The organism is Bradyrhizobium sp. 44, from assembly GCF_023073095.1.
GTDB lineage: Bacteria > Pseudomonadota > Alphaproteobacteria > Rhizobiales > Xanthobacteraceae > Bradyrhizobium.
The window spans coordinates 1-109,922 of sequence record NZ_JADPIY010000014.1 but is presented as its reverse complement, the minus strand read 5'-3'; the positions used below and the strand labels follow the sequence as shown (position 1 = coordinate 109,922).

Annotated in this window: 112 protein-coding genes, 1 pseudogene and 1 riboswitch (1 of these 114 running past the window's edge); of the genes and pseudogenes, 56 read left to right on the top strand and 57 right to left on the bottom strand. The window is 64.5% G+C overall.

The features are described 5' to 3' along the window. The 3 genes from pqqC to pqqA all read right to left on the bottom strand — a co-directional run. Positions 1-229, bottom strand: partial view of a pyrroloquinoline-quinone synthase PqqC gene (gene pqqC / locus IVB41_RS11370; protein ID WP_249800176.1) — the 5' end (the start) only. 539 nt of this gene lie to the left of the window's left edge; only the first 229 of its 768 coding nucleotides appear in the window; the start codon lies at positions 227-229; its stop codon lies off the left edge, out of view. A 20-nt stretch (positions 230-249) separates the two neighbouring features. Further along, positions 250-1,179 (bottom strand): pyrroloquinoline quinone biosynthesis protein PqqB, encoded by a 930-nt coding sequence (pqqB, locus tag IVB41_RS11365; protein ID WP_247431039.1) that lies wholly within the window; start codon positions 1,177-1,179, stop codon positions 250-252. A 118-nt stretch (positions 1,180-1,297) separates the two neighbouring features. Then, positions 1,298-1,378, bottom strand: coding sequence for a pyrroloquinoline quinone precursor peptide PqqA (gene pqqA / locus IVB41_RS11360; RefSeq protein WP_007595659.1), 81 nt, complete (start codon positions 1,376-1,378; stop codon positions 1,298-1,300). 249 nt (positions 1,379-1,627) lie between these two features. Here pqqA and IVB41_RS11355 point away from each other — a divergent pair, with 249 nt between their 5' ends. The 6 genes and pseudogenes from IVB41_RS11355 (at position 1,628) to IVB41_RS11330 (ending at position 6,045) form a co-directional block, all read left to right on the top strand. Further along, positions 1,628-1,885: a DUF6894 family protein gene (locus IVB41_RS11355; protein ID WP_007613759.1), complete on the top strand. Its 258-nt coding sequence runs from the start codon at positions 1,628-1,630 to the stop codon at positions 1,883-1,885. A 210-nt stretch (positions 1,886-2,095) separates the two neighbouring features. Beyond that, complete coding sequence (locus IVB41_RS11350; protein ID WP_247431036.1) at positions 2,096-3,496, top strand: amidase family protein; 1,401 nt, start codon at positions 2,096-2,098, stop codon at positions 3,494-3,496. A 2-nt stretch (positions 3,497-3,498) separates the two neighbouring features. Then, a complete protein-coding gene (locus IVB41_RS11345) occupies positions 3,499-3,975 on the top strand; it encodes a glutathione peroxidase (RefSeq protein WP_027519751.1) in 477 nt (158 codons plus the stop codon). After that, on the top strand, positions 3,972-4,229 hold the full coding sequence (locus tag IVB41_RS11340; protein WP_247431033.1) for a DUF3297 family protein: 258 nt from the start codon (positions 3,972-3,974) through the stop codon (positions 4,227-4,229). The genes IVB41_RS11345 and IVB41_RS11340 overlap by 4 nt, the downstream gene beginning before the upstream one ends. A 147-nt stretch (positions 4,230-4,376) precedes the next feature. Beyond that, positions 4,377-5,546: a mandelate racemase/muconate lactonizing enzyme family protein gene (gene tarD, locus IVB41_RS11335; protein ID WP_247431029.1), complete on the top strand. Its 1,170-nt coding sequence runs from the start codon at positions 4,377-4,379 to the stop codon at positions 5,544-5,546. 211 nt (positions 5,547-5,757) lie between these two features. Beyond that, positions 5,758-6,045, top strand: a pseudogene (locus IVB41_RS11330) (GIY-YIG nuclease family protein). A gap of 384 nt (positions 6,046-6,429) precedes the next feature. On the opposite strand, the gene IVB41_RS11325 reads toward IVB41_RS11330, so the two are convergent. After that, positions 6,430-7,782 (bottom strand): malonyl-CoA decarboxylase, encoded by a 1,353-nt coding sequence (locus IVB41_RS11325; RefSeq protein WP_247431026.1) that lies wholly within the window; start codon positions 7,780-7,782, stop codon positions 6,430-6,432. A gap of 180 nt (positions 7,783-7,962) precedes the next feature. Next, on the bottom strand, positions 7,963-8,814 hold the full coding sequence (locus IVB41_RS11320; protein WP_247287875.1) for a helix-turn-helix transcriptional regulator: 852 nt from the start codon (positions 8,812-8,814) through the stop codon (positions 7,963-7,965). Between the two features lie 59 nt (positions 8,815-8,873). On the opposite strand from IVB41_RS11320, the gene IVB41_RS11315 reads away from it, so the two are divergent. Both IVB41_RS11315 and IVB41_RS11310 read left to right on the top strand, forming a co-directional pair. Then, on the top strand, positions 8,874-10,046 hold the full coding sequence (locus IVB41_RS11315; RefSeq protein ID WP_247287876.1) for an MFS transporter: 1,173 nt from the start codon (positions 8,874-8,876) through the stop codon (positions 10,044-10,046). A 401-nt stretch (positions 10,047-10,447) separates the two neighbouring features. Beyond that, entirely contained in the window at positions 10,448-12,715 is a 2,268-nt protein-coding gene (locus tag IVB41_RS11310; protein ID WP_247431023.1) for a cation:proton antiporter, read from the top strand. Here the strand turns inward: IVB41_RS11310 and IVB41_RS11305 are convergent. Further along, a complete protein-coding gene (locus IVB41_RS11305; protein WP_247431020.1) occupies positions 12,712-15,870 on the bottom strand; it encodes an efflux RND transporter permease subunit in 3,159 nt (1,052 codons plus the stop codon). The genes IVB41_RS11310 and IVB41_RS11305 overlap by 4 nt on opposite strands. Positions 15,871-15,894: 24 nt before the next feature. Next, positions 15,895-17,088, bottom strand: a complete 1,194-nt coding sequence (locus IVB41_RS11300; RefSeq protein WP_247431017.1) for an efflux RND transporter periplasmic adaptor subunit — start codon at positions 17,086-17,088, stop codon at positions 15,895-15,897. Positions 17,089-17,343: 255 nt separating this feature from the next. On the opposite strand from IVB41_RS11300, the gene IVB41_RS11295 reads away from it, so the two are divergent. Beyond that, a complete protein-coding gene (locus tag IVB41_RS11295) occupies positions 17,344-18,162 on the top strand; it encodes an ABC transporter substrate-binding protein (protein WP_247431014.1) in 819 nt (272 codons plus the stop codon). Between the two features lie 36 nt (positions 18,163-18,198). Here the strand turns inward: IVB41_RS11295 and IVB41_RS11290 are convergent, their stop codons facing one another. From IVB41_RS11290 to IVB41_RS11270, 5 genes are all read right to left on the bottom strand, one after another. Beyond that, a complete protein-coding gene (locus IVB41_RS11290; RefSeq protein ID WP_247431011.1) occupies positions 18,199-19,374 on the bottom strand; it encodes a YncE family protein in 1,176 nt (391 codons plus the stop codon). 153 nt (positions 19,375-19,527) lie between these two features. Then, positions 19,528-20,601: a hypothetical protein gene (locus IVB41_RS11285; RefSeq protein WP_247431006.1), complete on the bottom strand. Its 1,074-nt coding sequence runs from the start codon at positions 20,599-20,601 to the stop codon at positions 19,528-19,530. A 40-nt stretch (positions 20,602-20,641) separates the two neighbouring features. Then, positions 20,642-21,091, bottom strand: coding sequence for a cupin domain-containing protein (locus IVB41_RS11280; protein ID WP_247358505.1), 450 nt, complete (start codon positions 21,089-21,091; stop codon positions 20,642-20,644). 77 nt (positions 21,092-21,168) lie between these two features. Then, positions 21,169-23,010, bottom strand: coding sequence for an ATP-binding protein (locus tag IVB41_RS11275; protein ID WP_247431003.1), 1,842 nt, complete (start codon positions 23,008-23,010; stop codon positions 21,169-21,171). Positions 23,011-23,149: 139 nt separating this feature from the next. Further along, positions 23,150-23,782 (bottom strand): cupin domain-containing protein, encoded by a 633-nt coding sequence (locus IVB41_RS11270; RefSeq protein WP_247431000.1) that lies wholly within the window; start codon positions 23,780-23,782, stop codon positions 23,150-23,152. 219 nt (positions 23,783-24,001) lie between these two features. Here IVB41_RS11270 and IVB41_RS11265 point away from each other — a divergent pair, with 219 nt between their 5' ends. The 7 genes from IVB41_RS11265 to IVB41_RS11235 all read left to right on the top strand — a co-directional run bounded on the left by IVB41_RS11265 (position 24,002) and on the right by IVB41_RS11235 (position 32,971). After that, positions 24,002-25,693 carry a peptide ABC transporter substrate-binding protein gene (locus IVB41_RS11265; protein WP_247430997.1) on the top strand — a complete coding sequence of 564 codons (1,692 nt, stop codon included), beginning with the start codon at positions 24,002-24,004 and terminating at the stop codon, positions 25,691-25,693. Positions 25,694-25,720: 27 nt separating this feature from the next. Beyond that, positions 25,721-26,671 (top strand): ABC transporter permease, encoded by a 951-nt coding sequence (locus IVB41_RS11260; protein ID WP_247430993.1) that lies wholly within the window; start codon positions 25,721-25,723, stop codon positions 26,669-26,671. Positions 26,672-26,674: 3 nt separating this feature from the next. Further along, positions 26,675-27,550 (top strand): ABC transporter permease, encoded by an 876-nt coding sequence (locus IVB41_RS11255; RefSeq protein ID WP_247430990.1) that lies wholly within the window; start codon positions 26,675-26,677, stop codon positions 27,548-27,550. Between the two features lie 58 nt (positions 27,551-27,608). After that, positions 27,609-28,937, top strand: coding sequence for an FAD-binding oxidoreductase (locus tag IVB41_RS11250; RefSeq protein ID WP_247430987.1), 1,329 nt, complete (start codon positions 27,609-27,611; stop codon positions 28,935-28,937). Positions 28,938-28,949: 12 nt separating this feature from the next. Further along, positions 28,950-29,876: a glyoxylate/hydroxypyruvate reductase A gene (locus tag IVB41_RS11245; RefSeq protein ID WP_247430984.1), complete on the top strand. Its 927-nt coding sequence runs from the start codon at positions 28,950-28,952 to the stop codon at positions 29,874-29,876. Between the two features lie 9 nt (positions 29,877-29,885). Further along, positions 29,886-31,754, top strand: coding sequence for an ABC transporter ATP-binding protein (locus IVB41_RS11240; protein ID WP_247430981.1), 1,869 nt, complete (start codon positions 29,886-29,888; stop codon positions 31,752-31,754). Positions 31,755-32,044: 290 nt separating this feature from the next. Then, positions 32,045-32,971 (top strand): AraC family transcriptional regulator, encoded by a 927-nt coding sequence (locus IVB41_RS11235; protein ID WP_247430977.1) that lies wholly within the window; start codon positions 32,045-32,047, stop codon positions 32,969-32,971. Between the two features lie 2 nt (positions 32,972-32,973). Here IVB41_RS11235 and IVB41_RS11230 read toward each other — a convergent pair whose 3' ends face one another. Then, positions 32,974-33,900, bottom strand: a complete 927-nt coding sequence (locus IVB41_RS11230) for a catalase family peroxidase (protein ID WP_247430973.1) — start codon at positions 33,898-33,900, stop codon at positions 32,974-32,976. A 114-nt stretch (positions 33,901-34,014) separates the two neighbouring features. Next, positions 34,015-35,238, bottom strand: a complete 1,224-nt coding sequence (locus tag IVB41_RS11225) for a polyhydroxyalkanoate depolymerase (protein WP_027519727.1) — start codon at positions 35,236-35,238, stop codon at positions 34,015-34,017. A 172-nt stretch (positions 35,239-35,410) separates the two neighbouring features. On the opposite strand from IVB41_RS11225, the gene IVB41_RS11220 reads away from it, so the two are divergent. Continuing rightward, positions 35,411-36,067, top strand: a complete 657-nt coding sequence (locus tag IVB41_RS11220) for a glutathione S-transferase family protein (protein ID WP_018454112.1) — start codon at positions 35,411-35,413, stop codon at positions 36,065-36,067. Positions 36,068-36,344: 277 nt separating this feature from the next. On the opposite strand, the gene IVB41_RS11215 is transcribed toward IVB41_RS11220, so the two are convergent. Further along, positions 36,345-36,569, bottom strand: a complete 225-nt coding sequence (locus tag IVB41_RS11215) for a hypothetical protein (protein ID WP_027570609.1) — start codon at positions 36,567-36,569, stop codon at positions 36,345-36,347. 180 nt (positions 36,570-36,749) lie between these two features. Between IVB41_RS11215 and IVB41_RS11210 the strand changes: the two genes are divergently transcribed. Then, positions 36,750-37,106: a hypothetical protein gene (locus IVB41_RS11210; protein WP_247430970.1), complete on the top strand. Its 357-nt coding sequence runs from the start codon at positions 36,750-36,752 to the stop codon at positions 37,104-37,106. Between the two features lie 9 nt (positions 37,107-37,115). On the opposite strand, the gene IVB41_RS11205 is transcribed toward IVB41_RS11210, so the two are convergent. After that, complete coding sequence (locus IVB41_RS11205; RefSeq protein WP_247430967.1) at positions 37,116-38,219, bottom strand: mandelate racemase/muconate lactonizing enzyme family protein; 1,104 nt, start codon at positions 38,217-38,219, stop codon at positions 37,116-37,118. 177 nt (positions 38,220-38,396) lie between these two features. Here IVB41_RS11205 and IVB41_RS11200 point away from each other — a divergent pair, with 177 nt between their 5' ends. The 4 genes from IVB41_RS11200 (at position 38,397) to IVB41_RS11185 (ending at position 42,665) form a co-directional block, all read left to right on the top strand. Further along, on the top strand, positions 38,397-39,230 hold the full coding sequence (locus tag IVB41_RS11200) for an AraC family transcriptional regulator (protein WP_247430964.1): 834 nt from the start codon (positions 38,397-38,399) through the stop codon (positions 39,228-39,230). Positions 39,231-39,364: 134 nt separating this feature from the next. After that, positions 39,365-40,291: an SMP-30/gluconolactonase/LRE family protein gene (locus IVB41_RS11195; RefSeq protein WP_247430961.1), complete on the top strand. Its 927-nt coding sequence runs from the start codon at positions 39,365-39,367 to the stop codon at positions 40,289-40,291. 117 nt (positions 40,292-40,408) lie between these two features. Then, positions 40,409-41,002, top strand: coding sequence for a GNAT family N-acetyltransferase (locus IVB41_RS11190; protein WP_247430958.1), 594 nt, complete (start codon positions 40,409-40,411; stop codon positions 41,000-41,002). A 16-nt stretch (positions 41,003-41,018) separates the two neighbouring features. Continuing rightward, the gene (locus IVB41_RS11185; protein ID WP_247430955.1) at positions 41,019-42,665 is read left to right on the top strand and encodes a GMC family oxidoreductase; all 1,647 of its coding nucleotides are present in this window, start codon (positions 41,019-41,021) and stop codon (positions 42,663-42,665) included. Between the two features lie 409 nt (positions 42,666-43,074). On the opposite strand, the gene IVB41_RS11180 is transcribed toward IVB41_RS11185, so the two are convergent. Beyond that, on the bottom strand, positions 43,075-43,917 hold the full coding sequence (locus IVB41_RS11180; protein WP_007600695.1) for a MoxR family ATPase: 843 nt from the start codon (positions 43,915-43,917) through the stop codon (positions 43,075-43,077). 105 nt (positions 43,918-44,022) lie between these two features. After that, positions 44,023-44,268, bottom strand: a complete 246-nt coding sequence (locus IVB41_RS11175) for a GlsB/YeaQ/YmgE family stress response membrane protein (RefSeq protein WP_007613712.1) — start codon at positions 44,266-44,268, stop codon at positions 44,023-44,025. 123 nt (positions 44,269-44,391) lie between these two features. On the opposite strand from IVB41_RS11175, the gene IVB41_RS11170 reads away from it, so the two are divergent. The 3 genes from IVB41_RS11170 to sseA all read left to right on the top strand — a co-directional run bounded on the left by IVB41_RS11170 (position 44,392) and on the right by sseA (position 47,099). Continuing rightward, complete coding sequence (locus IVB41_RS11170; RefSeq protein WP_018454121.1) at positions 44,392-45,567, top strand: VWA domain-containing protein; 1,176 nt, start codon at positions 44,392-44,394, stop codon at positions 45,565-45,567. Between the two features lie 44 nt (positions 45,568-45,611). Next, positions 45,612-46,025 (top strand): rhodanese-like domain-containing protein, encoded by a 414-nt coding sequence (locus IVB41_RS11165; protein WP_018454122.1) that lies wholly within the window; start codon positions 45,612-45,614, stop codon positions 46,023-46,025. Between the two features lie 222 nt (positions 46,026-46,247). Continuing rightward, the gene (gene sseA / locus IVB41_RS11160) at positions 46,248-47,099 is read left to right on the top strand and encodes a 3-mercaptopyruvate sulfurtransferase (RefSeq protein ID WP_247401580.1); all 852 of its coding nucleotides are present in this window, start codon (positions 46,248-46,250) and stop codon (positions 47,097-47,099) included. A gap of 2 nt (positions 47,100-47,101) precedes the next feature. On the opposite strand, the gene IVB41_RS11155 is transcribed toward sseA, so the two are convergent. Then, a complete protein-coding gene (locus IVB41_RS11155) occupies positions 47,102-47,950 on the bottom strand; it encodes a hypothetical protein (RefSeq protein ID WP_247432823.1) in 849 nt (282 codons plus the stop codon). Between the two features lie 321 nt (positions 47,951-48,271). Here IVB41_RS11155 and IVB41_RS11150 point away from each other — a divergent pair, with 321 nt between their 5' ends. Both IVB41_RS11150 and IVB41_RS11145 read left to right on the top strand, forming a co-directional pair. Further along, positions 48,272-49,459, top strand: coding sequence for a L,D-transpeptidase (locus IVB41_RS11150; RefSeq protein WP_247287909.1), 1,188 nt, complete (start codon positions 48,272-48,274; stop codon positions 49,457-49,459). 182 nt (positions 49,460-49,641) lie between these two features. Then, a complete protein-coding gene (locus IVB41_RS11145; RefSeq protein ID WP_247430953.1) occupies positions 49,642-50,610 on the top strand; it encodes an NAD(P)-dependent oxidoreductase in 969 nt (322 codons plus the stop codon). Positions 50,611-50,614: 4 nt separating this feature from the next. On the opposite strand, the gene IVB41_RS11140 is transcribed toward IVB41_RS11145, so the two are convergent. Further along, positions 50,615-51,577 carry a D-2-hydroxyacid dehydrogenase family protein gene (locus IVB41_RS11140; RefSeq protein WP_247287911.1) on the bottom strand — a complete coding sequence of 321 codons (963 nt, stop codon included), beginning with the start codon at positions 51,575-51,577 and terminating at the stop codon, positions 50,615-50,617. Positions 51,578-51,681: 104 nt separating this feature from the next. After that, positions 51,682-51,897: a hypothetical protein gene (locus IVB41_RS11135; protein WP_027519710.1), complete on the bottom strand. Its 216-nt coding sequence runs from the start codon at positions 51,895-51,897 to the stop codon at positions 51,682-51,684. 232 nt (positions 51,898-52,129) lie between these two features. Between IVB41_RS11135 and ettA the strand changes: the two genes are divergently transcribed. Next, entirely contained in the window at positions 52,130-53,779 is a 1,650-nt protein-coding gene (gene ettA, locus IVB41_RS11130; RefSeq protein WP_247287912.1) for an energy-dependent translational throttle protein EttA, read from the top strand. A gap of 7 nt (positions 53,780-53,786) precedes the next feature. Next, the gene (locus IVB41_RS11125) at positions 53,787-55,013 is read left to right on the top strand and encodes a lytic murein transglycosylase (protein WP_247430950.1); all 1,227 of its coding nucleotides are present in this window, start codon (positions 53,787-53,789) and stop codon (positions 55,011-55,013) included. 85 nt (positions 55,014-55,098) lie between these two features. On the opposite strand, the gene IVB41_RS11120 is transcribed toward IVB41_RS11125, so the two are convergent. Both IVB41_RS11120 and IVB41_RS11115 read right to left on the bottom strand, forming a co-directional pair. Next, on the bottom strand, positions 55,099-55,383 hold the full coding sequence (locus IVB41_RS11120; RefSeq protein WP_007613695.1) for a hypothetical protein: 285 nt from the start codon (positions 55,381-55,383) through the stop codon (positions 55,099-55,101). A gap of 213 nt (positions 55,384-55,596) precedes the next feature. Beyond that, entirely contained in the window at positions 55,597-55,941 is a 345-nt protein-coding gene (locus IVB41_RS11115) for a hypothetical protein (protein ID WP_247430947.1), read from the bottom strand. A gap of 135 nt (positions 55,942-56,076) precedes the next feature. On the opposite strand from IVB41_RS11115, the gene IVB41_RS11110 reads away from it, so the two are divergent. The 3 genes from IVB41_RS11110 (at position 56,077) to bfr (ending at position 57,432) form a co-directional block, all read left to right on the top strand. Then, positions 56,077-56,376 carry a hypothetical protein gene (locus tag IVB41_RS11110; protein WP_247430944.1) on the top strand — a complete coding sequence of 100 codons (300 nt, stop codon included), beginning with the start codon at positions 56,077-56,079 and terminating at the stop codon, positions 56,374-56,376. 161 nt (positions 56,377-56,537) lie between these two features. Then, complete coding sequence (locus IVB41_RS11105) at positions 56,538-56,810, top strand: bacterioferritin-associated ferredoxin (RefSeq protein ID WP_247430941.1); 273 nt, start codon at positions 56,538-56,540, stop codon at positions 56,808-56,810. A 133-nt stretch (positions 56,811-56,943) separates the two neighbouring features. Beyond that, positions 56,944-57,432, top strand: a complete 489-nt coding sequence (gene bfr, locus IVB41_RS11100; protein WP_007600720.1) for a bacterioferritin — start codon at positions 56,944-56,946, stop codon at positions 57,430-57,432. Positions 57,433-57,517: 85 nt separating this feature from the next. On the opposite strand, the gene IVB41_RS11095 is transcribed toward bfr, so the two are convergent. The 4 genes from IVB41_RS11095 to IVB41_RS11080 form a co-directional block, all read right to left on the bottom strand. Then, entirely contained in the window at positions 57,518-58,120 is a 603-nt protein-coding gene (locus tag IVB41_RS11095; RefSeq protein ID WP_247358545.1) for an MSMEG_1061 family FMN-dependent PPOX-type flavoprotein, read from the bottom strand. Positions 58,121-58,151: 31 nt separating this feature from the next. Continuing rightward, positions 58,152-58,553 (bottom strand): DoxX family protein, encoded by a 402-nt coding sequence (locus IVB41_RS11090; protein ID WP_371180160.1) that lies wholly within the window; start codon positions 58,551-58,553, stop codon positions 58,152-58,154. Positions 58,554-58,627: 74 nt separating this feature from the next. Then, positions 58,628-58,972, bottom strand: a complete 345-nt coding sequence (locus IVB41_RS11085) for a hypothetical protein (protein WP_247358549.1) — start codon at positions 58,970-58,972, stop codon at positions 58,628-58,630. 145 nt (positions 58,973-59,117) lie between these two features. Beyond that, entirely contained in the window at positions 59,118-60,209 is a 1,092-nt protein-coding gene (locus IVB41_RS11080; protein ID WP_247430934.1) for an alpha/beta fold hydrolase, read from the bottom strand. A 125-nt stretch (positions 60,210-60,334) separates the two neighbouring features. Here IVB41_RS11080 and IVB41_RS11075 point away from each other — a divergent pair, with 125 nt between their 5' ends. Both IVB41_RS11075 and IVB41_RS11070 read left to right on the top strand, forming a co-directional pair. Further along, positions 60,335-60,601, top strand: coding sequence for a DUF2277 domain-containing protein (locus IVB41_RS11075; RefSeq protein WP_247430931.1), 267 nt, complete (start codon positions 60,335-60,337; stop codon positions 60,599-60,601). Positions 60,602-60,697: 96 nt separating this feature from the next. Continuing rightward, on the top strand, positions 60,698-60,913 hold the full coding sequence (locus IVB41_RS11070; protein ID WP_018454140.1) for a hypothetical protein: 216 nt from the start codon (positions 60,698-60,700) through the stop codon (positions 60,911-60,913). Positions 60,914-60,922: 9 nt separating this feature from the next. On the opposite strand, the gene IVB41_RS11065 is transcribed toward IVB41_RS11070, so the two are convergent. From IVB41_RS11065 to IVB41_RS11055, 3 genes are all read right to left on the bottom strand, one after another. Beyond that, positions 60,923-61,441 carry a collagen-like protein gene (locus tag IVB41_RS11065; protein ID WP_247430928.1) on the bottom strand — a complete coding sequence of 173 codons (519 nt, stop codon included), beginning with the start codon at positions 61,439-61,441 and terminating at the stop codon, positions 60,923-60,925. 113 nt (positions 61,442-61,554) lie between these two features. Beyond that, on the bottom strand, positions 61,555-61,803 hold the full coding sequence (locus IVB41_RS11060) for a helix-turn-helix domain-containing protein (RefSeq protein WP_018454141.1): 249 nt from the start codon (positions 61,801-61,803) through the stop codon (positions 61,555-61,557). A gap of 221 nt (positions 61,804-62,024) precedes the next feature. Beyond that, on the bottom strand, positions 62,025-62,792 hold the full coding sequence (locus IVB41_RS11055; protein ID WP_247358554.1) for an SDR family NAD(P)-dependent oxidoreductase: 768 nt from the start codon (positions 62,790-62,792) through the stop codon (positions 62,025-62,027). 276 nt (positions 62,793-63,068) lie between these two features. Here IVB41_RS11055 and IVB41_RS11050 point away from each other — a divergent pair, with 276 nt between their 5' ends. After that, entirely contained in the window at positions 63,069-64,628 is a 1,560-nt protein-coding gene (locus tag IVB41_RS11050; RefSeq protein ID WP_247430925.1) for an outer membrane protein, read from the top strand. 179 nt (positions 64,629-64,807) lie between these two features. Continuing rightward, a complete protein-coding gene (locus tag IVB41_RS11045) occupies positions 64,808-65,293 on the top strand; it encodes a J domain-containing protein (protein ID WP_247430922.1) in 486 nt (161 codons plus the stop codon). Between the two features lie 4 nt (positions 65,294-65,297). On the opposite strand, the gene IVB41_RS11040 is transcribed toward IVB41_RS11045, so the two are convergent. The 3 genes from IVB41_RS11040 to IVB41_RS11030 form a co-directional block, all read right to left on the bottom strand. Then, on the bottom strand, positions 65,298-65,933 hold the full coding sequence (locus IVB41_RS11040) for a hypothetical protein (RefSeq protein WP_247430918.1): 636 nt from the start codon (positions 65,931-65,933) through the stop codon (positions 65,298-65,300). Positions 65,934-66,181: 248 nt separating this feature from the next. Then, positions 66,182-66,442, bottom strand: a complete 261-nt coding sequence (locus tag IVB41_RS11035) for a hypothetical protein (RefSeq protein ID WP_007613673.1) — start codon at positions 66,440-66,442, stop codon at positions 66,182-66,184. Between the two features lie 151 nt (positions 66,443-66,593). Then, positions 66,594-66,980 (bottom strand): RidA family protein, encoded by a 387-nt coding sequence (locus IVB41_RS11030; protein ID WP_247430915.1) that lies wholly within the window; start codon positions 66,978-66,980, stop codon positions 66,594-66,596. Between the two features lie 451 nt (positions 66,981-67,431). Between IVB41_RS11030 and IVB41_RS11025 the strand changes: the two genes are divergently transcribed. Then, entirely contained in the window at positions 67,432-67,866 is a 435-nt protein-coding gene (locus tag IVB41_RS11025; protein WP_027570637.1) for a hypothetical protein, read from the top strand. Between the two features lie 91 nt (positions 67,867-67,957). On the opposite strand, the gene IVB41_RS11020 is transcribed toward IVB41_RS11025, so the two are convergent. After that, entirely contained in the window at positions 67,958-68,653 is a 696-nt protein-coding gene (locus tag IVB41_RS11020; RefSeq protein ID WP_247430912.1) for a glutathione S-transferase family protein, read from the bottom strand. A gap of 174 nt (positions 68,654-68,827) precedes the next feature. Between IVB41_RS11020 and IVB41_RS11015 the strand changes: the two genes are divergently transcribed. After that, positions 68,828-69,556 carry an SDR family oxidoreductase gene (locus IVB41_RS11015; RefSeq protein ID WP_247430910.1) on the top strand — a complete coding sequence of 243 codons (729 nt, stop codon included), beginning with the start codon at positions 68,828-68,830 and terminating at the stop codon, positions 69,554-69,556. Positions 69,557-69,577: 21 nt separating this feature from the next. Here IVB41_RS11015 and IVB41_RS11010 read toward each other — a convergent pair whose 3' ends face one another. After that, positions 69,578-70,240: a glutathione S-transferase family protein gene (locus IVB41_RS11010; protein WP_247430907.1), complete on the bottom strand. Its 663-nt coding sequence runs from the start codon at positions 70,238-70,240 to the stop codon at positions 69,578-69,580. Positions 70,241-70,579: 339 nt separating this feature from the next. Here IVB41_RS11010 and IVB41_RS11005 point away from each other — a divergent pair, with 339 nt between their 5' ends. After that, the gene (locus IVB41_RS11005) at positions 70,580-71,017 is read left to right on the top strand and encodes a VOC family protein (protein WP_247358565.1); all 438 of its coding nucleotides are present in this window, start codon (positions 70,580-70,582) and stop codon (positions 71,015-71,017) included. A gap of 87 nt (positions 71,018-71,104) precedes the next feature. Beyond that, entirely contained in the window at positions 71,105-71,590 is a 486-nt protein-coding gene (locus IVB41_RS11000) for a DUF4262 domain-containing protein (protein WP_247430904.1), read from the top strand. Here IVB41_RS11000 and IVB41_RS10995 read toward each other — a convergent pair. The 8 genes from IVB41_RS10995 to IVB41_RS10960 all read right to left on the bottom strand — a co-directional run bounded on the left by IVB41_RS10995 (position 71,563) and on the right by IVB41_RS10960 (position 78,374). Then, entirely contained in the window at positions 71,563-72,102 is a 540-nt protein-coding gene (locus IVB41_RS10995) for a mismatch-specific DNA-glycosylase (protein WP_247359179.1), read from the bottom strand. The two genes, IVB41_RS11000 and IVB41_RS10995, sit on opposite strands and share 28 nt — an antisense overlap. A gap of 98 nt (positions 72,103-72,200) precedes the next feature. Then, positions 72,201-72,761, bottom strand: coding sequence for a hypothetical protein (locus IVB41_RS10990; RefSeq protein WP_247430900.1), 561 nt, complete (start codon positions 72,759-72,761; stop codon positions 72,201-72,203). Between the two features lie 70 nt (positions 72,762-72,831). Then, on the bottom strand, positions 72,832-74,730 hold the full coding sequence (gene thiC / locus IVB41_RS10985) for a phosphomethylpyrimidine synthase ThiC (RefSeq protein WP_247430897.1): 1,899 nt from the start codon (positions 74,728-74,730) through the stop codon (positions 72,832-72,834). Positions 74,731-74,914: 184 nt separating this feature from the next. Further along, positions 74,915-75,523: a thiamine phosphate synthase gene (locus IVB41_RS10980; RefSeq protein ID WP_247430894.1), complete on the bottom strand. Its 609-nt coding sequence runs from the start codon at positions 75,521-75,523 to the stop codon at positions 74,915-74,917. Then, positions 75,510-76,292 (bottom strand): thiazole synthase, encoded by a 783-nt coding sequence (locus IVB41_RS10975; RefSeq protein ID WP_247430891.1) that lies wholly within the window; start codon positions 76,290-76,292, stop codon positions 75,510-75,512. The genes IVB41_RS10980 and IVB41_RS10975 overlap by 14 nt, the downstream gene beginning before the upstream one ends. Positions 76,293-76,443: 151 nt before the next feature. Continuing rightward, a complete protein-coding gene (gene thiS, locus IVB41_RS10970) occupies positions 76,444-76,641 on the bottom strand; it encodes a sulfur carrier protein ThiS (RefSeq protein ID WP_027570647.1) in 198 nt (65 codons plus the stop codon). After that, complete coding sequence (locus IVB41_RS10965; protein ID WP_247401750.1) at positions 76,632-77,657, bottom strand: FAD-dependent oxidoreductase; 1,026 nt, start codon at positions 77,655-77,657, stop codon at positions 76,632-76,634. Before IVB41_RS10965 ends, thiS begins: the two co-directional genes overlap by 10 nt. Next, positions 77,645-77,773: riboswitch (TPP riboswitch) on the bottom strand. (Overlaps the previous gene by 13 nt.) Before the next feature lie 52 nt (positions 77,774-77,825). Further along, complete coding sequence (locus tag IVB41_RS10960) at positions 77,826-78,374, bottom strand: lytic transglycosylase domain-containing protein (RefSeq protein WP_247430889.1); 549 nt, start codon at positions 78,372-78,374, stop codon at positions 77,826-77,828. 245 nt (positions 78,375-78,619) lie between these two features. Between IVB41_RS10960 and IVB41_RS10955 the strand changes: the two genes are divergently transcribed. Together IVB41_RS10955 and IVB41_RS10950 are read left to right on the top strand one after the other, a co-directional pair. Next, positions 78,620-78,850, top strand: a complete 231-nt coding sequence (locus IVB41_RS10955; RefSeq protein WP_247358580.1) for a hypothetical protein — start codon at positions 78,620-78,622, stop codon at positions 78,848-78,850. Between the two features lie 284 nt (positions 78,851-79,134). Further along, positions 79,135-79,680, top strand: coding sequence for a PRC-barrel domain-containing protein (locus IVB41_RS10950; protein ID WP_247430886.1), 546 nt, complete (start codon positions 79,135-79,137; stop codon positions 79,678-79,680). A gap of 186 nt (positions 79,681-79,866) precedes the next feature. Here the strand turns inward: IVB41_RS10950 and IVB41_RS10945 are convergent, their stop codons facing one another. From IVB41_RS10945 to IVB41_RS10905, 9 genes are all read right to left on the bottom strand, one after another. Next, complete coding sequence (locus IVB41_RS10945) at positions 79,867-81,081, bottom strand: ABC transporter substrate-binding protein (protein WP_247358584.1); 1,215 nt, start codon at positions 81,079-81,081, stop codon at positions 79,867-79,869. 164 nt (positions 81,082-81,245) lie between these two features. After that, positions 81,246-82,076 carry an ABC transporter permease gene (locus tag IVB41_RS10940; protein WP_247430883.1) on the bottom strand — a complete coding sequence of 277 codons (831 nt, stop codon included), beginning with the start codon at positions 82,074-82,076 and terminating at the stop codon, positions 81,246-81,248. Next, on the bottom strand, positions 82,073-83,335 hold the full coding sequence (locus IVB41_RS10935; protein ID WP_247430880.1) for an ABC transporter permease: 1,263 nt from the start codon (positions 83,333-83,335) through the stop codon (positions 82,073-82,075). The genes IVB41_RS10940 and IVB41_RS10935 overlap by 4 nt, the downstream gene beginning before the upstream one ends. A gap of 33 nt (positions 83,336-83,368) precedes the next feature. After that, positions 83,369-84,418 (bottom strand): ABC transporter substrate-binding protein, encoded by a 1,050-nt coding sequence (locus IVB41_RS10930; RefSeq protein WP_247430877.1) that lies wholly within the window; start codon positions 84,416-84,418, stop codon positions 83,369-83,371. An 87-nt stretch (positions 84,419-84,505) separates the two neighbouring features. Next, positions 84,506-85,630, bottom strand: coding sequence for an ABC transporter ATP-binding protein (locus tag IVB41_RS10925; RefSeq protein ID WP_247430874.1), 1,125 nt, complete (start codon positions 85,628-85,630; stop codon positions 84,506-84,508). A 134-nt stretch (positions 85,631-85,764) separates the two neighbouring features. Beyond that, positions 85,765-87,333, bottom strand: coding sequence for a DUF4403 family protein (locus IVB41_RS10920; protein ID WP_247430871.1), 1,569 nt, complete (start codon positions 87,331-87,333; stop codon positions 85,765-85,767). 57 nt (positions 87,334-87,390) lie between these two features. Then, entirely contained in the window at positions 87,391-88,041 is a 651-nt protein-coding gene (locus IVB41_RS10915) for a LysE family translocator (RefSeq protein WP_247287954.1), read from the bottom strand. A gap of 216 nt (positions 88,042-88,257) precedes the next feature. Beyond that, positions 88,258-88,896, bottom strand: coding sequence for a PQQ-binding-like beta-propeller repeat protein (locus IVB41_RS10910; RefSeq protein WP_247287956.1), 639 nt, complete (start codon positions 88,894-88,896; stop codon positions 88,258-88,260). Positions 88,897-88,926: 30 nt separating this feature from the next. After that, positions 88,927-90,147 carry a helix-turn-helix domain-containing protein gene (locus IVB41_RS10905; RefSeq protein ID WP_247430866.1) on the bottom strand — a complete coding sequence of 407 codons (1,221 nt, stop codon included), beginning with the start codon at positions 90,145-90,147 and terminating at the stop codon, positions 88,927-88,929. Between the two features lie 147 nt (positions 90,148-90,294). On the opposite strand from IVB41_RS10905, the gene IVB41_RS10900 reads away from it, so the two are divergent. Continuing rightward, positions 90,295-91,089 carry a DUF899 domain-containing protein gene (locus IVB41_RS10900; protein ID WP_247401774.1) on the top strand — a complete coding sequence of 265 codons (795 nt, stop codon included), beginning with the start codon at positions 90,295-90,297 and terminating at the stop codon, positions 91,087-91,089. Then, the gene (locus IVB41_RS10895; protein WP_247287959.1) at positions 91,082-91,339 is read left to right on the top strand and encodes a hypothetical protein; all 258 of its coding nucleotides are present in this window, start codon (positions 91,082-91,084) and stop codon (positions 91,337-91,339) included. The genes IVB41_RS10900 and IVB41_RS10895 overlap by 8 nt, the downstream gene beginning before the upstream one ends. 11 nt (positions 91,340-91,350) lie before the next feature. Here the strand turns inward: IVB41_RS10895 and IVB41_RS10890 are convergent, their stop codons facing one another. Next, a complete protein-coding gene (locus IVB41_RS10890; protein WP_247430863.1) occupies positions 91,351-91,761 on the bottom strand; it encodes a cytochrome c family protein in 411 nt (136 codons plus the stop codon). Between the two features lie 111 nt (positions 91,762-91,872). After that, positions 91,873-92,580, bottom strand: a complete 708-nt coding sequence (locus tag IVB41_RS10885; RefSeq protein WP_247358598.1) for a L,D-transpeptidase — start codon at positions 92,578-92,580, stop codon at positions 91,873-91,875. Positions 92,581-92,854: 274 nt separating this feature from the next. On the opposite strand from IVB41_RS10885, the gene IVB41_RS10880 reads away from it, so the two are divergent. The 3 genes from IVB41_RS10880 (at position 92,855) to IVB41_RS10870 (ending at position 95,411) form a co-directional block, all read left to right on the top strand. Beyond that, positions 92,855-93,907 carry a glycosyltransferase family 1 protein gene (locus IVB41_RS10880; RefSeq protein WP_247430861.1) on the top strand — a complete coding sequence of 351 codons (1,053 nt, stop codon included), beginning with the start codon at positions 92,855-92,857 and terminating at the stop codon, positions 93,905-93,907. Between the two features lie 35 nt (positions 93,908-93,942). Further along, entirely contained in the window at positions 93,943-94,632 is a 690-nt protein-coding gene (locus tag IVB41_RS10875) for a methyltransferase domain-containing protein (RefSeq protein ID WP_247430858.1), read from the top strand. A gap of 119 nt (positions 94,633-94,751) precedes the next feature. Then, positions 94,752-95,411, top strand: a complete 660-nt coding sequence (locus tag IVB41_RS10870) for a hypothetical protein (RefSeq protein WP_247430855.1) — start codon at positions 94,752-94,754, stop codon at positions 95,409-95,411. A 146-nt stretch (positions 95,412-95,557) separates the two neighbouring features. Here IVB41_RS10870 and IVB41_RS10865 read toward each other — a convergent pair whose 3' ends face one another. Beyond that, positions 95,558-97,222: an aminotransferase class III-fold pyridoxal phosphate-dependent enzyme gene (locus tag IVB41_RS10865; RefSeq protein ID WP_247430852.1), complete on the bottom strand. Its 1,665-nt coding sequence runs from the start codon at positions 97,220-97,222 to the stop codon at positions 95,558-95,560. A gap of 35 nt (positions 97,223-97,257) precedes the next feature. Between IVB41_RS10865 and asd the strand changes: the two genes are divergently transcribed. Both asd and IVB41_RS10855 read left to right on the top strand, forming a co-directional pair. After that, entirely contained in the window at positions 97,258-98,121 is an 864-nt protein-coding gene (gene asd / locus IVB41_RS10860) for an archaetidylserine decarboxylase (RefSeq protein ID WP_247430848.1), read from the top strand. 67 nt (positions 98,122-98,188) lie between these two features. Beyond that, the gene (locus IVB41_RS10855; RefSeq protein WP_247430845.1) at positions 98,189-98,755 is read left to right on the top strand and encodes an NUDIX hydrolase; all 567 of its coding nucleotides are present in this window, start codon (positions 98,189-98,191) and stop codon (positions 98,753-98,755) included. Positions 98,756-98,911: 156 nt separating this feature from the next. Here IVB41_RS10855 and IVB41_RS10850 read toward each other — a convergent pair whose 3' ends face one another. Continuing rightward, the gene (locus tag IVB41_RS10850; protein WP_247432820.1) at positions 98,912-100,375 is read right to left on the bottom strand and encodes a FecR domain-containing protein; all 1,464 of its coding nucleotides are present in this window, start codon (positions 100,373-100,375) and stop codon (positions 98,912-98,914) included. Between the two features lie 271 nt (positions 100,376-100,646). Then, on the bottom strand, positions 100,647-101,423 hold the full coding sequence (locus IVB41_RS10845) for a DUF2147 domain-containing protein (RefSeq protein WP_247358610.1): 777 nt from the start codon (positions 101,421-101,423) through the stop codon (positions 100,647-100,649). Positions 101,424-101,619: 196 nt separating this feature from the next. Between IVB41_RS10845 and IVB41_RS10840 the strand changes: the two genes are divergently transcribed. The 7 genes from IVB41_RS10840 to IVB41_RS10810 all read left to right on the top strand — a co-directional run bounded on the left by IVB41_RS10840 (position 101,620) and on the right by IVB41_RS10810 (position 109,675). Then, positions 101,620-102,468, top strand: coding sequence for a DUF2147 domain-containing protein (locus tag IVB41_RS10840; RefSeq protein WP_247430841.1), 849 nt, complete (start codon positions 101,620-101,622; stop codon positions 102,466-102,468). 306 nt (positions 102,469-102,774) lie between these two features. Then, positions 102,775-103,965, top strand: a complete 1,191-nt coding sequence (locus tag IVB41_RS10835; RefSeq protein WP_247430838.1) for an extensin family protein — start codon at positions 102,775-102,777, stop codon at positions 103,963-103,965. 320 nt (positions 103,966-104,285) lie between these two features. Further along, positions 104,286-105,584 (top strand): M20 family metallopeptidase, encoded by a 1,299-nt coding sequence (locus tag IVB41_RS10830; RefSeq protein ID WP_247430834.1) that lies wholly within the window; start codon positions 104,286-104,288, stop codon positions 105,582-105,584. Next, positions 105,581-106,420, top strand: a complete 840-nt coding sequence (locus IVB41_RS10825; RefSeq protein WP_027570676.1) for an ABC transporter permease — start codon at positions 105,581-105,583, stop codon at positions 106,418-106,420. Before IVB41_RS10830 ends, IVB41_RS10825 begins: the two co-directional genes overlap by 4 nt. 29 nt (positions 106,421-106,449) lie before the next feature. Continuing rightward, entirely contained in the window at positions 106,450-107,457 is a 1,008-nt protein-coding gene (locus IVB41_RS10820) for an ABC transporter substrate-binding protein (protein WP_247430831.1), read from the top strand. 62 nt (positions 107,458-107,519) lie between these two features. Then, a complete protein-coding gene (locus tag IVB41_RS10815) occupies positions 107,520-108,899 on the top strand; it encodes an amidase family protein (protein ID WP_247430828.1) in 1,380 nt (459 codons plus the stop codon). 47 nt (positions 108,900-108,946) lie between these two features. Continuing rightward, positions 108,947-109,675 (top strand): Crp/Fnr family transcriptional regulator, encoded by a 729-nt coding sequence (locus tag IVB41_RS10810; RefSeq protein ID WP_027570679.1) that lies wholly within the window; start codon positions 108,947-108,949, stop codon positions 109,673-109,675. Positions 109,676-109,922 lie beyond the last annotated feature (247 nt).

The window sequence follows — 109,922 nt, the reverse complement described above, 5'->3', positions numbered from 1 at the left end:
CGCGGAAGCGCGAGATCACCACCGCGTCCTTGATCGGGATGGTGCTCTGGTAATAGTAGCGGTTCAGCGCCCAGGCCTGGACCTGGCCCTTGTTCAGCTTGCCGCCGTGCAGCATCTTATGGAACGGATGCAGGCTGTGATAGCGCGTCGCCCCGATATGGCGCAGCGCCGCCTCCAGCTCCTCGGCGCTCGTGAGCCTGATGTCCTTGCCGACCGAGAGCGCGGTCATTCCACTCAGTGAGGCGGCATTCACAGCACGATCTCCGTTCCGTCAGCGGGTATCTGCCAGCCCGCCGCTTCAGCGGCCTTGCGCTCGGGGGAAGCGGGCAGCAGCGCCGGGTTCGAGTTATTGATATGCAGAAATATCTTCCTGTCGAGTGCGAGGTCGGCGAGCCGCGCGATGGCGCCGTGGTCGCCGGACATCGCGACGTGGCCCATGCTCTTGCCGGTCTTGTGGCTAAGCCCAGCCTTGATCATCTCATCGTCCTGCCAAACCGTGCCGTCGAAGAACACCAGCGCGGCGCCGTCGATCTCGGCCTTGAGTGCGTCGGTGACCTCGGCGCAGGCAGCGATGAAGTAGAAGCATTTGCCGGTCGATTTATCGGTGATCTTCAGCCCCAGCGTATCTCCCTCGCCGCTGTCGCCGCCCGGATGCGCCTTGCCTTCCAGGTACCAGGCCGATTTGCCCGAGACCGCGAAGGGCAGCACCTCGATGCCTGAGCGCGCCCCGTCCGGCAGCCGCGGCTCGAACGGTTCGTTGATGTCGACTGGCTGGCGCGGCACGTTCTTCTCGTTCAGCACGTTGAAGATGCTGTTGGCCTTCAGGATCGCCAGCACCTTCTCATGCGCATAGACCGTGAAGGGCGAGCCCTCGCGCATCGACAGCAGACCTGCCACCGCGTCCACTTCACTGTTGGTCAGGATCACGCCTGCGATCGGCGTATGGCGCAGCGCGCCTGCCTTCGGATGCAGCTGTGGCGTGGCATTCAGTTGCTGGCGGAGGTCGGGGGAGGCGTTGATCAAGAACCAATGCTCGCCGTCGCCACTGAAGGCGACCGAGGCTTGGGTCCGTTGCAGCTCTTGGCCGTTTTCACGGGCCGTCCGGCAGCCCTCGCAGCCGCAATTCCATTGCGGAACTCCGCCGCCGGCTGCGGCGCCCAGGACGACGACGCGAAGCATGATCCGTCTCCTGGAAGCAATGTCGCGAGGTGGACCTCACGCAAACACAAATCCTGTCTTCCGGACATGCATCGTGACCGAAAGATCCACCTGCGCAGAACGCGAATTCACCAACCGCTTACTTGCGGGTGGCGCTCACATACATGTTGATTTCCATGCCACAGGGCACTTCGACGATCTTGGGGGCTTTCCAGGCCATTTCGGCTCTCCATTTTCGAGATTTCGGACGTATCCGCCCGGGGCTAAGTTACTGCGAGCACAAAAGTTCGCCAGTGAAATTTTCCCGAACAAGGGCATATTGCGCCGCGAGAAAAGCGCGGGGAACAGTACTTTGTGGTGATGCGGCCCTGCGCTTGGCGCATTCGGTCGCGAACCCTGTCCTGATAAAGCAGTTGTGAGTGCAGTGCAGCTTTCAATCCGGTACAGGCGACCCAACTGGAACTTCGTGATGCCCAGATATTTCTTCAACACCCGTATCGGCGACGAACTGATCGTGGATCCCGAGGGAGAGGATTTGCGCAATCCCGATCGTGCCTGGGAGGTCGCCCGCCAGATGATTCTGGAGGTGCTGAGATCGGAAGGCACCCAGCCGGCCCTGCTTGAGGCTGTCATCGAGGTCACCGACCGCGAAGGCGAGATCGTGCTCGAATTCCCCTTCACCGAGGCACTCCTGGACATCCCGGACCAGTCCGCGACGCGGCATTAGCCTCCGACGCTTTCTCCCCGTTATTGCGAGGAGCCCTTGCGACGAAGCAATCCAGACTGCTTCTGCGGAGGCAGTCTGGATTGCTTCGCTTCGCTTGCAATGACGGAGAATGAGGCGTCACCCGGCATCCCCCGCCCTTCGCCCCTGCGAAATCCGAATGGCTTTGCCGCGTTCCCGGGGCTAAAAGACGCCGCTTAAACGGAGCAAGCCATGCAAGATCTCTGGCGCCTGTCGGCGGCCGACCTCGCCAACCTCGTCAAAACCAAAAAGGTCTCCGCCAGGGAGGCCGCGCAGGCCGGCTTGGCCCGGCTCGACGCCGTCAATCCCAGCCTCAACGCCGTGATCGACCACCGCCCGGAGGACGTGCTCAAGCAGGCCGACGCCGTCGATGCCGCCATCGCCAGGGGTGAGGACCCCGGTGTGCTGGCCGGCGTGCCCGTCACCATCAAAGCCAATGTCGACCAGGCGGGCTTTGCCACCACCAACGGCCTGAAACTGCAGCGCGACCTGATCGCGCGCGAGGACAATCCGGTGGTTGCCAATTTCCGCAAAGCCGGCGCCGTTCTGCTGGGGCGCACCAATTGCCCGGCCTTCTCCTATCGCTGGTTCACCACCAACCTGGTCCACGGCGACACCAAGAACCCCCGCGATGCCTCGCTGACGCCGGGCGGCTCGTCCGGCGGCGCCGGCTCGGCGGTCGCGGCCGGCATCGGCCATATTGCCCATGGCACCGATATTGCCGGCTCGATCCGCTATCCCGCCTATGCCTGCGGCGTGCATGGTCTGCGCCCGACGCTCGGCCGCATCCCGGCTTTCAATCCGGCCCTGCCGGAGCGCCCGATCGGCCCGCAGATCATGGCGGTGTCGGGGCCGCTGGCGCGCACCGTCAACGACATCAGGATTTCGCTCGCGGCGATGTCGGCCCGCGACGTCCGCGATCCCTGGTTCGTGCCGGCGCCGCTGGAAGGCCCGGCGCGGCCGAAGCGCGCTGCGCTGTGTCTCAACCCGGACGGCCTGGCCACCGCGCCCGAGGTGAAGGCCGCCGTCATCGACGCGGGCAAGCGGCTCGAGCGTGCCGGCTGGACCGTCGAGACAATCGAGAACACCCCGCCGATGCGCGAGGCCGTCGAGTGGCAGATCAAGCTCTGGCTCGGCGACGGCTACGAGGCGCAGCTCGAGATGGCCGAGCGTGAGGGCGATCCGGGCGCGCTGGCGTGCCTGCGCGGCAACCGCGCCAGGCTTACGCCGATGGACCAGGCCAATTACGCCAAGGCTTTGACCCGCCGCGCCACGCTGACCCGCGACTGGATGTGGTTCTTCGAGACCTATGCCGTGCTGCTGACGCCGGTCTCCGGCGAATTGCCGTTCCCCGATCATCTCGACCGCAAGGACGACGAGTCCTTCAAACGCGTCTGGGAAGCACAGCTGCCGCAGATCGCCATTCCCTTCATGGGCCTGCCGGGCCTCGTGGTCTCCACCGGCCTCGTCGGCAAGGCGCCCGTTGGCGTGCACATCGTGTCCGGCCGCTATCGCGAGGATCTCTGTCTCCTTGCCGGCGAAGCGATCGAGGCGGGCGGCGTGCCGCCGTCGCCGATCGATCCCGTGGGTTAGCGATGTCGGTGATCTACGACTTCAAGGCCAACTCGCTTCTCGGCGAAGAAGTGCCCATGCGCAGCTTCGAGGGGCAGGTGCTGCTGATCGTCAACACCGCGAGCAAATGCGGCTTCACGCCGCAATATCGCGGGCTGGAGGATCTGCATCGCGATCTCAATCCGCGCGGCTTCTCGGTGCTCGGCTTTCCCTGTAACCAGTTCGGTGCGCAGGAGCCTGGACCGGCGAGCGAGATCCAGGCGTTCTGCTCGACCAATTACGACGTCACCTTCCCCCTGTTCGAGAAGATCGACGTCAACGGCAGCAATGCGCATCCGTTGTATGAGTACCTGAAACGCCAGCAATCCGGCCTGCTGGGCGCCTCCATCAAATGGAATTTCACCAAATTCCTGGTGGATCGCGCCGGCAAGGTAGTTTCGCGCTATGCGCCGACTGCGCGGCCCGAAGGATTGCGGCAGCAAATCGAGACCCTGTTATGAGCGAGACAATCATGAGCGACGAATTTCCGGACCGCCTCTCGGTCGATCCGAACAGCCCCTTTTACAATGCGGACATCCTGGCGCGCGACGTCGGCATCCGCTTCAAGGGTGTCGAGAAGACCAATGTCGAAGAATATTGCATCAGCGAAGGCTGGGTTCGCGTCACCGCAGGCAACGCCAAGGACCGCCACGGCAACCCGCTGACCATCAAGGTGCACGGCCCGGTCGAGCCGTATTTCAGGGATAAGAGGTAGGAGCGCGCGCTCTCCACCCGTCATCGAGCGCGCTCTCTCCTTGTCATTGCGAGCGTAGCGAAGCAATCCAGGATCTTTCCGCGAAGGCAGTCTGGATTGCTTCGTCGCAAGAGCTCCTCGCAATGACGAAAGTGAAAGGCCAACCCCATGTCCGTCCGCATCGTCGACGTCCGCGAGATCACGAAACCGATCTCTTCGCCGATCCGCAACGCCTATATCGATTTCACCAAGATGACGACGAGCCTGGTTGCGGTCGTCACCGATGTCGTTCGCGATGGCAAGCGCGTCGTCGGCTACGGCTTCAACTCCAACGGCCGGTACGGGCAGGGCGGCCTGATCCGCGAGCGCTTTGCCGCACGCATCCTGGAGGCCAACCCGAAATCGCTGCTGAACGCGGCCGGCGACAATCTCGATCCCGACAAGGTCTGGGGCGCGATGATGACCAACGAGAAGCCGGGCGGCCATGGCGAGCGCTCCGTCGCGGTCGGCACCATCGACATGGCGGTGTGGGATGCGGTGGCGAAGATCGCGGGCCAACCGCTGTTCCGCCTGCTCGCCGAGCGTCATGGCGTCAAAGCCAATCCACGCGTGTTCGTCTACGCCGCCGGCGGCTATTACTATCCGGGCAAGGACCTTTCAATGCTGCGCGGCGAGATGCGCGGCTATCTCGATCGCGGCTACAACGTCGTGAAGATGAAGATCGGCGGCGCCGATATCGAGGACGATCGCGCCCGCATCGAGGCGGTGCTGAAGGAGATCGGCAAGGACGCGCAGCTCGCCGTCGACGCCAACGGCCGCTTCGATCTCGAGACTGGCATCGCCTACGCCAAGATGCTGCGCGACTATCCGCTGTTCTGGTACGAGGAGGTCGGCGATCCCCTCGACTACGCGCTGCAGGCAGCCCTCGCCGAATTCTATCCGGGCCCGATGGCAACGGGCGAAAACCTGTTCAGCCACCAGGACTCCCGCAATCTGATCCGCTACGGCGGCATGCGGCCTGACCGCGACTGGCTGCAATTCGACTGCGCGCTGTCCTACGGCCTGTGCGAATACCAGCGCACGCTGGAGGTGCTGAAAACGTATGGCTGGTCGCCGAGCCGCTGCATCCCCCACGGCGGCCACCAGATGTCGCTCAACATCGCAGCCGGCTTGGGCCTCGGCGGCAATGAGAGCTATCCCGACCTGTTCCAGCCCTATGGCGGCTTCCCCGACGGCGTCCGGGTCGAGAACGGCCACATCACGATGCCCGACCTGCCGGGCATCGGCTTCGAGGGAAAATCGGATCTCTACAAGGAAATGAAGGCGCTGGCGGAGTAGCCTGACGCGAGGGGCCGCACACTCCGTCATTGCGAGCGCAGCGAAGCAATCCAGAGTCTTTCCGCGGGCGCAGTCTGGATTGCTTCGTCGCATCAGCGCAAAATTGCTTTGCAATTTTGTCGCGAACTCCTCGCAATGACGATGTGGCGAAAGTCTCGCAATCATCTCTTGGTTGTGATATCATAAAAGCTCTCCTCAGCTGAGCACGATCATGAAGCAGCCTTGCGTGTACATGTTCGCCAATCGTCGCAACGGGACGATCTAAACAGGCGTCACGTCCAATCCACCGCGCCGCGCGTTCGAGCACCGCGAGGGCTTGGTGAAGGGGTTCTCGTCAAAGTATGGCTGCAAGCTTCTCGTCTGGTACGAGCTGCATGCGACGATGATCGACGCGATCACACGCGAGAAGCAGATCAAGGCCGGCAGCCGGGAAAAGAAGCTTGCGCTGATCGAGAGCGTCAATCCGGATTGGATGGATTTGTACGAGACGCTGATCTGATTGCACCAGGTGTCACCACACACTCCGTCGTTGCGAGCGTAACGAAGCAATCTCAGGTGTCGCCACATACTCCGTCATTGCGAGCGTAGCGAAGCAATCCAGAGTGTCTCCAAGGAGGCAGTCTGGATTGGCTTCGTCGCGAGAGCTCCTCGCAATGACGGTGGCGAGGGTGATGTCTCTCCTGTCAGCGCCCAGACCGGGGACGGTGGTCTTGATGCCTCAGGTGTCACCACACACTCCGTCATTGCGAGCGCAGCGAAGCAATCCAGAATCTTTCCGCGGCGCGGTCTGGATTGCTTCGTCGCAAAAGCTCCTCGCAATGACGGCGGAGAGTGCGTCGTCGGCTGCGTTCGCATTGACGATGTAGCGCGAGCCGGACGTCCCTTACGACAGCCGCATATCCAGCAGCCGCCGCCCTTCGCCCTTCAAGAGCTTCTTCACCGCGCTCGAGGCCACGACCTCGCCGTCATTGGCGTAGGCTTCGTGGTTCTTCTCGATGTCGTCGAGGCGGTAGAGGTAGTTGACCATCACGCCGGCGGACTCGCGCACGCCCTTGGGCGAGAGATCGCCTAACCAGTTGATGCGCTCGAGGCGGGCGCCGTTGCCGAGATGGAAGCGGGCGACGGAGTCGATCAGCTTGCCTTTCGGCGTGCGCGCCTTGAGGAAGTAGTGCGCCGCGAGCGGTTCGATCACGCCACGCAGCAGCGTGGTCGTCTCGGCGTTCTCGAACCATTTGGGATGGTCGAGGCGCTTCAGGATCTCGCGGTCCTCGTCCGACAACGGCAAATCCTTGTCCTGCTTCACCCATGGCATGAAGCCCGGCACCGGCGACAGCGTCACGAAATTGTCGAGCTTGGGCAATTCGCGGCGCAGCTCCTCCACCACCTGCTTGATCAGGAAGCTGCCGAACGAGATGCCGCCGAGACCGCGCTGGGTGTTGGAGATCGAGTAGAACACGGCGGTGCGGGCGCGCTCGATCGGGACGGAGGGGCGATCGACGGCGAGCAGCGGCGCGATCGCGCCGGGGATCGTCTCCGTCAGCGCGACCTCGACGAAGATCAGGGGCTCGTCCACCATTGCGGGATGGAAGAAGGCGTAGCAGCGGCGGTCGACCGGATCGATGCGGCGGCGCAGATCGTCCCAGTCGCTGATCTCGTGCACGGCCTCGTAACGGATGATCTTTTCGAGGATGTTGGCCGGGGTCGACCAGTCGATCCTGCGCAGCACGAGAAACCCCCTGTTGAACCACGACGAGAGAAGATGCGAAACGTCGCGATCGAGCGCGGCGAGATCGGTGTGCCCGTTCCTCATGTCGAGCAGGTCGGCGCGCATCTTGACGAGATCGCCGGTGCCACCGGGCGCGCGGTTGAGGCGGCGGATCAGCTCCTGCCGGCGCGGCTCGGAGGCGAAATGAAGCGCGCTGGCATCCTCGTCTGCCGGCTTGGCACGCCATGTCTCGATCGCCTTGGACAGGCGTTCCCGATCCGGGCCGAAATCGCGCACCAGGGCTTCGAAAAAGGCGCGACGTCCGGCCGCATCCAAATCCTGGTAGATGTCGAGCACCTCACGCGCCATGGCAGTGCCTGAAGCTTCGCCCCGGCCCGACAGCAGCGCGCCACAGAGCTCGATGAGCCCATCGGCGTCCGGCTTGGTGTCGGCAGAATCCCCGCGGCGAAGCAGCGTGCGGCCGCGCTCGGAGATGGTGGTGAGCAGGTCGGAGAAGAAGGCGTTGGCCATCGGGGCTTTCGTGTCGGGTTTGTGCGGTGCGGGAATCTTACACGGGTTTTTGGCGGAAGCCGATCACAATCAAGCGGGGGAATTTGGCAAGTTTAGCGGGGGCGTGCGTTTCGAAAACCCAAAGAAAGTTGTCATGCCCCGGCTTGACCGGGGCATCCAGTATGCCGCAGCTTTTCGGTTCTAGCCGCGCCGTCCCCGAGTACTGGATCGCCCGGTCAAGCCGGGCGATGACACCGAGTGTGTAGCAAACTCCGTCGGGGTCCGCCCCGTCACCTGACGGAACGCTGCGGAAAACGCAGGCACGCTGGCATAGCCGAGCTGGGTCGCGAGCTGCTTCACCGACACATTGGCATCGGTCGACAGCCGCTGGATCGCCGCCGCAATTCTTGCGCGCTGGCACCAGCTCTTGAAGCTCAGCTGCGTCTCTGTCGAAAACAGCCGCGACAGCGTGCGCGCGGAGGTTCCGACCTCGCGCGCCAGCGCGTCGATGTCGTGCAGGCCGGTGGGATCGTCGAGCACGATCATGGCCGCGCGCCGGCAGCGCGGCTCGTGTGGCAGCGGCACGAAGGTCGCGGAATCCTCGGCCTGGACCAGTTCCAGCATCACCAGCCGAACCAGCAGATCGGTCCGCTCCTCGGTATTTTGCGCCTCGAACAGCGCGAGGATCGCCTGGTTCAGCAGCGGCGACACCCGCACCACGAATTCCCTGGTCAGTCCCTCATGGCGCTGCTCGCGCTTCAGCCAGGCGAGGTCGAAATAGAGCGTGCGCATCTCGATATCGGCAAGCAAATCGATGGCGTGCTGGAGCCCGGCGGGGACCCAGACCGCGCGGTCCGGCGGCACCAGCCAGCGTCCCCCGGGAGTCGTCACCTGCATGGTGCCCCTGGCGGCATAGATCAGCTGCGCCTCGCGGTGCAAATGCGGATCGATCCGCATGCCCTTGGGGTAGTCGCGCGCGACCAGATGCACGCCCGCGGGCGAGCGATGGTTGCTCCGGACTGCCCGGAGGATTGGCGTCTCGACGACAGTCATTGGCAGCATCCCGTCATGCCCAAGACATATAACTCATTTCGGAGCAGGAGAGGATTCCCATGAACAGCCCCAGCCGGGTGATCAGTTTCGTCAACGCGGGCCATTTCATCGACCATTACGCGATGCTGATTTTCGCCGCCGCGGTGATCATCATGGGACCGGCGCTCGGCATGGCCTATTCGGAGCTCTTGCCTTATGCGACGCCGGGCTTCGTCGCCTTCGGCGCGGGCTCGCTGCTCACCGGCTGGCTCGGCGACCGCTGGAGCCGCCGCCACATGATGCTGATCTTCTTCGTCGGCATCGGCGCCTCCATGATCTCGGTCGGCTTCGTGCAGACCCCGGCACAGCTTGGCGCGGCGCTGTTCGCGATCGGCATTTTTGCCTCGATCTATCATCCCGTCGGCACCGCCATGATCGTCTCCTACGCTGACAGGCTCGGCCGCGAGATGGGCATGAACGGCGTCTGGGGCAATCTCGGCGTCGCATCGTCGGCGCTGGTCACCGGCGTGATCGGCCAATATCTCGGCTGGCGCTTCGCCTTCATCGTCCCGGGCATCGTCACCATCCTGATCGGCATCGCGTTTGCGATGATGGTCGTGCACGAGGACCGCAAGGGTTCGAAACAGGCGGCGGCGCAGGCGCGCGTCGCCAAGCAGGACATGTGGCGCGTGATCCTGTCGCTGCTGATCGTGGTGATCGCGATCTCGACGACCTTCAATGCCGTCACCGTCGCGCTGCCAAAGCTGTTCGCCGAGCGGCTCGCCGATCTCACCAAAAGCCCGGCGCTGCTTGGCGTCATCGCGGCCTGCGTCTATGTGTTCGGCGCGATGACGCAATACACGATCGGCCGGCTGCTCGATCGCTATTCGCTGAAGACGGTGGCGCTGCCGCTGTCCTTCATGCTGGCGCCGTTTTTGTATCTGGCCGCGAGCCTGTCCAATTTGCCGCTGATCCTGGTCTCGATCGGCATCGTCATGGGTGCGTTCGGGCAGGTCACGGTCAACGACGCCATGGTCGGCAAATACACCAGCGAGGAATGGCGCTCGCGCGCCTATGCCGTGCGCTATTTCATCGGCTTCACCGCCGCCGGCGCCTCCGTCGGCCTGGTCGCCTGGCTCTACGAGCAGGGCGGCTTCGTCACCATGCTGCACGCCTTCGCCGCCCTCTGCCTGCTCGCGATCGCAGCGGCGATCATTCTCCCGCGCGAGATCAGGACACCGCAGGCGGTGTGAGGGATCGGCGTGAGGCGCGCGGCTGCCTCCACGTCGTCATTGCGAGCGCAGCGAAGCAATCCAGAATCTTTCCGCGGCGGCAGTCTGGATTGCTTCGCTGCGCTCGCAATGACGGGGGATGAGGAGGCACCCTGCGCAGACCACTCATGATGCCATCATGCCAGTGTTTTGCCCGACGGAGCAATCAGTTTTCGGCAAAGACGAAATATGATTTCGGCGCACACAAAATTTTCTCCAGCCTTTTCAACCTCATCTCTACTGTGCATGGGGTTGTTTTAGCGTTTTTTTGTGTTGCCCCCTAACCCCCCCTGCAAGCGACAGGAACCCGCTGCGCCCACCGCGGGTTCTATCCCCGTCATCCCGGCACCTCGCCGGGGCAGTTGAAGGGGGAAAATTCCTGCATGCAGTGGAGCCTGCTCCGACCGGTCGGCCTTGTCGCCGCGGCTCTCGTCCTCACCACCGTTGCGGCCAGTGCCGAGGGCGGCAAATCGGCCGGTCCGTCCGAATTCCTGCTGGTGGCGCAGATCGTGCTGTTGATCGCGGTCGGCCGCGGTCTCGGCGAGATCATGCAGCGCCTCGGCCAGCCCTCGGTGATCGGCGAATTGCTCGCCGGCATCCTGCTGGGGCCGTCGCTGTTCGGTTGGGTCTGGCCTGACGCACAGCACGCGATCTTCCCCAAAACGCCCGAGCAGAAAGCGATGATCGACGGCATCGCGCAGTTCGGCATCCTGCTTCTGCTGCTGCTGACCGGCATGGAGACCGACCTCAAGCTGGTCAGGAAGGTCGGCAAGGCCGCGATCGCGATCTCGATCGCCGGCATCCTCGTGCCCTTCGCCTGCGGCTTCGCGCTCGGTGAATTTCTGCCGGACGCGCTGTTGCCGAATCCGCAAGCCCGCCTGGTTGCGTCGCTGTTCATGGGCACGGCGCTGTCGATCTCCTCGGTGAAGATCGTCGCGGTGGTCGTGCGCGAGATGAACTTCATGCGCCGCAATGTCGGCCAGATCATCGTCGCCACCGCCGTCATCGACGACACCATCGGCTGGATCATCATCGCCGTCATCTTCAGTCTGGCCTCGCACGGCACGCTGGATATCGCCTCGGTGGCGAAAGCCGTGCTGGGCACGCTGGCCTTCCTCGCCATCAGCTTCACCATCGGCCGCCGCCTCGTGTTCCAGCTCATTCGATGGGCCAACGATAATCTCGTCAGCACCGCCCCGGTCATCACGGTGATCCTGCTGCTGATGTGCGCCATGGCGCTGATCACCCATCTGATCGGCGTCCACACCGTGCTCGGTGCCTTCGTCGCCGGCATTCTGGTCGGGGAGTCCCCGATCCTGACGCGGCAGATCGACGAGCGCCTGCGCGGGTTGATCTCGAGCTTCTTCATGCCAGTGTTCTTCGGTCTGGCCGGCCTGAGCGCCGACCTCACAGTGCTGCGCGATCCCGATCTGCTGATGCTCACCGGCCTGCTGGTCGTGATCGCCAGCGTCGGCAAGTTCGGCGGCGCCTTCGTCGGCGGAACCGTGGGCGGGTTGAACACACGGGAGTCGCTGGCGCTCGCAAGCGGGATGAACGCGCGCGGCTCGACCGAAGTGATCATCGCCACCATCGGTCTTTCGATCGGCGTGCTCAGCCAGAATCTTTTCACGATGATCGTCACCATGGCGATCGTGACCACGATGGCCATGCCGCCGATGCTGCGCGCGGCGCTAGCGAAGCTGCCGATGAACAAGGAGGAGCAAGAGCGCCTGGAACGCGAAGAGTTCGAGAGGCGCGGCTTCGTCGCCAATCTCGAACGTCCCTTGCTCGCGGTGGACGAGAGCGTCAACGCCACCTTCGCCGCCCACATCGCCGGCCTGATCGCCGGCATGCGCGGCCTGCCGATCACCGTGCTGCACATCGGCAAGCGCGCCAAGGATCAGGAGAAGGGTCGCGACGAAGAGGAAAGCCCCGAGGCGGTGGTGAAGAAGGCAGCTGAAGCGGTATCAGCGACCGGTGACCAGGATGTCCGCAACGTCGATGTCACGACGCGGGTCCGCAAATCCGGGCTCGGGGAGACGATAGGAGACGAAGCGAAGAAGGGCTTCGATCTCCTAGTCGTCGGCACCGACAAGGTCGCAGCCACCAAGGATCGATTCGACCGCAAGATCGAGGACATTGCAGCGAAGTTCGAAGGACCGCTCGCGATCGTGGCGGCCAAGGGCAAGCACCTGAAGCAGCCGACGCCCGAAGCGCTCAACATCCTCGTTCCGGTCTCCGGCAGCGGCGTCTCCAAGCGCGGCGCCGAGGTCGCGGTCGCGCTGGCGCAGGCGGGATCAGGCTCGCTCCGGGTGATCTATGTCGCGACCACGCGCGACAAGGGCGCGCAACGCGGCGCCTCTCGTGGTCTGAGCCACGAGGCCGGCATCCTGAAGGACGCCAGCGATCTCGCCGCCCGCTACGACGTCGACATCACCACGACCTTGCGCGCGAACCGGGCGCCGGAAGCGGCGATCCTGCGCGAGATCGAGACCATCGATGTCGATCTCGTGGTGATGGGCGTCGATCGCATCCAGGCCGATCATCTCTCCTTCGGCGGCGTCGCCGACGCCGTCCTCAGGCAGGCGAAGGTCTCGGTGCTGCTGGTCTCGAGCGGCGAGGCGCGGCAGGTCCCTGCGGAGAAGGCCTAGGACTTCACCTCGGCCACCGCCACCGCCTTCGGGGTTTTCTTCGACGCACGCCAGTTCTCGAAGCGCTGCACCACCACGAAGAACGCCGGCACGAACAGCACCGCGAGGCAGGTCGAGGCCAGCATGCCCGAGAACACGGTGATGCCGATCGACTTCCGCGCGCTGGCGCCGGCGCCGGTCGCGATCACCAGCGGCACCACGCCGAGGATGAAGGCGAACGACGTCATCAGGATCGGGCGGAAGCGGGCGCGCGCGGCTTCAATCGCGGATTCTAGCACCGGCTTGCCGTCGCGGCCGTGCAGCTCGAGCCCGACCTCGACGATCAGGATGGCGTTCTTGGCCGACAGCGCGATCAAGAGGATCAGGCCGATCTGGCAATAGAGATTGTTGTCGATCTTCAGGGCATTGAGGATCAGCATCGGTCCGAGCAACGACAGCGGCACCGCCAGGATCACCGAGATCGGTGCGTACCAGCTCTCGTACTGGCCGGCGAGCACGAGATAGACCAGCAGCATGGCGAGCCCGAACACCCAGTAGATCTGGTTGGAGACGGCCTTCTCTTGATAGGACATCGCGGTCCATTCGAAGCCGGTGCCCGGCGGCAGCGTCTTGTCCGCGATTTCCTCCATCAGCTTCAGCGACTGGCCCGAAGAGTAGCCCTGCGCGGGCAGGCCGATCACGGTCGACGACGGATAGAGATTGTAAAGGCTGATCAGCGAGGGGCCGGTGGCCGGCGTGATCGTGGCGACGGTGCCGATCGGAATCATGTCGCCGTTCGAGTTGCGCACCATCATGTTGGCGATGTCGCGCTCGGTGACGCGGAAGGCGGGATCGGCTTGGGTGTAGACCTGGAACACGCGGCCGAATTTGTTGAACTGGTTGACATAGGACGAGCCGAGGTAGGTCGACAGCGCGGCGAACACCTGGTCGGTCGTGACGTGCAGGGTCTGGGTCTTGATGCGGTCGATCTCGACGTTGAACTGCGGCACCGACGAGCGGAACGAGGATTGCACGCGCTGGAGCGCGCTCTGGCTCTGGCCATTGCTGACCATCGCGCCCGTGATGGCCTGGAGCTTGGCGAAATCGCTGTTGCCGTCGCGCAGTTCGACCTGCATCGAGAAACCGGCGGCGTTGCCGATGCCCTGGATCGGCGGCGGCGGCAGCACCAGCGTGCGCGCCTCCATGATGACCGCGAGCTTGTCGTTCAGCCCGTAGACCAGCGAGCGCAGATCTTCGCCCGGTCCTTTGCGCGCGTCCCAGTCCTTCAGGATGATGTAGGCGACGCCGGCATTGGCAAGGCTGGCGCTGTTGTCGAGCGCGGAGATGCCGGCGATGGTGATGACCTGCTGGACTCCAGGCGTGTCCTTGATCAGCTTGCTCGCTCTGTCGAGCACCTTCTGAGTCCGCTCCAGCGCGGCACCGTCGGGCAGTTGCACGGCGGCGATCAGGTAGCCCTGGTCCTCGATCGGCAGGAATCCGGTCGGCACCCGGGACAGGCCATAGCCGCCGATCCCGATCAGCACCAGCGCGAATGCGACCGAGATCGTGCTGTTCCTGCACAGCACGCCGATCAGCCGGATGTAGCCGCGCTCGACGCGGTTGTAGACCGCGTTGAAGCCGCGATAGAAGAAGTTGCGCTGCTCCGGCGGCACCGTCGGCCGCAGCCACAGTGCGCATTGCGTCGGCTTCAGCGTCGCCGCGTTGATGGCGGACAGAAGCGCGGTCGCGGCGATCACCAGTGCGAATTGCGAATAGATGCGGCCGGTGAGCCCGGCGAGGAACGAGGCCGGCAGAAACACCGAGATCAGCACGAGCGTGATGCCGACGATCGGCGCGAACAGCTGGTCCATCGCCTTGATCGCGGCGTCGTGGCCGTTCATGCCCTGCTCGATGTTGTGAGCCGCGCCTTCGACCACGACGATGGCGTCGTCGACGACGATGCCGATCGCCAGCACGATCGCGAACAAAGTCGACATGTTGATGGTGAAGCCGAGCGCCGCCATGGCGGCGAAGGCGCCGATGATGGTCACCGGCACCGTGGTCGCCGGCACCAGCATCGCGCGCCAGTCCTGCAGGAAAACCAGGATGACGACCAGCACCAGCAGGCCGGCCTCGATCAGCGTCATGTAGACCTCGTGCACCGAGGCCTGCACGAATTTGGTGGTGTCGAACGGCGTGTCGTATTTCATCCCTTGCGGGAAGGCCTTTGCAAGCTCCGCCATCTTCTTCTCGACGGCCTGCTCGACCTGGAGTGCATTGGCGCCTGGCGACTGGAACACGCCGATGCCGGTGGCCGGCTGCTTGTTCAGGGAGAAGATCTGGCTGTAGGTCTGCGCGCCCAATTCGACCCAACCGACGTCGCGCACCCGCGTGACGTCGCCGCTGGTGCCCGATTTGACGATGATGTTCTCGAACCCGGTGGTGTCGTCGAGCCTGCCGTTGACGTTGAGTGTATACTGGAACGCCTGTCCCGGCGGTGTCGGCGGTGCGCCGACTTGGCCCGCGGAGACCTGCTGGCTCTGCTGCTGGATCGCCTGGATGACGTCCTGCGGGACCAGACCACGGACCTGCAGCTTGTTCGGATCGAGCCACACCCGCATCGAATACTGACCGGCACCGAACACGGTGACGTTGCCGACGCCGGGCAAGCGCGAGAGTTCGTCGCGGAGGTTGATGGTGGCGTAGTTGCTCAAATAAAGGCTGTCGAACGTCTTGTCGGGCGAGGTCAGCGTCACGAACAGCAGGATGGACGTCGACCGCTTCTGCACGGTGACGCCCTGGTTCTGCACCGACTGGGGCAGTTGCGACAGCGCGCTGGAGACGCGATTCTGCACCAGCACCTGCGCGAAGTTGAGGTCGGTGCCGATCTTGAAGGTCACGGTCAGCGTATAGGTGCCGTCGGAGCCGCTGTAGGACTGCATGTAGAGCATATCCTCGACGCCGTTGACCTGTTGTTCGATCGGCAAGGCAACCGTGTCGATCACAGTCTTGGCGCTCGCGCCGGGATAGCGGGTCGTGACCTGCACCGTCGGCGGCACCACGTCGGGATATTGCGCGATCGCGAGGTTGAACAGCGCGACGCCGCCGATCAGGATCATCAGCAGTGCGATGACGTTCGAGAGGACCGGCCGCTCGATGAAGAACTTTGAGATCATGGCCGGCGCTCCTACTTGCGGATCTTACTTGGCAGACGCCTGCGGTTGCTCGATCTTCGTCACCTGCGGGTCGATCCTCTGGCCCGGAATCACGCGCAAGAGCCCTGCGATCACCACGCGATCATCCGGCTTCAAGCCGCTTCCGATCACGCGCAAGCCGTTGTCGACGGGACCGATCTGCACCTTGCGCTGCTCGACAACGTTGTCGCCGTTGACGACGAGGAGATAGCGGCCGCCCTGGTCGCTGCCGAGCGCGGTGTCGGGCACGAGCAGGGCGTCCTTCTCCTGGGTGAAGGGCACGCGAACGCGGACGAAATAGCCGGGCAGCAGCACCCGCTTGTCGTTGGGCACGAGACCGCGCACCGCGAGCGTGCCGGTCGATTGGGTGAGGGTCGGGGCGACATAGTCGAGCTTGCCCTCATGAGGATAGCCGGCCTCGGTCTGCAGGCCGACTTGAATCGGAAATTGCTTCATGTCGGCGGCGGTGAGCCCGCGGCGAGCGGCCTCGGCACGGATGCGCAGCACGTCCTGCTCGTTGACTGTGAAGTTCACATAGATCGGATCCATCGCGACGATGGAGGCGAGTTGAGTCGGGGAGGAGACCCCGACGAGTTCGCCGATCGAGACCATATGCGCGCTGACGACGCCGTCGAATGGTGCGCTCACCTTGGTGTAGCCGTAGTTGACTTCGGCGAGGCGGGTGTTGGCCTGGGCCTGCTGGAGGTTGGCCTGTGCGTTGTCGCGGTTCGAGGTCGAAGTGTCCAGGGTCGCCTGCGAGACCGCCTGGCGCTGCACCAGTTCGGCCTGCCGCTTGAAGTCGGCTTCCGCCTGCCGGAGCGAGGCCTGCGCGCCGGCCTCGGCCGCCTGCGCCTGATCGAGCTTGAGCTTGTAGGTCTCAGGCTCGATCGTGAACAGCTGGGTGCCTTGCTTGACGAACGCGCCGTCCTGGTAATCGATCGATTGAAGGAATCCTTGCACGCGCGCGACGAGATCGACATTCTTGACCGGCGCGGTGTTGCCGGTGGCCTCGACATACCGCGTCACCGGGCGCTGCACCGGCGCGGCGACGTCCACCTTAGGCGGCGGCGGGGCGACGAACGTATTCTTGTCCTCACAGCCGGCGAGGATGGTAACGGCCGCGACGGCGGCCACTGCCGGCCCGACATGCCTCCCGGCCCCAATGCGCTGTGCTGGTGATGCGAGATTCGCGCGCGTCATTCGGTGGCCCCGGTTGCTATCTGTCGGTGCGGCAGGCTACCAACAAACACCCGGCCATGGAACACCATAGCCATGGCAGTCAGCGGCCTTGAACTGCAAGTGGCGGTGTGGCCTTTGACGGGGTTTGTCATGACAAACCGCTTTTCATCGCGCGCACGATCGACCACAATTATCTCAAAGGCCGAGCGACGACGCGCGAAGCGTTCGGAACGAACAAGAGAAGAATAAAGGAAGAAAAGGTCGGGAGATCATGACATGCCCACGTCTCTCCAGTCGGTCCTTAAGTCGGTCCTTGCCGGCCTCGCTCTCGCCGCGGCCGTTGCCATGCCCGCGCTAGCCGATGGTCTGAAAAACGAGATCGCACCGACCGGCAAGCTGCGGGTCGCGATCGCAATCAGTCCGGCGGGCGGTGCATTCTGGTCTACCAAGACCGAAGCCGGTTATTCCGGCGTGCCCGTCGATCTCGGCAGGGAAATGGCCGCCCAGCTCGGCGTCCCCGTCGAATATGTCGTGCACCAGAATTCCGGCCAGATCACCGATGCGGCATCGAAAGGCACTCTTGAAAAAGGTGCTTGGGACGTCACCTGGCTCCCCAAGGATCCCGAGCGCGAGACCAGGATGATGTTCGGCCCGATCTACGAGGTCGCGGACGCCACCTACATCGTTAAGGCCGGTTCGAACATCACCAGTTTTGCCACGCTCGACCAGTCCGGCATCAAGGTCGCGGCCGTCAACGCCACGACCACGATGCGCGGCGCGGTCGCGCATCTGAAGAACGCGAAGGTCACGGGCTATCAGACTTACGACGAGATCTTCGGCCTCCTCAGCAGCGGCGAGATCGACGCCTTCGCGCTGTCGCGCGACCAGCTCAACAAGATGGCGCAGAAGATCCCCGGCACGCGCGTGCTCGAAGAGACGTTCAAGAAGACCGTCACGGCCGTCGCTGTCCCGCTCGGCCGCAGCCAGGCTTTGGCGTTCGTGAGCAAGTTCATGAACGAGGCGGTGACGAACGGCACCTTGCGCAAGGCCTATGACAACAACGGCCTGAAGGACACGCCGATCCGCACTGAATAAGACGGCGGCGCAGGATGGCTGCGCCGCGCTCCGGCCCTACGGCTCCGCGGTGCGGATGCCCGCGGGGCTCACTTGCATCTTGAGCGTGGATGTCTTGTTCAGCGCCTTGCCGTCGAACGAGAAGGCGATCAGCTCGTTTTCGACCATGCACTGGGCCACGACATATTTGGAGTCCTTGGACCACACCATGCCCTGGCACCAATGGCCGATCTTGGCTTCCGTCACCGGCGTAAGGTCAGTGCCCGAAATCTTGTAGACCTTGAGCAGGCCGAAATCGTTGAAGAACGGCGAGGCCGGCGGCTTGTTCGAGCCGTTCATGACGGTCACGGCCACATGGCTGCCGTCCGGGGACATCTTCACGGCTTCCGGCGTCTGGCCGACGCTCACCGTCGTGACGACGCGGACCGGTTTCGCCGTCATGTCGATCAGGCTGATCGTGTCGTTGTCGCCGCTGCTGGCGCCGACATTGCCGACGATGGCGGCGGCGCTGCCGGTGAGGTCGATGTCGTAGGGGCGGATGCCCGCGGAGAGATCGCGCTTGGCGTACTCGACCTTGCTCCCGTCCACAGTCAGAAGCGAGATCTTGCTGTCTCCGTCGCGCGTGACCAGCGCGGTCGCGCCGTCATGGGAAAAGACGGCGTGGCTGGGTCCTGATTTGGCGTCGCCGAGCTGGATCTTGCCTGCCGCCGCAAGCGTGCTCCCGCTGATCGTGAAGACCGAGACCGTGCCTTCGCTGCGGTTCGCAACCAGTGCCAGCGTGCCTGCACGGTTGATCGAAACGCCGGCAGCGCCGGCGCCTGCTTGCAAGGTCGCCAGCACTTTGGGGGGTACGGATTTCAGGTCGATGACCGAGAGCTTGTCGTCGGGCACCGTCTTGGCCGGATCCGCAGGATCGAGCTTCATCGCGCCGGTGACGAGGGCGAACGCGCCATCCGGCGCAATGGCCACGCTCGGAGGCGGGCCGACGACGCTGGCCGGGGCGGGCACTTCGCCGAGAAGTTTCAAGGCACCGTCGGTGAAGTCGATGACGCTCACCGTGTCCGGCAGCGGCTGCTTGCGCACCACGGCGCTGCCGTTCTCGAGCACCATCTTGCCGTCATTGGCCGTGACGACGATCTCGGCATGCGCGGCGAAATTGGCCAGACCGGCCAGCGATGTTGAGATCAAGGCCCATACGGCACGGTGCGTGCGCTTGCGAAGAGCGGCTGTCATGTGTCCCCCCGAGATTTGTTCTTGTCCGGAGAAGCTAAATGCACCGGGCGCAGGACGCAATGACCAGGCGGCGACCGTTTGCCTTTGAAGACGCCGACGGACGGCTACAAGGCGGGAGCTAGCTCTCACCCGCGTGCCACGCGGCGACGCCCCTCAACGCGGCTTGATCTCCGCATATTTCGCCATCGCCTTCTCGAACTTTCGCTTGAACAGCCACATCGCGCCAAGGATTTCCCGGAAGCTTGCCGAGGTGCGCGCCCGGTCGGCCTGTCCGAATGCGAAGATGCTGTTGTTGCGCAGGTGCTTCATGATCGTCGGACTGGACACCCTGTAGTTCAGGAGATCGCCGGACTTGAGCGCCGACCGCGTCGGCGTAGGAACGATCTGGATCAGCTCGAACAGCTTCATCTGGTCGATCGGGTCGGGCAGCGTCTTCACGATTCCCGGGATCTCCCGGAAAACATCCGCATGCGCGTTCATCAGGCCGTCGCGCACGTTGGTCCAGTGATTGAAGCGATGATCGGTGGCGCGGGCGCGCGCCTCCTCCTTGTCGTCGCGCGCGCTCAACCCGGGATCGGCGGCCGCGATCTCGGCCTTGATGGTCTCCCATTTCCTGCGGCCGTTGCGGTCCTCGGATGGGCCGGTCTGGAAGCTGCCCATATAGGTGTTCGAGCGCCCGTTGCGGACGTTCTGCTTGCCGTTGGTCTCGGCGAAGAACAGCCCGAGGCTGATCCGGCCCGCGGCTTCGGCGTGGTCAGGCGCAAGCCCCTTGGCGCGCGCGATCGCGACCGCGAGATCGACTACGTCCTTGAACGGCGTCGCCGAGTTCTGCGCCCCGGCCGGCGGCGCTTCCATGATCTCGAACAGCTTTGAGTATTCGTCGACCAGCGGCTCGATGTCAGCATCGAAATAGGCCGGAGGTATCTCGAACTTGTTGGGCCTGCCGATCCGCGACGGCATGGCGTCGGTGAGATCCTTGTAAGCACTGATCATGGCGACGCGTGCCAGATACAGCGCCTGGCCCGGCAGGTTCGGCAGCGGCTGCTTGGCGTCGATCTGGCGGCGCCGCTCGGCCAGAATCGCCTTGAAGTCGCCGAGCGCACGCTCGTAGGTCGCAACCGCCTCCGATTGCCTGGCAGTGAGCGTTTGCGCCCGGCACGGGACCAGCGTCGTAAGGAGCAGCCCAAGCGCCGCGATGATTGCGAGGAGTTGACGTCGTGCAGGCATGGCCGGATCCCCCAACGATTCGTCGGTCGGGGATCGTAGCCTAGTCGTTGGCTTCGGGCGGCAGGAAGTCGACCTCGTGCAGCGCCGAGATGCGCACGACCTCGGCCGGATCGGTCAGGTCATGGAGCTGATTGAACAACGCCTCCAGCTTCTGCATCGGCGAGACCCAGAACAACGCACGGGCCGGCTTGTCGGATTTGTTGAAATAGCCATGCGGGATGCCGCGCGGCAGGCGCACGAGGTCGCCGGCGTGGGCCTTGACCCATTGGCCGTCGAGCTTGAGGTCGAGCGTGCCTTCCTGCACCAGGATGAATTCGTCCTGGGTCGGATGGATGTGTACCGGCACGAACTGGCCGGGATCGCTGTTGGTCTCGAACGCGAAAGTGGACTCGGTGACGGCCTTGGGGAAGTAGACCTGGCCGAGGATGTTCCAGGTCTTGCCGCCATAGCCCGTACCGTTCGCGGTGATGCCTTTTTCGAGTGACGTCATGGGTCGCCTCCAATGGGATTGTAACTGACACGGAGTGTTGCGCAGCAGCCATGCGCTGTCCATGCGCAAGACGCGCCCTAACGCCTGTCGCGTTCAGCGGCCTGCCTGCGCAGAAAGCCTTCGAGATCGGCCTGCACCGAATAGGGCGTCGGGATCGGATCGCCAACCGCGTCGACGGCGGTGTCGAGAGAGCGGCGCAGCATGCGCGCGAGCTCGGCCTTCCGATAGGGCTTTGTCAGAAGCGGCGCGCCCTTGGTGGCGCGTCCCTGCGCATGCGGAGCGTCGTAGGCATAGCCCGACGTGAACAGCACCCGCAGCGAGGGGCGCGCTGCCACCATCTCGTCGGCGAGCTCTCGTCCATTCAAGCTGCCGGCCATCACGATGTCGGTGAAGAGCAGGTCGAAGGGCGTGCCTTCGGCCGCGATGGCGAGTGCCTCGGCCGCATTGGCGGCCGGGATGACCTTGTAGCCGAGGCTTTCGAGCTGGACCGTAACGTACTGGCGGACGTCGCGGTCGTCCTCGACACAAAGGATGGTTTCCGTCCCGCCCACGACCTTGCGCTCGTCATAGCCGGCCGGGCGAAGCGTGCTCGCCTCCGCCTTCGGCAGGTAGATCGTGAAAATCGTGCCGCGTCCTTCTTCGGAAGCGACCTTGATGCCGCCGCCGGACTGCTTGATGAATCCGAACACCATGCTGAGCCCAAGCCCCGTGCCCTTGCCGACGTCCTTGGTCGAGAAGAAGGGATCGAAGATCCGCTCGAGAATGGCCGGCGGAATGCCGGTGCCGGTGTCGGCTATCTCGATCTCGACATAGTCGCCGGCATAGCCGGCCCCGACCGCCACGGCCTCGCGGACGCCGAACACGACGTTGCGGGTCGTCAACGTCAGTCTGCCGCTGTCCAGCATCGCGTCGCGGGCGTTGATCGCGAGGTTGAGAAGTGCCGAGCTCAATTGGCCGCGATCGACGAGGGCGAGCCAGATGTTGCCGTCGAGCCGGGTCACGATCTCGATCTTCTTGTCGAAGGTTGCCCGAAGCAGCTTTGCGAGCTCTTCGAGCAGTTCGTTGACATCGCTCTCGGCCGGCTTGAGCGCCTGCTTGCGGGCAAAGGACAACAGGCTCGACGTCAGCGCGGCGCCGCGGTCGGCGGCGTCGCTGATCAGCTTGGTGATGGTCGCAAGCGGCGGATTGTCCTTCACGGCGTCGGCGAGGATCTCGATCGTGCCCGTGATCACGGTGAGCATGTTGTTGAATTCGTGCGCGATGCCGCCGGTGAGCTGGCCGATCGCCTCCATCTTCTGGGCCTGGATCAGCTGCTCCGCGGCGGCGCGCTTCTGGGTGACGTCCTTGACGAAATTGTTGATGAGGGTGCGCCCCCCGATGCGGAGCGCCGTGCTGGAGGCCTCGATCAGGATCTCGTCGCCGTCCCGGTGCAGCAGGGTCGCTTCGAACCGGATGCCAATCGGCGTATCCGACAATTCCGGCAGCAGCCGCATCATGCGTTGCCTGAAGCCGTCGCGCAGCGGCTCGGCGATGAGGAGGTTGACGACGTCGGTGCCGAGCGCCTCCTTGCGCGTCCATCCAGTCAGGGCCTCGGCCTGAAGACTCCATTCCAGCACGGTGCCGCTCTGGTCGGTCTGAATGAAGGCGTCGAGCGCGGTCTTGATGACGGCTTGCGTCATCTGCGCGCTGGCCTGCGCCTGCTCGGCCAGTAGCGCGGCGGCGCGTTTTTCCTGCGCGGTTTCGATCGCGCGCGTGCACAGACGAGCGAGCAGGACCGCAATGGCGCCGCTTGCGAGCAGGGCGACGATCTGGGCAATGCCGAACCCGGTTCCGGTCGCGGCATAGGAGACGAGGAGAGCCGCCGCGGTCACGATGACCTGCGCGGCCATCGCGAGTGTCAGAAGCCCCCTGAGTTTCATGGTCTCACACCAACGCGTCAGTCGCGGCCCCGTGGCCGCCCTGTCAATGTCCGGCTCCACGTCAGCTACAGATGTGAGCTACAGATTCCGCGCGGCGGCGTCGAGGGGCAATTTGCGGTGGTGCCGGGTTGGCGGCGCTTCAACCTGCCGGCGAATCGGTCTGGCGCAGCGTGGTCACCCAGATCACGCGGGCCGTCTGCTGGGTCGGGTTGTCGAACATGTGCGGCACGATGCTCGGAAAGCGAAAGCTGTCGCCGGCCTCGAGCAGATGGGCCTGGTTGTCGAGCCACAGCCGCAGGCTTCCCGAGAGGATATAGCCCGCCTTCTCGCCGGTGTGCTGCAGGAAGTCGGTGCCGGACGAGGCGCCGGGATTGAGCGTGAGCTCGTAGAGTTCGAGCTGGCCTTTGTCTGCCGGCGTCAAGGCCTCCTTGACGACACCGCTGGCGGTGAGCCGCAGCAGACGCCGGCTGTTCTTGCGCACGATGTAGTGCTGCACATCGGCGGGATCGGTGGTCTCGAAGAAATAGGAGATGGGAACGTCGAGCGCGATGCTGAGCAGGCGCAACGTCCGTATCGACGGCATGGCACGCGCGCGTTCGAGCTGGCTGATCATGCCGTTGGAGAGGCCGGTCTTGTTAGCAACGTCCTGGATCGAAAGGCCCGCACGCTGCCGCAGCAGCCGCACGGTCTCGCCCAGGCGCTGGTCGACGGCATCGTCGGCCTCGGTCGCCGGAGCATCCTTCGGATCGCTGATCTCGCCGCGACCATCCATGTCGCTCTCCCGTGCATCATCTCAGCCCCGGACAACGACGGTCTGGAGCTTCAGTCGAAGTGAAAAGGTCGCGCATCCTAGCAATGCGATTGACAGCTGTATTTAGTCGTGATGAACTTTTGATAGAAAAATTTAGAAGCACTAAAGCCCACTCCTGTCCCTTTGCCGGGGATCTCGGGGCGCGGGAGACGGTGCCGCGTGCGACAACGGAGAGTGGTCATGGCGGACGACACCGGGAAGTTCGGCGTTGGGGCACTGCATCTCGGCAATCCGAATCGCCGTCAGATATTCCAGCTCGGCGCGGGCGCCGCGGCGGGATGGACGCTTTCAGGCAACGCATTCGCGCAGACCGAACGCCCGACCAATCCGCCGGACAAGCCGCGCGGGCAGGTGATCGCGGCGCTGTCGCAGGAGCCGACGGTCTTTCATCCCCTGATGCCGGGCATCGAAGTCGATCAGGGCATCTGGTGGCAGGTGTTCTCGCCGCTCTGGTTCATCGATCCCGACGGCAAGTTCGTTCCCGACCTCGCCCGCGAAGTCCCGACCCTCGAGAATGGCGGCCTGTCGGCCGACGGCCTGACCTGGAAGATCAAGCTCCGCAGCGACGTGAAATGGCACGACGGCACGCCGTTCACGGCCGAGGACGTGAAGTTCTCGCTCGAGCTGATCAACAATCCCGATTTCCGCGCGCGCAGCCGCGTCGGCCATAGCCTCGTGAAGGACATCAAGGTCGTGGCGCCCGACGAGATTCACTGGCGCATGGAAGCTCCCTATTCGCCCTACATGTCGATCCTGGGATCGCTGACCTTTATCGTGCCCAAGCACATCCTGGAGAAGGTGACCGATCCGAACGCCTCGCCGTTCCACAATGCGCCCGTCGGCACCGGACCGTTCCGCTGGGGCGAGCGCGTGCCGGGCGACCACATTCAGTTGAATGCTCACACCGGCTATCACGGCAAGGGGCCGTACGTCGAACGCGTGGTGTTCAAATACATTCCCGATCTCACCGTCCTCTACACCCAGTTCCGCACCGGCCAGGTCGACTACACCGGCCTGCAAGGCATTCTGCCAAACTTCGTGCAGGAGGCGAAGACGCTGAAGGGCCGCAAGATCTTCGTCTCCTCGACGTCGTCGGTGGAGCACATCGCGCCCAATCTGGAGTTCGGCGCGTTGGCGGACCGCACCGTGCGCGAGGCGCTGTATCTCGCGATCAACAAGCAGGCGATCATCGATGCGCTGAACTACGGTTTGCCGACGCAGACCGAAAGCTTTGTGCCGCAACAGGCCTGGTCGTTCCAGCAGGGACTGCCGCAGCACAAATACGATCCGGCCAGGGCAAACACGCTGCTCGATGCGGCCGGTTGGGTCCGCGGCGCCGGTGGGGTGCGCGAGAAGGGCGGCGTCAAGCTTGAATTCGCCAATTCCACGACGTCGGGCAACGCGGTGCGCGAGCAGACCCAGCAGTTGCTGATCCAGGACTGGCGCGCGATCGGTGCCGCGATGCGCGTCAACAACATGCCGGCCGCCGTGATCTGGGGCGACTTCTGGCAGCAATCGAAATTCAACTCGGTGATCGTGGGGGTGAATTTCATGCTCGGCAGCGACCCCGACGTGACGCCCCGCTTCGGCTCCGGCGCCATTCCTGCCAAGGGTGGCCGCGGCTACAACACGTATCAGTATCGCAACCCGGAGGCGGATCGGCTTCTCGCCGAAGGTGCCAAGCAGTTCGATCTGGCGCAGCGCAAGACGACCTATGGCAATCTGCAGAAGCTCATCCGCGACGACCTCGCGATCCTGCCGCTGTTCCAGGGCTTCATCGCCGAAGGCGTGAAGGAAGGACTCCAGGGTTTCCGCCCCAACATCAACATGTCGATCAACTGCTGGAACATCCGCGAATGGTATTGGGCCTGATGGTTCAGGTGCGCGAGATCGCCTGAAATGGCCCGTTACGTCGCCAATCGCCTGGCGCAGGCGATCATGTTGCTGGTGATCGTGTCCGCGATCGGCTTCGCCATCCTGCATCTGGCGCCGGGCGGCCCGCTCTCGCAATTCGCGGCGTCCGCGCAGATGACCCAGGAGGATCTCGATCGCGTCACCAGGCAGCTTGGTCTCGATCGTTCGCTGCCGATCCAGTATCTCGACTGGTTCGGCCGGATGCTGAGGGGCGATTGGGGCCGCTCGTATCGCGACGGCGAGCCGGTGCTGGCGGTGATCTCGTCGCATCTTGGCGCCACTCTGGAACTGATGGCGACTGCGACCATCATCGCGGTCCTGCTCGGCTGCTGGATTGGCGTGCTCGGTGCGCTGCGCCGCTATTCGCTGTTCGATTCGCTGGCAACCGTCGGCGCCATGATCGCATTGTCGATCCCGACCTTCTGGTTCGGCCTCGTTACCATCTACGTCTTCTCGGTGAAGCTCGGCTGGCTGCCGGCGGGCAACCGGCAGACCGTCGGCGACGGCTCGCCGCTCGATCTGCTTCATCATCTCATTGCGCCGGCGCTGGTGCTGGCGCTGGTCGAGACCGCGATGTGGGGCCGCTTCATGCGCTCCTCGATGCTCGAAGTCATCAACCAGGACTACATCCGCACCGCGCGCGCCAAGGGCATGCCGGAATGGCGAATCCTTACGGTTCACGCCTTGCGCAACGCGCTGCTGCCGATGATCACGGTGGGCGGCCTTCAGTTTCCGACGCTGCTCGGTGGTGCGCTGGTCGCCGAGACCGTATTCACCTGGCCCGGCATGGGCCGGCTGTTCCTCGATTCCATCGGCTACCGCGACTATCCGGTGGTGATGGGCATCCTGATGTTCTCGGCGATCATGGTGCTGATCGGATCGCTGCTCGCCGACATCCTCTATGCCGTCGTCGATCCGCGCATCCGGGTGGGCTAGGCGATGACGAGCGCAGCCCTCACGACCGTTCAGCTCGCGCCGGGCCAGGCCGCCTGGCGGCGCTTCCGCCGGCACCGGCTCGCGCTCGCGGGCGCGTTGATCATTCTGCTTCTCATCCTTGGGTCGGCATTCGGCCCGTACCTCCTGCCGTTCGACGACACCTATATCGACATCATGAAGCGGTTCGCACCGCCGCTGTCGGGCGCGCACATCCTCGGCACCGACGAACTCGGCCGCGACGTGCTGGCGCGGCTGATGATGGGCGCGCGTGTCTCGCTGTCGATCGGCTTCGTCGCGATGGTGATCGCGATGGCGGTTGGCATCGTCGTCGGCGCCTTCGCCGGCTTCTATGGCGGCGTGGTCGGCGCGGTGCTGATGCGGCTCGTCGATGCGATGCTGTGCTTTCCGACCATCTTCCTGCTGCTTGCGCTCGCGGCGCTCATCGAGCCCGGCTTCGTCACCACCACCGTGCTGATCGCGGCAACCGCCTGGATGTGGGTGGCCCGCGTCGTCGAGGCCCAAGTGCGCTCGCTGCGGGAACGCGAGTTTGCTGTTGCTGCACTCGCGTTCGGCTCGTCGAACCTGCGGATCATGTTCCGCGAGCTCGTGCCCAACGCGCTCGCGCCGATCGTGGTGGCGGCGACGCTGAACGTCGCCAAGGCAATTCTGCTGGAATCCTATCTCAGCTATCTCGGTTACGGCATCCAGCCGCCGGCCGCGAGCCTCGGCAACATGCTCAACAACGCGCAGATCTATCTCACCAGCGCGCCCTGGCTCGCGATTGCGCCGGGCCTTGCAATCACGCTGGCGGTGACGAGCTTCAACTTCCTCGGCGACGGCTTGCGCGACGCGCTCGACCCGCGGATGAACATCCCATGATCTGCAAACTGGCGACGAGCCGAGCTGTCTCGATCGAACTGAATATCTGGAGTGTCCCATGTCCCCGCCGCTCACCCGTATAAACAGTGACGAGCGCCTGCCGGCGCAGGTGGATGTCGTCGTCATCGGCGGCGGCGTCATCGGCGTTTCCGCGGCCTATCATCTCGCGAAGAAGGGCCTCTCCGTCGCCCTGATCGAGAAGGGCCATGTCGGCGGCGAGCAGTCGAGCCGCAATTGGGGCTGGTGCCGCCAGCAGGGTCGCGCGCGTGAGGAGATCCCGCTGGCCCGCGAGGCGCTGCGCCTGTGGGAGGACATGCAGAACGATGCCGGCGTCGATGCCGGCTTCCGCCGCACCGGCGTGCTGTTCCTGACCAAGAGCAAGGATGAGCTCGCGAGTTGGGAGCGATGGGCCGCAACGGCCCGCGAGATGCAGGTGCACTCGACCGTCCTGACGCCGGCCGAGGTCGCCGAGCGTCTGCCCGGCAATTCCGAGACATGGGTCGGCGGCCTGCACACGCCCAGCGACGGGCGCGCCGAGCCGTCGATGGCTGTGCCCGCGCTTGCGACCGCCGCGCGAAAACACGGCGTCACCATTCACCAGGGCTGCGCCGCGCGTGGGTTGGAGACGCAAGGCGGACGGGTGAGCGCCGTCGTCACCGAGAATGGTACCATTCGCACGCAATCGGTGCTGCTGTCGGGCGGCGCCTGGTCGTCGCTGTTCTGCCGACGCCACGGCATCGAGCTGCCGATCGGCCTTGTCAACGCCACCGCGTGCCGGACCACGCCGGGGCCGGAGATCACCTCCGGCGCGCTCGGCACCGACTTCTATTGCATCCGCCGCCGCCTCGATGGCGGATTTACGCTGGCGCTACGCAACCGCGGCACGGTCGAACTGTCGCCCGATCTGTTCCGCTACGCGCGGACCTTCTGGCCGACCTATCTGCATCGCAAGAACGGGTTGAAATTGTCGTTCGGCAAATCCTTCTTCGACCAGCTCATGCGCGGCACGAGCTGGAGCTTGGACAAGCCGTCGCCGTTCGAGACCGAGCGCGTGCGCGATCCCGCGCCTGACATGTCGCTGGTCAATGCCGCGCTGGCTTCGCTGATCAAGTCGAACCCTGAATTGAAGGACATCGAGATCGCGGAAGCCTGGGGCGGTACGATCGACTGCACGCCGGATACCATTCCGGTCATCTCGCCGGTCGACGCCATGCCCGGCTTCTTCCTGGCCACCGGCTTCTCCGGCCACGGCTTTGGCATCGGTCCTGCGGCCGGTAAGCTCGCCGCCGACATCGTGACGGGCGCGACGCCGCTGGTCGATCCCGCGGCCTACAGCCACAAGCGCCTGATCGACGGCCGCCGGCTCGCGCCCGTCAGCCCGTTCTGAGGGTTTGGCGGCATGACGCTTCTCTACAAGGCCAACATGGTTCGCGGCGCGGAGTGGGCGGGCTTCTTCGCCGATCGCGCGCCCGATGTGCCGTTCCGGCTCTGGCCCGACATCGGCGATCCCGCCGACGTCCGCTATCTCGTGGCGTGGGTGCCGCCGGACGACATCGCGACGACGTTCCCCAATCTCGAGCTCGTCTTCTCGGTCGGTGCGGGTGTCGATCAGTTCGACGCGTCAAAAGTTCCGCCGCACATTCCGCTGGTGCGCATGCTGGAGCCGGGCATCGCTGAAACTATGGTGGAATACGTCACCATGGCGGTGCTCGCCCTGCATCGTGATCTCCTGCACTTCATCGGCCAGCAGAAGGCGCAGGTCTGGCGCGAGATCCGGATCACGCCGGCCAAACGTCGTCGCGTCGGCGTGATGGGTCTTGGCCTGCTCGGCCAGGCCGTGCTCGAACGCCTCACGGCGTTCGGCTTTCCGCTTCTCGGCTGGAACCGTTCGCTCCGCGAGATCGACGGCGTCACCTGTTACGCGGGCATGGAGACGTTGCCGGATTTTCTTGCGCAGACCGACATTCTCGTCTGCCTGCTGCCTCTGACCGATCAGACCCGGGGCATCCTGAATGCGGATCTGTTCGCGCGCCTGCCGCGCGGCGCGTCGCTCGTCAACGTCGGGCGTGGCCCGCATCTGGTCGAAGCCGACTTTCTCGCGGCGCTCGACAGCGGCGCGTTGTCGGGTGCCGTCCTCGACGTCGCCGAGCCGGAGCCGCTGCCTGCGGGGCATCCTTTCTGGAGCCACCCGCGCATCCTGGTCACACCGCACAATGCCAGCATGACCACGCCGGATACGGCGGTCGATTTCGTGCTGGACGTGATCGCGCGCCACCGCCGCGGCGAGGAGCTGCCTGGGCGTGTCGATCGTAGTCGTGGCTATTAGGACACCGGCATGAGCATGGGCGCAAGCGGAGCTGATCAAGTCGCTGCCAACGCGCCGTCGCCGGTGCTGTCGGTTTCCGGCCTGACGACGTCCTTCCTACGTGAGCGGGAATGGAGTCCCGTCGTCCGCGACGTGTCGTTCGATATTGCCTCGGGGGAAACCGTGGCGATCGTCGGCGAGTCCGGTTCGGGCAAGAGCGTCACCGCGCTCTCGATCATGCGGCTCATTCCGAAGGAGAACGGCCGAGTCGAAGGCAGCGTCCGGCTTGCCGGTCGCGAGCTGCTGACGCTGCCCGAAGCGAGCATGAAGGATGTTCGTGGCAACGACATCGCCATGATCTTCCAGGAGCCGATGACGAGCCTCAATCCGGTGCTGACCATCGGCTTCCAGATCGCGGAAGCACTGATCCAGCACCGCGGCCTGTCGCGCGCGGCGGCGGAGGTCGAGACCATCCGCCTGCTCGACCGCGTGCGGATACCTGCGGCGAAATCGCGCTTCCACGAGCATCCGCATCGTTTCTCCGGCGGCATGCGCCAGCGCGTGATGATCGCGATGGCGCTGGCCTGCAAGCCGAGGCTGCTGATCGCGGACGAGCCGACCACCGCGCTCGACGTCACCATTCAGGCCCAGATCCTGGAGCTCCTGAAGGAGCTTCAGCAGGAAGAGGGGATGTCGATCCTCTTCATCACCCACGACATGGGCGTGGTGGCCGAGATCGCGGACCGCACCGTGGTGATGTATGGCGGCCAGGCGGTGGAGACCGACCATACCTCGCGCATCTTCGCCGCCCCTTCGCATGCCTATACAAGGGCACTGCTCGCGGCCGTGCCACGCCTCGGCTCGATGGATGGGCGGATGCGGCCGATGCGTTTTCCGGTCGTGGACAAGCTAACGGGGACCTCGGACGAGCCGGCAGAGACGCCCGATACGGTTTCGATTGCCGAGCGACCGCTGCTCGAAGTCTCCAACCTCACGACGCGCTTTCCAATTCGCTCGGGCCTGTTCGGCAAGGTCTCGGGCCGCGTCCATGCGGTCGAGAACGTCTCCTTCTCCTTGCGCGCCGGGGAGACGCTGGCGCTGGTCGGCGAATCCGGCTGCGGCAAATCGACGACGGGCCGCTCCATTCTCAAGCTGACGGAGCCGGACAGCGGCACCGTTCTGATCGACGGGCAGGATGTGCTGGCCATGAATGCCCGCACCTTGCGTGACTTTCGCAAGCAGATGCAGATCGTGTTTCAGGATCCGTTCGCGAGCCTCAACCCCCGCATGTCGGTGGGAACGGCGATTGCGGCCCCATTGCTCGCCAACGGCCTCGCAACGGCGTCGCAGGCGCGGGAGAAGGTCGCCGACCTGCTCGTTCGCGTTGGTCTCACCGCTGACATGGCCGCGCGCTTTCCGCACGAATTCTCCGGTGGCCAGCGCCAGCGCATCTGCATTGCCCGCGCGCTCGCGCTCGGACCGAAGCTGATCGTCGCGGACGAAGCGGTCTCGGCGCTCGACGTCTCGGTCAAGGCGCAGGTCGTCAATCTGATGCTGGACCTTCAGGCCAGCATGGGACTTGCCTACCTCTTCATTTCCCATGATATCGCGGTGGTCGAGCGGATGAGCCATCGCGTCGCGGTGATGTATCTCGGCGAGATCGTCGAGACCGGTCCGCGCGCGGCCCTGTTCGGCAATCCGCAGCATCCCTATACGAAGAAGCTGATGGCGGCCGTGCCGGTGCCCGATCCAGCGCGCCGCGGCACCAGGCGCGAGGTAGCGAACGACGAGATCAGAAGCCCGGTGCGCGCGCCCGACTACCAGCCGCCTGTTCGGCAATATCGCGAGGTGTCGCCGGGCCATGTCGTCCAGGCCTGGGGCGAGGAATGGTCCAACTGACGTGCGCAGACTGTGAGCGCAAGGCTCTGTCTATCCATCATTTCCAAAATGCACGATGGAATCGCGCAGCAATCTGTCGGGCAGGTCAACGGTGTTGTCCTTCGCGACGCCGGGCCGGTGACATCACGCTGAAATCACAATGAAATCATCGCGGCGCAATCTGGTGCGAGGGCCGCCCGCGCCAGCTTCGTGCTATGCGCTGCAGCTGGACCGTCGGCCGGCGATCTCCGATAATGCGCGGATCTCGGGAAGGCTGGCGAAGACGTGCCTTTACGGATGGATTTACTAAAATGACCCAAGCAGGCGTCTACGGGCAGAGGCTCGGGCAGGGCCTTCGCTCGAAGCAAGCACCGGTTCTGATCACGCGTTCGCTGCACAGCGCCGAGCTCGCGGTCACCGAAGTCCGCAACGACGATCCGACACCGGATATTTCCGGCTCGCTGGCTGCGGAAGATGCCTATCTCCTCAGCCTGAAACTCCGCGACTATCCGGATTGCGAATGCTGGGAGGAGGGCCGCTGTGTCACCAAGGCGGATGTTCGCGCAGGTGCGACCTATCTGTACGACCTCAAGCGCGACCCGCGCTATGTGATCGACAAGCCGTTTCACTCGCTCTTCTTCTATTTGCCGCGCTCGGCGCTCAACGGCGTTGCCAGGCAGCCGGGCGGGCCACGCGTTGGCGAGCTCAGCTACGAGCCCGGTGTCGGTCATGACGACGAGGTCGTTCGACATGTCGGTGCCTCGTTGCGGCAAGGACTGTGTCGGCCCGACGAGACCAACCAGCTTTTCGTCGATCACATGATGCTCGCGCTCACCGCCCATGTCGCCCAGACCTATGGCGGGCTGAAGCCAGCCGCAGAACCGAGCCGCGGCGGTCTCGCGCCATGGCAGGTGAAGCGTGCATGTGACCGGCTCGATTCCGATCTCTCGGGCAAGATCGCGCTGCAGCTGATCGCGACCGAGCTTGGTTTGTCAGTCAGCCACTTTTCACGCGCATTCCGGATCTCCACGGGCCTGCCGCCGCATCAATGGCTACTCCAGCAGCGCGTCAAGGCGGCCAAGCAACTGATGTCGGTCCGCGACCTGCCGTTATCCGAGATCGCCATCTCGGCCGGATTTGCCAATCAGAGCCATTTCACCCGGGTGTTCTCGTCCATGGTCGGCGTCAGTCCGGGCGCGTGGCGCCGCGAAACGGATGGCGGACGGGACAAGACTTAGATTTACCGGCGCTTCGCCAGCGAGATCGTGTAGGCCAAGCGGCGCGCCGCAAAGATCTCGTCCGGCGGATGGCCGATGCCGTCGGCAAGATTGGCCGGATTGAAGATGGAGCCGTCGCAGGCCTGATTGGCCTCGAGGCTGGTGATGACGATGGTCCCGAGCCGCACCTGTTCACGGTTGTCCTCGTCCGGCCATCGCAGGGTCACGTCCATGGTGGGATCGTCGGGGCGGTCGAGCAAGGCCATCACGTTGAAGCGGACGTCGCCGGCTGCGATCCTCCGCGCGAGATCGTCATGGAGGAAATCGGCCGACTTTGTCCTGGCTTCGTCTTCGCTCAAGGTGACGTCGCCGCCGACAGGCGCGACCTTGAACTTGATAAAGCGGGTCTCGCCCTTCGCGTTCGTCGAGGGAAAGGCGTGTACGGCCCAATAGGTCGTGCCGGAAAAACTGCCGGGCAGCCGGCGCGCCGCGATGTACTTCGCCTGGTTCAGCGTTTCAGGATTGGCCGCGGAAAAAGCCCGGACCTTCTCGATGTCAGGCTCGCCGTCCGCGCCCGGAATTCGCGCCTCGAGGAAGGCGAGCATCTGGTCGAGCGTCCGTGCAAAATGCACCGGAGCGGTTTCGGTCAGGATGTCGGAGCGATGGGCGTCGTCGCCAAGCCTGAAGCTGAAGCCGCGCAGCACGAGGTTGTTGGTGTCGGTCACCCCGGGATTGCCGCCGCCAACGGAGAAGCGCGCCAGCACGCGCGAGGGCTTGGTAAAGCTCAGCGATCGCGTGATCTCTGCGGCGCGGTCGGACGGGGCATAGGTGCCGCGCACGCATCGGCCCTTGGCGAAGCTCGCACGCACCTTCGGCGGATTGCCTGCGACCGTTTTGAGCGCGTCGACGATCGCAGCCGGAGTGGCGGCAGGGGGTGGCAATTCGGACATGGCTTGGCCTCCGGCGGGAGCGGCATGTCCGTGTTTTAGGTTTGGTGCAGGGTCGGCGTCTTTCCCAAAGCCGCGCTGCCTTGTCCGATCCTGCTGAAGAAATTTGGCGGAGCTTCAGGAGTTCACGTGCACGAAATCCCGCAGCAGCGGGTAGATCTCGTTGTTCCAGCGCTTGCCCGAGAACACGCCGTAATGGCCGACGCCGGCCTGCATGTGGTGCACACGGCGGTAGGCGCGCACGCCGGTGCAGAGGTCTTGCGCGGCCAGCGTCTGGCCGATCGAGCAGATGTCGTCCTTCTCGCCCTCGACCGTCATCAGCCCCATGCGGCTGACGGCCTTGGTGTCCACCGGACGTCCCCGATGCATCAGCTTGCCCTGGGGCAGAAGATGCTCCTGGAAAACGTCGCGCACGGTCTCGATGTAGAATTCCGCGGGCAGGTCCATCACGGCGAAATATTCGTCGTAGAAGGTCTTGATGCTGGCCGCCTTCTCCTTCTCGCCCTTGGCGATGTGATCGGCGAGATCGATGTGCTGCTTGATGTGGCGCTCGAGATTCATCGAGACGAAGGCGGTGAGCTGCACGAAGCCGGGATAGACTTTCCGCAAGGCACCGCGGCACTGCATCGGCACGTAGTTGATCAGGTTCTGCTCGAACCAGTCGATCGGCCTGCTCTTGGCGAATTCGTTGACCCTGGTCGGCAGGATGCGCGTGTCGATCGGCCCGGCCATCAGCGTCAGCGTCGCCGGCCGCGAAGGATGGTTGCCCTCGCACATGATCGCGGCGGCCGCGAGCGCCGAGACCGAGGGCTGGCAGATCGCGACCATATGCGGGCGCGGGCCCAATTGGCCGAGGAAGTCGATGAGATGCTCGGTGTAGTCGTCGAGCCCGAAACGGCCCTCGCTGCGGGGAATGTCGCGCGGATTGTGCCAGTCGGTGATGTAGACATCGTGATCCTGCAGCAGCGTCTTCACGGTGCCGCGCAGCAGCGTCGCGAAATGGCCGGACATCGGGGCCACCAGCAGCATGCGCGGCTGCTCGCCCACGCCCTCCTTCTTGAAACGCAGCAGCGAGCCGAACGGGGTCGCGTAAGCGATCTCCTCGGTCACGGCGACCTCGCGATTGCCGACCATGACGCTGTCGATACCGTAGGCGGGGCGATGGTAGGTGAGGGTGGAGCGGGAGATCAGCTCCAGCGCGGCCGACAGACGGCCGACGACCTGATCCGACAAGCCCTGCGGCACCAGATTGAGGAATTTGAGCGCGGAGGAGGCCCCCGACCGCCACGGCGCCGTCAGGTCCATATGGTTCTGAAAGGCCTGATAATACATCGACATCATACTGAAACGCCCACCTGTCCCCGTGCTGTTATGCAATATCGAAGCCAAACCCGGGATGGGCCGCTCTCAAGATTGGCACGTCGCTTGCTGCTCTTTTCGCGGGAAGCACAGGCGGTGCGCACTCCCGCAGAGTCCGGGCAGGGTGCGAGTCACAGGCGTGAGGGAAGGCCACATGGCGAAGGCGACACTGACCATCAGCAGCAAGAACTATTCGTCCTGGTCGCTGCGTGGCTGGCTGCTGACGAAATTTTCCGGGCTCGATTTCGAGGAGATCGTCACCGCACCGGACGACGCGTCGGCGCGCGCCGAAATCCTGCTGTTGTCGTCTTCGATCCTGGTACCGTGCCTGCGGCACGACGGCGCGATCGTCTGGGATACGCTGGCGATCGCCGAATATCTCAACGAGGCGATGCCGGATGCCGGGCTGTTGCCCGCGGATCGCGTTCAGCGCGCGCATTGCCGCTCGATCTGTGGCGAAATCCATTCAGGCTTCACCACCTTGCGCGCCTCGCTGCCGGTCAACCTGAAGGGGCACTTCCCCGGCTTCAAGATCTGGTCGCGCGCGCAGGCCGACATCGATCGCGTCTGGGCGATCTGGCGCGACTGCCTGGACAAATCGGGCGGGCCCTTCCTGTTCGGCGAGACCCGCACCATGGCTGATGCGATGTACGCCCCGGTGGTGACGCGCTTCGTGACCTACAACGTCAAGCTCGAGCCGCAACTGCAGGCCTATGCCGATACCATCATGGCCATGCCGGAGATGAAGGAATGGATCGCGGCGGCACGGGATGAGCCGGCCGAGATCGAGGAGCTCGAGGTCGAATATTAGGCAGGCCGGGTGCTATCTGCCTGTTTTGGGAGCGAGCATCCAACCGTCACCCCCGCAGTCATGTCATTGAAGGTGTTAACGTTTGACGCCCGTGGTGGGCCGGGCCCGCTCAGGCGCTGCGCAGATATTGTGTGCGCGCGCTGGCTGGCTCCGACATGTAGCCGTGAACAGGCGCGTACGGGGGCTTACGGCTGATTCGGACGTGATTCGTTCGGGCCGCGTTCCGAAGGTTAAGCCGGGACGCGGCCCCGTTGCATTTTGAGACAGAAATCAGGGCTCAGGCCACGCCCGAATGCTTCATGCGCGGGACGCGCCAGCCGATGACGGTTGCTTCGACTGCGACGCCGGCCGCGTGGTTCTGCCAGCGTCCCTCGACATAGCGGCAGGCGAACGGCAGCTGATAAGTCCCGCTGTGGTCCTCGCACAGCACTTCGACTGCAAGGCCAGGCGGCGGTTCTCCGGCGCCGTCGAATTCCGCCAGTCGTCTGTCGCGCGTTGCCATCAAAAACTCCCCTAAACAAAGCCGCGGAAGGAGCGCCCATTTCCTCCGCGTGCAGATCATCGCTCCCCGTCCGAGGGAACAGCGCAAGCTCAACGCGAGAATGCGGTGCGAGTGTGGTAGCCTCGACAGGCTGCGTGCAAAAAGCGCACATTGCCGTGATTGATTTGACGAGGAACCTGCATGCTGCTTCGAAGCGCCGGCGTCTGTTTCGCGATGTCATTGCTCGCCACGCTGGCGATTGCGCCGGGCCGCGCGCAGGACGTGCCCGGCATCGAGATCTGCACCGTCGAGAAGACCATGGAGCGCCGCACCAGCTGCCTCCAGAGCAACATCGACTTCCTGCAGAAGACGATCACCAGGCTGAACCTCGATCACCAGCAAAAGCTGGACGCCGCGGCTCGTCAGATCGATGCGTTGAAGACGACCGTGGCCGGCTTGCAGAAAATGCTCGGCGATCTCCAGGCCGCGCAGGCGAAGACCGCGGAGGATGTGAAGAAGAAACAGGATGCGCCGCCGCCGAAGGATGCGGCGAAATAGGCGCCGCGCTCAGGCGACGCGATATCGCTCCATCACGCTGCGGTCGGGCTCATAACCGAGCCCAGGCCCGGTCGGCACCGCGACATGGCCGGTGGCATCGACATCGGCGCGGCCGCCCCACAGGCAGGCCTCGCGCTTCAGGTAAAACATCTCGACGAAGCCGTCGTCGCGCCCCGCCAGCAGATGCAAGGTCGCCAGCAGGCCGGGGCCGAAATACGGGGAGTGCGGAACGATCTTGACGCCGACCCGATCTGCGAGCGCCCCAACCTTCAGGAATTCCGTGATGCCGCCGACCTTGGTCACCGACGGCTGGGCGTGGCTGACCGCGCCCGCATCCATCATCTGGCGGAATTGATATTCCGTGCAGGCGTTCTCGCCGGCGGCGACGCCGAGCCCGCCCTTGCTGCGGACCTCGGCGAGCGCCGCAAAATCCTCCGGCGGCCAGACCGGCTCCTCCAGGAACATCGGCTGCGCGTCCCGGCATGTCCTGGCGAACGCGATCGCCTCTTCGCCTGACAGCGGGCAGTTCATGTCGACCATCAGCGGAATGCCGGGTCCGATCGCCGCGCGCGCGGCAAACACCGCCGGCGCCGTGGTCTCGTGCAGCTTGATGGCGCCGTAGCCGAGCGCCAGCGCCTTCTTGCATTCGGCGGCGATGTTGTCGGGCGAGCCAATCCGCAACAGGCTCGCATAGGCCGGAATGGCCGGGCGCCTGGTGTCGCCGAGTAGGCGATGCACCGGCACGCTCTTGATCTTGGCGGCGAGGTCCCACAGCGCGATGTCGAGCCCGGAGATCGCGAACATGGTGATGCCGTATCGCCCGAACAGATGCAGGTTACGCTGGATCTGCTCCATCACCGCCGGAATGCCGGCGGCATCGGGAACCTCCAGCCCCCGCGCCTGCGGTGCGATCATTTCCTCGACGGCACTGCGCGTGGTGTGGGGGCAGACATAGGCGAAGGCATCGCCCCAGCCGGTCAACCCGGCGTCGGTGGTGACCTCGACCATCACCATGTCGAGGGCGGTGATGGCGGAGGCGCCCTGACGGAAGCTCGCGACACCGGCGTCATAGGGGATGCGGATATGGTGCGCCCGCACATCGGTGATCTTCATGACGCGGTTCCTCTTGCTTTCTCGTGAGCGGTTTCAAGGACGTCCCGAGTGTAGCCATGAACGCCCGGACGTTGCCAGTGGCTGGTCCGGCGTTATCCTCTTGCGGGACCGCAACGCCGATCAAGCGAAGCCTGCGGACTTCCGTGCATCATGATCGCGCTTCGAATGAGAAACGCCATGAACCCAGCCCAGCGCGCGCTCTGGTACGTCGAGAGCCATCTGGCCGAGCCGATGACGCTCGACGAGATCGCTGCGATATCGGGCGTGTCGCGGTTCCACATCGTGCGCGCGTTTGCCGCAGCCACCGGCGTGCCGGTGATGCGGTACGTGCGCGCGCGGCGGCTGAGCGAAGCGGCGCGCAGTCTTGCGAACGGCGCGCCGGACATCCTGTCGCTGGCGCTGGAGGCGGATTACGGCTCGCACGAAGCATTCACCCGCGCGTTCCGCGACCAGTTCGGCACCACGCCCGAAGCGGTGCGGGCCGCGCAATGCACCGGCCATCTCAAGCTTCAGGAGCCGATCCTCATGGATTCAACCGTCGCAGACAAACTCGCCGCCCCGCGCTTCGAAACCACAAAGGCCTTCCTCGTCGCAGGCATCAACGAGCGAATCTCCTGCGACAACGGCGCGGCCATTCCTGGACTGTGGCAGCGCTTCCACCAGGAGGTCGCCGACATTCCCGCGCGCGTTGGACCGGTCGCCTATGGCGTCTGCTGCAACGGCGACGATGCCGGCAATTTCGACTACATCGCCGGCGTCGAGGTCGCCGATTTCTCCGAGCTGCCGCGCCGCTTCGGCCGTATCCGTATCCCCGAGCAGCGCTATGCGGTGTTCACCCACGCCGACCACGTCGCCTCGATCAGACGCACCGTCAACGCGATCTGGAATCAGTGGTTGCCGGCCTCCGGCCTGAAGGCGGCCGATGCGCCGAACTTCGAACGCTATGACGAGAAATTTGATCCCGCCACCGGCAATGGCGGCCTGGAGATTTGGATACCCGTGCGAGATTAGCGCGCAACGCTGGCATACCATCCCGCTTGCTTGGCAAGCCCCGGTGACTTTGCCATAACCGCAGGCAATCTTGCGTGTGGGGCCCGTGCCGGACATCCCGTGCAAGTCATAACAAGCAGCCGGGAGGGTCCCCCATGTCCAACGTCCGCGTTCTCGCCACCGACCTCGAATTTCCCGAAGGGCCGGTCGTGATGCCGGACGGCTCGGTGGTGCTGGTGGAAATCCGCGGCCAGCGCCTGACTCGAATCTTTCCCGACGGGCGCAAGGAGATCGTCGCGAAGATTCCCGGCGGCCCGAACGGCGCAGCCCTCGGCCCCGACGGCAAGATCTACATCTGCAACAATGGCGGCTTCTCCTGGATCCCGACCCGCAACATGATCATGCCGGGTCCGCAGCCCGACGATTATCTCGGCGGCTCGATCCAGCGCGTCGATCTCCAATCGGGCAAGATCGAGACCGTCGTGACGAAATGCGGCGAGCACGATCTGCGCGGGCCGAACGATCTGGTGTTCGACAAGCAGGGCGGCCTCTGGTTCTCCGATCTCGGCAAGCGCCGCGCGCGCGAGATGGACGTCGGCGGCATGTATTATCTCAAGCCCGGCATGAAAGAGATCGTCGAGGTCGTGCACGGCATACTGCCGGCGAACGGCATCGGCCTGTCGCCGGACGAGGCCACCGTCTACATCGCGGAGACGCCCACTGGCCGGCTCTGGGCCTACGAGCTCTCCGCGCCCGGCACGCTGAAGCCGCGCGACGTGATCTATCGCGGCGAGCGCGGCAAACCGATCTGCGGCCTCGGCGGCTACCAGATGTTCGACTCGCTGGCGGTCGAAGCGAACGGCAATGTCTGTGTCGCCACCCTCGTCTCCGGTTGCATCTCGGTGATCGCGCCCGATGGCACCCTGGTCGAGCAGGTCCCGACCGGCGACCGCGTCACCACCAACATCGCCTTCGGCGGTCCCGAGCTGAAGACCGCCTACATCACGCTCTCAGGCAAGGGCGAACTGATCGCGATGGACTGGCCGCGTGGCGGTTTGCCGCTCAATTTCCTAAACAAGTAAACGGTGCTAGTGACCGTCATTGCGAGCGAAGCGAAGCAATCCAGGAATGCGTCCGCGGTGACAGTCTGGATTGCTTCGTCGCTTCGCTCCTCGCAATGACTAAAGAGAGAGTTTCAAATGCCCTGGCCTGATCCCATTACCCTGCGCGGACAGCATGCCGGTCTGGAGCCGTTGTCGCATCAGCACCGCGAGGGGCTGATCGAGGCCGTGAAGGACGGCGAGCTCTCCACCATCTGGTACACCGCGATTCCGACGCCGGACAACATGAGCAAGGAAATCGAGCGCCGGCTCGGTCTTCAGGCCGCGGGCTCGATGCTCCCCTTCACCGTGTTCGATGGCAGCGGCAAGATCGTGGGCATGACGACCTACATGAACATCGATGCCGCCAACCGCCGCGTCGAGATCGGCTCGACCTGGTATGGCAAGAGCGCGCAGCGCGGCCCGCTCAACACGCAGTGCAAGCTGCTGCTGCTCACCCACGCCTTCGAAACCCTGGACTGCATCGCGGTGGAATTCCGCACCCACTTCTTCAATCACCAGAGCCGCCGCGCCATCGAGCGCCTGGGCGCCAAGCAGGACGGCATCCTGCGCAGCCATCAGGTCGCGCCCAACGGCACGCTCCGCGACACTGTGGTCTACAGCATCACCGCGGCCGAATGGCCGACCGTGCGAATGCATTTGAATTATCAACTCAATGACAAGCCGCGCTAGAGGCGGCCGAGGCACCATGGACAGATTTGATTATGTGATCGTCGGCGCGGGCTCCGCCGGTTGCGTGCTCACCAGCCGGCTGAGCGAAGACCCTGCTACCAGCGTCTGCGTACTCGAGGCGGGCCCGAGCGACTGGCATCCCTACATCCATCTGCCGGCCGGCTTCATCAAGACCTTCCACATGAAGAGCATCAACTGGGCCTACCAGCAGGAGGTCGGGCCCTGGACCGGCGGGCGCAGCATCTACGCGCCGCGCGGCAAGACGCTCGGCGGCTCGTCCTCGATCAATGGCCATATCTACAATCGCGGCCAGCGCATGGATTTCGACACCTGGGCGCAGATGGGCAATCGCGGCTGGGGCTATGCCGACGTGCTGCCTTACTTCCGGCGGCTGGAGAAACGGGTCGGCGAGGGCGAGGATGTTTATCGCGGCCGCGACGGCAATCTCACCGTCACCACCATGAACTGGCGCGATCCGCTTTGCGAAGCCTTCATGGAAGGCGCGGTCTCGCTCGGCATCCCCCGCAACCCCGACTACAACGGCAAGACCCAGGAAGGCGTCTCCTACTGCCAGCGCACCATCGATAGGGGCTTGCGCGTCTCCGGCGCCACCGCATTTCTCAAGCCCGCGATGAAGCGTCCGAACGTGCATGTCCACACCCACGCGCACGCCACCGAGATCATCTTCGAGGGCAAGCGCGCCGTCGGCGTGCGCTACATGAAGGGCGGCTCTGGCGGAACGCCGGTGGAAGTGCGCGCCAACAAGGAAGTGATCCTCTCCGGCGGCACTTATAATTCGCCGCAACTCTTGCAGCTCTCCGGCATCGGCTCGCCAGATTTGTTGAGCGCCCACGGCATCGCCGTGCGTCACGCGCTTCCGGTCGGCGAAGGCCTGCAGGACCATTACGCGCCGCGAACGGTCGCGCGCGTCAAAGACATCAGGACCATCAACGAGCTTCGCCGCGGCTGGCGTCTCTGGGTCGAGGCGATGAAATGGGCCACCGCGCGCAAAGGCCTGCTGTCGCTGTCGCCGACCATGGTCTATTGCTTCTGGCATTCCGGCGAGAGCGCCGACAGCTCCGACTTGCAGCTCACCTTCACGCCGGCGAGCTACAAGGAAGGCGTGCAGGGCCAGCTCGAGGACGAGCCCGGCATGACCGTCGCCTCCTGGCAGCAGCGCCCCGAGAGCCGCGGCTATGTCCGCATCCGCTCGGCAGATCCGTTCGCGCCGCCGATCATCCAGACCAACTATCTCGACGCCGAGCTCGACCGCCGCGTCATCGTCGGCGGCATGAAGCTGGCGCGCCGGCTTTTGAAGAGTGCGCCGCTGTCGCCTTACTACGCCTACGAGGATTTCCCGGGCCCTGACATCAACACCGACGACGAGTTTTTGGCCGCCGCCACCGAGCGCGGCACCACCACCTTCCACCCCGGCTGCACCTGCCGCATGGGCCCGGCGGATTCCACCTGGGCGGTGGTCGACGACCAGCTCCGCGTCCACGGGCTGCAAGGTCTCCGCGTCATCGACGCCTCCGTGATGCCGCGCATGATCTCGGCCAACCTCAATGCCTCTACCATGATGATCGCCGACCGCGCCTCGGACCTGATCCGCGGCAAGCAGCCGATGGAAGCCGCGCGCGTGCCGGATGCGGCGGTGGCGTAGCAAGGTCTCGTGCCCCGGACGCAGCGCACCGCTTCCCCAGCGATGCGAAGCATCGTCCGGTGCCGCTGTGCGCTGCAGAGCCGGAGGCCCATCTCACGCGACCTTGGTCCGCCCCTCGCGATTTGAAACGCGAGTTCGAGAGGGCGATGCTCGCCCTTGCTCCGTCATTGCGAGCGCAGCGAAGCAATCCAGGATCTTTCCGCGGAGGCAGCCTGGATTGCTTCGCTGCGCTCGCAATGACGAGGTGGAGAGAGTGCGCCACGCTCTCGGTGTCATCGCCCGGCTTGACCGGGCGATCCAGTATTCCAGAGGCGGTTATGATTGAGTCGAGAAGCCGAGGCGTACTGGATTCCCCGCCTTCGCGGGGAATGACACCGGAAGGTGGGGCGGCAGCGGGGTGCGCTCGAACCTATACTTCCCTCCGACTCAGGAACGCCAATCGCTCGAACAGATGCACATCCTGCTCGTTCTTGAGCAGCGCGCCGTGCAGCGGCGGTATCAATTTTCGCGGGTCGCGTTCGCGGAGCTGTTCGACGCTCATGTCTTCGTTGAGCAGCAGCTTGAGCCAGTCGAGCAGCTCGGAGGTGGAAGGCTTCTTCTTCAGGCCTGGCACTTCGCGGACCTCGAAGAAGATGCGCAGGGCTTCCTCGACCAGCCGCTTCTTGATGCCGGGGAAGTGGACGTCGACGATCCGGGTCATGGTGTCGGCATCGGGGAACTTGATGTAGTGGAAGAAGCAGCGGCGCAAGAACGCGTCCGGCAGCTCCTTCTCGTTGTTGGAGGTGATCATCATGATCGGGCGCTGCTTGGCCTTGATCGTCTCACCGGTCTCGTAGACATGGAATTCCATGCGGTCGAGCTCCAGCAAAAGATCGTTCGGGAATTCGATGTCGGCCTTGTCGATCTCGTCGATCAGGAGGACCGGGCGCTGCTCGGCGGTGAAGGCATCCCACAGTTTGCCGCGCTTGATGTAGTTCTTGATGTCGGACACGCGGGCATCGCCGAGCTGGCTGTCGCGCAGGCGCGACACCGCGTCGTATTCGTAAAGGCCCTGCTGCGCCTTGGTAGTGGACTTGATGTGCCAGGTCAGGAGCGGGGCGTTCAGCGCCTTCGCCACCTCCTCCGCCAGCACCGTCTTGCCGGTGCCGGGCTCGCCCTTGATGAGCAGCGGGCGCTCCAGCACGATCGAGGCATTGACCGCGACCTTGAGATCGTCGGTCGCGACATAGTCCTTGGTGCCGGTAAATTTCATCGTGCGTCCTTGTTGGTCGTCGTCCCAGGAATTGCCAGTTTCATGGCTCTGGTCCAACAAACGGAACGGCCGCGCGTGGCGGCCGTTCCTGGTTCGGTCAGGCTTTCAGACCCGTTTTATCAGCGAAAGGATGACGAGCACAATCACCGCGCCGATCGTGGCATCCACGATGGCCCCGACCGTGCCGGTTGCGAGCTGGATATGCAGCTGAGGCAGAATCCAGCTGGCCACGAGTGCACCGATGATGCCGACGACGATGTTGCCGATCAGCCCAAATCCCGCCCCATGGACAATCTTGCCGGCAAGCCAGCCTGCGATCGCGCCAATGATGAGCGCTGCGAGAATTCCCATTGCAAACGTCCCCAAAACAACCCCGTGAGACAACCAATTCTAGAGCAAAAAGCCTCCCGGTCCAGCGCAGAGCAGTGGCCTCCGCCCCTTGACGTTCGCCCCCCGACGGGCAATCTGTCACCCATGTTCCTGCAATTCTTCACTTCTCTGCGCGATGCGCAGGTCCCCGTGACGCTGCGCGAATACCTCACGCTGATGGAGGCGCTCGACGCTGATCTTGCGGACTACTCGGTCGAGAATTTCTACTATCTCTCGCGCACCTCGCTGGTGAAGGACGAGCGCAACCTCGACAAGTTCGACCGCGTCTTCGGCACCGTCTTCAAGGGGCTGGAAAGCCTGCTCGACGCCATGGAGGGGGCCGAGATCCCCGAGGAGTGGCTGAAGAAGCTCGCCGAGAAATACCTGACGGACGAAGAGAAGAAGCAGATCGAGGCCATGGGCTGGGACAAGCTCATGGAGACCCTGAAGAAGCGCCTCGAGGAGCAAAAGGGCCGCCATCAGGGCGGCTCGAAGTGGATCGGCACCGCCGGCACCTCGCCGTTCGGCGCCCATGGCTACAATCCCGAAGGCATCCGCATCGGCCAGGACAAGAACCGCAACAACCGCGCCGTGAAGGTGTGGGACAAGCGCGAGTTCAAGGATCTCGACGGCAATGTCGAGCTCGGCATCCGCAACATCAAAGTGGCATTGCGTCGCCTGCGCAAATTCGCGCGCACCGGCGCGCCTGACGAGCTCGACCTCGACACCACCATCCGCGAGACCGCCAATCACGGCTATCTCGACGTGCACATGCGGCCCGAGCGCCGCAACGCGGTGAAGCTGCTGGTGTTCTTCGACATCGGCGGCTCGATGGACGCGCATATCGAGCAGGTCGAGGAGCTGTTCTCGGCGGCGAAGAGCGAGTTCAAGCACATGGAGTATTTCTACTTCCACAACTGCCTCTATGAAGGCGTGTGGAAGCAGAACAAGCGCCGCTTCACCGACCGCACCCCGACCTGGGACGTGCTGCACAAATACCCGCACGACTACAAGATCGTGTTCGTCGGCGACGCCTCGATGTCGCCCTACGAGATCATGGTGCCCGGTGGCTCGGTCGAGCACGTCAACGAAGAGCCCGGCTCGGTCTGGCTCGACCGCATCATCCGAACCTATCCCCATTCGGTGTGGCTCAATCCCGTGCAGCAGAAGCACTGGGACTATTCGGAATCCACCACCATCATCAAACGCATCTTCGCCAACCGCATGTACCCGATCACGATCGAGGGGCTTGAGGGTGCGATGAAGGAATTGACGCACTAGCTCGCGCTCCTCGCGCCCCGGAAGACAACAAGAGGGAGAACGACGTGCCCCAGACCATCACCCGCGGCATCAAGGCGCTGATCGACGAGGCCAATGCCGAGATCGAGACGCTCACCGCCAAGGACGCCATCGAGATCTCGAAGAACGGCGACGTTGTCATCGTCGATATCCGCGATCCCCGCGAGATCGAGCGCGACGGCCGCATCCCCGGCGCGTTCGCCTGCACCCGCGGCATGCTCGAATTCTGGATCGATCCGCAGAGCCCTTATGCGAAGCCGGTGTTCCAGGAGGACAAGAAGTTCGTGTTCCATTGCGCCGGCGGCTTGCGCTCTGCGCTCGCCGCCAAGACCGCGCAGGACATGGGTCTCAAACCCGTCGCCCACATCGCCGGCGGCTACGCCGCCTGGCGCGACGCCGGCGGGCCGACCCAACAGTGGGAGCCGAAGAAGAAGGGGTGAAGGTGCTGCGCTGCCGCTCCAATCTCCGGCGTCATTCCCCGCGAAAGCGGGGAATCCAGTACGCCGCGGCCTCTCGGCCCAATCACAATCGCCTCTGAATACTGGATCGCCCGTTCCTAGTGCGCAATTGCGCACTGGCCGGGCGATGACAGCGGAGTTGGATGCACACTGCTTCAACCTCGCTCACGTTGCGCTGGCCCGGAATGACAAGAAAGACCTCGCATGACCACCGATCCCCTCGTCTCCACCGAATGGCTCGCCGCCCACATCAACGATGCCAACGTCAAGGTGCTCGACGCCAGCTTTAAGCTGCCCGGCGTGCTGCCATTGCCGAAGGATGATTACCTCGCCGCGCATCTGCCAGGCGCAGTGTTCTTCGACGTCGACGCGGTCTCGGACCATTCCAACCCGCTGCCGCACATGTATCCGAGCGCCGAGCAGTTCGGCCACGACGTCGGTCATCTCGGCATCTCCAATGCCGACACCGTCGTGATCTACGATGCCGGCGGCTGGGTCGCTGCTCCCCGCGCTTGGTGGATGTTCCTGGCTTTCGGCCATAGCAATGTGCGCATCCTCAATGGCGGCCTGAAGAAGTGGCGCGCCGAGGGGCGTCCCGTCGAGAGCGGCGAGGCGAAGCCGAAGCCAGCGACATTCAAGGCGAGCTACGATTCCAAGCGCGTGCGCAGCATGCAGCAATTGATCGCCAACGTCGAAAGCCGTGCCGAGCAGGTGATCGACGCGCGCGCCGCCGACCGGTTCGAGGGACGGGCGCCGGAGCCGCGCGCGGGCATTCGCTCCGGCCATATCCCGGGCGCGCGCAACGTGCCCTACAATCTTCTGTTCGACGCCGCTACCGGCACGATGAAGCCGCTCGATGATCTCCGCGCCGCCTTCACGGGCGCCGGCGTCAAGCTCGATGCCCCGATTGTGACGAGCTGCGGCTCCGGGGTCTCTGCCGGCGTGCTGACGCTCGCGCTCTATCGCCTCGGCATCACCGACACCGCGCTCTATGACGGCTCGTGGTCGGAATGGGGGCAGGAAAAGGGACCGCCGATCGCGACGGGGCCAGCGTAACCCTACTGACGTGCGCGCGCGGTCGTCGTCGCGGCGAGCGTGGGTTGCGGCTGCCCGAACGGATCGAGTTGCTGAACCGGCGGCGGCGGACGCCGGACAATGCGGCGGCGCTTCTTCACCCGATGCGCCCGCGGCTTGGTCGCCTTGCTCTCCGGCGAACCGCTGTCGGCCTTAGAGTCGGCCTTGGCTTTCGCCGGCGGATCCTTCCAGGCCGTGGTCGCCGGGTCGTTCAATGCGGCGAACTTCGCGCTCGCCATGTCGAACGTGGACGAAGCCGGGGCTCCGCTGGGGGCGGCAGGTGCTGGTTTGCTCGTGAGAGCGATCGAAACAGCCTTGGTCTCGGCGATGGATGCGCTGGCGTCGGCCGGAGTCAGCGTGTTGCTTGAGGCCGGCGCCGCGGCGTCCATCGTCCTCTCGGCCTTGGTCTCGGCCTCGACATTGGCCGGCTCGGCCGGGACGTCGGCCGGAGGTGCAGCGACCTGCGGCTGACCGTCGGTCTCGGTTGTCAGCGCGACGACCGGCTCGGGCTCGCTCATCGGCAGCGCGATGGTCGGGACTTGATCGCGCAGCGACGGTGTCGGATCGGTGGCTGCTTCCGGCTCGGCGCGCAGGACCGCGAGCACCGGCAGGGCCGGCTCGGGAGCCTGTGCAAACACCTGCTCCTGCGGACCATTCCGCCAAGAGGGGTTGCTGACATACTGCTCGTGGCTCGCCCGCAGCAGCGCGGCGGCGCCCAGGCCGAACACCAGGATGGAGGCTGACAGCAGGATCGCGGCAAACAGGAAGCGAAAGCCGGGAAGCATCGAGGGATTGCGAATTTCCGCCCCGGCGGCGAAGTGGCCAGGGCCCATGAGCCATCTGAACGCGGTGACGGTACTGCTTGCCGCGTTCGCCACGCGGGGATCGAAGCTCAAAGCGGAGGCGAATCAGGCTGATTCGAACATACCGCAACGATTCCGCGCCGTTCCGTAAAAAACGGAGCCGGCGACTCCTGCGATCTCGGGCGTGGGCTGATTTTCGTCCCCTGATGCAAGCAGGCAACGGTAGTCTTGCGGATCACAAATCGGCAAATCAGGCACAAATCCGCCTGTCATGTCTTGAATGTGCCGCTATCTTCCGTCATCTGGCCGTTAACGGTCCGGACGGGGCCCGGGGACTATACAAGAGCGATGATGATCAAACATTTTCTGACGATATGCGCTGCCGCAACAGTCGCTGCGGCGGGAACCTCGCTCGCGCAGGCCCAGAGCTATCCGGTCCAGCAGGCGCCGAGCTATGGCGCGCCGGCCGAATATCGGCCCGGCGACCGCGCGCCGAGTTTCGACGCGCTGGACGATGAAGACGATTCGATGCCGCAGGCAGCGCTGCCGCCGCCCGGCCCGGATCCGCGCTACGGCCGTCCGCCCGGCGCTCCCCCGGTGTATTCCGCCGCGCCGCCACAGGGGCCGGTGATGTCGCCCGATGATCCCCGTTATGGCCGTCCCGCCGGCGCCCCCGTCTACTCGGCCGCGCCGCCGCAGGGGCCCGTGACATCCCCCGACGATCCGCGCTACGGCCGCCCTGCCGGCCCGCCCGCGGTGATCTACGCCGATCGTCCGGCTCAGGCGCCCGGCAGTGACGGCCTGCGTCCGCCCGAGGCTGTCGGTGGTCCCGGCGCGACCGGAACGGTCCAGGCCGGGCAGCCGCCCGTGGGTGCCGACGGCCGGCCGATGGCGATCGCCTCGCTCCCGCCCGAGGAGCAGCCTGACGCTGCCCCGGCGCAGCTGCCGCAGAACCTGCGCCGCCAGGAAGTCTCGCTGGCGACGAAGGAGCCGGCCGGAACGCTCATCGTCGATACCCCGAATACCTACCTTTATTACGTGCTCGGCAACGGCCGTGCGATCCGCTACGGCGTCCGCGTCGGCCGCGACGGCTTCACCTGGACCGGCGTGCAGAAGATCACTCGCAAGGCCGAGTGGCCGGATTGGCATCCGCCGACGGAAATGATCGAGCGCCAGCCTTATCTGCCGCGCTTCATGGCCGGCGGTCCCGGCAATCCGCTCGGCGCCCGCGCGATGTATCTCGGCTCGACCGTCTACCGCATCCACGGCACCAACCAGCCCTCGACCATCGGCAAGTTCGTGTCCTCCGGCTGCATCGGCATGCTGAACGAGGACGTCTCCGATCTGTTCGATCGCGTCAAGGTCGGCACCCGCGTGGTCGTGATGCCGGGTGGTCCGCCGCCGGGAACTGCGACCGCATCCGCCGCGCCCGTGCCCGGCGCTGCCGGCCCCGCTCCGATGGCCGCACAGGCCGGCCCGGTCGGAGGCACCCAGCCGACAGTGGTGCCGCCGCTGCCCGCGCCCGTCACCGTGCGCTGAACTGGCCTCGCAAGAATTGATCTAGCAAGAATTGATCTGATGACGGCGCGTGGCCTTCGGTCACGCGCCGTCATCATTTGGCGCATGCGCGCATGTCTCGCTTGCGTATGCGCATGCCTTGCTTGAACCGCTCCGCACCTCGATTACGTCCGGGAGGATTGCAACGAATTGAGGAGCACAGGATGCGCATCTTTGTTGCGGGCGCGACCGGCGCGGTCGGCCAGTATCTTGTTCCGGCGCTGGTCGCCGCGGGTTATTCGGTGATCGGCACGACACGGAGTGCGGCAAAAACAGATCTTGTGCGGCGATTGGGTGCGGAGCCGATCGTCGCCGACGGCCTCGATGCCGACAGCATGCGCGCTGCGGTGATTGCGGCAAAGCCCGACGCCGTCATCCACCAGATGACAGATCTCGCGGCCGCCACGGACCTCCGGCATTTCGATCGGGCTTTCGCGCGAACCAACGAGCTCCGCACCCGCGGAACCGACATTCTGCTGAATGCCGCACGCGAGGCCGGCGCCAGGCGCTTCATCGCGCAAAGCTTCTGCGGCTGGACCTTCAGTCGCGCCGGGGGAACGGTGAAGACCGAGACCGATGAACTTGACCCGCATCCGCCGCGAGAGCTGCGACGCACGCTTGAGGCGATCCGGTATCTGGAGCAAAGCGTCACCGCTTCGACGACGCCGCAGGGCATCGTGCTGCGCTATGGATTCTTCTATGGACCCGGCACGGGCACGCTCTCGCTGGCGATGATCGACCAGCTGCGCCACCGGCGTGTGCCGGTGATCGGCGATGGCGGCGGCACGTGGTCGTTCATTCACACCGAAGATGCCGCTTCTGCCACGCTCGCCGCGCTTGAATGCGGACGCGCCGGCAGCATCTACAATATCGTCGACGATCATCCGGCGCCGGTGAAGGACTGGTTGCCCGCGCTGGCCGAATTGCTTGGTGTCAAGCCGCCGCGTCACATTCCCGCCTGGCTCGGGCGCCTGCTTGCGGGCGAGCATATGGTTGCGATGATGACGGAGGTGCGCGGAGCATCCAACGCCAAGGCCAAGCGCGAGCTCGGCTGGCTGCCGGCGCATGCCTCCTGGCGCGACGGCTTTGCCGATGCAGCGCGGCAGCCCGCCAGCCACCGCACGGCGGCCTGAGGCTTCAGGCCAGCTTCCGCGGCAGCCCGCTGCCCTTGGTGAAGGCGTCGATCGCCTCGACCATCTGGCCGTAATGGATGCGCAAGCCGTCCTCGGTGGCGTAGCCGAGATGCGGCGTCAGCACGAGGTTGTCGAGCTTGCGGAAGGGATGGTCCGTCGGCAGCGGCTCGACCGAGAACACGTCGATGCCGGCGCCTGCAATCCTCTTCTGCTGCAACGCCTCGAGCAGCGCCTGCTCGTCCACGATCGGCCCGCGCGCGGTGTTGACGACGAAGGCCGTCGGCTTCATCCGCGCGAGATCGGCAGCCCCGACCAGCCCGCGCGAGCGCTCGCTCAACACCACATGGATGCTGACGATATCGGCCTTGGAGAACAGCTCCTCCTTGGTGGCGTAGCCGACGCCGGCGTCCTTGCACTTCTCCGGGGTCAGGTTCGGGCTCCAGGCGATCACGTTCATGCCGAACGCCTTCGCGATATCAGCCATCTTGCTGCCGAGCTTGCCGAGCCCGACGACGCCGAGCGTCAATCCCTCGATCTCGACGCCGGCAAAGGCCTGCCAAGGCTCGCCCGCATGCATGCGTGCGTTCTCGCGGCCGATGCCGCGGGTCAGTTCCAGGATCAAGCCCATGGTGAGGGGCGCAGTCGGATCGCGCGAATATTGCGTGCCGCCGATCGTGATGCCGCGCGCCTTGGCGGCCTCCATGTCGATCGAGGCGTTGCGCATGCCTGATGTCAGCAGCAGCTTCAGCTTCGGCAGGCTTTCGAACAGGCTCTTCGGGAACGCGGTGCGCTCGCGCATCGCACAGACGATCTCGAAATCGGCCAGCGCGCTCGCCGCGGCCTGCTCGGAGGCGAAGGGGTGGCTGAACACGGTGACGTCGATCCGGTCGGACAGGCTTTGCCAATCGGCGACGTCGAGGGCGAGGTTGAAATAGTCGTCCAGAATTGCACAGCGCAGCCGCGTCATCAGCGTTCTTCCATGGCGAGAGGTGGAACCAGGCCATGGTTGCGCGCAATCAGGACCGTGCGCAAGCCGTTCGCGTCTTCAAAAATCCGACAGCTGATAAAGGCTCAGAGGTCGCGGGGCTTGAGCCGGAACGGCGCATTCATGCCGTGCTTGGCACGCCAGGCGGGGCCGGGGCCGCGCATGTAGTGCAGTTCGGGCCGGTAGGGATTGAAAGCGGTGGCGAAGAAGCGCTTCCAGAAGCCCTTGATCTCCGAGGCAAATGCGGAGGCGCTGCCGGCTTCCGCCGGAACGGGAAGGGAATGGGTCTCGATCATGGCCATGACGCTGTCTCGCTATGCTCCCGTTCATTCTGAGCGGGTGGCGCTGTTTCCGCGCGAAAACGAGCTTTGGCCTGATTTATTAAAAGATGGTTTCAATTGTCCGGATCAGCGGCGGGATGGTGTCCGTCCCGTATTCATCCGTGGTGAACGGAGGGAAAACATTGCCCTTTGGGGGCGGGATCGCTACATCGGCGGCAAGCAAATTTCCTCAAATCGAAGGTTTTCGGGACCGATGGCGCGCCAGTTCATCTATTTCATGCAGGGCCTGACCAAGAGCTACCCGACCCGGAAGGTGCTCGATAACATCCATCTGAGCTTCTACCCGGACGCCAAGATCGGCGTGCTCGGTGTCAACGGCTCGGGCAAGTCGACGCTGCTCAAGATCATGGCCGGCCTTGACAAGGAGTACAACGGCGAGGCCTGGGTCGCCCAGGGCGCCCGCGTCGGCTATCTCGAGCAGGAGCCGCATCTCGATCCGGCACTCAGCGTGCGCGAGAACGTCATGCTGGGCGTTGCCAAGCAGAAGGCTATCCTCGATCGCTACAACGATCTGGCGATGAACTACTCCGAGGAGACCGCCGACGAGATGACCAAGCTGCAGGACGAGATCGAGGCCCAGGGCCTCTGGGATCTCGACAGCAAGGTCGACCAGGCCATGGATGCGCTGCGCTGTCCGCCCGACGATGCCGACGTGTCGAAACTCTCCGGCGGTGAGCGCCGTCGCGTCGCACTGTGCAAGCTGCTGCTCGACCAGCCTGAGTTGTTGCTGCTGGACGAACCGACCAACCATCTCGACGCGGAATCGGTGTCGTGGCTGGAAGGCCATCTGCGCAACTATCCCGGCGCGATCCTGATCGTCACCCATGACCGCTACTTCCTCGACAACGTCACGAGCTGGATTCTCGAGCTCGATCGCGGCAAGGGCATTCCCTACGAGGGCAATTACTCGTCCTGGCTGCAGCAGAAACAGAAGCGGCTCGAGCAGGAGGGCCGCGAGGACGCTGCGCATCAGAAGACGCTCGCCCGCGAGCAGGAATGGATCGCGTCCTCGCCGAAAGCCCGCCAGGCCAAATCCAAGGCGCGTTATCAGCGCTATGACGAGCTCCTGAAGCAGGCGAGCGAAAAGCAGACACAGACCGCGCAGATCACGATTCCGGTGGCCGAGCGCCTAGGTCAGAACGTGGTCGACTTCGAAGGGCTCAGCAAAGGTTTCGGCGATCGCATGCTGATCGACGATCTCACTTTCAAGCTGCCGCCCGGCGGTATCGTCGGCGTGATCGGCGCCAACGGCGCCGGCAAGACCACGCTGTTCAGGATGATCACCAAGCAGGAACAGCCGGACAAGGGCACCATCACGGTCGGCGAGAGCGTTCATCTCGGTTACGTCGACCAGTCGCGCGACGCGCTCGATGGCAGCAAGAACGTGTGGGAGGAGATCTCCGGCGGCAACGAGCTGATCCTGCTCGGCAAGAGGGAAGTCAATTCACGCGGCTATTGTTCGTCGTTCAACTTCAAGGGCGCCGACCAGCAGAAGAAAGTCGGCGCGCTCTCCGGCGGTGAACGCAACCGCGTGCACCTTGCGAAAATGCTGAAATCCGGCGCCAACGTGCTGCTGCTCGACGAGCCGACCAACGACCTCGACGTCGACACGCTGCGTGCGCTCGAAGAGGCGCTGGAGGATTTCGCCGGGTGCGCCGTCATCATCAGCCATGATCGCTGGTTCCTCGACCGCATCGCGACCCACATCCTGGCCTTCGAGGGCGACAGCCATGTCGAATGGTTCGAGGGCAACTTCCAGGACTACGAGAAGGACAAGATGCGCCGGCTCGGCCAAGACAGCATCATTCCGCATCGCGTGAAGTACAAGAAGCTGACGCGGTGATCTCGGCATGATGCGGCGGGTGCTCATAGCTGCGGTGATCGCTATCACCTGCGGCCTGTCGCCCGCCCGCGCTGCCGACGCCGCTTTCACGCAGTTCATCGCCTCGCTGTGGCCGGAGGCGGAGGCCGCTGGCGTGTCGCGCGCGACGTTCGAACGAGAGACGCGCGGCCTCGAGCCGGATTACAAGCTGCCGGATCTGATCCTGCCGGGGCGGCCCGCGACCGGGGCGCCGTCGCAGGCCGAGTTCGTGCAGGTGCCGGCGGACTATGTCAGGGAAGCCTCGATCGCGCGGCTTGCGGGCGAGGGGCAGCGGCTGCTGCAAAAATATCGTCCGGCCCTGACCGAGATCGAGAAGAGCTCGGGCGTGCCGGCCACCGTCATGCTGGCGATCTGGGGCCGCGAGACCGACTATGGCCGCTACACACTGCCTTACGATCTCGTGCGCGTGCTGGCGACGCAGGCCTATGTCGGCCGCCGCAAGGACACCTATCGCAACGAGTTCATCCTCTCGCTGAAAATTCTCGGTGACGGCGTGGTGACACGCAAGGACATGCGCTCGTCCTGGGCCGGCGCGACCGGGCTCACGCAATTCCTGCCGTCCGAATATTACAAGCACGGCGTCGATTTCGACCGCGACGGCCGCATCGACATCTGGCATTCGGTGCCGGATGCGCTGGCCTCCGCCGCGCAACAGCTCGTCAACAAGGGCTGGCAGAGCGGCGTGCGCTGGGCTTACGAGGTGCAGGCACCGGCCAAGGTCGATTGCACCGCTGGCGTGCCCGAGATGACGAAGCCGATCGGCCAGTGGCTGCGCGAAGGCTTTGTGCCGGTGCGTGGACAAAAGCTCACTGCCGCCGAGCAGGCCCAGCCGGCCTCGCTGCTGCAACCCGAAGGCATCTACGGCCCGTCCTTCCTGACCACGAAGAACTACTTCGTCATCAAGGAATACAATTTCTCCGATCTCTACGTGCTGTTCGTCGGCCATCTCGCCGACCGCATGACGAGCCCGCAACCGTTCGCGACGCCGTGGTCTGCCTCGAAGCAATTGCGAACCAGGGATGTCGAGGCGATGCAGCGCGGGCTCACGCGCGCGGGGCTCTACAAGGACAAGATCGACGGCAAGGCGGGCATGCAGACGCGCGCTGCGCTCGGCGCCTACCAGAAGTCCGCAGGCCTCAAGGTCGATTGCTGGCCGAGCGAAGAGGTGCTGCGCTCGATCCAGGCGGCGCCGTAGGCGCAGGGCTGGCCAAAAGAAAAAGCCCGGCCGAGGTGCTCGGCCGGGCTTCGATCGCGGCGCTCATGAGCGCCATGCGATCAGATCAGTAGCAAACGCGAACCGGGCGGACGGTCCAGCCGTAGCCATCCCAGTAGCGCTGGCGCTGCCAGTAGCAAGGCGGCGGCGGCGGGCCGGGCTCGGCCACGTAAACCGGTCCACCATAGGCGGGACGGCTCGATGCGATTGCGCCGCCGACGATCGCGCCGCCGATCAGGCCGGCTGCGATGCCGACGCCGACGCCGTCATGGGCCTGGGCGGATGGCGTAGCGGTCACCAGCGAACCGGCGATCGTCGCAACCGTGAGGGCGGCAACTAAAGTCTTCTTCATACTCTTGGCTCTCCTGAGAGATGGAATGCTCCTTGTTAGGAGCGCCCGGGGTTCAAAGGTTCACGCAGACTCTGATGGAATTGGCCTTGCAGCTAGGAAGCGCGCAAATGGTCAATCCGCGGTAAACGCGCACGGAGCTGTGACGAGAAAAAGCGGTCTTTTTCAGGCCCCTAGATGAACGGCGCATCTGGAATGAACCGGCTTGGGGCGACTTCAGCCACAGACTCTGGCGCGGCGGACGCGCCAGGCATAACCGTCCCAGAAGCGCTGCTTCTGCCAGACGCAGCCGTTGCCGTAATAGTCGTCGGCGACGTAGCCCGGGCCTGGCGCGTAGTAGCGCGGCGGATAGTAGCCGGGGCCATATCCCGGACCATATGCGTAGCCGGGGCCATGGCCGGGCCCGTAATAGTACGGAGAGGCCAGCGCCCCACCGACAATGGCGCCCCCGATGATTCCGGCTGCCACGCCCGCGGCAACGCCGCGTTGCGCCTGGGCTGGTGTAGCGGCGCTGAGGGCCACAGCGGCGACGGCAGCGATTGCCAGGAGCGACTTCTTCATTGACTGACCTTTCGAGCAAAACACGCGGGAACTCTTTGGGGGTAAAGTTCCATATTTCGATTGAATGATCAATGAACGGCACCTTTGCCGGGGGCGACCAATTAACATGGACCGCAGCTCTGCCAGGGGAGGGCGATGATGGGCAACGCGATGATAAATGCATTGATCGCTGCCGGGATCGTCGTCGCGATCGGCTACGGCTGGATCACCCATCTCCAGAACCGCGGCCAGCGGCGCTCCCGCGCCGGGGCCAGCGGCAATAGCGGTGGCGACACCTCCGCGGGCACGAGCGACGGCTTCTCATTGGGGAGCTGGTTTTCCAGCGACAGTTCCGGCAGTTCGACCGACGGCGGCAGCTGTTCCAGCAGCGATGGCGGCAGTAGCGGCGGAGATTGCGGGGGCGGCGGCGATGGTGGAGGCGGCGGAGGCGACTAGATCCGCCGCAATCTTGATCCAGCGCAAAGAATTTTTTTAGAGCCGTTCTAGGCTGTTTCCGGGCTAGTTTGGAATAGCTTCAAATTCCGCTTTTTCCTTTTGCATCCGGCCGGCCCCTTAAATATCGATGATGGCGCATCACCAAAGGGCCTGCCGCTTCCATGATCGTTTGTTCCTGTAACGTGCTGAGCGATGACGACATCCGCGCCGCCGTCGCCGAGTCCGACGACGCCGTGCGCCATGCCAAGCAGGTCTATGGATGTCTCGGCTGTAGCGCCGAATGCGGCCGCTGCGCCCGGACCATCAAGACCATTATCGATGAAGCGCTCGGCCCCTGTGCCTCGTCCTGCTGCTCCGGCTGTCCGCACAGTCACACTGTGGCCGCCAATGACGAGACGGCCCAGCCGGCCGAGTTCGCCCTCGCGGCCTGCTGAAATCTTCCGCAACCCTGACTGAGCTTTTCCCCGGCTGCGTCCCCGTAGCCGGTTGCTCCAGTCCTCAAACTCATTTAGAAGCGTTCTAAATTCGGTTTACGGCCGATTTGGACTGCAAGAGCTGGAGTGAACCATGCAGGGCGACGCAAAAGTTATCGACTATCTCAACAAGGCACTGCGTCACGAGCTGACTGCGATCAACCAGTACTGGCTGCACTACCGCTTCCTCGACAATTGGGGCCTGCGGGACATGTCCAAGGTCTGGCGCAAGGAGTCCATCGAGGAGATGGAGCACGCCGACAAGCTCACCGAGCGGATCCTGTTCTTCGACGGCTTCCCGAACATGCAGGTGCTCGATCCGTTGCGTATCGGCCAGAACGTCAAGGAGATCATCGAGTGCGATCTCGCCGCCGAGATGAGCGCGCGGGCGCTCTACCAGGAAGCGGCGACCTACTGCCACAGCGTCAAGGACTACGTGACGCGCGACCTGTTCGAGAAGCTGATGAGCGACGAGGAGCACCACATCGACTTCCTCGAGACCCAGCTCGACCTGATCGGCCGCATCGGCCTTGAGCTCTACACCCAGAAGCACGTTGGCGGGCTCGAGGGCGAGGGGCACTAGTTCGGCGCGTTAGCGCTGCCACAAACTCCGTGCCGGTCTGATGCGCAATTGCGCGCCAGGCCGGGACGACAGTCCACGACGCCAGCTACAACTGCGTCTTGTAGAGCTCTTCCACGATCTCCTGGCTCTGCGGCTCACCGAGGCCGGTCTGCTCGTGGACCACCTCGACGATGCTCGGCATTACCGAGCGCGGCACCTTCTCGGATGACCACAGCTTCGAGCGCATCAGGGCCTTGCCGCAGTGGAAATAGACTTCGCTGACGGCGACGTTCAGCACTGCGCGCGGCGACTTGCCAAATTCCACCATTGAGGCGAGCAGGTCCGGATCGGCCGACAGCGTGCCGCGACCGCCGACGCGCAGCGTCTCGTCGATGCCGGGGACGAAGAACAACAGATGCACGAAGCCCGAGCCCTCCACCACATTCCGAAAACTGTCGATCCGGTTGTTGCCGGAGCGATCAGGCATCAGCAACTGGTTGGGGCCGGCGATGTGGACGAAGCCAACGCCGCCGCCGCGTGGTGAGGCATCGACGCTGCCATCGGCTCCCGACGTCGCGAGCACACAAAACGGCGACATCTCGATGAATTTCTTCGCGTGCGCATCGATCGCGGGGCGCGCTTTCGCGATCACGCGCGGGCTCGGCTGGGCATAGATGGTAGCGAGGTCTTCGGCGCAAAGATCAGTCACGAAGGTCTCCCTGGTGGAATGTCTGAGAATATCATCTCCCGGCGCGATCGCTATCCCCCTCGTCACGCCGCCACGGCCAGTCGATCACGCCAGCGCAGTACAAAGCCCACCAGATCAGCACCGGCTGCAGCGCCAGCCGCGGCCCGTGATAGAGCCAGCTGTTGGGGATGGGTGGAAGGTCGATGCCCTCCAGGGCATGCTTGATGTTGGCCGGCCACACGCAAAGCGCATAGAGCGCGAGCGCAACGCCTGCCCACCAGCGCAGCGGCTTCGTCACCAGCGCAACCGCTCCTGCGATCTCGCAAACGCCAGTGATGAGGATCAGCTGTGTTGCAAACGGAACCCAAGCCGGCGTGATCGCAAGCAGCTTGTCGGGAACCCGCAGATGCGCGATGCCGGCCACGATGTAAAACGCTGCCAGCACAAAGCGCATCACAGCGCGCGTTCTGTCGTTCGCAGGAGCCATCGGCCGAACTAGCACGCGCGGCGCCGAGGCGCTATCGCGCGCTACACCGCATCGGCCGGCACGAAGCAACTAATGATGACGGCGCCGCGGTGACGGACGTACCACACAACGGCCTGACCCACCGGATTGCCGCGGTCGCGGATGATGGCGCGCTCGGGCACCTCCATCCATTGTCCCTCGATCGGCACCCAATAGGCACCGCTGCGCACGTCGTACTCCGTGCGATGGCCGTCGGAGACGTCACAGCAGGGCACGCCGTTCGGTGCGATCACGCTCTTGAACCAGGCGCGGATGTCGGGCGGGACGTGATCATATTGCCCGTTGTCGAACGCGAACGCGGCGCCCGTCAGTGCCGCGAGCCAAACGCACAGTGCGAGCCTGTGCATGCGATCCTCCTCATCGCCTGTCGTGCCGTTGGCGCGTGATTTTCCCACGCGTCGATTCGGACATCGACGCAATTAAGCCCGAGCCGTCAGCGTAATGCATGCTCAAATAATATGCGGGCTAGACGACCGTTGATGCGATGCAAAATCAGCGGCGCGCAGATTCGATCGTTTGCTGCGGCGCGGCTTGCAGAAATTGCTGGATCTGCTCGCTGTAGAATTTGGCGTTTCCGGTGGTGCCGTGGCCGCGCGTCTCGGTGCTTGCCGGGATGAGATACAGTTTGCTGTTCTTGACCCGCGCCATCGCAGCGTCCGTGATGCCGGTCTCAGGCGGATTGCGTTCGTCGTCGGCTGAATTGATCAGCATCAGCGGCGCTTCGATGGCCCCCAGCTTCTCGCCGGCATTGTAGTCATGCGAGGACTCCCACTGGTAGACGAAGTCGTTGGCATCTGCCGTGATCGGCATGGCCAGCCGCTCGTCGACGATCTTGTCGGCCTTCGCCGCCGTCGGTGCCTGCGATTGATAGGCCAGCGTTCCACCGATGCTCGCGATGCCGTAGGCGGTGATGGCGTATTTCATCATGCGCGGCTGGCCGGTGTAATTGCCGCCATTGTAGTCGGGGTCGCTGCGGATGGTGTCGAGCATGATCCGCCGCAGCATCCAGTTGCGCGACGCCATCTCGGTCGGCTGCGAGGCCATCGGGATCAGCGCGTCCATCGCCTTCGGATATTTCTCGCCCCACAACCAGGTGTGCATGCCGCCCATCGAATTGCCGATGACGAGCCGCAGGTGCTTGACCCCGAGCCCTTCCGTCACCAGGCGATACTGAGCTTCGACCATGTCGTCGTAATCGTATTTCGGGAAGCTCGTCTTCATCCCGTCGGACGGTTTTGACGATTTGCCATGGCCGATATTGTCGGGGATGATGATGTAATATTTGGAGGCATCGAGTGGCTGCCCGGCGCCGAACAGCTCGCCGCCGAAGGCGGGTGACAGCATGCTCGCGCCCGAGCCGCCGGTGCCGTGCAGCACCAGGACGGGCTGGCCGCTCGGCTCACCCACCGTGATGTAGTGCAGCTTCAGCTCCGGCATGGTCTCGCCGGTGTGGAACTTGAAATCCCTGGCGACCCAGTCGCCCTGTTTCGGCGCCGGATAATCGGCCGCCCATGCGGATGTCGAGATGGCCGACAAAGAGACGGACAACAGAATGGCTGACAGCGCCGCGCAGGAAGCTTTCATGTCTATTTCCCCCGTGCGGCTCTGGTTGGCGGCCGCGTTGCAGCGGAACTTAGCAGAACTGTGCGGAAGGATGTAGGATTTCGTTTTCGCCGGTCGTCCTTGAGGGAAAGGTCAGGAGAGAATGCATGTGCCGCAACATCAAGACGCTGTTCAACTTCGAGCCGGAGGCGACGGAGGATGAGATCCACGCCAGCGCGCTCCAGTTCGTTCGAAAACTGTCCGGCTTCAACAAGCCGTCGCAGGCCAACGAGGCGGCCTTCGACCGTGCGGTGGCGGAGGTCTCGGAGGCTGCGCGAAAACTTCTGACGTCGCTGCACGCCCATGCCCCGGCACGCGACCGTGAGGTCGAGGCGGAAAAGGCCAAGGAACGTTCGCGGCTGCGGTTCGGTTAGGCGGCTCGCGCGTCCGTTCCGTGACCTGGCTCACGGTGAAAACGGTCTCAACGCGCGATGATGTTCGCCGGGCCTTTGACACCCGGGAGCACGACCATGAGCCGCCCTCTTCTTCCGCTGAAAGCAGGTGCCATCGTCTTCACGCTGCTGTGGACCGCGTGGATGACGTGGTGGAGCGGCTCGTTCTCGAGCGCGAACGTCGTGATCCTGGCCTTGTGCGGCGCAGCGGTCGGCTATCTCTGGTACCGCGCCATGCGCTGGCAATTCGAGCGCATGGGCATGCTGCCACGACGCGAGAATGGGACGAAATAGATTCGTCCGTCACTCCTTGTGGCCGTGCTTCTTCTTTTTCTTCTTCTTCCTGTGATTGTCGTCTTCGCTGCTCTCGTCCTCATCGCCGAAGGGTGCGTCGTCGGTTTCCTGCACGGCCGCTTCCAACGCGTCGCGCTCGGCGGCTTCACGCTCGCGCTGCCGGCGGCGCTCGTCCCAGGCGTCGAACAGCTGATCGAGCCACGGCAGCACCTGCTCGATCGACGGCAATGGGCCGGGCGGCCCGGCCTCGCCGCGCGGGCCTTGCGGCCCCGCCGGCCCTTGCGGTCCGACAGGTCCCGGTGCACCGGCCGCCCCGCGCGGTCCGGCTTCGCCCTGCTTGCCTTGCGGACCGGGCTTGCCCAGCGGTCCGGGCTTCCCGATCGGTCCCGGCTTGCCCTGAGGTCCTGGCTTGCCGCGCGCGCCATCCGGCCCGCGTTTGCCTGGATGACCCTGCGGTCCCGGCCGCCCCGGTTCGCCCTGCCGTCCGCGCGGTCCCTGAGGTCCCTGCCGTTTTTGTTCGTCTGCCACGCCGCTGCTCCCTTAACCGGAAGCAAGCTAATTAGCGGCGTTTGACGACAGCGGCAATTCCGCCCGGGCTCGCGCCTGCGCATGATCAACACCAATCGGCCGCACGTCGCGCGCTAGTCGTGATAGGCCGGCACCTCGATGCCGGACGCGGCATAGAGCCTGATCTTGTTGCGCAGCGTGCGCACCGAGAGGCCGAGCACGCGCGAGGCGCGCGTGCGATTGCCGTCGCAGCGCGCGAGCGTCTGCAGCACGAGCTCACGCTCGACCTCGTCGACGGTGGCGCCGATCAGCAGCGGAACGATCTGGTTCGGTGAAAGGACATACGCGCCCGGTTCGGACGCAGCGACATGAACAGTGGTCATCGACACACTCCCCGATCAACGCCCGCTTCCGTCTTTGGAAGCGGATCGAGAACAAACGACCCCCAAGCCGTAGATCTACGGTGGGCGGGTTTGGTTAACGAAAGGTTAACCGCAGGCGATCGCACGAATTGACCTTGGGAATGCCGCCGCACCGCCGCGATTGGCACGGATTGCATATTCCTGCGAGCATATCCTGCGTTACGGAGCGGGCATCACCCCGCTCACACCGTCCGGTATCCGCCGTCCACCATTACGATCGTTCCCGTGACGTAGGACGACATGTCCGACGCAAGGAAGATCGCGGGACCCACGATGTCCTCGGGCTTGCCGGTGCGCGCCAGCGGGGTGTGATCGACGAAGGCCTGCACCAGCGCCGGATTCGTCGCGCGCACATTGGCGTTGATATTGGTCTCGATGAAGCCCGGCCCGATCGCATTGACGCGCACGCCCTCCTTGCCGAGCTCGACCGCGAGCGCCTTGGTGAAGCCGAGCACGCCGTGCTTCGAGGTGGTGTAGGCCGCCGAGCTCGGCGTGCGCAGATGCACGAACGACTGAATCGAGCCGATATTGACGATGCGGCCCTTGGCTGCGCGCAAGGGGCTGAGGAACGCCTGCGTCATGTTGAAGACGCCGTTGAGGTTGAGCGAGATGATGTCGTTCCAGTCCTTCGCCACTGTTTCCGGCTCCGCGGTGAAGGCGTTGCGGCGGGTGATGCCGGCATTGTTGACGAGGATCGAGACCTGCCCGACCTTGTCGGCGACTTGCTTGGCGAGCGCAAAGCAGTCGTCGCGCTTGGTCACGTCGAGCGCAAAGCTCTCGGCCTTGCCGCCGGACTTGCGGATCTCCACGGCGGCTTCCGCGACCGTGTCGGCATTGACGTCGAGCAGCACCACCTGCGCGCCCTCGCGGGCGTAGCCGGAAGCGATCGCCCGGCCGATGCCGGATCCGGCGCCCGTGATGACGGCGATATGGTTTTGGAGGAGAGGCATGGGCGTTTCCTTGGCTGCTTGTTTTCAGCGTTGGGGGCAAGACTAGTTGAAAACGGAAGCGGCAGAAACGCCATGCCGCGCTGACGCCTTATGCAATCGGGCGTCGCGGTGAGTTCCGGTGGATGTGGCAAAGATGCCACGTCGCGGCACGAAGATCGCCAGTTCGTTCTTGTCTGATCCGCCGTCGCTTAGGTCCAAGAAGTTTGGCGCCGTCAGCGTCACATCTGTCTCGAATATTTGGGGCGGCGGCGATTCCGCGCGGACGGGGTATTGGGCATGAAGAAATTGAGGGGCGGAAGCGCGGCTCTGGTCGCGTTCGTAGCGACGGTGCCTGCCTTGGCGGCGGATATCGGGGGCGCGCCGACGTACAAGGTCCCATCGGCGGTCACGTCACTCTGGGGCGGATTTTATGCGGGTCTTGGGCTTGGTTTCCGTGGTTCGCGCACGGACGCCACGGCGACATCGGAGACGGTCGCCGGCGCCCCGCAGAATTTGGCGGACGGTCGGCCGACAAGCGCGTCCTTCGACGGGCTGGGCTTCCGCACCAGTGCCTTTAGCGGCTTCAACTGGCAATTGGCGCCGCAATGGATTGCGGGCCTCGAAGGCGATGTCGGCTTCGCCGACCAGTCCACCACGCGCCAATCGCTGGCCTTCTCCCCCGGCTTCGTCCGCTTCGCCTTGCCGCCCGACAGCCTGACCGTAAAGACCGAGTGGGACGCCAGCCTGCGTGCCCGTCTCGGCTTCCTGCTCACACCTGCCACGCTGGCCTATGCGACCGGTGGCATCGCCTGGCAGCGTAGCTACATCAATTCGAACTGCGCCAACTGTCCCGGCCTTACGTTTTCGCCCGCCGTGATTTCCGCATCGTCTATCCAGGTTGGTTGGACCGTCGGTGGCGGCATCGAGACCGCGCTGGGCGGCAATTGGTTTGCACGCGCCGAATATCGCTACGCCGATTTTGGCGCTACACCGTTCACCATTGCTCGGACCGCCGTGCCCGCTTCGGGCTTCAATTCGACCGCGGACAAATTTGATCTCAAGATTCAGACTCACGCCGCCTCGTTCGGCCTGGCCTACAAGTTCGGCGACCCGATCGTGGCAGGAGCGCAGGCAGCGATGATCACCAAGGCAGCGCCGATCGCGATGTCATGGACCGGCCCGTATCTCGGTCTTGGACTCGGCGTCCGCGCGCAGCAGGTGGATACGGCGGCAACGTCGGAACTGTTTGGCGTTGCACTGATCCCGCTCGAGAAGAACACCGTGCCGTTCAACGGCACCGCCTTCCGCGCCAGTCCCTATGCCGGCGTCAACTGGCAATTCGCGCCCAAATGGGTCGCCGGCATCGAAGGCGACGCCGGCTTTGCCGACCGGACCGTCACGCTGAGCGGATATCCGGTGTCGCCGGCGTTCGGCACCTTCCACGAGAGCGCCGATTCCCTTGTGGTGAAGTCAACATGGGACGCGAGCCTGCGCGCGCGTCTCGGCTTCCTGGTGACGCCGGCGACGCTGCTATTCGCGAGCGGCGGTGCGGCGTGGCAGCATGACGAGGTGATCTCGACCTGCGGGAGCGCGCCCTGCCGGACCTTGTTTAATTTATCGCCGTCGGTGATAACGAACTCCACGACGAAACTGGGCTGGACCCTCGGTGGTGGCCTTGAGACGGCGCTAGGCCATCACTGGCTGGCGCGCGCCGAATACCGCTTCGCCGATTTCGGCACGTCGACTTACGCAATCGGCCGAACGTCGCACTTCGCGCCCAGCAACACCGTCGATACTTTCGATGTCACACTGCGCACCCACGTTGCGGCTTTCGGTCTCGCGTATCAGTTCAACTGATCCGTGCCGGGTCTGGCGGCCCATCCGGCGGGGGCGTAACGACCGCGATGCGGTCTGCATGCAGCTGTGACAATTTCCTTCAGGATTCGTTTCGAAGTTTCATGAAAGGCTAACTCGAAATTAAGGGGTCGGAAACGGCGGCCTTGGCATACTGGTCCTGATTGCTAAACGTTGCGGGCATGATGGAACGGCTTGAATCCTGGAAACTCGCACTCGAACGCCTGCGGTCGGCGGACGGCGCCGATTGGACCGAGGCGGGCCGTGTCGTGACCGAGATCGCGCGGATGAGCACCGATACCATGCTGCGTCAGGCCGCCGAGCAGGCGCTTCCGGTGCTGCGCCAGGCCGTGGACAATGACGATCCCAGCGTCACGCTGGCGGCCCGGCGCCGTCTCGGCGTGGTGCTCGATGTCGTTCACGACCTGACCGCGCCGCGCTTCGGCCGCCGCAATGCTGCGCCGAAAAAATTGTCCAGCGAGGATCGCGCCCGAAAGGTGCTCGGCCTGCCGCTCGCGGTGCAGCTCACCTGCGAGGACATCAACCAGGCCTATCGCCGCGCCGCCAAGGGCATGCACCCCGACCAGGGCGGCAGCGCGCAGGCGTTCATCGACCTCGCCGCCGCGCGCGATATCCTGATCCATCCCCGCGCCTACAAGGACGCGTGAGGGCTCAGCTCTTGTTCACGCAACTCGGATAGGGCGCGGCTTCGCCGGCCAAAATCGGGCAGAGCTCGATCGGGCTGAGCGCGCGCAAACGCGCCTGCCAGCGGTCGTCGTTCACCGGCGGTTCGTCGCTTTCGGGGCCGCGCTCGGCCCACTGGATCGTATAATAGTCGGTCGTGCCCTTCAGCGTGACCAGGAGCGCGGTCTCGCTGTGCCGGGTCGGGCCGCTGTCGACGCGGCCGCAGCCGATCACGGCGACGAAACCTTCGAAGCGGCCGAACGCGGTGGCGCCAAGCGACCTTGCCGCAAAGCTGTCGGGGCAGGCGGATTTGAAACCGCCTGCGATCGAGCCCGCGAATCTTTCCGGCGATGAACCGGGAGTGGTCGTCATGCCCTTCTCGCCGGTCACGGTGATCATCTCGGTCCAGCGTTCGGGCGTCTCGCCCTTCAGCACGGCCTCGCGGATATAGTGGCCGCCCTTGGTGTTCTCGAACACTGCGGAAAAATTCGAAGGCATCGCGAAGCTGACAAGCTGGCCGAACACCGGCGAGATCACGCGGAAGGATTGCGGGGCCTGTGCGTTCGCTGTTGCGGCGAGAAGCAGCGATGCGGCCAGAACCGTGGCTGTCGTCGGCGCGCGCATCGATTGGCTCCAAAGCCAGGAGGTGAAAAAACAAGCGGGCAAAAACAAGCGGGCAAGGATGCTGGTTGGCGCGGGACGCTGGGGAGGCGCCCCGGACAAGATGTGAGTAGGTCCGCCAACGGGCCAGGTTCAAAGCGCGTACGCGGAAAATGCGCGATGTCGGCCGAAAAACCAATGGCGCGTCCAAAAAGAAAAGGACGGACCGCTCGCGCGATCCGCCCCTTGAAATCCGGTCTGTCGCCTCACGCCTAGAGCGTGCAGCGGCGCTCCGCGCGCAGCTTGATCTGGAGCTCCGAGGCGGCCGTGAAAGTCGGGAGCGGCTTGCTGACGACCTTGTAGGTCGACACGCCCCACTGGAACGGCTTGTACTTCAGGTCCTCGTTCCAGACCTGGCAGATGCCGGTGTTGTCCCAGCGGATCACGTAATAGCCGACCGCCGCAGAGGCCGGCACGGCGAACACGGAGGTGGCGATGCCGGCAACGGCACAGAGGGCGAGAACGCGACGCATGAAATATCTCCTGATGGGAACGTGAGAGGAAACTGGTGCGGCAAAATGGTGCGGCTGGCAAGCGGGGCGGCGACCGTTCACGGATATGTCAGCCGTTCGCCGGCTGTTCGAACGATCCTTATCCCTTGACTATCGCCTGACGAGCACACGTCTACCCCTTGGCCAGCGACGCCACCGCCTCGATCTCGATCAGCATCTTCGGATCGGGCAGTGCGTGGACCACGCAGGTGGTGCGGGCGGGGTAGGGCGGCGGGCCGAAGGCGCCGGCATAGAGCGCGTTCATGGCGGCCACGTCGGAGGCGCGGGTCAGCAGCACGTTGACCTTGACGAGATCGCGGATCTCGGCGCCGGCCTCCGCCAGCACGCGCTTGATGTTGACGGCGACGTTGACGAACTGCGCATCGAAGCCATCGGGCAGCGCGCCGGTCGCGTCGAAGCCGGGAATGCCGGAGACGAACAGGAGATCGCCGGCGCGCGTGGCAAAGGACAGCGGCGGCGCCTTGACGTGCGGCGGGGGCGCGAAATGCTGGATCGGCATGGGATCACCTCGGGTGGACGGCTGGACGTGCCAGCGTAGCGACAGGTCGGGGCGCCTCCAACAAAAAACGCGAAAACAACCCCATGCACAGTAGGCATCCGGCGGAAATCATTGATGTTTCTTTTTGACTTCGGGAAAAGCAAAATATCATTTGCTCCGTCGGGCAAAACAGGGGCAGAATGGCATGATGGCGGGTGAGCGTCTTGTCGCGCCAGACTCCGCCGTCATGCCCCGTCTCGACCGGGGCACCCAGGACGCCGCGGCGTCTCGGTTCACCATCGCTCTCTCTGGAATACTGGATCGCCCGGTTAAACCGGGCGATGACAGTTGAACGCGTTGCTAAAGACCGCGACTCACGCCCAGCCCATCATGTTGCCGCCCCGATCCATCGGATACATTCGCGGCGTCTGATTCGTTTTCCTCCTTGAAGAATAGCCCCCCGGAGACCCCCATGAAGTTCGCATCAACCTTCCGCGCCGCACTGCTCGGCGTCGCCGCGCTGGCCGGCCTCTCGACCTCGGCGCTGGCCGACGGCGGCACCGTGGTGCTGACGATCTACAAGGCGGGCTGGATCATCGGCGGCTCCGGCGGCTCGGGCGTGATGAACTTCCGCGGCCGCGCCTATTCGCTCTCGACCGGCGGTCTCGACTACGGCCTCGTGTTCGGCGGCTCCAAGACGGTGCTGCGCGGCCGCGTGTCCAACATCAACCGGCCCTCCGACATCGCCGGCGTCTACGGCGCCGCCGGTGCCGGCATCGCAGTGGGCAGCGGCGCCCGCGCCATCGTGCTGACCAACCAGAAGGGCGCCGTGCTCGAGCTGTCCGGCACGCAGGTCGGCCTGATGGCGAATGCGGATCTGAGCGGGCTTGCGATCACGATGCGGTAGGAGCGGCGATCAGCTCAATTCGTAACCCGCATGAGCGACAGCGACATGCGGGTCAACCCTGAGCCCCGGATGTCGCTGTCGCTCATCCGGGCTAAGTTCCCGTCACCGCTGCATGAATCCGCTCGCAATGCGCGACGAGATTCGCGTGCGCATCGACGAAGGCCTTCAGCGGCGTCGGGATCGGAAAGAAGAAAATGTTGGCGATGAAGCCGTAGATCCCGGCATCGATGCTGGCAGGCGCCGCGCCGTGCACGAAGCCGTTCGCCGGCACGATCTCCGCCAGCACCTGCAGATCGGCAAGCCCCCGCGCATAGGCCTGCTCGGGCGTATAGCGGCCGATGCCCTGGAATTGGTAGCGCTGCGCATTATACGCCTTCGCCTTCTCGAACCCTGCCGCATCGATCTGCTTGTGCTGCGCGATGAAGGCATCGCGGAACGCGGGATAGAAGCGCTCGTCCTTCCAGCGCGAATACGACATCACCCAATAGAGATCGTCGAGCATGCGCGTGACGAAGTGGTTGGTGCGGCGCTGCTCCGGTGAAAGCCCCGCGTCGATCGTGAGGCGGTATCTCGCCGTCGCGTGCGCGATGATGGTCTCGCTGTCGCCGATGGTCTCGCCGTCATCCACGATATAGGGCAGCTGCCCGCGCGGCGCGGCGGAGGAATCGAACACATGCTCGTGCACGAACGGTACGCACGCGAGCTTCAGGAAGGCATAGACCTTGAGGCCGTAGCCGTTGTTGTCGGCGACGCCGAACAGCTCTGGATAGGAATAGAGGGTCAGCATGGGACGCGCTCCTCAAGCTGAAGTCGTATCGCCGCAGTGACGCCCTTGCAACAGTCTCGCGCTTTGTGCGCCGCCTCGCTCGGCGGACGATCGGCATCGTCGCGGGTTTGCCCCGACAACGCCACCCGGGATTGTTATACTCCGCATCCCCGTGACATCAGCGATGGTGACCCTATGGCGAGAGACTTGGAAGGCAAGGTTGCAGCCGTGACCGGGGCTGCGTCGGGCATCGGATTGGCCAGCACCGAGGCGATGCTGGCCGCGGGCGCGCGCGTGGTGATGGTCGACCGCGACGAGGCCGCGCTCAAGGCGCTCTGCGACAAGCACGGCGACGCAGTGATGCCGCTGCTGGTCGACCTGCTCGACCCAAAAGACTGCGCAACGCTGCTGCCGCGCGTTCTGGAGCAGGCCGGCCAGCTCGACATCCTGCATGCGAATGCCGGCACGTATGTCGGTGGCGATCTGGTCGATGCCGACACCATGGCGATCGACCGGATGCTGAATTTGAATGTCAACGTCGTGATGAAGAACGTGCACGACGTGCTGCCGCACATGATCGCGCGCGGGACCGGCGACATCATCGTCACGAGCTCGCTGGCGGCGCATTTTCCGACGCCATGGGAGCCGGTCTACGCGTCGTCCAAATGGGCGGTCAACTGCTTCGTCCAGACGGTGCGGCGCCAGGTCTTCAAGCACGGCATCCGCGTCGGCTCGATCTCGCCCGGTCCGGTCATCAGCACCCTGCTTGCGGACTGGCCGCCGGAGAAGCTGAAGGAAGCCAGGGACTCCGGAAGCCTGCTGGAGGCCAGCGACGTGGCCGAGGTCGTGATGTTCATGTTGACGCGGCCGCGCGGCATGACAATTCGTGACGTGGTGATGCTGCCGACCAATTTCGATCTTTAGAGCGCTGCGGGTTACGCTTCGCTAACTGCCCTGCGAACCCTTCGATGCGGCGGTGAAAACCGCCAATTGCGCGTCGAACGCGCGCCTGAAAGCGGGCCGTGCTTCGCCGCGGGCGACGTAGGCGGCGATTTCTGGATATTCGTCCAGCAGGCCTGACGCGTTCAACCGGCGCAGCACCGTCACCATCATGAGATCGCCGGCGCTGAACGCACCGTCGAGCCAGTCGGCATCGCCGAGGCGGCGGGACAATTCGCCGAGCCTGACACGGACGCGATCCTGCAGCATGGGCAGCCGCTCCGCGTACCAACTCTTGTCGCGCTCGAACAGCATGGCCATCCCGAGCTCGACGGTCGGCGGCTCCAGCGTGCTCAGCGCGGCAAACATCCACGCGATCGCGCGGACCCGGGCGTTGGCGTCGTCAGGCAGCAGCCCGGCATGGCGCTCGGCGATATGGAGCACGATGGCGCCGGACTCGAACAAGGCGAGATCGCCGTCCTCATAGGTCGGAATCTGCCCGAACGGATGCAGGGAGAGATGCGCGGGCGCCTTCATGTCCTCGAACGAAACCAGACGCACGTCGTAAGGCTGGCCGACCTCCTCGAGCGCCCAGCGCACCCGCATGTCGCGGGCCTGTCCGCGGCCGCGGTCGGGCGAGTTGGCGAAGCCGGTGATGGTGGGGGGCATGGGAGGTCTCCATTCGTCGTCATTGCGAGCGCAGCGAAGCAATCCAGACTACAACCGAGGAGACAGTCTGGATTGCTCGTCGCAAGGGCTCCTCGCAATGACGAGGTTTGTGGCAGCGCGCCCCTCACAGATCACGATGCCAGCGAGGTGTTCGGTTCAGCGCTTTGCGTCCAGAGGACGAACGACCGGCGCGGATTCCGACAGATTATCTCGTTTTTTGCTCGCGCACTGTCGGGGTTGAAAAATTCCACGTCTCATGTCGGAACGTCCCGCGCAGCCTCGTCCTTGGAACATCGGCGCGCCGCCGCGCGCCCGCCCGAGGCAAAAGGATATCCGTTCATGACCTCCATCACGCCGTTTCTCTGGTTCGACAACAACGTGCCGGAGGCCGTCGCCTTCTACAAATCGGTGTTCCCCAACGCCAAGGTTGAGACCGTCAGCGACTTCATGGCGGTGTTCGAGCTCGAAGGCCAGCGCTTCAACGCGCTCAATGGCGGGCCGCAATACAAGTTCAACGAAGCGGTGTCGTTCTTCGTCAGCGTGGAGACGCAGGCGGAAGTCGACTATTTCTGGGACAGGCTCACCGCCGACGGCGGCGAGGAATCCCGCTGCGGCTGGCTCAAGGACAAGTTCGGCCTGTCCTGGCAGGTGATCCCATCAGCGCTCGGCCGCTACCTCGGCGATCCCGACCGCAGCAAGGCGAACCGTGTCATGCAGGCGATGATGCAGATGAGGAAGATCGTGATTGTGGATCTGGATAGGGCGTATGCGGGGTGAGGGGCTGAAGGATGTAGTTTGCAGACGCGAGGTGGTGGGTTACGCTGCGCTCACCCACCCCGCGAACCCCAGATCCGAGACCTGCCCATGCTGGATAGTTTCGTATGGCCCGAGCCGGACGGGGCTCCCGACGAGATACTGTTCCGCAACGTTCGGGAACACGGCTGCCATCTGATGGGCATCGCCGCTGCGGCGCAGACCCCCGCTTATGTTTTCTCGATTGGCCTCTACCTCAACTACGCGCACGCCGAACTCGTCTTGTTCGGGCTCGACTCCAAGGACGCTTGCGCCGTCATCAACGCCGTTCGCGACCGAGCCGCAGCGGGACGGCGCTACGTCGCGGGCGACGTTTGCGACGACCTTCCGCTCGAGCGTAAGGTCTGCTTCGTCGAGGTGCCGCTCAGGGCCTATGAAGCCTATCTCGGCACGGCGATCTGGTTCTATGCAAGATTGCTGTGGCCGTTTCCCTGCCTTCAGATCGTATGGCCGGATCGCGAGGGACGGTTTCCTTGGGAAGCGGGGTACGATGTGAGTCTCAAAACGTATCAACCGGTGTTGAGATCGTTTTCCTGAAGCTTGCCGATCCACTCGGCCAAATCGTGCCACGGCTCCAATGTCCAATGCCCGGACGCCGCGCCCGACGGCGAGGGCAGCACGAACACCTCAGGCAAAATCTCATCGCGCTTCTGCCGCCCCAGCGCAATCACGCTCGACGGCCTGCCATAAAACAAGCTCGCGGCCTTCTTGCTCGTGAACGCAATAGTCCTCGGGCGATACTTCTCGATCTTGGCCCTGAATCCCGGCACGTCGATCGTCTCAGCCGCGATCTGGTGATCCATCCCGGCGCCCGACTTGGAGAGATCGGTGAAGCCGATCCCGAGCTCGAGCAAGCTTGCGAACTCGCCCGGCTGATAGCGCCGCGGCGTGATCCCGGCCTCATCGATCGCACGCCAGAAGCGGTTGCCGGGATGGGCGTAGTAGTGCCCGAGCTCGGCCGAGCGCGTGCTGGCGGCGGTGCCGACGAAGACGAGGCGGAGATTGGGGCGGAGTTGATCCGGGAGGCGGTGGGGGAATGTATCGGGCACGTCAATTATCCGCGGCTGTAGCCCGCATGAGCGGAGCGATATGCGAGATGGCAAAGACCCGGATGTCGCTGCGCTCATCCGGGCTACGCTTGCTGGCGTTAGTCCGATTTGCGCGTCACACGCAACGCCCGAGCCGCTTCTAGTTCATAAATTCCGTTGGTGCAGTGTCCTGTCAAAAGATCGAGGCTGAATGATATCCAAGAGTCTCCAATGGGAGACCATGCCTCGCCGGTGAGCATGGTTTCTTGAACATTTATCTTGCGGAAGCCATCCCACGAAATCTGCGGACTATTCCATCGCAAATTATCTGACCGAATTGCGCTGAAATCGACCGACCCTTGGAAAACGACTAATCCAAGAGCCGGTACGGCAATTGCACGCGCAGTGTCACTTGCAATGCGATCTCGAACGGCGTGGTGTTCCGGATCGATAATGCAAGTATCGCCGCGAGCGACAACGATCACGTCTCTTCCGTTGGGATGATCGAGCACAGTCGTGTAATCGAAGATGCCTCCCACGAAATTGCCGATCCATGGATCGGAATCGTTGGGATAGAAGCGGACTACCAAACCTTCCCGAAATTCGCGCTCACCGCGCCCGGTTAAAGAGATGGCCGGAGGTCCGTACGGTGGTAGTCCTGGTAGTATTTCAAACCGCATGGGCTGTTCGTATTGCGTTTCCAACTTTGGGGGCGACGACCGTCGCCCCCAGAATTCGCACGGGCGCCCCTCACAACACCCGATTGCTCTCCTTCACCTTCTCCGCATCGAGATACAAGCTCTCGCCCATCTCCTTGAACTTCGCGCTCATCTGCTTCATGCCGTCTTCGGCCGTCCCGCTCATCGACATCCCCACGCCGTTGGGATCGTTCAGCGTCGCCGCATAGTCCCGCACGTCCTGCGTGATCTTCATCGAGCAGAATTTTGGACCGCACATCGAGCAGAAATGCGCGACCTTGTGGGCTTCCTTCGGCAGGGTCTCGTCGTGGAAGTTCTTGGCGGTCTCGGGGTCGAGGCCGAGGTTGAACTGGTCGCTCCAGCGGAAGTCGAAACGGGCGCGGGAGAGCGCGTCGTCGCGGAGCTGCGCGGCCGGGTGGCCCTTGGCCAGATCGGAGGCGTGGGCGGCGATCTTGTAGGTGATGACGCCGACCTTGACGTCGTTGCGGTCGGGCAGGCCGAGATGCTCCTTCGGCGTGACGTAGCAGAGCATGGCGCAGCCGAACCAGCCGATCATGGCCGCACCGATGCCCGAGGTGATGTGGTCGTAGCCCGGCGCGATGTCGGTGGTCAGGGGCCCGAGGGTGTAGAACGGGGCTTCGCCGCACTCCTTGAGCTGCTTGTCCATGTTGATCTTGATCTTGTGCATCGGCACGTGGCCGGGGCCTTCGATCATGACCTGGCAGCCCTTGTCCCATGCGATCTTCGTGAGTTCTCCGAGCGTCTCCAGCTCGGCAAACTGGGCGCGGTCGTTGGCGTCGGCGATCGAGCCCGGGCGCAGGCCGTCGCCGAGCGAGAACGAGACGTCATACTTGCGCATGAGATCGCAGATCTCGTCGAAATGCGTATAGAGGAAGCTCTCCTTGTGATGCGCGAGGCACCACTTCGCCATGATCGAGCCGCCGCGCGAGACGATGCCGGTGACGCGGTTGGCGGTGAGGTGGATGTAGGGCAGGCGCACGCCGGCGTGGATGGTGAAATAGTCGACGCCCTGCTCGCACTGCTCGATCAGCGTGTCCTTGTAGAGCTCCCAGGTCAGCTTGACCGGATCGCCGTCGCACTTCTCCAGCGCCTGATAAATCGGAACGGTGCCGATCGGCACCGGCGCGTTGCGCAGGATCCATTCGCGGGTGGTGTGGATGTTGCGGCCCGTCGAGAGGTCCATCACGGTGTCGGCGCCCCAGCGGATCGCCCACACCATCTTCTCGACCTCTTCCTCGACGGATGAAGTCACTGCCGAGTTGCCGATATTGGCGTTGATCTTGGTCAGGAAGTTGCGGCCGATGATCATCGGCTCGAGCTCGGCGTGGTTGATGTTGCAGGGGATGATGGCGCGGCCGCGCGCGATCTCAGCTCGGACGAATTCCGGGGTGATGAAGGCGGGGACTTCCGCGCCAAAGCTTTCGCCGTCGGCGAGGGCTGCTTCCGCGCGCTCGAGCTGCTCCTTGCGGCCGAGGTTTTCGCGGGCGGCGACGTAGATCATCTCCTTGGTGATGATGCCGGCGCGGGCGAATTCGAGCTGGGTGATCTTGTGGCCGTCGAGGCCGCGCAGCGGCTGGTGATAGGCCGAGAAGGCGCGCGCGGCCTTGTCGGTGGAGACGCTGCCATTGTCTTCCGGCTTGATCTGGCGGCCCTGATATTCCTCGACGCCGCCGCGCTCCAGCACCCAGGCCTTGCGGCCGCGCGCGAGACCGGCGTTGACGTCGATGGTCACGCTCGGGTCGGTGTAGGGGCCGGAGGTGTCGTACACCGGCAGGTTCGGCTCGCCGGCGCCTTCGGACAGGATGATCTCGCGCAAGGGCACGCGCAGATCAGGCGCGGCGTCGGGCGAAGCGAAGATTTTTCGCGACGAGGGCAGCGGGCCGGTGGTGACGGCGGGGACGGTCTTGTCGGGATTGGAGCGGATGTTCATGGGATCCTCCTTGAGTTCGTTGATGTCGTTGCGCGTGCGTCAATTGCGACTGTCATCCCCGCGAAGGCGGGGATCCAGTACTCCGAGACGGTGCGGCTCAAGCCGAGAAGCCGCGGCGTACTGGATCGCCCGGTCAAGCCGGGCGATGACGACGGAGTGTGTGGATGGCCTGGGAGGTGAAGCATCACGCGGCCTCCGCAGGCAGGCCGAGCCATTGCCGCACCCGCGCATCCGGGTCGGCGTTCTGGGTGACGTCGGAAACGACGGCGATGGAATCTGCGCCCGCGGCAAAGATCTCCGCGGCGTGCTCGAACTTGATGCCGCCGATCGCGACCAGCGGGATATTGCCAATGCGCTTTTTCCATTCCGTGATCTTCGGAATGCCCTGCGGCTCGAAGCGCATCGACTTCAAGGTGGTGAAGAAGATCGGGCCCAGCGCGACATAGTCGGGCTCGGCGGCGAGCGCGGTTTCCAGCTCGTCCTCGTCATGCGTTGAGACGCCGAGCGACAGGCCGGCCTCGCGGATGGCAGCGAGGTCGGCGTCGGCCAAGTCCTCCTGGCCGAGATGCAGATATTTCGCGCCGGCGACGATCGCGGCGCGCCAATAGTCGTTGACGACGAGCTTGGCCGGCGTGCCCGCGGTGATCGCGAGCGCGTCGGTGACCATCTGCAGCGATTGGGAGTCGTCGAGGTCCTTTGCGCGCAGCTGAATGGTGCCGACGCCGAGCCTGGTCAGGCGCTCGATCCAGGCCAGGCTGTCGACGACCGGATAAAAGCGATCAGGATACGGCATGCCAAAAAGGTGTCCCAACGACAGGGGTGGAAGGGGAGGCGAAATCGCGGGCGTTCATCAGCCCGGCCTCAAAAGCGGTGCGGCCGGCCTCGATGCCGAGGCGGAAGGCGTTAGCCATGGCGACGGGATCGGTGGCCTTGGCGATGGCGGTGTTGAGCAGCACGGCGTCGTAGCCGAGTTCGAGCGCCTCTGCGGCGTGCGACGGCGCGCCGATGCCGGCGTCGACCACCAGCGTGATATCGGGCAGCCGCTCGCGCATCAGCTTGAGCGCGTCACGGTTGGTGATGCCTTTTGCGCTGCCGATCGGCGCTGCCCACGGCATCACCACCTTGCAGCCGGCATCGACCAGGCGGTTCGCAACCGAAAGATCCTCGGTGCAATAGGGGAACACTTCAAAGCCGTCCTTGATCAGGAGGCTTGCTGCCTCGACCAGGCCGACGACGTCGGGCTGCAGCGTGTCGTTGTCGGCGATGACTTCGAGCTTGATCCAGCTCGTGCCAAACAATTCGCGTGCGAGCTTGGCGGTGGTCACCGCCTCGCGCACGCTGCGGCAGCCGGCGGTGTTCGGCAGCACGGTGACGTCGAGCTCGCGGATCAGATTCCAGAACGCGTCCCCAGTCTTGCCGCCGGCGGATTCGCGCCGCAGCGACACCGTGACGATGTTCGAACCCGAGGCGCGGATCGCCGCCTGCATGATCGCAGGCGAGGGATAGAGCGCGCTGCCGATCAGGAGGCGGGAGGGGAAGGTTTTGCCGTAGAAGGTCACCATGTCGGTGTCTCCTCGATTGACGCAGTCATCCCCGCGAAGGCGGGGATCCAGTACGCCGCGGCCGTGCGGCTGGAGCCGAGACGCCGCGGCGTACTGGATCGCCCGGTCAAGCCGGGCGATGACGGCGGAGTGTTTGGCGAGCGCACCATCTTCACCCTCCCTGCCGCGGCGTGATGATCTCGATCTCGTCGCCGGGCTTGAGATGGGTCTCGGCCCAGCGGCTCTTCGGCACGACGTCGTAGTTGAGAGCGATCGCGAAATGGGTGCCTTCGTAGTCGAGCTCGCTGAGCAGCGCGTCGACGCTGGCCGAATTGATCTCGCGCTGCTCGCCGTTAACGATCACGCGCATTGCATCACCTCATTGTCGATCTGGCCGCGCTCGACAAAGCTCAGCGTCAGCTCGGCCAGAACAGGCGCGATCAGGAAGCCGTGGCGGTAGAGGCCGTTCACGCTGATCGTGCCGTCACGGATGCCGATGCGCGGCAGATTGTCGGGAAAAGCGGGGCGCAGGCCGGAGCCGAATTCGACGATGCGGGCCTCGCCGAAGGCGGGATGCACGGCATAGGCCGCGCCCAACAGCTCCAGCGCCGAGCGCACGCTGACGCCGGTGTCCTCGGCCTCGATCGAGGTCGCGCCCAACATGAACAGATTGTCCTCGCGCGGGATCACATAGAGCGGCCAGCGCGGATGGATCAGCCGCACCGGGCGCGCGAGCTGCACCTCGGCGGTCTCGATCAGGATCATCTCGCCCTTGACGCCGCGAAGCTCCGGCTGCTCGTCGCGCGCAGAAAGGCCGCGGCAGTCGATCACGATGCCTTCAGGATCAAGTTTTGCGAGTTCGGCCGCGGCGACATCACTTTCGAATTTGATGGTGCCGCCGGCGGCGCGGATGCGCTCGTGCAGTTTCGGCAGCACGCGGCGCGGCTCGACATGACCCTCGGTCGGAAAGAACAGCGCGTCGCGGAAGCGGCCTTCGAGCGACGGCTCGAGCTCGGCAAGGCCGGCGGCATCGAGCCGGCGATGGCCTTCGGTCATCCGGGCGAAACGCTCGAAGTCGCTGCGCTCGCGCGGGTGGGCGACGACCAGCGAGCCGTTGAAAGGCGTGTCGGGCAGCTCGCGCCGCCAGATGTCGAGCGAGCGCAGGCCGAGGCGGCTGATGACGGGTTCGGAGACTTCCGCCTCGCAATAGGGCGCGAGCATGCCGCCGGCCCAATGGCTGGTGGCATCGGTCATGTCGGCGTCACCGCGCTCGTGCAGGGTGACGGCGTGGCCGGCCTGCGCGAACAGCAAGGCCTGCCAGGCGCCCGCAATGCCTGCGCCGATGATGGATACCGGGGAATCCGGTCGCTTGGTCGTCTGCAACATCCCTGTCCCTTCGCCGGCATGACCCGGATCAGGTTCAAAGGGTCACCGCGGTCCTGGGCGGATTTGCCCATTTAGCGGTATCTCAGCTCCTCCTCGGAGCACCCCTCGGAACGGCTCTAATGTATGCCAGCAGGGCTGGGTGGTCAACGCGCTTGGTGCGAACCGCGCTTACCTGGGCGCCTGAGCCCGGGCGTTGCGGACGCGCTGGGTGAGCTTGCGGTGCGGGACGCTGCCGAACATCGGCTGCGGATTGCCGTTTGGCTCGAGCCAAGGGGCGCCCATATTGGCCTCGCCCATATTGGCGACCTGCACGGCCTCCTGCCGCTGCCGCTTTGCGGCGTAGTAGTAGCCGCCGGCGAAATAGCGAACGGCCCGGGCGTGATCGCCATTGGCGGCGTGATAGGCGCCGGCGAGATATTTCACGGCATAGGTGAGGTTGGTATTGGGATCGCGCAGGCCGGCGGCGTCGCCGGTGTAGCCGACCCCGCGGGCGGTCGCGAGCTTGATCTGCATCAGCCCGATGGTGCCGCCATGGCCGACCAGGCCGGGCTGGTAGCGGCTTTCGCGCATGATGACGCGATGCACCAGCGCCTCCGGCACGCCGTTGGCGCGCGCATGGGCCGCGACCATCTCGGCGTACTCCGCCTGGCCCGCGAATGCGGCCTGCGGCGCCGTCAGTCCGGCCGCGAGCAGCGCGGCGACATGTAAAATTTTCATCAGATTTCCCGGAGGTCCCTGAGACTGATTGAAGGCCTGCGCCCGGCTGCCGTTTAGGCCTCCCGAACGCGGCGATGATGTGACCAAACGCCGCCGCTAATTTTTTCGCGGCGTCGAGCCGCAGTGACGACTCAATGCTGGCGCCAGAGTTCCCTCAGGCGGACAAACTCGCGACAGCAGGCCTGTCTATTCGCATGGGCAGACGAAAGCGAGTATGTCACGGCCAGCGAATCGGGAGAGGTGCCATGACAAAATCAACCATGGTCAAAGCCCACAGTGGCGACATGTCAGAACACGATTTGCCCAGAAACAACCCGTGTGCCCAATGCGGCACGCTGATCCCGAGGCCCGACTGGATCGAGCCGGGCGAAGGGCGCGTCTCCTATCTCTGGACGTGCCACGCCTGCAATTATCGCTTCGAGGCGATTGCGATCTTCGACGAGGCCGCCCTCGAGCACCCGCCGCTCGCTGCCTGAGTTTAGGCCGCAAGCCGCGGCTGCTGCCATGCCTGCAATTGCATCCTCACGATCAGCCCACGCGGCTCTCGGCCGTGCAGCGACAGCTCGCCGCCATATGCGATCGCGCGCGCCGCGTCATCGTCTAGGAATCGTGCGCTGCAAAATGTTCCTGAGTGACTTAGGAACAATCGCACGCGGCTTTGATACTCGCGCAGCACGCGACGAAATTGCAGCACGCGCGGAACTGGGACTGATCCGAGCTGTTTTCTCCGCACGAGTTTTCTGCTGAAGGAGAGGACAATATGTTGATGAAATCGATCGCGGCCGGTCTCGCCGGTACCGCACTGCTCGCAACCGTTGCGTTCGCGCAAAATCCGACCGCCACCACCGACAAGGCGCCGGCTGCCGCCGCCTCGACGACCACCACGACCGCGTCGGGACAGTGGCGTACGTCCAAGATGGACGGCATCAAGGTCTATAACGACGCCAACGAGAACATCGGCTCGATCAACGATCTGCTGATGGACAAGAGCGGCAACATCAAGATCGCCGTGATCGGCGTCGGCGGCTTCCTCGGCCTGGGCGAGCATCTGGTCGCCGTGCCCTATGAGAAGCTGAAGTTCGTCAACGAGGCGGTCGCCTACACCGGCGCTGCCGGGAACAACCCGAACAGCGCAGCCAACCGGCCCGCGGCGACCACCACGACGGGTGCCGCGACCGGCACCGACAACAAGCCCGCGACGACAACGGCCGCCACGTCCTCGTCGAAATGGTATCCGGACCACGCCGTGTTCAATGCGAGCAAGGATGAGCTGAAGAACATGCCCGAGTTCAAGTACTCGGAGTAACGCGGCTCTGAACGGCTAAACGAAGCGCGCCCGGTTTTTGCCGGGCGCGCTGTCGCGTGTTTTTTCGCCTCCGGTCATTGCGAGGAGCTGTCATTGCGAGGAGCTCTTGCGACGAAGCAATCCAGGCTGCCACCGCGGAAGCATTTCTGGATTGCTTCGCTTCGCTCGCAATGACGGAGAATGCCCCTAGTTTCCCTTCACCAGCGGGCAGCCGCCCTTGTCCAGCGGACGGAAGGCTTCGTCGCCGGGCACGGTGGCGATCAGCTTGTAGAGGTCCCACTCGCCCTTGGAGTCCTCGGGCTTCTTGACCTCGAACAGATACATGTCGTGGACCATGCGGCCGTCGATGCGGATCTTGCCGTTCTTGGCGAAGAAGTCGTTGACCGGCGTTTTGCGCATCTGCTCCATCACCTTCGGTGCCTCGTCGGTCTTGATGGCGTCGATCGCCTTCAAATAATGCATGGTCGCCGAATAGAGCCCCGCCTGGATCATGGTCGGCATGTGGCCGACCTTCTCGTTGAAACGCTTGGAGAACGCGCGCGTCTCCTCGTTGGTGTCCCAGTAGAACGCATCGGTGATGATCAGGCCTTGCGTCGACTTGATGCCGAGCGAATGAACGTCGGTGATCTCCATAAGCAAGGCGATCATCTTCTGGCCGCCCTCCGTCAGGCCGAACTCGGCCGCCTGTTTCAGCGCATTGGTGGTGTCGCCGCCGGCATTGGCCAGCGCGACCACCTTGGCCTTGGAAGCCTGGGCCTGGAGCAGGAACGAGGAGAAGTCCGACGAGTTGAGCGGATGGCGGACCTCGCCGAGCACCTTGCCGCCGCTCTCCTTGACGACGTTGGCGGCGTCGCGCTGCAGCGCCATGCCGAAGGCGTAGTCGGCGGTGACGAAGAACCAGGTGTCCTCGCCGCGCTTGACCATGGCTCGGCCTGCGACGTTCGACAGCGCATAGGTGTCGTAGGTCCAGTGCACCGTGTTGGGCGAGCAGGCGACGCCCGTGATATCGGATGAACCGCCGCCGGAATTGATGTGGATCTTGTTCTTCTCGCGCGTCAGCGCCGAGATCGGCAGTGCCACGGACGAGGTCGGCACGTCGAAGATCGCGTCGACCTTGTCGTTGTCGTACCAGTTGCGGGCGATGTTGACGCCGACGTCGGGCTTGTTCTGGTGATCGGCGGAGACCACTGCGACAGGCTTGCCCGCGACCTTGGCGCCGTAATCGGCGACCGCCATCTCGACGGCAGCGAGCGAGCCTTTGCCGGTCGCGTCCGCATAGAGGCTCGACATGTCCGTGAGCACGCCGATCTTGACGACGTCGTCGGAAATCTGCGCCTGCGCGGCGCCTGGCGTGGCGGCGAGAGCGAGACCGGCCGCGATCGCGGCGATGAGTTTTTGCATTTTGTTTTTCTCCCTCAGCGTTGTTGTTTGGGCTTTGTTGCGGGAGCCGTTCTAACGACAATCGGTCGCGGGAGCAAAGCCCGGAATGCGCGAGGAGGGTTGAGAAATAAGCAGGGCGCTGCGGTGTTTTTGCCCTCTCCCCGCAAGCAGGGAGGGGAGAAGTCTCACGCGCTGCTGCCCTTGAGCCGTTCGTTGCGTCGGCGCAAGCCTTCCAGGGTGGCGAGCAGGATGACCGAGACCGTCGTCAGGATCACCGCCGCGGCCGTGATGGTCGGGCTGATGTTCTCGCGGATGCCGCTGAACATCTCGCGTGGCAGGGTCCGCTGTTCCGGACCTGCCATGAACAGCACGATCACCACCTCGTCGAAGCTGGTCGCGAAGGCGAACAGCGCCCCCGATGCCACGCCGGGCAGGATCAGCGGCAGGATCACGCGGCGGAACGCGTCGAGCGGCGAGGCGCCGAGCGAGGCGGCGGCGCGCGCCAGATTGGTGTCGAAGCTCTGCAGCGTCGCGCCGACCGTGATCACGACGAAGGGCGTCGCCAGCGCGGTGTGGGCCAGGATCAAGCCGAGATAGCTGCCGGTCAGTCCGATCGGCGCGAAGAAGAAATACAGGCCAACCGCGGTGATGACCCCGGGCACGACGACCGGCGATAGCACGAAGGCCAGCACGAGCGGCTTGAACCGGCTCTTCCACTGCGCCAGCCCCAGCGCCGCCAGCGTGCCAAGCACCATCGACAGCAGGGTCGAGGCCACACCGATGATCATGCTGTTCTTCAGCGAATTCATCCAGCGCGGCGAATTGACGAAGTCGTCGTACCAGCGCAGCGAGAGGCCCGGCAGCGGATAGGTGAGGTACGAGCCCGAGCTGAAGGACAGCGGCATGATCGCAAGGATCGGCGCGATCAGGAAGATGAACACCAGCGTGGAGATCACGATGGTCGCGGTCCACGCGATACGCTGGCTCGGCGTGCGGATGGAGGAATTGTCGCTCAATTCTTCATCCCTCCCGTGACCTGCTGTCCCTGCACCAGCTTTCCATAGGCGAGCGCGAGCAGAATAGTGGCGAGCAGCAGCACCGCACCCAGTGCCGAAGCAAGGCCCCAATTGGCCGTCTCGGTCGTGTAGAGCGCGATGAAGTAGCTGATCATCTGGTCGGCGGCGCCGCCGACGAGTGCCGGCGTGATGTAATAGCCGAGCGCCAGGATGAAGACGAGCAGGCTTCCCGCGCCGATGCCGGGCAGCGTTTGAGGCAGGTAGATCCGCAGGAAGGCGGTGAGGGGTGGTGCACCGAGCGAGGCGGCGGCACGCATGTAAGCAGGCGAGATTGCCTTCATGCTGCTGTACAGCGGCAGGATCATGAACGGCAGCAGGACGTGGGTCATGGCCACGCAGACACCGAAGCGGTTGTAGATCAGGCGCAACGGCGCGTCGATGATGCCAAGCCAGAGCAGGCTGTCGTTCACCACGCCTTTGCCCTGCAGCAGAACGATCCAGGCGCAGGTGCGGACCAGCAGCGACGTCCAGAACGGCAGCAGGACGAAGATCATCAGCAGGTTCGACCGGCCGGGCGGCAGCGCCGCCAGCAGGTAGGCGACCGGGAAGCCGAGGATCAGGCAAAGTGCCGTGACGCTGAGGCTGATGAGGAAGGTGCGGGCGAACACGTCGCGGTAGATGGCCTGATCCGGCGGGGCTGCGATAATCGCGCCGTCCGCGTTCCGCGTCAGATCGAGCGCCGACAAAAGGTAGAAGCCAGTCATGGGACCACTGGCATCCTTGATCGTGGTCCAGGTGGCGCGTTCGCGCCAGGCCGGGTTGATCTTGCCGAGCGTCTCCCTTGCCGTGCCGGGCTCGGGCGCAGTCTTCAGATTGCGCGCGGTGGTGGTCAGGATGGTGCGGAAGCCGTTCAGTACGTAATTGAGCCGCTTGGCCGCAATCGCAATGGTGCCGGAAGCGCGCGCCGCCATGATGTCGCCCGCCAGCGCCGCGTAGGCCTTTTCATCCGGCAGATCCCTGCCGTCCCAACTGGCGAGAGCCGCGATGGTCTGAGGCAGAACCAGACGCACCTCCCGGTCATCGACGGCGCGCCACAGCATGCCGGCGATGGGCCCAGCGAAGGTGAAGAGCAGGAAGACGAGAAGCGGCAGAATGAGTGCCAGCGCCTTGATCTGGCGTGCGCGCTCCGCTCGCCGCAATCGGCGCTTGAGCGGCACCTCGGTCGACGTATCGGCGCCGGTCAAGAGCGCATCCGTCATTCGTGTTACCTTCGGTCGAGCCCTGCGGGCGCGCTATTTCGCGGCCCATTTGTTGAAGCGCTCGGTCAGGCGGTCGATGTTCTCGAGCCAGAAGGCAACGTTGATCTCGACCGCATTCTTGATGTTGTCAGGCGCTGTCGGCAGGTCCTTCAGAACGGCAGGCGCGAGCAGGGCGGCTGCGTCCTTGTTCGAGGTGCCATAGGCAATGTTCTCCGACAGTTTCGACTGGTTCTCCGCTTTGCCGACGAAGTCCAGGAACTTGTAGGCCGCGTCCTTGTTCGGGCTGCCTTTCAGGATCACCCAAGTGTCGATAGTGAAGAGCGCTCCGTCCCACACCATGCCGAAATTCTTCTTCTCGTTCTTGTTCGCGGTGTCGATGCGGCCATTGTAGACCGAGGTCATCGCCACCTCGCCGGAGGCGAGCAATTGCGGCGGCTGGGCGCCGGCCTTCCACCAGACGATGTCGCCCTTGATGGTGTCCAGCTTCTTGAACGCGCGCTCGATGCCCTCGTCGGTCGCCAGCACCTTGTAGACGTCCTTTGGCGCGACGCCGTCGGCCATGAGGGCGATCTCCAGCGTGGTCTTCGGGCCCTGACGCAAGGCGCGCTTGCCCGGGATCTTCTTGGTGTCGAAGAAGTCGGCCCAGCCCTTCGGGGCCTCCTTGAGCTTGTCCTTGTCGTAGCCGAGAACGAAATCGTAGAGGATGGCGCCGACGCCGCAAGCGTTGACCGACGGCGGGATATAGGCGTCCTCGCCGCCGATCTTTGAATAATCGAGCTTTTCGAACAGGCCTTCCTCGCAGCCGACCGCCAGTTCGTCGCTCTCGACCTGAACGACGTCCCAGGTGGCGGCACCACCCTGCACCTTGGCGCGCAACACGCCGACGCCGCCGTCCCAGGACTCGTCGTTCATGGGCACACCGGCCGCTTTCTTGAACGGCTCGAAATAGACCTTCTTCTGGGCATCCTGATACGCGCCGCCCCACGACACGACGGTGAGGTCACGCGCCTGCGCGACCGTGGCCAGCGCCGCGCTGGCGGTGAGTGCCGCGGCGAACCCCAGGACAATCTTGCGCTTCAGCATGGTCTTTGTTCCTTCTTCTTCACGTGAATTGCTTTGAGCTTGGTCGGTGCAGGCCCGCCCGCGCTGGAGCGACGCTGCATGTTTGGATCAGACGGGATCGAGGGCCAGGCAGTCCTCCGCGCGGAAGGTGATGAACACGTCATCGCCGGGTGTAAGGCTGCCAGCTCTCAGGCTGCCATGCGTCCCCGGCTGAAGCTTGACCATGAACTCCTTGTTGTCGGCGACGTCGAGCACGGCCAGCGCGTGGTCGCCGAGATAGATAGTGTTCTGCACCTTGGCTGGCAGTCGGTTGGGTTCGTCGCTGGAGGTGCCATCCGGGATAATGGCGATCCGCTCCGGCCGCACCGACAGCGAGGTCGATGCGCCCGTGCCCGATACGTTGACCGCGCGTGCGGTCACGGCGCCGCCGCCCGCCAGCGCAACGCGGCAATATTGTTTCTCGACCGTCTCGACGGTGCCGGAAAGCACGTTGTTCTCGCCGATGAAATGGGCGACGAAGCTGTTCACCGGATGCTCATACAGCGCGTCGGGCCTGTCGATCTGCTGCACGATGCCGTCGTTGAACACGGCGATGCGGTCCGACATCGTGAGCGCTTCACTTTGATCGTGGGTGACGTAGACGACGGTGATGCCCATCGTCTCGTGCAGTTGCTTGATCTCCAGTTGCATCTGCTCGCGCAGGCGCTTGTCCAGGGCGCCCAGTGGCTCGTCCATCAGCACGAGTTGCGGATTGAAAACCAGAGCGCGGGCGAGCGCCACGCGCTGCTGTTGACCACCGGACAGCTGCCCAGGCCGCCGCTGCGCCAGGGTTTCCATCTTGATCATGCGCAATGCCGCTTTGACACGATCCTGCGCTTCGGCCTTGTTCGTGTTGCGAACCGAGAGCGGGAAGGCGATATTTTCCGCAATCGTCAGGTGCGGAAACAGGGCATAGTTCTGGAACACCATGCCGATGTCGCGCTTGTGTGGCGGCACGTTCTTGATCGGCCGGTCCGCGAGGTAGATCTCGCCCTGTGTCGGAACCTCGAAGCCGGCCAGCATCATCAGCGTGGTCGTCTTGCCCGAGCCCGACGGACCAAGCAGGGTGACGAACTCACCCTTCCTGATGTCGAGATCGAGGTTCTTCACCACGAGGTGCTCGCCATCGTAGGTTTTCTGAATGCCGGAAAAGCGCACCAGCGCCGGCGCAGGCGTGACCATGCCGGCTTCCATGTCGTCCTCGCGTTATCAGCTACGATGCTGTCAGGACCTCGTCTGAGGTTGTGAAGAGCAGCTTAGCATCCTCCGACCAGAATGCCAGCGGCGCAAGCGACGGCACGAACGGATCCGTTGAGGAAAGGCGCGCGCTAGATTCCCGACAGCTTGGTGACGTACACATTGAGCGAGCCGCCGGCTTCGGCGACGATGCGCAGCGTCTTGGAATCGAAGGCGATGTCGGCGAGAGTGAGGCTGTCGATCTTGGCATCGACCTTGAGGCCGTCCTCGTTCTTCTGGTAGTCGGCGATCGCGGCCGCGATCTTCTCACGGGCGTTGGCGGCGATCGGCTTCAGGTCGAGAGACGCCTTCTGCACCAGCGCCTGCTGCATCTGCGGCACGACCGCGCGCGCCGCCGCGCCGAGCAGGCCGAAGGCCGCCTCGGATTCCACCGCGAGCTGGATATCGGCGAGTCGCAGCGTCTGCTGCGCCTGGTCGAGCATCGGCCGGCCCCAGATATGCACGGTCGCCTCCGCGCCGAGACCGAGCCAGCTCTTCTTCTCCTTGGCGCGGACCAGGAGCGAGATCAGCAACCGCTCGCCCGACGGGACCACGTTGACGCTTTTCACGGTGACATCGACCGGACCGGAGCCGTCCTCGGGATAGGTGTGGCCGACCATCTGCGCCGCGATCAGCTTGTTGATCTCGGTGAAGGGCACGTCGATCGGCACGCCGATGTTCACGCCGGTGCCGGTCGGCGGCACGATCGAGATCTTGTCGGGGAACGGACAGTCCGGCTTGGACGGTGTCGAGATCACGCGCGTCTCGAGCTCGAGGCCAAGCAGCAGCGTCACGTTCTGTGCGTCGACGCGCGGCTGCGCCGCGATGGCGCGGGTCGGCTTCATCTCGAGCCAGAGCGGCGGCAGCGCGGCGGAAGACCCCGAGCCTTGCAGCGGAATCGAGCGGCAGGCCTTGGCCCATTGTAGCTTCGCATTCTCCCGCAGCGACGGATCGTTGCGGATGCGCTCGGAGACGATGTTGATCTGCTCGCCGACGTTCTTGTCGATCAGCGGCTTCACCTGCGCCGGCACGTTGACCTTGGCGCCGGCGACGTTGAGGTTGGTGTCGCCGAGATTGACCTGGGCGCCGAGATTGGGCTCGAGATGCCAGTTCGCGGCGAGCTTCGGGCGCGAGGTGATGACCACGTTACCCTTGATCTCGGCGCTGGCATTGAGGTTCTTGATGTTGACCGCGCCGATTCGTTTCGCCGCGTCACCGCCGAGCACGCCGCTGAGCGCGTCGCCGAGCGCGCCGGTGGCCTTCGAGGACAGCGATCCCGTCACGTTCAGCTTGCCGCTGAGTGGCGTCGAGATCGTCAGCACGTCCTTGTCGCCGGCAGCCGCCATCGGCCCGCGTACGGCGGACCAGCCGATGTCGGCGTTCTCCAGGATCTGCGAGATCGGGTTCTCGGCCTTCCCCGCGAAATTACGCGGCGCGGCCTTCTCGGCCTGCTCGCGGATCGCCGACACCGCGATGGCGACCGGTGCGATCACGATCGAGCTCTTGGAGGCCGGCGGCAGCGGCGGCAGTTGCGCGACCGGAGGCGCGGAATTGGTCGCGCGCGGCGACAGCCAGTCCATCGCCTTCAGGCTGATGAAGAACGACGCCGCGAGCACCGCGATGGCGATCAGGATAGTCTTCAAGTTCAGCGTTAGTCGCATCAATCCCCCAGGCCGCCCGGAGCGGAAGTCTACAGGGCAGGCGAGGAGGGCGCTAGCCTAGCGCGTGGGCGCCGGGGCGCTACGATCAACGAAAAGCAACCCTGCAATGGCCAGCATGACAGCGCCAAGGATGCCTTCTTGTAGCTTGGCAAACCAGGCGTTTCGGGAAAGCCAGCCGCCAATGCTGGAAGCGCCAGCGGCGATGCCGACATAGACGACGCAGCCAAGGGTCTTCGAGACTACTGCAAGAATCAACAGTTGTTCCCAGACCGGACCAACAGTGTGATCAGTGAATTGGGGCAGGAACGCCGTCATAAACAGGAAGACCTTCGGGTTGAGCAGGTTCGTAGTGAAGCCCTGTATGAAAGCAGCTCGGTGTGCGCCTGCCGGCGCCGCGCGTGCTGTATTCTTATCGAGGCGAATACTCCGCCAAAAAGCGCGAACACCAAGGTATGCTAGGTAAGCCGCACCGAGCAATCTCACGGCGGAGAACAGTTCCGGTGAATGCTGGAAGATTTCGGCGAGACCTAGAACAACAAGCGGTATTTGGATGAATCCGGCAAAGAATGTCCCCAAGACGCTCATGAAGGCAGCTCTAAAGCCTTGCGTCATGCCGCGCGTGAGCGTCAACATCATGTCCGGACCTGGAGTAATGTTCAGCACCAGCGATGCAAGGGTGAACGCGAGCAGAACGTGAGCGTTGAACATAGAAAGGGATACCGTGAAAAGGAATGAGCAGTATGAGATAAGTAGTGCGGAGGCCGACTGTCAATCCATTCATCGGTTCAACCCGCATTGGGGCGAGCGTCTTTCGTACGCCCCTTAGGAATGTGGCTAGGCACTCACGTCCGCATGATCGCAGCGAGCGCAACAGCCAAGTGTCGGCAAGCCATCTTGAATAAAGCTGTGGGGCCCATCCTGAGATTAGCCGCGCCGGGGACGGCGGACGGCTCTCACATTGCCGCGATTTCCCCCGCCGCAGAACAAGTGATCGCCGCCGTCGGACTCGAGCCCTGAGACCATGGTACCTGAAGGCAGGTCGAGCTGCTCCAGCACCTTGCCCGTCTCGGGGTCGATCCGCCTGATGTCGCTGTCCTCGCCTTCCCAGGTGCCGTGCCAGAGCTCGCCGTCGACCCAGGTCACGCCGGTGACGAAGCGCTTGCTTTCGATGGTGCGGAGAATTTTTCCCGTCTGGGGATCGACCTGATGGATCTTGCGTTCCCGATACTGTCCGACCCAGAGCGAGCCCTCGGCCCAAGCCAATCCGGAGTCGCCGCCGCCGCCGGGTGCGGGGATGGTGGCGAGCACCTTGCCGGTCGCAGCGTCAATCTTCTGGATGCGGTCCTCGGCGATCTGGAACAGGTGGCGGCCGTCGAACGCCGTTCCCGCATGCGCGGCGACATCGATGGAGCGGGCGATCTTGCCATCGGCCGGATCGACCGCGTTCAATCTGTCGCCGGACGCGAACCAGACATGGGTGCCGTCATAGGTGACGCCATGCACGGCTTCGACGCCCGCAAAGGGCCCGTATTCCCTGACGATCTCGGCGGCTGAACGTTTCATCTGCTCGGTCCCTGTGGCGTGAATCCCACCTTACGTCTTCAGGAGCGGTCCGGGGAGTAACAAGCCTGTCGGGAAACCCGGGACGGGCGGCGTCATCCAGCGCCGCGCCCGTCCGTGGCCGAAGGACTGCACCTTGTTCGACCGCGCCAGCTCTTCGAGAGCGCGTTGCACGGTGCGCGCGCTCGTTCCCAGCGTCAGCGCGAGCGCCGAGCTCGACCAGGGCTCGCCGTCGGAAAGGAAGGCGAGCACATTGGCGTGCTTCTCCTCGACCGGCCGTGCGAGGACGAGAACCTGCCACGTGTTGTGCGGCGTCAGCGCAAAACCTTGGCTGGTCGCGCTGACATCGGCGAGGGGCTTGAGCTTGGTGCGGAGCCGCCCGATTTCGACACGCAGGCGGGCGCGGTGCGATTCATCGACGTGCCTTGCCTGAAACGCTCCCGTGATCAACGCTTCGCGCGAGACGTCCGCGGGCCAGGCCTGCGCCAGGATGCGGGCGAGCGCGAACAGCACCGGCCGCGTTCCGAGCGGCACGAGGATGCCTCGTCTGCGAACCGCGTGATGGAACGTGTCCACCACGAGCGCCTCCGATGTCGCGAGGTCCTCGACCTCGTTGAGCAGCAACTGCCGTTCGTGCCCGCGCGTGATCAGGCGCGCTGCGGGCGTGTCGAGCACGTGGCTCGCGCTTTCGACCTCGGCTGCAAGCGCTGGAATGCCGGCCTGCCGTGCTGCGCTCGCCGCGCGCCCGAGCGCCGCGCGCGCGTCTTTGGTTCGGAGCCGCCTGATGGCGATGCCGGCGATCACGAGCTCACGGGCGACCTGCGAAGCCGGGGACAGCGGCGTGGAGTTGATATCGGCCAGCGTGCGTTCGGCGTCATCGAGGCGCCCGAGAAGGAGAAGTCGGCGCGCCTCGATGTGACCCGCATGGGCGGCGTTGGCGAGGTCACCGTGGCTTGCGAGCGTCGCTCGCGCGGCCGCGAGCGTGTTGGCCGGCCAATTCAGGTCGCGCGAGACGAGTGCGATCTCGGCCTCCGCCACCACGCACCTGGCCCGCGCCACGGCCTCTCTCGGGCCGAAGGCGCGCGCGGCGCTGCGCAGCAATGTCTTTGCCTTTGCGAGATCGCCGAGCTGCGCCATCGCGATACCGCGCAGCGCCAGCGAAGGTGCATCGTTGCGCAGTGCGACGCGGTTCAGCGCGCCCAGCGGATCGCCGGCTTGGAGCGCGCGGGCCGCCGCCGTGATCAGCGACTCCATTCAAATCCCGCCACACTTGTTACTCCCACCACGCAACCGTCCGATGCGAGAGATCGTTGACGGCCGACAATGTGCGGCGAGGGACGAGCGGTTCCGGATCTCGCATCGCGAGATACGGAACGGCCGCCCGGGAAAAGTTGGAGAGCCATGATGACATCAGCTGACAACGCAGGAAACAACGGACAGGCCGCCATGCAAACACCGCCGGTGGTGTCGCCGCAGGACTGGGAGGCCGCCCGTCAGCAACTGCTCGTAAAGGAAAAGGCGCATACCCGTGCCCGCGACGCCCTGGCCGCCGAGCGCCGGCGCATGCCGTGGATGGAAGTGACGAAAACCTATGCTTTCGAGGGGCCCGGCGGCAAGGTCAGTCTGCACGATCTGTTTCAGGGCCGGCGGCAACTGATCGTCTACCGCGCCTTCTTCGAGCCGGGCGTGTTCGGCTGGCCGGATCATGCCTGCCGCGGCTGCTCCATGGTGGCCGACCAGGTCGCCCATGTCGCGCATCTGAATGCCCGCGACACCACGCTGGTGTTCGCCTCGCGCGCACCGCAGGCCGATATCATCAGGCTGAAGCAGCGGATGGGCTGGACCATACCATGGGTCACCGTCACCGACAGTTTCGATGCCGATTTCGGCGTCGACGAATGGCACGGGACCAACGTGTTCTTCCGCGATGGCGACCGCATCTTCCGCACCTACTTCGTCAAGAGCCGCGGCGACGAGCAGATGGGCGGCACCTGGAATTACCTCGACATCACGCCGCTGGGACGGCAGGAGGTCTGGGAAGATTCGCCGAAGGGCTATCCGCAAACGCCGACCTACAAATGGTGGAACTGGCACGACAGCTACACCGAAGGTGCGGCACCCGACAAGAAATGGGTCGAGATCTCGACCGCCGGCGAGAAGGCTTTTCGCGAGGAGGCCGCGGAAGGACGTGACTAGTCCCGTCAGCGCAACTGTCGGCGCGAGCCGCAACGGCGTGGTGGCCGCGCGCCACCTCGCCAGATGGCTGGGGCTGGTGGCGACCCCGACCTTCGCCATCATGGCCGTGCTGACGGCCATGCTCGATGGCCCGGCCGACATGCTGTGCGGCTCCGGACATGGGGCGATGCTCGGAGGGATGGTGCCGATGTATCTCTTGATGAGCGCGTTTCACTCGGCGGCATGGCTGAGGCTGATTGCAGAGCGGTGAAGTCGGTAGCTCTACCGCGAAGCCGCCTGCAAATAGGCAACGACCTTCGCCGCTTCCTCCGCCGAGACGCCGCCATAGGACTGCATCTTGTTGCCGGATACGACTTCGTCCGGCTTGACCATGAAGCGGGTCAGTTTGTCCTGGTCCCAGACGAAGCCGGCTTCCTTCATCGACGAGGAATAGTTGTAGTTCGGCAGCGAGCCGGCCTTGCGTCCGACGATTTTATTGAGGTTGGGGCCCAGACGATTGTCGCCCTCTTTCACCGAGTGGCAGGTGCGGCAGGAATTGTTGAAGGCCTGCTGGGGTGCGTCGTCGCTCCCCGGCTGCTGTGCGAGCGAGGCGGGCGCGGTCAACAGCAGTGCCACTGCGCCGGCGATCGCGCGGAGCCAAGTGCCTTGCGGCGATTGCGGACGTGATTGCATTCGCGCCTCCATCGGGGATCCCGCCGCAGCACGCGCGCATCGGAATGCCGAGGGCAAACGAAAACGGCCCCGGTGGGTTCCGGGGCCGTTTGCGTCACAATGTCCTGTCGCTTACCGCGTTGCGGCTCCGAGATCCGCGCGGCGTTCCGTCATCGGCAGCACGATCACCTTGGTGCCCACGTTGACGCGGGAGTAGAGATCCGCGACGTCGTCATTGGTCAGGCGGATGCAGCCGGAGGAGACGTGCTTGCCGATGGTGTCGGGCGCGTTGGTGCCGTGGATGCGGTAGATGGTGCCGCCGAGATACATGGCGCGGGCGCCGAGCGGATTGCCGGGGCCGCCGGCCATATGGCGCGGCAGATAGGGCTGGCGGGCGATCATTTCCGGCGGCGGGGTCCAATCCGGCCACTCGGCCTTCTTGGTCACCGACTGGGTGCCGGACCAGGTGAAGCCGTCGCGGCCGACGCCGATGCCGTAGCGCATCGCCTGGCCGTTACCGAGCACGAGATAGAGGTAGGTGTTGGGTGTATCGATGATGATGGTGCCGGGCGCCTCGCGCGTCGCGTAGGAGACGGTCTGGCGACGGAAGCGGGCCGGCGTTTCGACGGCGTCCTGATCTTCGGACGGCGCGGCCTGATAGGGCGCGGCTTGATAAGGCTGGTACGGCTGCGGCGCTGCGATCGGCGGCAGCGGCTGGAAGAACGGGAAGAGCTGCACGGGCGCGGCCTTCACCGGGCCGGCGAACGCGATCGCGGTGACAGCCACTGCACCAAACGCAACGGCGCGCGAATAAGTCTTCAACGTCTCCAGATTGATCATTGGTCGCCCCTGTTTGCGCCGTATTTCTTGGTCGCCCCGGCACCGTTTCGGTGCTCTGTTGCCTAGATCACTAACGACAAGAAGTTTCGGGACGTTTGCGCGGAAAACCGAAAACGGTTTCATGGCGGAAAGGATTGTTTCATGACGGTTTCGTGGCTGAGCGGACCCGTTAACGAACAAAACAGCGGGCCGACACTTCCATGACGTCACACGCCTGAAATATCCGTGGTTGATGGTCCTAAGCCGAGAATCATAAAAATCTCGGGATTTCCCCATGCGGGTATTAATCGCGACTGACGCCTGGCATCCGCAGGTCAACGGTGTGGTGCGGACGCTGACCTCGCTGGCTGGCGCGGCCAAGGCATTGGATGTCGAGATCGACTTCCTGACGCCGGACGGCTTTCGGTCGTGGCCGCTACCGACCTATCCGGGGCTGCGCGTTGCGCTGCCGAGCGGCAAGGAGATTGCGCGGCGGATCGAGAAGGCGGCGCCGGAGGCGCTGCACATCGCGACCGAAGGGCCGATCGGCTGGGCGGCGCGGGCCCATTGCCGCCGCAACCGGCTCGCCTTCACCACCTCCTACACCACGCGCTTTCCCGAATATGTCTCGGTGCGAACCGGCATTCCCGCGAGCGTTGGCTACGCCGTGTTGCGCCACTTCCACGATGCCGCCGCGATGACGATGGTCGCAACGCCCTCGCTGCGGCAGGAGCTCTCCGAGCGCGGCTTCAAGCGGCTCGGCTTCTGGACCCGCGGCGTCAACACCGAACTGTTCCATCCTGAGTCTCCGGCCAGGCTCGATCTGCCCGGGCCGATCTTCATGACGATGGGCCGCGTGGCGGTGGAGAAGAATCTCGAGGCGTTCCTGTCGCTCGACCTGCCCGGCACCAGGGTCGTCGTCGGCGACGGGCCGCAGAAGGCTGCGCTCGAAAAGAAATATCCGGACGTTGTGTTTCTCGGCGAGAAGAAGGGCGCCGATCTCACCGCGCATCTCGCCGCCGCCGACGTGTTCGTGTTTCCGAGCCTGACCGACACCTTTGGCGTCGTGCAGTTGGAGGCGCTCGCCTGCGGCACGCCCGTGGCGGCGTTCCCGGTGACTGGTCCCAAGGACGTCATCGCCGATCATCCGATCGGCGCGATCGACCATGATCTGCGCGCCGCGTGCCTGCGCGCACTCACCATGTCGCGCCAGACTTGCCGCAATTTCGCGCTGGAGCGCTCCTGGGAAAACAGCGCGCGCCAATTCGTCGGCAACCTCACTTCACTTCAGCCCAGTCGCGTCCTGCGCGCTTCGCCCCGCATGGCGCGGCGTGCGGTGCGCGGTTGATCTCAAACGCTTGAACCACAGCGAGAACATCATCGATGGCTAAGATCATGAACCTTGACGGCACCCAGCAGCTCGACCTCACCCGTGGCACGGTCGAGCAGGCCTATGACCGCTGGGCGCCGGTCTACGACCTCGTGTTCGGAGGCGTGTTCGCCAAAGGCCGGCAGGCCGCGATCGCGGCCACCAACAAGATCGGCGGCCGGGTGCTCGAGGTCGGCGTCGGCACCGGCATCTCGCTGCCACTCTACGCGCCGCATCTGCGCATCTTCGGCACCGACATCTCGGAGGCGATGCTCGACAAGGCGCGCCAGCGCGTCGCCGAGGGCGGCCTAGAGCACGTCGAGGGCCTCGCGGTGATGGATGCCGAGAAGCTCGAATTCCCCGACAATTCCTTCGACGTCGTGATGGCGCAATACGTCGTCACCGCCGTGCCGAATCCGGAAGTCGCGCTGGACGAATTCGCCCGCGTGCTGCGCCCGGGCGGCGAGCTGATCATCCTCACCCGCGTCAGCGCCGATGCCGGCATGCGTCGTTTCATCGAGCAAAAGCTGCAGCCGGTGGTGCGTCCGCTCGGCTTCCGCACCGCCGAGTTCGCCTGGTCGCGTTACGCCAAATGGCTGGCCGGTGCCGACGGCATCGAGCTCGCCGAGCGTCGCCTGATTCCGCCGCTCGGTCATTTCTCGCTGGTGCGCTTCCGCAAGATCGACGTCGCAAAGGCGGCGTAACCCAAGCTCACGCGTGCGTCACCGCGTCGCTGCACATCGTCACATGACAAAATGATGATGTCACACGGCCTACATCGAATCTCTGTAAATCCTGAACCCGAAAGCATTTGGGGGAGAGCATGATCAAGAACTATCTCGAGCAGCTGCGGATCCAGCGCTGGGACGACCATCGCTACTATCACCACAGCCGCATCAATCAGAGCCTGCACTTCGTCAGCGCGCTGAGCTTTCTGTTCGCCTATGTCTGGCTGTTCATCGATCCCATGATCTCGGCGCTGGTCGGCTGGCTGGTCTCGATGACCTCGCGCCAGGCCGGTCACTTCTTCTTCGAGCCGCACGGTTACGACCAGATCAACCAGGCGACGCACGAGCACAAGGAAGAGATCAAGGTCGGCTACAACCTTCGCCGCAAGGTGGTGCTGATGTCGATCTGGGCGCTGTCGCCGCTGGTGCTGCTGGTCGACCCCACGCTGTTCGGACTGTTCACGCCCTGGGCGGGCGCGACCGATTTCATGCGGCAGGTCGCCAAGGTCTGGCTCGTCGTCGGCGGCGGCGGTCTGATGTTCCGCACGGTGCACCTGTTCTTCATTCGCGACGTCGAGACCGGCCTCGTCTGGATGACGAAGATCCTGACCGACCCCTTCCACGATCTGATGCTCTACCGCAACGCGCCGCTGGCGCTGATGCGCGGCGAGCTGATGGACCCCGGCCTGCACCTCAACCCCGAGCACACGCTGGGCCTGATCGGCGAGCCCACGCTCGAAGAGCGGCACGCCTGAGCGCCGCGATCTCACCAAGGCTTCCGATGTCTGGCGGTTGCGTCATGCCCGGGCTCGTCCCGGGCATCCACGTCTTGCGGCTTTCGCGCGGAAGCGCGTGGATGGCTGGGACGGGCTCGGCAATGACGGCATTGGCGGATTTGGCCTCAGCGCCGGAAGCGCTTGGCGAGCATCTCTTTCAGGATCTGCCGCTTGATGGCCTTGTTGGTGAGGACGCCATCGTGCCACCAGAAGCCGTCGGCCTTCATCTTCTCGGCCGCGCGGACGAAACGCTCGGCGACCTCGGTGAAATCGGCATCGGTGTAGTTCAGGCTGAAGATCAGCCGGCCGGTGCCGACCCAGCTCAGGGACAGGCCTTCGGCGCGCAGGTAATACTGCAGCATCCAGTTGTAGCGGGATGGCGTGGTGTATTTCACCGTCCAGATCGAGGAGAAGTTGGCGAACCGCACCGGCAGGTCCGCGCCCTCCATCATCCGGTTGAGCTTTTGCGCGCGCTCGTTCCAGGTCTCGTCCAACCCGTCATAGACGGCGCGGAAGTTCGGGCTGGCGAGCCGGCTCAGAAATTCGTCCATCGCCGTCATGACGTAGGGGTGCGAGTTGAAGGTGCCGCGGGCGAAGCAAACGTCGGCGGGGCGATCGTCGCGGAAGCGGCGCATCAGCTCGCGTCGGCCGCAGACCACGCCGACCGGCAGGCCGCCGGCGAGGCTCTTGCCGTAGGTCACCATGTCGGCCTTGATGCCAAAGTATTCCTGGGCGCCGCCCGGGGCGAGGCGGAAGCCGACGAAGACCTCGTCGAAGATCAGCACGATGCCGCGTTGGTTGCAGACCTCGCGCAGCTTCTTGAGCCATTCCGTATAAGCCGCGCGATCGAAATTGCCGCCGCGGGAGGAATCAACCAGCGAGGAGTCGCCGGGCGCGTTGCCATTCGGATGCAGCCCCTGCAGCGGGTTGACCAGCACGCAGGCGATGTCCTTGCGCGTCCGCAGCACGTGCAGCGTCTTCTCCGACATCTCGGCGAGGGTGTAGGTCTCGTGCGCGGGAATCGGATTGCCGACTCCGGGCTGCACGTCGCCCCACCAGCCGTGATAGGCGCCGGCGAAGCGGACGAGATGGGTGCGCCTGGTGTGGTAGCGCGCGAGCCGCACCGCCTGCATCACGGCTTCGGTGCCGGACATGTGGAAGGAGACTTCGTCGAGGCCCGAGATCTGGCACAGCCGCGCCACGTTCTCGAGGATGACGGGATGGTAGGGGCCGAGCACCGGTCCGAGCGCGTGCGCGCGCTTCTCGGAGCCCTCGATGCATTCCTTGTAGAAGTCGTTGCCGAAGATGTTGACGCCGTAGGACCCCGTGAGGTCGTAGGAGGTATTGCCGTCGACATCCGTGACCGTGACGCCGCGCGACGACTCCACGAAGGTCGAGGTGCCCAGATGCTCGCGAACGAGGCGCGAGAACTGGAACGGCACGCGGTAGCTCTCGGTGAAGTGCAGGTCGGAGATCTTCTCCGCCGCGTCCTTCGTCATCGCGCGGCCCTTGGGGTAGCGCTCGGCGTAGAGACACGCGAGACGGAAGAAGCCGTCCTTGCGCTGCGTTGCGACGTTCGCCGGCGCGCCGTCGCAGGCGAAGTAGGCATCGCCTTCGAATTCGTAGAACGGAAGCAGCTTGGCCACCCGGCGGGACATCTTGGAGTGCCCGGCGAGCGAGCGGTGCTTGGCGCGGGACAATTCGATCCGCGCCTTGATTTTCGGGAAGGCGGCGGCAGCGGAAGCTGCGGCGGCCACGGACAAAGAAAGAATCGGGAGTGTCGTTTCCATGACAACAAGCGCTAATACTGCGAGCTGACAGATTCATGACAGTCAAAGCCCTCATCGCCTCTTTCACCCAGCAGGAAGACCTCAACTTCCTGTTGACCAACCGCATCCCCCGCGCGGCCCTGACCCGCTTCATGGGCTGGTTCTCCAAGATCGAGAACCCACTGGTGCGTGAAGGCTCCATCGCGCTGTGGAAGCTGTTCTCCGACCTCGATCTGTCGGAGGCGCGCAAGACCCGTTTCAGGAGTCTGCACGACTGCTTCACCCGGGAGCTCAAACCCGGCTTGCGGCCCTTTGATCCGGACCCCTCCATTGTCGCCAGTCCGTCCGACGGCATCGTCGGCGCCCATGGCCGGATCGCCAACACCGAGCTGTTCCAGGTCAAGGGCGCGCCGTACTCGCTGCTCGATTTGCTCGGAGACTCCGTGCTGGTCGACCAGCACCGCAACGGCTCCTTCATCACGCTGCGGCTGACCTCGAGCATGTATCACCGCTTCCACGCGCCCTTTGACGCGCATATCGAACGCGTCACGCTGATCCATGGCGATGTCTGGAACGTCAACCCGATCGCGCTGAAGCGGGTCGAGCGTCTGTTTTGCAAGAACGAGCGCGCGGTGATCCGCACGCGTTTGCCGACGGGCGAAGCCGTGACGCTGGTACCGGTCGCCGCGATCCTGGTCGCAAGCATCCGTCTGCACTTCCTCGACATGGTGCTGAATGCGCAGACCAGGGGGCCGGTCAATTTCCCCTGCGACGTCAACGTGAGCAAAGGCGAGGAGCTCGGCTGGTTCGAGCATGGCTCGACCATCATCATCCTCGCGCCCGGCGATTTCACCTTCTGCGACGGCATCGCCGAAGGCACGCGTATTCGCGCAGGTCAAGCGCTGCTGAGAAAAAACTAGCCTTCAATCTGCCGCGTCGGCTGCCTATATCGTTCGTGGGGACGTTTCTGCGACGACGGATTGGGTGATGGCACGGGCGCCGGTCATGGCGGCGGGTGGTATTGTGCTGCGGCGAGGTGCGCCGCCGCTGATTGCCGTCGTGCGCCAGCGCAAGCGCAACGAATGGGTCTTGCCCAAGGGCAAGCTCGACGACGGCGAAACGCCGAGAGAAGCCGCGCATCGCGAAGTGCTGGAAGAGACCGGTCACGACGTCACCATCCACGAATTTTTGGGCACACTCGTCTACCAGTCGGGCGGACGTTCAAAGGTCGTGCATTTTTGGCGCATGGAGGCCGGGGACGGTCCGGTCCGCAAGCTGATGAACGACATCAAGGCCGTCGACTGGCTGACGCTGGAAGACGCGCTCGGGCGCCTGTCGCGCGAGGACGAGCGCGTGTTCCTGACCCAGGTTGGCCCGATCGCGCTCGCGGCCGCTGGGCTTGCGCCGGGGGATGCCGACGTCAGATCGCCGCTCGCGACCGAGGATGTCGATGCAGCCTTGCAGACGCTGACGCCAGCCGAAGCGGCTTCGGTCGGCGAGTTGCGGCACGGTCTGTTGCAGAAGGTGAAGGCCTGGCTGCGCGGTGAGGCGTGAGTTTTCTTCACCTCGCCCCGCGTTGACGGTGCACCCTCTCCCACAAGGGGCGAGGGGTGTCTCTCCACGCGCGAAGCTGTCGCAATGGATTCGCGGTGAGAACCCCTCATCCGGCGCTTCGCGCCACCTTCTCCCACAAGGGGAGAAGGAAGAAAGTCATCGCCGCTCCTTCTCCTTCGGAACTGGCGCTGGCCTTCGCGGCGCTACGGGACGTTGCGCGGCGGGGAGGCGCTGCTGGAATCCGCCCGGGCGCTGCATGCCCGGAGGTTGAGCGGCGGGCGGCTGCCCCGGCTGCATGCCGGTGCGCGGAAGTTGCGGCTGCACGTGGGGCTGCTGCTGCGTTCCGGCCGGCTGCTGCGGCGCGACTCCGCCGGGCTGCGTCGGAATCTGTCCACCGCGCTGCGGCTGGTTTTGTGGCCTGCCGTCAGGCTGCGTGCCTTGACCGGCGCGCGGTAGGCCTGCCGGACGTCCCGCGCCTTGCTTCTGGCCTTGTTGCTGCTGACCCTGACCCACGCGCGGCGTACCGGGCTGCACGGCGCCGCCTTGGCCCGGCGCTTGGCCCTGCCGCTGCGGCGGCTGGCTGCCTTGACGGCCTGGCGTGCCTGGCTGTTGCTGCCCCGGACGGTTGTTCTGACCGGGCTGACCGTTCGGCCGCTGGGGCTGTTGTGGCTGTTGTCCTGGCGCCGTGTTTGGCCGCAATTGTTGCTGTTGCGGCGGCTGGAACGGCCGCGGAATGCGCGGGCTCGCGGTCGGATTGGCGCGGCGGAAGTCGCGCTGCTCGGTGACGATCTGCCGGCCCGTAGTCTGCGCCAGATGCACCTGGCTGACGAAGCCGCGGTCGCGCGCGATCTGCTGTGGTGCGATCGTGATCGGCACCGCGGCAAAGCGCATGACGCCGGCCGCGGCTGCGCCCGGCCGGATCGCAAAACCGCTCGCGCCTTGCGTCAGCGCGCCGAGCCGCGTCCCGCTCGTGCGGTCGTCGACGTCGATGTGTCCGACCCGGCCGTCGGCGTCGGGATAGAGCTTGATGTTGACGTTGTTGGTCTTGTTCGCGGCCGCGCCTTCCGGCACGTCGACGACGCCCGTGGTGCCGCGGATGCCCAGCGTCGCCGTCGGCGTCGTGATCTTCATGTTGCCGGTCTTTGCCACCGCCGCCGCGACGAAGGCGACCGTGCCCTTGCCGATGTCAAAGATGCCTGCGTTCTGCTTGCCGCCGTCCTCATAGACGTAAGTGTCGATGGTGATTTTTGCGCTGGCCGAGAGGTTGAACGTGGTCGCGTCGTTGAAGGTGATGCCGAGCGATGAGTTCGACGAAGTCTGCACGACGTCGTTGAGAAAGATGTCGTCGCGCACGCGCAGCGGATAGGAATTTTTGTCGCGGATCACGGTCGCGATGCCCGTCACCGTCGCGACGTTGCCGATCGGCTCGACGGCGGCGGGCTGCGCGTCGGTCGGGGGAGCGGGTGAAGCCGATGGCGTCGGCGAGGGGGCGGGCGACGGTTGCGCTTCTGGCTGCGCCTGCGCAAGCTCGATCGCATCGGATGCGAACGCAACGCTCGCCCCGGCCGGCGGCAACGCCAGCAGCGCAAGCGCGAACATGAAGCGGCGCCAGGCCACGATAAATGTCACGAAGAGTCCCGGTGAGAAACGCGAGGCGAGATCGACCGATATCAGCCGCGTACAGCTGAACGGCGGATGAATGTCTATCGCACGGGGGCGGCGAACGTTCAAATGGTACGCGACGTTAGCTTGTGGCCAAGCCTCTCCACCGTCATGGCCGGGCTTGTCCCGGCCATCCACGCCTTTAAGCGCGGGACTAAGAGCGTGGATGCCCGGGACAAGCCCGGGCATGACGAAGAATGTGCATGTGTTGGAGACGACACCTGCGGCGTCAGCTCACGCGCTTCCAGGTCTGGCCGCCGCAGAACATGCCGCCGAAGGCGCAGCCCTGCACACGCATTGCATTCGGGCCCTTCATCGCGATCGTCGAGTCGTAATTGCGGCCGGAGTCGGGATCGTGGATGCGCCCGCTCCACTTCGCGCCGTCGGGCTTCATGTTGATCAGGATGCGCTCATTGGTCTTCGCGGCGTAGCCGCAGAGATTGACGCCGCACTGTTCGACGCGGACATTGCCCTTGTTCTCTTCGGTGGCCCAGACGCCGATCGGCGTGTTGGCAACCGCAACAGGCGCGGCGGCGACCGGAGCCGGAGCGGGGGCCGGAGCAACCGCGACGGGCGCGGGCGCAGCAGCGGGCGCGGTCTGTGTCGTGGCGTCGTAGCCGGTGGACGGAGCAGCGGCAATCGTCGTGCTCGGTGCCGCGATAGCGGGCGCTGCAGGGGCGGTCGCCTGCACCGGCGCCTGCTGCGCGGGCTGCTGCAGCACCGGAGCCGGCGCCGGCTGCGCGGTCGTGGCCGGAGCCGGCGTGGTATCGACGTCGTCGTCCTTGGAGCTGGAGCCAAGGCCCTTGAGGTTGATGTTGTTCAGCTTGATCGGCTTGTCCGACAGGCCCGGCGCCACGATGGTCACGCAATTGAGCGAGGCGCAGTTGCGCGGCGTCTCGATGCGGATGTTCTGGCCTTCGATCTGGAACGAGATCGCATTGCCGGCATGCGCGGCGGCGGTGGACGCGAGGAAGAGAGCGGTGGCGGCGATGGTGAGCTTGTTCATGACAACCTCCAAAGAATGTGTGGGTCCCGATGGGACTGAAGTCGCGGGTGGATGAAAGCGTGGTTCGACCCTACGCCGGGCTGGTCGGGCGTTCTGTGATAGACGTCACAACGGCTCTCCTCTGCTGGGTGAGGCAGCGCACATTCAGCCGCGATTCCATCTGTGTAACGTCGTCGCCACACAGAGGGAGGCGCCGATGATGCGGCTTGTGACTTCGCTTGGCACCTTGATCGCGCTGATGGCGATTGCGCCCGCAGCCGAGGCCGGATCCTACGCGTTCTCGATCGGCGGTCATCGATTCCAGGTCGAGTCGCCCAGGAATTGCCGATCGGCTTCCTGTGTCGCGGTTTCCTCCCATCGCAGCTTTCGGCCGGACGTCGATACGACACCGGCGCCGACGCCGGTGCTACCGCCGCCGCAGCCGCTCTATCCCGTGGCTCCGGTCAGGCCGGCGCCAGCCATTGCGGTCGCGCCTCCACCGGCGCCGGCGGCTCCTGTCCTTGCCTCGACGACGTCGCAGCCAGTTGTCCTGCCGCCGGCGCCAAGCTCCAATCCGCCACGGGTCGAGCTACCGCGGACGGATCCGCCGAAGACCGTCGCGCTCGATCCGCCGCGCATGGAGGCGCCGGTCGTTGCGCCGAGGCCGGTGCTCGAGCAGGCGGTGACGAGCCCTGAGCGCAGCGACGACGAACTCGCCTATTTGCCGCTCGGCGAATGGGAGAGCGCAGGCGCCAAGGGCACGGTTCGCATCGAACGCTGCGGACCGGCACTGTGCGGCTTCGCGCTGACGGAAGCATCGACCAGGGGCGAGAGCGTGCTCGTCAACATGAAACCGAAAACGCACGAGGTCTGGACCGGCAACATCTACAGTCGCTCCAGCGGCAGCACCTATTATGCGACGATGACGCTGAAGAACTCCGGCAAGCTCCACGTCGAAGCCTGCGCACTGGGCCATTTCTGGTGTTCCGGCAACGACTGGACGCGAGCCGAAGAGCGGCCGGAGAAGCTGATCACGACGTCGCGGCAGTGGAGCGCGCGGTCGTAAGGGACGCGTTCGATACCTCCGGCTGAAGCCGCTAGATCATGCCGAGCACGATGGCGCCGACAAAGGCCATGGCGAGGTACGCGGTGATAACGCTCAGTCTCCCGGCGAACGTCATGAGGTCGCTCCCGCTGCTCGCGCCGCCTTGCGCGAGGACGTCATGGTTAACAGAGTGTCTCTTTTCGGAAAAGTCAGCCTTGCTGTCGCTCGTCGGGGCAGGGGCCGCTGCTCGCGCGAGCTGACATGGTTAAAGAACACTGAAATCAACACGTTGAAGAGTCTTTAAGTAAATTCACCGAACGTGCGTGCATGACGCGCGGAGTTCGTTTGTATCTTGTCGGCTCCATCGTCCTTGTTTCGTTAGCGGGTTGCGGACGCGGCGTCTTCCAGGCCGAACGTGAACCGTGGCGGGGCGAGGCCGAAGCCGCATGCCTGAAATCAGGCGCGGTGAAAGAAGGGCCGGATCTCGTCCGCATCGACCCGATCTCTGGGCCGGGCATGTGCGGCGCCGAGTTTCCGCTCAAGGTCGCCGCCCTCGGCGAAGGCTCGAGCAGCTACGGCTTTGCCGATGAGGATTTGCGACCGCCCGGGAGCATCGGCAACCAGCCGCGCTGGCCGGTGACGCAGCCGCGATCGAATTACCCGCAGAGCCAGAACTATCCGCAACGCTCAAACTATCCCGAGAGCGCGGTGCGTCAGCCCTCCGGCTATGGCGCTTCGCCAGGCCCGATGCCGTTGAACGCGCCGGGCGTGGCTCAGCAGGAGGACGAGATCGACCTGCCGCCCGAGGGCACCGATGCCGCGGGCGCGTCGCGCTACATGAGTGCGCCGAGCTATCCGGCACGGCCAGCGCCCTACTCGCAGGGGCCCGCGCAGCAACCGCCCCCGCGTCTAGGTCCCGCACGGGGCGATCCCGTCACCGCCGTCGGCCCTGTTGCGATCAAGCCGGTTGCGACGCTGGCCTGTCCGATCGTGTCCGAGCTCGACCGCTGGCTTGCTGACACCGTGCAGCCCTCGGCTATGCGCTGGTTCGGCACCCGCGTCGCGGAGATCAAGCAGATCTCCGCCTATTCCTGCCGCGGCATGAACGGCAATTCGCATGCCCATATTTCCGAGCACGCCTTCGGCAATGCGCTCGACATCGCCGCCTTCGTGCTCGCCGACGGCCGCCGCGTCACCGTGAAGGATGGCTGGCGCGGCATGCCGGAAGAGCAGGGGTTCCTGCGCGACGTGCAGTCGGGCGCCTGCGTGCATTTCACCACGGTGCTGGCGCCGGGCTCGAACGTCTATCATTACGATCACATCCACGTCGATCTGATGCGCCGCGCCAGCCGCCGCCTGATCTGCCAGCCCGCCGCCGTCTCCGGCGAAGAGGTCGCCGCGCGGGCGGGCGGGCGCAATCCCTATGCGAATGCACGCGATCCCTCCGTGACCGGCTCGCTCGGTACGCGCAAGAGCATGGCGCGAAAGCACGAAGAGGACGAGTACGCCGACGACTGAGGATTGCGCGTGATCCGTAGCCTGGATGGAGCGAAGCGCAATCCGGGGAAGGTGTTCCCGCATTCCGCTTCGCTCCATGCGGGCTACGACCCCACGCCGGCCGGCCTCGCGCTGACCCCAGCCTGTTCAGCCGGCGTCGCGTCTTCGGCAGAGCGCGTCTCGAGCGCAAAAATTTGCGCATGCGCAAATCTCGCCTAAGCCATTGAAGTCAGGAAGACAATTCTGCCGCCGCGGGGTTTTCCAGCAGTTGGCACGGTCGCTGCAATGAGGAAGCCGCCACGAAGCGGCGCTGCCGGCGCCGTGAGCCAGCGGATCCCGTCGTGCAGATGCCTGTCACCCCTCCTTATTCGGATCTCGAACAGCGCGTGCTGTCGCGCATCACGGAGGAGCGCTGGCTTGAGCTCGCGTCCGAGCTGATCCGCACCGGCCAGCCCCGTTCCGGCAATCCGCTGGATCCCGATTTGCCGCCTGCCGAGGAAGAGGCGATCTCGATGCTGGTCGCGGGCAAGCTCGAAGCGCTCGGTATGGAGGTCACCAAGCACAGCGCGCAGCCGCACCGGCCGAACGTGCTGGGCGTGCTCAAGGGACGGGACGGCGCGCCTTCGCTCATTCTCAACGACCATCTCGACACCTATCCGGCCGTCGAGCCCGAGAAATGGCACATGACGGATTTCGATCCGTTCAAGGCGACGCGCCACGGCGATCTGCTCTATGCGCGCGGCACGTCCGACACGCGCGGCAACCTCGCTGCATCGTTGCTCGCAGTGCAGGCCTTGACCGAAGCGGGTGTGAAGTTCGATGGCACCCTGATGTGCTGCTACACCGTCGATGAAGAGCGGAACGGCACCGAAGGCTCCATCTACATGCTGAACAAGGTCGGCCTGACCGCCGACTACGAGATCACCGCCGAGCCGACCGCCTGGGGCGACGTCAACACGGACTGGGGCATGAACCTGTCGGTGGCCAATTCCGGCCACTGCCTGATCGAGCTCACCGTTCACGGGATCAAGTCGCACATCTGGCGACCGGACATCAGCGTGAACGCGATCATGGAAGCGGCAAAGCTGCTGCCTAAGTTGAAGGACATGGCGTTCACGCATGTCCCCAGCAAGTTCATGGGACATACGCCGCCCTGCTGCGCCGTGGTGCGCATTCGGTCCGGCCTGCCTGGCGAGATGCAGTTCTCGCCGGATGCCTGCACCATCACGCTCGCCGTGGTCGGCATCGTCCCCGGCATGACGTTGTCGAGCGTGATTGCGGACATCGAGCGTCTCGGACGGGACACTTTTGCCGGCGTGAACGACGTCAAGGTGGAGGTGCGCCAGGTGCCCGGCTCGCTGTTCGTCAACGCGACCGAACCGGTGCCGGTCGAGGAGGAGCCCTGCCGCTCCCTGCGCGCGGTTTACCGGCGTCTGATGGGCCGCGAGCCCGGGGTCAACCGCAAGAACGCCTTCAACGACACGATCCGCTTCCGCGAAGCCGGCATCAATGCGGTGACGTTCGGTCCCGGAGAAGACGGCTGGGCCGTCGACAACGAGAACATCTCGATCACCAAGTCGGTGATGGCGACGCGGATCTACGCGCTGACCATCATGCAGATCCTGGGAGTGCGGACATGAGCGTCGAGGCGACCCACATGACGATTCCAATCTCGCCGGATCGCACGCGACGCGGCAGCTTGCGGCTGCGGCTTCCGAAGGTCTCGCGATCGGTGCTGCTCTCGACGTTGACCGTCGCCGTGCTGCTGGCCGGCTGGGCCATTGTCACGGAGAGAGGCTGGGCCAACGAGCTGTTCCTGCCGAAGCCGCAGGCGGTTTGGGCCGCGTTCGTCAAGACGATGACGAAGGGATATCAGGGCGCGACCCTGCTTCAGCATCTCGGCGCAAGCCTCTATCGCATCCTCACCGCCTTCACGCTGGCCTGCTTGATCGGCATTCCGCTCGGTGTCCTCATGGGCGTGTCGCGCAACGCACGCGCGCTGCTCAATCCGTTGATCGAGTTCTACCGGCCATTGCCGCCGCTCGGACTTTATACGCTGCTGGTGATGTGGCTCGGCATCGGTGAGAGCTCGAAGCTGTCGCTGCTGTTTCTTGCCGGTCTTCCGGGCATCGTCATCTCGACGATCCAGGCCGTCACCAGCGTGGACCCGGTCTACGTGCGCGCCGCCCAGTCGCTCGGCGCGACCCGGCGACACCTGCTGTTTCACGTCTATTTGCCGGCGGCGGGACCGCTGATTCTGGCCGGCATGCGCATCTCGCTCGGATTCACCTACACCGTTCTCGTCGCCGCCGAAATCGTCGCGGCATCCGCCGGCATCGGCTGGATGATCTGGGACGCCGCAAAATTCCTGCTGTCCGACGTCGTGATCATGGGGCTGATCGTGCTCGGTCTCACCGGCGTCGTGCTCGACCTCATGATGCGCGGCATCGCGAAACTGTTGATGCCGTGGGCCTGAATCCAATTCTGATCGTAGGGGAGACCTCCATGAAGAGACTGATTGCGACGCTCGCGGTTACCACGTTGGCGCTCACGGGTGCAGTCCGCGCCGAGGACAAGCCGGCGAAGGTGACCGTCGGCTATCTGAACCTCGTCAACGCGCAGCTGGTCACCAAGCATCTTGGCCTGCTCGCCAAGGAGATGCCCGGCGTCGACATCAAATACGTCAAGATCGGCGGCGGTGGCGACATGCTGCGCGCGATCGCTGGCAACGACGTCGATTTCGGCGGCCTCGGCAATCCGCCGACGGCAATCGGCGCGACGCGCGCCCTGCCGATCAAGGGCATCCTGGTGATCAACATGCTCGACTACGTCGAGTCGATGGTGGTTCGCGCCGACAAGAACATCACCTCGCTCAAGGACCTCAAGGGCAAGACGGTGGCGGCGCCGTTCGGCTCCACGACGCACTACCTCCTGCTCCAGGCGCTCAAGGACGAGGGTGTCGATCCCGCCTCGATGAAGATCCTGGACCTGGCGCCGTCGGACATCGCGGCGGCCTGGCTTCGCGGCGACATCGACGCGGCCTGGTTCTGGGAGCCGAATCTCGGCAAGGCCGTGAAGAACGGCGGCAAGATTCTAGTCACCTCGGGCGAGATGGCCAAGCGCGGCTACCCGACCTGGGACATCGGCGTCGTCATGAACGCGTTCGCGGAGAAGTATCCGTCCTACGTCGACAAGTTCATCAAGGCCGAATGCGAAGGCATCGATTTCTGGCTGAAGAACCCGGAGAAGACCGCCGAAATCATCGCGGAAGAGCTTTCGCTGCCCATCGAGGACGCGCAGCGAATGATGAAGGGCACCGGCATGATTCCCTGCAGCACGCAGCTCACGGAGGAGTATCTCGGCACATCCGCGAAAAAGGGCAAGTTCGTCGACACGCTGATCTCGACCGCCGATTTCCTGGTGAAGCAGGAGCGCCTGCCGAAACTGCTGCCGCGCGCGGACTTCGAAGTCTTCATCCAGCCCGGTTATCTGGAGAAGGTGATCGGCCGCTAGGATCAGTGCCGGCGGGCCTGTCTCGCCGGCACATTGCCAATTCCCGCAAGCACGTGACCGACATGAATCTCGCACCTCGCCACCTCCGCACCGCCTATCGCAGCGGCGAGCTCAAGCCGTCCGATGTCGCCGCGCATGTGTTGTCGCGCCTAGACGACGCCGACCAGAGCGGCGTCTGGATCTCGACGGCAAATCCCGAAGGCGTCATGGCAAAGGCCCGTGCGCTCGATGCCCGCATTGGCGAGATCGGCGAGCTGCCGCTCTACGGTCTCGTGTTCTCGGTCAAGGATTGTATCGACGTCGCCGGCGAGCAGACCACCTCGGCCTGCCCGGAATTCGCCTACACCGCGAAAGACACCAGCCCGGTCGTCGCCGACGCCATCGCCGCCGGCGCGATCTATCTCGGCAAAACCAATATGGATCAGTTCGCGACCGGCCTCGTCGGCGTGCGCTCGCCCTATGGCATCGCCCGCAACCCGCACAACCCTGACTACATCCCGGGCGGCTCCAGCTCGGGTGCAGCGGTGTCGGTCGCGACGGGCACCTCGTCCTTTGCGTTCGGCACCGATACTGGCGGATCGGGCAGGGTGCCGGCGTCCTATTGTGGCGTGACCGGCTTCAAGCCGGCGCCCGGCGCCTTCAGTCAGCGCGGCATGGTCTACGCGTGCCGTAGTTTTGATACCATCTCGCTCTATACGCGCGATCCGCGCGATGGCCACGACATCTATCGCGTGTTGGCGCGGCGCGATGCCGGGGATTGCTTTTCACCGGAAGGTTTCGCCGGATGGACGGAGCAGGCTCCTCCAGCGCGGCCGCTCAACATCGCAACGCCGCGTCCGGATCAGCTCAGGTTCTTCGGCAATGCGGAGACGGAGGCGCTGTTCGGCGATGGGCTGCGCAAGCTGCGGCAACTCGATCTGTCGGTGGCGTCGGTCGATTTCTCGCCGTTCATTTCGGTCAACGATCTGATGTTTTTCGGACCCTTCCTCGCCGAACGGGACGTCTCGGTCGGCGCATTCCTCGACGCCAACCCGGACGCGGGCGTGAAGATCGTGCGCGACCTCGTCATCGGAAGCCGGAAGTTCACGGCGGCCGACACCTATCGTGCGCTCTACAAGGTCAAGGAGGTCCAGCGGTCGCTGCGCGATTTCTGGCAAGTTCACGACGCCCTGGTCGTGCCGACCGTCGGCACCGTGCTGAGCATCGACGACGTCGCGCGCGATCCGCTGACGGCCAACTTCAACAACGGCTATTACACCAACTACGCAAACCCGCTGGGCCTGGCCGCCATCGCCGTTCCGAACGCCGTCACCGCAGCCGGCGTGCCCTATGGCGTCACGTTCCTGGCGCCGGCTGGCCGGGAGCGTCTGCTTACCGATCTGGCCTGCGCTTTCGTGGAGGCTTCAGTCGGGCCCGACCATCTGCGCCGCGTTGCAATCTGAGCGGAGACCTCCTAGCCTTCGAGCCGTCACTCGAAGGGAGACCGATCGTGGAGCGCAGCGATGCGCATGAGGTGGCCGATCCCGCTGAGCCGCGCGCCGAACTGTCACGGCCCGGGACCGGACGTTATGTGCTGAAGGCGTTGGACAAGCCCGATCTGGAGCTGGTGATGCGAACCGGCCGGCTCGCGACCTACCAGAACCGCGAATATCTGCTGCGGGAGGGCGAGCCCGCAAACGGCGTCCACATCATCCTGAACGGAATCGTCGAAAGCACCCATGCCGGCACGCAGGGGCGCGAATTGATGCTGTCGACCTGGGAGGCAGGCGACTTCGTCGGGGCGCCCTATATCCTCGGCGATCACCGCCACAGTTGGTCGGCCCGCGCGCTTGGGCGCGTCGAGGCACTGCATCTCGACCAGGACGCGGTCCGCCGGTTGATCGCGCAGTCGCCGTCGTTCGCAGTCGCGCTGATCGAGTGTCTCGGCTTCAAGGGCGAGACCTATTCGATGCTGGCGCAGACGCTGGCGGGACAGAAGGCGGCGGAACGGTTGGTGCTGCTGCTGGTCAAGCTGTGCGAGAACGCAGCCCAGGACGAGAGCGGCCCGATCTCGCTCGGCCGCATCACGCAGGCCAATCTCGCGCGCATGATCGGTGCGACGCGCCAGTCGATCAGCCTGATCCTCAGCCGCCTCCAGGACGACGGCATCATCTGGACTGGCCCGACCAAGATGGTCGTCAACGATCTCGCTGCGCTCAGGAAGCAGGTGGCGGACTAGGTGTGGTCTTATAAGGTCAGCCCACCGTTGCAAACGGAAGTCTTCCGCGTTGAGCATGATGGACGGCTTGTGACCCTGGCTGTGTGAAAACGCCGTGCCTGCTATGATTCCCGCACTGAATCGGCGGGGGCTGGCATGGCTCGTTTCGTTCAAGGAGCTGATCGCGGGCAATCTACTTTGTTGCCGGAATGCCTGGACGACTGGGTTGCAGATGACAATCCGGTTCGCGTGATCGACGCCTTCGTTG

What these genes read in the sequence shown, in the direction of transcription:
- pqqB (WP_247431039.1), bottom strand. Translation starts at nt 1,179, where the DNA reads ATGCTTCGCGTCGTCGTCCTGGGCGCCGCAGCCGGCGGCGGAGTTCCG.
- pqqA (WP_007595659.1), bottom strand. Translation starts at nt 1,378, where the DNA reads ATGGCCTGGAAAGCCCCCAAGATCGTCGAAGTGCCCTGTGGCATGGAA.
- IVB41_RS11355 (WP_007613759.1), top strand. Translation starts at nt 1,628, where the DNA reads ATGCCCAGATATTTCTTCAACACCCGTATCGGCGACGAACTGATCGTG.
- IVB41_RS11350 (WP_247431036.1), top strand. Translation starts at nt 2,096, where the DNA reads ATGCAAGATCTCTGGCGCCTGTCGGCGGCCGACCTCGCCAACCTCGTC.
- IVB41_RS11345 (WP_027519751.1), top strand. Translation starts at nt 3,499, where the DNA reads ATGTCGGTGATCTACGACTTCAAGGCCAACTCGCTTCTCGGCGAAGAA.
- IVB41_RS11340 (WP_247431033.1), top strand. Translation starts at nt 3,972, where the DNA reads ATGAGCGAGACAATCATGAGCGACGAATTTCCGGACCGCCTCTCGGTC.
- tarD (WP_247431029.1), top strand. Translation starts at nt 4,377, where the DNA reads ATGTCCGTCCGCATCGTCGACGTCCGCGAGATCACGAAACCGATCTCT.
- IVB41_RS11325 (WP_247431026.1), bottom strand. Translation starts at nt 7,782, where the DNA reads ATGGCCAACGCCTTCTTCTCCGACCTGCTCACCACCATCTCCGAGCGC.
- IVB41_RS11320 (WP_247287875.1), bottom strand. Translation starts at nt 8,814, where the DNA reads ATGACTGTCGTCGAGACGCCAATCCTCCGGGCAGTCCGGAGCAACCAT.
- IVB41_RS11315 (WP_247287876.1), top strand. Translation starts at nt 8,874, where the DNA reads ATGAACAGCCCCAGCCGGGTGATCAGTTTCGTCAACGCGGGCCATTTC.
- IVB41_RS11310 (WP_247431023.1), top strand. Translation starts at nt 10,448, where the DNA reads ATGCAGTGGAGCCTGCTCCGACCGGTCGGCCTTGTCGCCGCGGCTCTC.
- IVB41_RS11305 (WP_247431020.1), bottom strand. Translation starts at nt 15,870, where the DNA reads ATGATCTCAAAGTTCTTCATCGAGCGGCCGGTCCTCTCGAACGTCATC.
- IVB41_RS11300 (WP_247431017.1), bottom strand. Translation starts at nt 17,088, where the DNA reads ATGACGCGCGCGAATCTCGCATCACCAGCACAGCGCATTGGGGCCGGG.
- IVB41_RS11295 (WP_247431014.1), top strand. Translation starts at nt 17,344, where the DNA reads ATGCCCACGTCTCTCCAGTCGGTCCTTAAGTCGGTCCTTGCCGGCCTC.
- IVB41_RS11290 (WP_247431011.1), bottom strand. Translation starts at nt 19,374, where the DNA reads ATGACAGCCGCTCTTCGCAAGCGCACGCACCGTGCCGTATGGGCCTTG.
- IVB41_RS11285 (WP_247431006.1), bottom strand. Translation starts at nt 20,601, where the DNA reads ATGCCTGCACGACGTCAACTCCTCGCAATCATCGCGGCGCTTGGGCTG.
- IVB41_RS11280 (WP_247358505.1), bottom strand. Translation starts at nt 21,091, where the DNA reads ATGACGTCACTCGAAAAAGGCATCACCGCGAACGGTACGGGCTATGGC.
- IVB41_RS11275 (WP_247431003.1), bottom strand. Translation starts at nt 23,010, where the DNA reads ATGAAACTCAGGGGGCTTCTGACACTCGCGATGGCCGCGCAGGTCATC.
- IVB41_RS11270 (WP_247431000.1), bottom strand. Translation starts at nt 23,782, where the DNA reads ATGGATGGTCGCGGCGAGATCAGCGATCCGAAGGATGCTCCGGCGACC.
- IVB41_RS11265 (WP_247430997.1), top strand. Translation starts at nt 24,002, where the DNA reads ATGGCGGACGACACCGGGAAGTTCGGCGTTGGGGCACTGCATCTCGGC.
- IVB41_RS11260 (WP_247430993.1), top strand. Translation starts at nt 25,721, where the DNA reads ATGGCCCGTTACGTCGCCAATCGCCTGGCGCAGGCGATCATGTTGCTG.
- IVB41_RS11255 (WP_247430990.1), top strand. Translation starts at nt 26,675, where the DNA reads ATGACGAGCGCAGCCCTCACGACCGTTCAGCTCGCGCCGGGCCAGGCC.
- IVB41_RS11250 (WP_247430987.1), top strand. Translation starts at nt 27,609, where the DNA reads ATGTCCCCGCCGCTCACCCGTATAAACAGTGACGAGCGCCTGCCGGCG.
- IVB41_RS11245 (WP_247430984.1), top strand. Translation starts at nt 28,950, where the DNA reads ATGACGCTTCTCTACAAGGCCAACATGGTTCGCGGCGCGGAGTGGGCG.
- IVB41_RS11240 (WP_247430981.1), top strand. Translation starts at nt 29,886, where the DNA reads ATGAGCATGGGCGCAAGCGGAGCTGATCAAGTCGCTGCCAACGCGCCG.
- IVB41_RS11235 (WP_247430977.1), top strand. Translation starts at nt 32,045, where the DNA reads ATGACCCAAGCAGGCGTCTACGGGCAGAGGCTCGGGCAGGGCCTTCGC.
- IVB41_RS11230 (WP_247430973.1), bottom strand. Translation starts at nt 33,900, where the DNA reads ATGTCCGAATTGCCACCCCCTGCCGCCACTCCGGCTGCGATCGTCGAC.
- IVB41_RS11225 (WP_027519727.1), bottom strand. Translation starts at nt 35,238, where the DNA reads ATGATGTCGATGTATTATCAGGCCTTTCAGAACCATATGGACCTGACG.
- IVB41_RS11220 (WP_018454112.1), top strand. Translation starts at nt 35,411, where the DNA reads ATGGCGAAGGCGACACTGACCATCAGCAGCAAGAACTATTCGTCCTGG.
- IVB41_RS11215 (WP_027570609.1), bottom strand. Translation starts at nt 36,569, where the DNA reads ATGGCAACGCGCGACAGACGACTGGCGGAATTCGACGGCGCCGGAGAA.
- IVB41_RS11210 (WP_247430970.1), top strand. Translation starts at nt 36,750, where the DNA reads ATGCTGCTTCGAAGCGCCGGCGTCTGTTTCGCGATGTCATTGCTCGCC.
- IVB41_RS11205 (WP_247430967.1), bottom strand. Translation starts at nt 38,219, where the DNA reads ATGAAGATCACCGATGTGCGGGCGCACCATATCCGCATCCCCTATGAC.
- IVB41_RS11200 (WP_247430964.1), top strand. Translation starts at nt 38,397, where the DNA reads ATGAACCCAGCCCAGCGCGCGCTCTGGTACGTCGAGAGCCATCTGGCC.
- IVB41_RS11195 (WP_247430961.1), top strand. Translation starts at nt 39,365, where the DNA reads ATGTCCAACGTCCGCGTTCTCGCCACCGACCTCGAATTTCCCGAAGGG.
- IVB41_RS11190 (WP_247430958.1), top strand. Translation starts at nt 40,409, where the DNA reads ATGCCCTGGCCTGATCCCATTACCCTGCGCGGACAGCATGCCGGTCTG.
- IVB41_RS11185 (WP_247430955.1), top strand. Translation starts at nt 41,019, where the DNA reads ATGGACAGATTTGATTATGTGATCGTCGGCGCGGGCTCCGCCGGTTGC.
- IVB41_RS11180 (WP_007600695.1), bottom strand. Translation starts at nt 43,917, where the DNA reads ATGAAATTTACCGGCACCAAGGACTATGTCGCGACCGACGATCTCAAG.
- IVB41_RS11175 (WP_007613712.1), bottom strand. Translation starts at nt 44,268, where the DNA reads ATGGGAATTCTCGCAGCGCTCATCATTGGCGCGATCGCAGGCTGGCTT.
- IVB41_RS11170 (WP_018454121.1), top strand. Translation starts at nt 44,392, where the DNA reads ATGTTCCTGCAATTCTTCACTTCTCTGCGCGATGCGCAGGTCCCCGTG.
- sseA (WP_247401580.1), top strand. Translation starts at nt 46,248, where the DNA reads ATGACCACCGATCCCCTCGTCTCCACCGAATGGCTCGCCGCCCACATC.
- IVB41_RS11155 (WP_247432823.1), bottom strand. Translation starts at nt 47,950, where the DNA reads ATGGGCCCTGGCCACTTCGCCGCCGGGGCGGAAATTCGCAATCCCTCG.
- IVB41_RS11150 (WP_247287909.1), top strand. Translation starts at nt 48,272, where the DNA reads ATGATCAAACATTTTCTGACGATATGCGCTGCCGCAACAGTCGCTGCG.
- IVB41_RS11145 (WP_247430953.1), top strand. Translation starts at nt 49,642, where the DNA reads ATGCGCATCTTTGTTGCGGGCGCGACCGGCGCGGTCGGCCAGTATCTT.
- IVB41_RS11140 (WP_247287911.1), bottom strand. Translation starts at nt 51,577, where the DNA reads ATGACGCGGCTGCGCTGTGCAATTCTGGACGACTATTTCAACCTCGCC.
- IVB41_RS11135 (WP_027519710.1), bottom strand. Translation starts at nt 51,897, where the DNA reads ATGGCCATGATCGAGACCCATTCCCTTCCCGTTCCGGCGGAAGCCGGC.
- ettA (WP_247287912.1), top strand. Translation starts at nt 52,130, where the DNA reads ATGGCGCGCCAGTTCATCTATTTCATGCAGGGCCTGACCAAGAGCTAC.
- IVB41_RS11125 (WP_247430950.1), top strand. Translation starts at nt 53,787, where the DNA reads ATGATGCGGCGGGTGCTCATAGCTGCGGTGATCGCTATCACCTGCGGC.
- IVB41_RS11120 (WP_007613695.1), bottom strand. Translation starts at nt 55,383, where the DNA reads ATGAAGAAGACTTTAGTTGCCGCCCTCACGGTTGCGACGATCGCCGGT.
- IVB41_RS11115 (WP_247430947.1), bottom strand. Translation starts at nt 55,941, where the DNA reads ATGAAGAAGTCGCTCCTGGCAATCGCTGCCGTCGCCGCTGTGGCCCTC.
- IVB41_RS11110 (WP_247430944.1), top strand. Translation starts at nt 56,077, where the DNA reads ATGATGGGCAACGCGATGATAAATGCATTGATCGCTGCCGGGATCGTC.
- IVB41_RS11105 (WP_247430941.1), top strand. Translation starts at nt 56,538, where the DNA reads ATGATCGTTTGTTCCTGTAACGTGCTGAGCGATGACGACATCCGCGCC.
- bfr (WP_007600720.1), top strand. Translation starts at nt 56,944, where the DNA reads ATGCAGGGCGACGCAAAAGTTATCGACTATCTCAACAAGGCACTGCGT.
- IVB41_RS11090 (WP_371180160.1), bottom strand. Translation starts at nt 58,553, where the DNA reads ATGCGCTTTGTGCTGGCAGCGTTTTACATCGTGGCCGGCATCGCGCAT.
- IVB41_RS11085 (WP_247358549.1), bottom strand. Translation starts at nt 58,972, where the DNA reads ATGCACAGGCTCGCACTGTGCGTTTGGCTCGCGGCACTGACGGGCGCC.
- IVB41_RS11080 (WP_247430934.1), bottom strand. Translation starts at nt 60,209, where the DNA reads ATGAAAGCTTCCTGCGCGGCGCTGTCAGCCATTCTGTTGTCCGTCTCT.
- IVB41_RS11075 (WP_247430931.1), top strand. Translation starts at nt 60,335, where the DNA reads ATGTGCCGCAACATCAAGACGCTGTTCAACTTCGAGCCGGAGGCGACG.
- IVB41_RS11070 (WP_018454140.1), top strand. Translation starts at nt 60,698, where the DNA reads ATGAGCCGCCCTCTTCTTCCGCTGAAAGCAGGTGCCATCGTCTTCACG.
- IVB41_RS11060 (WP_018454141.1), bottom strand. Translation starts at nt 61,803, where the DNA reads ATGACCACTGTTCATGTCGCTGCGTCCGAACCGGGCGCGTATGTCCTT.
- IVB41_RS11055 (WP_247358554.1), bottom strand. Translation starts at nt 62,792, where the DNA reads ATGCCTCTCCTCCAAAACCATATCGCCGTCATCACGGGCGCCGGATCC.
- IVB41_RS11050 (WP_247430925.1), top strand. Translation starts at nt 63,069, where the DNA reads ATGAAGAAATTGAGGGGCGGAAGCGCGGCTCTGGTCGCGTTCGTAGCG.
- IVB41_RS11045 (WP_247430922.1), top strand. Translation starts at nt 64,808, where the DNA reads ATGATGGAACGGCTTGAATCCTGGAAACTCGCACTCGAACGCCTGCGG.
- IVB41_RS11040 (WP_247430918.1), bottom strand. Translation starts at nt 65,933, where the DNA reads ATGCGCGCGCCGACGACAGCCACGGTTCTGGCCGCATCGCTGCTTCTC.
- IVB41_RS11035 (WP_007613673.1), bottom strand. Translation starts at nt 66,442, where the DNA reads ATGCGTCGCGTTCTCGCCCTCTGTGCCGTTGCCGGCATCGCCACCTCC.
- IVB41_RS11030 (WP_247430915.1), bottom strand. Translation starts at nt 66,980, where the DNA reads ATGCCGATCCAGCATTTCGCGCCCCCGCCGCACGTCAAGGCGCCGCCG.
- IVB41_RS11025 (WP_027570637.1), top strand. Translation starts at nt 67,432, where the DNA reads ATGAAGTTCGCATCAACCTTCCGCGCCGCACTGCTCGGCGTCGCCGCG.
- IVB41_RS11020 (WP_247430912.1), bottom strand. Translation starts at nt 68,653, where the DNA reads ATGCTGACCCTCTATTCCTATCCAGAGCTGTTCGGCGTCGCCGACAAC.
- IVB41_RS11015 (WP_247430910.1), top strand. Translation starts at nt 68,828, where the DNA reads ATGGCGAGAGACTTGGAAGGCAAGGTTGCAGCCGTGACCGGGGCTGCG.
- IVB41_RS11010 (WP_247430907.1), bottom strand. Translation starts at nt 70,240, where the DNA reads ATGCCCCCCACCATCACCGGCTTCGCCAACTCGCCCGACCGCGGCCGC.
- IVB41_RS11005 (WP_247358565.1), top strand. Translation starts at nt 70,580, where the DNA reads ATGACCTCCATCACGCCGTTTCTCTGGTTCGACAACAACGTGCCGGAG.
- IVB41_RS11000 (WP_247430904.1), top strand. Translation starts at nt 71,105, where the DNA reads ATGCTGGATAGTTTCGTATGGCCCGAGCCGGACGGGGCTCCCGACGAG.
- IVB41_RS10990 (WP_247430900.1), bottom strand. Translation starts at nt 72,761, where the DNA reads ATGCGGTTTGAAATACTACCAGGACTACCACCGTACGGACCTCCGGCC.
- thiC (WP_247430897.1), bottom strand. Translation starts at nt 74,730, where the DNA reads ATGAACATCCGCTCCAATCCCGACAAGACCGTCCCCGCCGTCACCACC.
- IVB41_RS10980 (WP_247430894.1), bottom strand. Translation starts at nt 75,523, where the DNA reads ATGCCGTATCCTGATCGCTTTTATCCGGTCGTCGACAGCCTGGCCTGG.
- IVB41_RS10975 (WP_247430891.1), bottom strand. Translation starts at nt 76,292, where the DNA reads ATGGTGACCTTCTACGGCAAAACCTTCCCCTCCCGCCTCCTGATCGGC.
- thiS (WP_027570647.1), bottom strand. Translation starts at nt 76,641, where the DNA reads ATGCGCGTGATCGTTAACGGCGAGCAGCGCGAGATCAATTCGGCCAGC.
- IVB41_RS10965 (WP_247401750.1), bottom strand. Translation starts at nt 77,657, where the DNA reads ATGTTGCAGACGACCAAGCGACCGGATTCCCCGGTATCCATCATCGGC.
- IVB41_RS10960 (WP_247430889.1), bottom strand. Translation starts at nt 78,374, where the DNA reads ATGAAAATTTTACATGTCGCCGCGCTGCTCGCGGCCGGACTGACGGCG.
- IVB41_RS10955 (WP_247358580.1), top strand. Translation starts at nt 78,620, where the DNA reads ATGACAAAATCAACCATGGTCAAAGCCCACAGTGGCGACATGTCAGAA.
- IVB41_RS10950 (WP_247430886.1), top strand. Translation starts at nt 79,135, where the DNA reads ATGTTGATGAAATCGATCGCGGCCGGTCTCGCCGGTACCGCACTGCTC.
- IVB41_RS10945 (WP_247358584.1), bottom strand. Translation starts at nt 81,081, where the DNA reads ATGCAAAAACTCATCGCCGCGATCGCGGCCGGTCTCGCTCTCGCCGCC.
- IVB41_RS10935 (WP_247430880.1), bottom strand. Translation starts at nt 83,335, where the DNA reads ATGACGGATGCGCTCTTGACCGGCGCCGATACGTCGACCGAGGTGCCG.
- IVB41_RS10930 (WP_247430877.1), bottom strand. Translation starts at nt 84,418, where the DNA reads ATGCTGAAGCGCAAGATTGTCCTGGGGTTCGCCGCGGCACTCACCGCC.
- IVB41_RS10925 (WP_247430874.1), bottom strand. Translation starts at nt 85,630, where the DNA reads ATGGAAGCCGGCATGGTCACGCCTGCGCCGGCGCTGGTGCGCTTTTCC.
- IVB41_RS10920 (WP_247430871.1), bottom strand. Translation starts at nt 87,333, where the DNA reads ATGCGACTAACGCTGAACTTGAAGACTATCCTGATCGCCATCGCGGTG.
- IVB41_RS10915 (WP_247287954.1), bottom strand. Translation starts at nt 88,041, where the DNA reads ATGTTCAACGCTCACGTTCTGCTCGCGTTCACCCTTGCATCGCTGGTG.
- IVB41_RS10910 (WP_247287956.1), bottom strand. Translation starts at nt 88,896, where the DNA reads ATGAAACGTTCAGCCGCCGAGATCGTCAGGGAATACGGGCCCTTTGCG.
- IVB41_RS10905 (WP_247430866.1), bottom strand. Translation starts at nt 90,147, where the DNA reads ATGGAGTCGCTGATCACGGCGGCGGCCCGCGCGCTCCAAGCCGGCGAT.
- IVB41_RS10900 (WP_247401774.1), top strand. Translation starts at nt 90,295, where the DNA reads ATGATGACATCAGCTGACAACGCAGGAAACAACGGACAGGCCGCCATG.
- IVB41_RS10890 (WP_247430863.1), bottom strand. Translation starts at nt 91,761, where the DNA reads ATGCAATCACGTCCGCAATCGCCGCAAGGCACTTGGCTCCGCGCGATC.
- IVB41_RS10885 (WP_247358598.1), bottom strand. Translation starts at nt 92,580, where the DNA reads ATGATCAATCTGGAGACGTTGAAGACTTATTCGCGCGCCGTTGCGTTT.
- IVB41_RS10880 (WP_247430861.1), top strand. Translation starts at nt 92,855, where the DNA reads ATGCGGGTATTAATCGCGACTGACGCCTGGCATCCGCAGGTCAACGGT.
- IVB41_RS10875 (WP_247430858.1), top strand. Translation starts at nt 93,943, where the DNA reads ATGGCTAAGATCATGAACCTTGACGGCACCCAGCAGCTCGACCTCACC.
- IVB41_RS10870 (WP_247430855.1), top strand. Translation starts at nt 94,752, where the DNA reads ATGATCAAGAACTATCTCGAGCAGCTGCGGATCCAGCGCTGGGACGAC.
- IVB41_RS10865 (WP_247430852.1), bottom strand. Translation starts at nt 97,222, where the DNA reads ATGGAAACGACACTCCCGATTCTTTCTTTGTCCGTGGCCGCCGCAGCT.
- asd (WP_247430848.1), top strand. Translation starts at nt 97,258, where the DNA reads ATGACAGTCAAAGCCCTCATCGCCTCTTTCACCCAGCAGGAAGACCTC.
- IVB41_RS10855 (WP_247430845.1), top strand. Translation starts at nt 98,189, where the DNA reads ATGGCACGGGCGCCGGTCATGGCGGCGGGTGGTATTGTGCTGCGGCGA.
- IVB41_RS10845 (WP_247358610.1), bottom strand. Translation starts at nt 101,423, where the DNA reads ATGAACAAGCTCACCATCGCCGCCACCGCTCTCTTCCTCGCGTCCACC.
- IVB41_RS10840 (WP_247430841.1), top strand. Translation starts at nt 101,620, where the DNA reads ATGATGCGGCTTGTGACTTCGCTTGGCACCTTGATCGCGCTGATGGCG.
- IVB41_RS10835 (WP_247430838.1), top strand. Translation starts at nt 102,775, where the DNA reads ATGACGCGCGGAGTTCGTTTGTATCTTGTCGGCTCCATCGTCCTTGTT.
- IVB41_RS10825 (WP_027570676.1), top strand. Translation starts at nt 105,581, where the DNA reads ATGAGCGTCGAGGCGACCCACATGACGATTCCAATCTCGCCGGATCGC.
- IVB41_RS10820 (WP_247430831.1), top strand. Translation starts at nt 106,450, where the DNA reads ATGAAGAGACTGATTGCGACGCTCGCGGTTACCACGTTGGCGCTCACG.
- IVB41_RS10815 (WP_247430828.1), top strand. Translation starts at nt 107,520, where the DNA reads ATGAATCTCGCACCTCGCCACCTCCGCACCGCCTATCGCAGCGGCGAG.